The sequence below is a fragment of the Salarchaeum japonicum genome (assembly GCF_049705945.1).
GTDB lineage: Archaea > Halobacteriota > Halobacteria > Halobacteriales > Halobacteriaceae > Salarchaeum > Salarchaeum japonicum_A.
Genome location: NZ_JBNAMV010000004.1, coordinates 645,863 through 753,492, shown reverse-complemented (window position 1 = coordinate 753,492; position 107,630 = coordinate 645,863). Strand labels below are relative to the sequence as shown.

Sequence of the window (107,630 nt, the reverse complement as noted above, 5' to 3'; positions counted from 1 at the left end):
GGCGTCCCCGGCGGTCGTCTGGTAGTCGGGGACGACGGACCCGTACATCGCCGCCGCGACCGCGCCGACGTACAGCAGGACGATTCCGGCTTCGAGCGCCTTTCCGACAACGGGCGCGACACCGCGGTCATCCACGCCGCGACACCTCCACGCGGTGGACGACGACGTAGCCAGCGCGCTCCCCGGGGAACCGAGCGACCACGCTCGCGACGCCGTCTCCGTCGAAATCCCGTGAGGACACGGTGGCGTTCGCGGCCGCGAAGAACCGCTCCCACGGCCCGGGCCGCGTCGTCTCGACCGCCACGCCGTAGCTCCCCGCGCCGAGGTCGTGTCTGGTGTGCGTGACGTGTGTTTGCAGGCGGACGCGCGTGTTCTCGCCGCCCGCCGCGACCGCGCCGTCGAGGACAGGGAGCCCGACGACGAGCACGTCCTCGTCGACGGTCATCGGCGGTTCGCGGACGAACCGTCCGCCGTCGCCGCGGCCGAGCGTCACCGCGCCGCCGAGCAAGGTCGTGGTGTACGCGCCCGCCTCGAAGACGAGCGCGTCTGCCGGTCGTTCCAGCACCACGCCGGAGTCGTTCAGCACGCGAATCGAGCGCTCGACGGTGTCGAGGCGGCCGTCCGTGAACGCGAGCGTCCCCACGCGGACGCCGGTGGTGCGGACGGGCTGTATCGCCGCCGCGAGGTCGGACGCGACCCGATTGGCGTCCGCCGCGGCCGCGTTCGTCTCGACGAGGCTGCCGACGCTCGCGGTCACCGCGCCGAGCGCGAGCACCGTCAGTCCGAGGAGGATAGCGACGCCGACGACGTTCGACTGCGCGCGCGAGTCCGTCACGCGAACCCTCCGATGCGGAACGCGCAGAACGCGGCGAGCGCGAGCAGGCCGGAGTGGAGGAGCGCGGCGTACCGCCCCCTGCTCGCCATGGCGGCGAACCAGCCGCAGGAGAGCATCGTCGCCTGCGTCACGAGGTAGAAGTGGTGGCGGTCGCGCGATGGGTCGACCGCGTCCGGCGCGAGCGACAAACCGGTCGTGGCGGTCGAGACGGTCGAGAGTTGCGCGAAGCTATCGAGGACGTACGCGTTGATGGCGACGACGATACCCACGACCAGGAGGGCGGTCGTCCAGCCGACCGCGACGTACACCGCGAGCTCCGACCGAAGCGCCTTCTTCTCGTGGTAGAGCCGCCCCACCTCGGCCTGGAGCGCGTCGAACGCGGTTTCGACCTCGCTACCGGCGGTGAGCGCGCCCGCGACGAGCCCGATGGCCTGGTCGGCGAGCGGCGTGCCGACCCGTTCGGCGTACGCGGCCAGCGCCGCAGTCCGACGGTCCTCGCCGGACGATGGGAAGTCGAGGCGGCGCGCGAGGTCGGCGGTGTCGGCGCGCAATGCGTCGAGCGACCCGTCCTCGACGACGCGGCCGACCGCGTCCGCGAACGGCACGCCGAGGCTGACGTGGCCCGCGATGGCGTGCACGGCGTCCTTCAACTCCCGGTCCTTCGCGTCGTCCGCCCGCGACCGCCGCGCCGCCACGACCCCGACGGGGACGGCGACGCCCGCGTACGCGAGCACCAGCGCGTCCCAGACGCCCACGCCGAAAGCGGCGAATCCGACTGCCAGCGCGGGGGCGAGCGGCGCGAGGACGAGCAGGGCGTCCGCGGGGTTGTGCGGCGCGTTCGCGAGCACGCCGAGGCCGCGCGAGCGCGTCCAGTGGTCGCCGAACCCGCTCGGCCGGAACACGCCGACGAGCGCGGCCGCAATCGCGCCGATACCGAGCACGAACACGCCGCAGCCCGCGACGAGGAGCGTCCGTGGCGTCGTCACGTATCCCGCAATCGCGACGGGTGCGCCGAGTCCGGGCGCGAGCACGCTCATCACGGTCACGGAGACGACAACGAGCGCGGGCATCACGAGCAGCACGACGAACAGTTCCGCGAGCAGTTCGAGGAAGCCCTCCGCCTCCGTGCGGGCGCGGGCCTGTCGGTTCGCGAGCATCCGGGCTTCGAGTCGGAGGAACTGTTCGACGGCGTCCGGCCCGGTCGCGGCGTGCTCGCGGAACTTCAGGAGGAACGGCGCGAGAGCGTCCCGGGAGGGCGTGTCCCGCGCGACTACGCGGAGCGCCTGCCCGAGGCTGCCGGAGAGCGCGGCCTTGTTCCGGACGGTGCCGAACGCCACGGCGGTCTCGCCGTACGCGCGCTCGCGGGCGGCGACGGCGTCGAACAGCGCGCGCTCCCCGGAGCCGGCGGACGCGAGCACGCGCAGGTAGCGCACCGCGCTCGGGAGCGTGCGGTCGATGTCCGCGCGCCGCGCGTGCAGCACCCAGCGGAGGTGGAGGCTGCCGGCGAGCAACGCGCCGCGCTTCGCGAGGAGCCCGGTGAGCGCGCCGACGAGTCCCGCCGTCGCGAGCGGCGTGAGCGGGTCGACGGCCCCGGCGACGGTCGTGGCGAGCGGCGTGGCCCACGCGAGTCCGCCCGCGAGCACCGCCGCGAGCGCGAACGCGACCCAGGACGCGCCGTAGAGCCGCGCGAGGTACACGTCGAACCCTTCCGTGCCGGTGGTGCCGCGGTAGCGCCGGCGGTCGGTCGCGTGCCGTCGCCGGTCGGCGTGTCCGCCGAAGAGAGCGTAGAGCGCGCGGTCGAGAACGCCGCTCACGCGTCCCCCGCGGCGCGCTCGACCGTCGCCGCCTCGTCCGTCCGCAGGTCCGCGAGGAACGCGAACAGGTCGTCGCGGTCGCTCAGGTCGTCCTGTACGAAGTACTCGACGTACCGCTGTTTCCGCTCGAACTCCGCGACGACGGCGTCACGCAGTCGGTCGGTGTGCGCGGCGAGCCGGTCGAAGAACGCTACCTCGCTCGCGTCCGCGAACGCGAACGCGCCCTCGCGGCGGCCGGCAACCCGGTGGTAGTGAATCGTCGTGTCGTCCTTCTCGATACGGCCTCGCGAGTCCTCGGGGGAGTCGGTCGTACGTCGACTTATCTACGAGTTCGAGTATCTCGCCGACGTAGCGTTCGCCCTCGACGTGCCGCGGGAAGACGACGAGGTCGATTTCGCGCAGGAGGTACGCGGGCAGTCCCTGTTCGACGACGCGGTTCACGAGGCGGTCGGCGTCCGCGGCGTGCGTCGTGCCGATGACGCCGTGGCCCGTGTTGAGCACGTCCGCGAACGTCTCGAAGCTCTCGGGCGTGTTTATCTCCGCGATAATCTCGACATCGGGATTGAGATAGTTCGATTCCGTCATCAGGTCCGCCATCGTCACGCGCTTGTGGGGGTTCTCGTGGTCGCGCGTCGTCAGGGAGACGCCGGTCTCGTGGGGGAGACTCACTTCCCGCGAGCCTTCGTCGATGCTGACGGGGCGGTCGCGGTGCGGGATGAACGGCGCGTGCGCGTTCATCAGCGTCGTCTTCCCGACGCCGGTCGGCCCGGAGAACACGACGACGCCGTGGTGTTCGTACGCCATCCAGAGCAGCGCCACCATCGCCGGCGAAATCGAGTCCGTGCGCACGAGGTCGGTCGGCGTGAGGGCGTCCGGGGCCTGTTTGCGGATGGAGACGTGCGGGCCGTCCGCGCTGATGGCGGGCAACGCGACCGCACACCGCACCGTCACGTCGTCGCCGACGCCCTCGGGTCGGATGTTCACCTTCGCGCTCGGATTGCTCGCGTTGAGTTCGACGCCGTCCTCGGCCGCGAGCTGGGTGACGAGGTCGACGAACGACCGTTCGTCATCGAATATTAGATTCGTTGGGATGCGGCCGTCCTTCCAGAGCGAGTGCCGGGGGACGACTTTCACGCGTTCGCCGACGCGGTTCGCTTCCACGTCCTCGAGGTGGTCGTCGCGGATGGGGACGGTGAGTTCGCCGTGACCGACGAAGTCGCGGAGGACGTAGTATCGGAGGTCGTCCAGTCGGTCGTCGGCGAATCGGCGGTCGACTGGAGGGAGCGCGAGGTCGTAGGCGGCGAGCGCGTCGCGGGCGCGGTGTTGGAGGGTGTCGAGCCAGCGCCCGGCGTTCCGCGCGGTGAGGCGTCGCGCGAGGTAGCGGTCGGCGCGCTCCGCGACGAACGCGGCGTGGTCGGTGACGAGGTCGCCGACGCGTGCGTCCCAGACGTGGGTCTTGCAGTCGGTGAGGAGTTCGCGGTCGCCGGGCAGGAGGTCGGGTTCGCGGACGGCGTACTGCACGTCGAAGGCGTCCGTGCCGAGGACGTGTTCGCGGTAGACGACGACGGGCACGTCGAACTCGCGGAACGGGACGGTGTAGGTGTCGAGGCGTTCGGAGAGGAAGCGGTCGAGCGCGTCGGCGTCGGCGGCGATGTCGGTGCGGGCGGGCGCGTACTCGGTCGTGTGGACGACGAGGTGGTCGCCGTCCGCGTCCGCGACCTCGACGTTGTCGTCGAGCGCGAGCGGGGTGAGCGCGCCGAGACACCGCACGTCCCGGAGCGCGTAGTATCGAAGGCGACGTTCGCCCGCCGGGGTCGCGTCGGCGAGGCGCGCGACGGCGCGGCGGTGTTTGTCGTCCAATCCTCTGGCGTAGCGTTCCCGCGCGCCCTCACGGGTCCGCGGTTGGGTCGGGTGGCCGCGTTCGAAGTAGGCGTGCACGCGGTCGTCGGCGTCGGTTTCCGCGGCGGTGAGGACGGGTTCGCGGACGCGGTAGCGGAACGCGCCGCGGTCGCGAGTGATGGTGACGACGACGCCGGGCGTCGGTTCGTACTGGCTGTGAACGTCGGGGGCGTACCAGGCGTCGGCCGCGTCGGGCGGCACCGGCGCAGGCACCTCGGGCGGGGAACTCACGATATTAGAATCAGACTATTCAGTATTTAAATTTTCAGAATAAGGAATGGTACTTGTCGTGCGATAGTAATTTACGAGAGATAGGATAAGGCCGTGACGTGAAGCGGAACCGGCTCGCGCTCGTCGTCGCCCTCCTCGTCGTCGTCGCGCTCGGTCTCGCCGCCGCGACGCTCGCGAACCCGGCGACGAGCGGCGGCGGTGGCGGTGGTGGTGGTTTCAGCGGTCCGAGCGGTCCCGCGGACGCCGACCGCAACGGTAGCAGCACTGATACCGGTCAGGGGTCGTCGGTTTCGGGCCTGCCGAAGCTCGGGTCGGCGTTCGTCGTCTGCATCCCGTTCCTCCTGACGCCGACGTTCCTCGCGCTCGCCGTCCTCGCCGCTATCGCGTTGTTCGCGTTCATCCGATGGCGGGCGAACACGGCTATCGCGCTCGCGCTCCTCCTCGTCCTCGTTTTCCCCTTCGTCCTCCTGCACGCCTTCCTCACGAAGTGTGGAACCGACTCGAACCCCGTCGAGGAGACCGTTCGACAGGTGCAGAACCAAACGATTCCGGTCGGTGGCGGGGGTGCCGGTTCCGACGCGGTATCCGCGGTCACCACGCCGCCGGTCCTCCTGCTCGTGCTCGTCGCCGCGAGCGGTGTCCTCGTCTACCTCTTCGTCCGCGGAAGCGGTGACGACGCCGACGACGAGGCCCTCCGGAACCCCGAACCCGAGGAGTCGCTGGACGCCGTCGCGACCGCCGCGGGCGTCGCCGCGGACCGCATCGAGGACGACGAGGACGTGGAGAACGCCGTCTACCGCGCGTGGAGAGACATGACCGACCACCTCGACATCGCGGCCCCGGAGACGACGACGCCCGCCGAGTTCGCGCGCGCCGCCCACGACGCTGGCATGGACCCGCAGCACGTCGATACGCTCACCGACGTGTTCCGCGAGGTCCGGTACGGCGACCAGCCAGTCACCGCGGAACGCGAACGCCGCGCGCTCGACGCGCTCCGCGACATTGAGGCCGCCTACGGGGGTGACGAGGAGTGAACACGCGAGCCGTCGCGCTCGCGGTCGGCGTCGCCGCGGTGGCGCTCGGTGTCGTATTCGTCGTCGCGCCCGGGTTCGCGGGCACGCTCGGCACGAACCGGACCGCCATCTTCGCGCTCGGCGCGCTCGCGCTCCTCCTCGGCGTCCGCGCGGGCAGCGCTCGCCGGGCGGCATCCCGAGAGTCCGCGTCGCTCCCCGAGGTCGAGTCGCGCGTGACGTTCGACCGCCCCGGCGCGGACCGTACCGACCGCCTCCGTACGGCGGCGTCCAGCCGTATGAACAGGGACCGCCGGGAACTCCGAGAGGACCTCCGCGAGACGGCGATGAGCGTCCTCACGGCGTACGGCGGCTACACGACCGCGGACGCCGAGGCCGCGCTCCGCGATGGCACGTGGACGGACGACCCGCACGCCGCCGCGTTCTTCGCGCGAACCACGCCCACGCGGCCGCTCCGGATACAACTCCGGGACGTGGTCCGCGGCACCGCAGCGTTCGACCGGCGGGCGACCCGCGCCGTCGCTGAACTCTCGGCCATCGCGGAGGAAGCATGACCGACACAGAGCGCTGGCGCGGCATCGCCGCCGTCACGTTCGTCTCCGCGGCGGTCGCCCTCCTCTTCACTGCGCCCGGTGCGCTCCTCGTCGCCGTCGTCGGCGGCGCGTACGCCGGCTACGCGCGCTTCGACACCGAACCATCGCCCGACCTCTCGGTCGAACGCGAGGTCTCGGACTCGACGCCCGCCCGCGACGACGAGGTCGAGGTAGCTGTCACTGTTCGCAACGACGGCGGTTTCCTCCCCGACCTCCGCCTCCTCGACGGCGTGCCGGACGCGGTCGAAGTCACCGGCGGGTCGCCGCGACTCGCGACCGCGCTCCGCGCCGGCAAGGAAGCCAGTTTCTCCTACCTGGTCGAAGCGCCGCGGGGCGACCACGAGTTCGGCGACCTCACGGTCGTCGCGCGGGATGTCGCCGGGTCGGTCGAGGTCGAGACCACGGTGGCCGTCGACGGCGACGACACCATCCGCTGCGTCCCCGAACTCGACACAATCGACGGGTTCCCGTTGCGCTCGCAGGCGACCCGGCAGGTCGGCCGCCTCACCACGAACGAGGGCGGAACGGGTGTGGAGTTCCACGCGACCCGGGAGTACCGCCGCGGCGACCCGCTCTCGCGACTGGACTGGCAGCGCCTCGCGCGAACGGGCGAACTCTCCACGGTCGAGTTCCGAGAGGAACGCGCTGGTACCGTCGTTCTCGTCGTGGACACCCGCGAGTCGGCGTACGTCGCCGACGCCGACGAGGAATCCGCGGTGGACCGGAGCGTCGGCGCGGCGGGCGCGGTCGCGAGCGCCCTGCTTGACGCTGGTGACCGCGTCGGCCTCGCGAGCTGCGGTCCGCGGACCGCGTGGCTCGCGCCCGGGTTGGGCCGCGACCACCGCCAGCGGCTCCGGCGGTCGCTCGCGCTCGACGACGCCTTCGCGCCGACGCCGCCGGACGAACCGTTCTTCAGTCGGACGACGCTGGTTCGGCTCCTCGGCCGTCTTCCCTCCGACGCCCAGGTCGTCTGTTTCACGCCGCTCGTGGACGACGGCGTCGCTGCGTTCGCCCGCCAGCTCGACGCGCACGGCCACCCGGTGACGGTCGTCTCCCCCGACCCGACCGGCGGGAGCGAGGTCGGTGAGACGCTCGCCCGCGTCGAGCGCCGCCTCCGAATCCGGGACGTGCGGCGCGCCGGCGTCCGCGTGCTCGATTGGGCGGCCGGAACGCCGCTCGCAGTCGCGCTCGCGACCGCAGAACGGAGGTGGCGGACGTGACCGAGTTCGACGCGACGCCGCCGCGGAACACCGCGACCGCCGCCACCGTCGCCCTCACGCTCGCCACGGTGTTCGTCGCCACCGTCTCGACAGGCGTTGCGGCTATCGCTGCGGTCGGCGTTCTCGTCTTCGCGTACGGCGCGTTCGCGGGGTCGCGGCTCTCCGTCACGGCCGGCGCGGCCGTCGTCTTCCTCGCCGCGCTGCTCGCCGCGGTGGCGCTCCGCGGCGCGGTGTTTGCGTCGCTTGCAGCGGGCGCGCTCGCCGTCGCCGCGTGGGACCTCGGCGAACACGGCATCGGCCTCGGCGAACACGTCGGTGCGGACGCCCGCACCCGGAACGCCGAACTCGTCCACGCAACCGTCACGTTCGCGGTCGCCGCGCTCGCCGTCGCCGCAGGCTACGCGGTCTACCTCGTCGGCGCCGACGGCCGCCCAGTCGCCGCGGTCGTCCTGCTCGCCGCGGGCGCGCTCGCGCTGTTCGGCGCGCTCCGCTAATCCACGGTCGGCACCGGCACGCCGTCCAGCACGTCCGCCACCACGTCCCGCTTCGACACGTCCTGCACGGACGCGTCCGGCGTGAGCACGAGTCGGTGCGCGAGCGCCGCGTCCGCCATCCGCTTCACGTCCTCCGGCGTCACGAACTCGCGGCCGCGAACCGTCGCCCGCGCCCGCGCCACCTCGAACAACCGCTGCGTCCCGCGGGGGCTGACGCCGACCTCGACGCGGGGGTCCTCGCGGGTCGCGCGCGCCACCGCGGAGACGTACTCCAGCACGTCGTCGTTCACTCGCACGTCCTCGGGGACCGCGCGGAGCGCGCGCACGCCCTCGATGTCGAGCACCGTGTCGACGCTCGGACTCTGCTCGGTGCGGCCCGCGCGCCGCCGCAGGAGTTCGACCTCGCCCGAGTCGTCCGGATAGCCGAGACTCGACTTCACCACGAACCGGTCGAGCTGCGCCTCCGGCAGCGGGAACGTCCCCTCCTGCTCGACGGGGTTCTGCGTCGCGATGACGAAGAACGGCTCCGGCAACTGATGGGTTTCCCCGCCGACGGTCACCTGGCCTTCCTCCATCGCCTCCAGCAGCGCCGCCTGCGTCTTCGGCGGTGCGCGATTGATCTCGTCCGCGAGTACGACGTTCCCGAAAATCGGCCCCTCCTGGAACTCGAACTCGCGGGTCTTCTCGTTGAAGACGTGCGTCCCCATCACGTCCGCGGGGAGGAGGTCGGGCGTGAACTGGACGCGGGAGAAGTCGAGGCCGAGCGCGGTCGTGACGCTCCGCGCCGTCAGCGTCTTCCCAGTTCCCGGCACGTCCTCCAGCAGCACGTGGCCGCGCGAGAGCAACCCCACGAGTACCGTCTCCAGCACCTCTCGGTCCGCGATAACCGCGTCAGAAACCGCATCCAGCACCGCCGCCGCCTCCTCGCTCGCCTGCGTGACGTTCATACAACACGTCCCCGACGGCGCGCCCAAAGGTCTGCCGATGCCCCCGAACCGAAACCTACAAGCGCCAAAACCGACAAGACGCGAGTGAGCCGAGGTAGCCTAGCCTGGCCAAGGCGGTAGATTCGAAATCTACTGTCCTCACGGACTCGGGAGTTCAAATCTCTCCCTCGGCGCTCTTGTTCGAGCGAAGCGAGAACAGACGGTGACGGTGAGTTTGAGTCAAGGAACGGAGCGTAGCGGAGTGACTGAGGTTCAAATCTCTCCCTCGGCGGTTCTATCGTTCTCTAATTGGATAGCGAGAGCGCTGTCGAGAGAATTCAGAAACGGTCGAGAAGACGCGGACTGCGAGAAGACGTGAACCGCGAGGCGGTGCGGCGTTAGTCGGCGCGCGGGAAGTTGTCGATGGTTTCGTTGCGGAACGCGTCCTCGTCGAAGCCGTAGTCGTCGAGGAAGTCCATGACCTGGCGGGTGTCGCGCATGGCGTTCTTGAGGCAGGTGGAGGCGCCGGGGCTGGGCGTGATGTTGAAGATGATGTCGTTGCCGACGATTTTGGCTTCGCCCATGTCGAGGGATTTCTTCTCGGTGTTGACGATCTGGGGGCGGACGCCGCCGTAGCCCTTTGCGCGCTCGATGTCGTCCAGTTCGGCGGTCGGGACGACTTTCTGGACTTCGGGGAGGAACGCGCGCTTGCCGACTTCGGGCACGTCGTAGACGAGGTTCTTCAGGACGTACGGGAGGAGGATGCGGTCGGCGAGGATGTTCCCGTAGCTCAGGAAGGAGTTGATGTTGAGGCCGAACACGTCGAAGAAGTCGCCGACGGTCTTGAAGCGGCCGCGTTCGAGGGTCGGGACGAGTTTCGCGGTCGGGCCGAACCGCGTGATGGAGTCGTCGTACACGTCGGCGTCGCCGTGGACGGCGGCGAACGGGAGTTTCTTCATCTGGAGCGTGTACACCTTTCCGTTGAGCGGGCCGCTGTCCGCGAGGAAGAAGCTTCCCGCGACGGGGAGGAGGCTCATGTTCTTCCCGTACCCCATCTCCTTCGCGATTTGGAGGCTGTGCGAGCCGGCGGCGACGACCGCCACGTCACCCTGGAGGCTCCCGCTAGCGGTTTCGACGGTGAAGCCGTCGGGGCCCTGCTGGATGTCCTCGACTTTCGTGCCGGTGAGCACGTCCACGCCGTCCTCCTCGCGGGCGTCGTCCACGAAGGACTTCGCGGTCGCGCCGTAGTCGACGACGTAGCCGTCGGGCGTCTGGAGCGCGCGGAGTTCCTTCGAGGGGTCGCGGCCCTCCACGACCTTCGGTTCGAGGTCCTCGATTTCCTCGCGGCCGATCTGGCGGAGTTTCGGGTAGAGGTCGCCGAAGCCGTCGTCCTCGTAGCGCTCGCGGAGGCTCTCGACTTCCTCGTCGCCGACGCCGAGCACCATCTTCGAGCGCTTCGAGTGGAACTCGCGGTCGGGGTCGACGTTTTCGAGGTAGCCCGCGAGCAGTTCCGCGCCCTCCTTCACGGATTCGGCTTTTTCGAGCGTGTAGTTCGTCTCGATGTCGCCGAAGTGGAGCGTCTGCGAGTTGTTCGTGTGGTGGGAGTTGATAGCCGCTATCTCCTCCTCCTTCTCCACGAGGGCGACGCGTTCCACGTCAGTGAATTTCGCGGTGGTGTAGAGCAGGGCGGCGCCGCTGATACCGCCGCCGACGATGATAAGGTCGTACTCGGATTCGCTGTTTCCGGCTCCCATCTTAGTAGTAGGAACCGCGTTCAGGCACTTAATCCCCTGACAAACCGGGCAGAAATAGCGTCATCCTTCCAACCAGACGCGGTCGCCGACCGATACGGATTCGGCCGCGCCGGCCGGGAGTTCGTACAGGTCGTCCGCCACCGCCTTCCCGCGGCCGGTCCACGCGGACAGCGTCTCCACGGCCGTGACTTCCTCGTTCTCCGTCCACACCACGTCGATGTCGAACGGCACGAACACCATGTGGAGGCCGCGCGGTTTCGCATCGTCGTGGCGGAACGCGAGCGCGTAGTCCTCGGGAATCGACCGCCGGAACATCAGGCCCAGCCCGCGGCTCACGAGGCCGTCCGCCACCTCCACGTCGCCGGCGAGCGTCCGCACGTCGTCGTCGGGATTATGTCGAAGTCGCACGTTCCCCTCGAATCAGGTCAGCGAAGTAAGCGTTCCCCACCTACACGGGCGTCGACGCGCCTAAGCCCCCGGAGTCCGATTCCCGTCCATGGAGAAGACGCCGTCCGGCACGAGCGTCGGGGTTGACGACCCCTACGAGCACGCCGGCGTCTGCGACCACGTCACCGGCGACGGCACGTGCCGGTACGCCTTCGACTACCCCCAGCACGACCCGGAGTTCGCCGCCGACCGCCGCGACGACGACTACCGCTGTCCCGCCGCCGACGACGAGTGGGAGTGGCGCGACTGCCCGCACTACCGCGACACCAGTACGGCCCACGAGTGCGCGCGCTGCGGCCTCGAAGAGCGCCGGAACGCCCACACCGACGACCGACCGTTGCTCGAAGAACACCATTTGTCGTACGCGCGTGAGCGAAGCGAACGCGCGGAACGAGCGAGCGGCAGCGCCGCGAGCAACGCGGACGAGCGAAGTGAGTCCGCGGAAAGTGCGAACGGCGAAGCCGTGAGCAACGCGCGTGAGGATAGCGAGAGGGAACTCGGGCACGAGGTGACGGTGACGTTGTGTCGGTGGTGTCACGCGAAGGTGCACGGTTCGTGGGCGGCTATCGGTGACGACGCGAGTCCGGATCCGGAGGCGCTCGCGGCGCGGGAGGGGCGGCGAAGCGACGAACTCGACGAATTGGGGTTCGAGACGGCGGCGGAGCGCTTCGAGTAGTCGAGTCGAGTGGGTTTTTATTCGGCGGCGTCCAATCACGGGTAATGACGCACATCGTCGTCGTGGACAACCACGGCCAGTTCACGCACCTGGAGAAGCGCGCGCTGCGCGACCTCGGGGTGGACGTGGACATGGTGGACAACACCACCGACCCCGCGGACGTGGACGCGGACGGCATCGTGCTCTCCGGCGGGCCGAGCATGGATCGCGCGGGCCGGTCGGCGGACTACCTCGACCTCGACGTTCCCGTGCTGGGTATCTGTCTCGGCATGCAGCTCATCGCGGACGAACTCGGCGGCCGAGTCGGCTCCGGCGATTACGGCGGGTACGCGGACGTGACCGTGGACATCGTGGACGAGGACGACCCGCTCGTCGGGTCGCTCGCACCCGAGACGCGGGTGTGGGCGAGTCACGCCGACGAGGTGAAAGAACTCCCCGAGGGCTTCACGCTCACCGCGACGAGCGACGTGTGTGACGTGGAGGCGATGAGTGACGCCGACCGCGACCTCTACGGCGTCCAGTGGCATCCGGAGGTCGCGCACACGGAACGCGGCGAGGAAGTGTTCGAGAACTTCCTCACGCGCTGCGAGGGATGACGGAGACGCAGGGCGACCTCGCGAGCCTCTCGCGCTACATCTTCCGCGCGCCGAACTGGTACGTCAGCGTCGCGTTCGCCCTGCTCGTCGCCGCGATAACCGGAATCGGCGCGTTCGAGACGCCGTCCGTGCTGGAGGACGCGTGGCAGGGCGTCTTCTTCGTCGGCATTCCCACCGTCGTCGCCGCGCTCGCGACGACGCCCGTGGACCGCCGACTCGGCGGCCAACTCACCTACAACCGCTCCTCCCTGCTGGCGCTCGTCTGCGAACTCGTCGTCGTCGCCATCCTCATCGTCGCCGGCGTCATCGCGGTGCTCACGCCGCTCGCCCAGCAGTTCGTGTTCGACGCGCTCACCGCCGCGCTGGCGCTCGTGTTCGCGATACGCTTACTCGTCGTGCTCGCCGTATCCCGGAACTCCCCGCTGCTCGCCGCGGTGCCCGCGGGCATCCAGACCGCGACCGCCGCCGTCCTCCTCTTCGTCTACTCGGGCGCGATGAACTACCTCGAACTCGGCGGCCCGCTCGTCGGCGCATTCCTCTCCCGGCCCGAGAGCGCCCCCACGAAGATCCAGTACATCTTCACCCCCGGTGACTTCCTCCTCCTCCTCGGGATGACCGCGCTCTACGGCCTCGTCGCGTACGGCTTTCTCGCGGTCATCGACCGTCCGTGGAAGCGCGGACTCGGTGTCAGCGTCCTCGATTTCGTCCGCGGGTTCATCGGCCACATCGCCGAAGGAACCCGAGAGCTCGAGGACTTCTTCGAGCAACTCGGCGAGGACGCCGTCGTCCCCGTCACGGTGCTCTCCGCGCGCACCGACGACGGCGAGAAGGCGCGGTTCGTCCTCCCGATGATTCATCCCGGCCCAATGGGCGAAATCGGCGGCGGGAACCTCCCGCAGCGTATCGCGGAGTCCGCGGAGGGACTGGCGTTCCCGCCGCACGCGACCGCCGGCCACGACTTCAACCTCGTCACGGAGCGCGAGGTCCGCCCGCTCCTCGACGCCGCCGACCGCGCGCACGACGACATTACGTACACCGACACCGCGACTCGGAGCACGCGGGTGCAGTCCGGCGAGGCGTCCCTCCTCGGACAGGTGTTCGGCGACGACCTCCTGCTCACGTCGACGTTCGCCCCCGGATTCGCGGACGACGTGGCGTACGCGGTCGGTCTCACCGCCAGCACGGAAGCCCGCGTCGCCGGCGTGGACGACGTGCTGCTCGCGGACGCGCACAACTCGAACGACGGCCTCGACGGCGACGACCTCGGGCACGTCGTCCCCGGGAGCCAGCGCTCCTTCGACCTGATACGGGGCGCGGGCGAGGCCGCGGACCGCCTCGTCGACGCCGACCAGACCGACCTCCGGATGGGCGTCGCGTGGGACGAGACGAACTGGACGCCCGCCGAGGGAATCGGCCCGCTCGGCGTGCGCGTCGCCGTCCTCGAAACCGACGGCCAGCGCACCGGCTACGTGCTCGTGGACGGGAACAACATGGACCCCGGCGTCCGCGACCGCCTCGTCGACGCGCTCGAAACCGTCGGGCTGGACGACGCGGAAGTGATGACGACGGACACGCACATCGTGAACACCGTGCAGTCAGTGAACCAGGTCGGCGGCGCGCTCGACGTGGACGAACTCGAAGCACTGCTCCGCGACCTGACGCAGGACGCCATCGATGACCTCGAACCCGTCGAGGCCGGGATGGCGTCGGAACACGCGACGGTCACGGTGTTCGGGAACGACAGAACAGAAACGCTCGCCAGTCACGCGAACGCCGTCGTCTCGATGGGCGGCGCGCTCGCGCTCGTCGTCGCGTTCGCCACGATGGTGGTGAGCGCGCTCATCTTCTTCGCGACCTAACCGTCCGCGAACAGGTCGTCGACGGCCTGCCCCGCGACCAGCGCGGCGTCGTCCGCCACGTCCTCTAGGTTCACGTCCGCGTCGGGCGCCGTGATGTAGACTTCCACGTCGAGCACGCCGTCCTCGAACGACACCGTCACGTCCAAATCGTCCACGTCCGAGGTCGCCAGCTGCGAGAACACGTAGCCCTCGGCTGCCTCGGCCGCGGTCTCTACGACTTCTTCGTCAGTCGGTTCCATTTACGCGCCGCCGGGACCCATGCCGCCGGGCGCCGGACCGCCCGCACCGCCGCCGCCGAGCATGTCCTGGAGCTCCTGCTGGAGGTCCTCGAACTGCCCCTGCACGCGCTCTTCCTGCTTCTGGAGGGTTTCGACGCGGAGTTCGAGGTTGTCGACCTTCTCCGAGAGGTCTTCTTCGGCCTCGTCGTAGTCCGTCTGCACGAGGAGTTCGCCGACCTCGCGGTACATCGTCGTGTCCTCGTCGATGTCGTCGAGTTCGTCGAGCGCGGCCTCCGCCTCGCTCAGCTGGGTTTCGGCCTGCTGTTTCTGCGTCGACACGGTCTGCGCGGTCTCCTGAAGGTCCTGAAGCTCTTCGAGTTTCTCCTGGGCCTCCGGCGGAAGGTTACCCTGCATACCCGAAAAGTCGAGGCCCGAGAGGGAAAAAGACCCTGCATTCGGGCCCGGGCCGGCAAAGGGGGAGGTCCGCGGACGCTGGGGAGAGGGGAGGGGGAAACGTCCGCGGGGCCGGCACCTAGTACTATCGGCGTCACGGACAAGAGCGCAGTCCCTAACTGGTTAGGTATCCCCGGCGCGTTCCGCGACTTCCAGCAGCGTCGCCCACGTGTTCTGGCCGGCGCGGAGCGCGGTCAGATCGCTCGCCACGATTTCGACCCTGACAGTGTCGCCGTCTCGGGAGAGGGACGCTGCCGTTCGTTCGCCCTCGATAGCACCGGCTTCGGGGCGGACGCTCGCGGCGATTCGCTCGGCGACGGCGGGAGAAGCGTAGGAGAAACGGAGCGTCGTCGCGTGCCTATCGGACGTCAACTTCCTTCACGTCGCGCGCCCGCTCCTTGAGGAGCACGCGGTGCCCGCAGTACGGACAGCGGATACCGCCGTACTCGTCGAGTTCGACGTCCCGCTTGCAGCGCGAGCACTTGTAGGACATTATGCCTCGTTCTCTTCCTCGGAGAGCGCGGTGCGGATGGAGCGCTGCACGGACTCGCCACCGGGGGTTTCGGGGCGGTACGCGCCGCCCGCGAACTTGTAATCGCACTTGGCGCACTGCCAGATGCCGGTGCCTTTGCGGGAGACCTTCTCCGCGCCGCACTCGGGGCAGGCGTGGTCGGCGTTGGTGTCGGACTCGATCTCGGAGACGCGGCGACGCGCGACGCGACCGTACCGAGCGCCGAATCGGCCGGCGCTCCCGGTCGTGGACTTCTTCTCGGCCATAGTACAAGCACGTAGCCACAGCGCCCACATAAGGGCTTTGAGTCGCTACCGCGCCAGCGCTGGCGAGCCTACGCGTCCCGCTTCAGGTCCTCGTCCTCGAGCGCGTCGTTCAGGTCGTCGCGCACGCGCTCGCCGGTCTCGCGGTCCATCGCCGTCGTCACCACGCGGTTCTCCTGCACGGAGGAGCCGTCCCGGATGAGCAGGCGGACGTTTCCATTCGTATCCGCCCGCGTCACCTTCGCCCGCACGCCGCCGCGCGTGCTCGCGCCGCCGGCGTCGATGGGGCCGGGGACGATTTTCTTCACGTGCGGGTGGCCGGCGACGGTCTCGATGGCCTGCCAGCCCTCGCGCTCCCCCACCAGCGTCGTGTGCGCGCCGCCGATTTTCTCCGCCGGCGGTTTCTCCACGATTTCGAGGTCTCGGTCGCCCCATCGGTCGAGCACGCGCTCGACGGGGTCGTCACCGCTCACGCGGTAGAGTTCGTGGTGGAGGTCCGCGCGCAGCGCCCGCACCACGTCGCGCTCGCCCGTGACGAACACCGTCTCCGGGCGCTTTCGCCGCACCTCGTCCGCGATGCGGCCCGCGAAGTTCCGCACCTGCACGAGCTCGCGCTCCTCGTCCGGCTCGGGCGTCGTCGGCACCACCGTCTCCCCGAGCACGGGACTCCGCGGGTCGTTCTCGTCCTCCGCGCGCTCCGCGTCCAGAAACGTCAACGTCGCCCGCGACGCCTCGATTTCGACCACGACCGCGTCGCAGTTCGCGGTGTCGCACAGCAGGCAGTAGTCGCCGGGCTTGTCCAGCGGCGCGCCACACTGCCGACACTCCATTTCCTCAGCCTATGGCGGATGTCCGTAAAACCAGAACGGTCCTCAGACGCCCGCGCCAGTCGGCGCGTCCGGCAACTCCACGGGTTCCGCGTCCAGTCCGAGTGCTTCGAGGGCTTCTTCGAGGTGTTCGGCCTCCGCGTAGTCCGAACCGTCGGCCTCTCGAATCTCTTGGGTCTTCGCGAGCACTTCGGCGCGGCGGTCGTCCGGAATCTCGTACTTGTCCGTCGCGAGTTCGATGACGAGTCCGTTGTGGTCGCGGGTGTAGAGCGAGTGGAAGACGCCGCGGTCGAAGACGTTGAACCCGTGCCCGGCGTCCTCCAGGCTCTCCATCACCGTCTCGAACTCGTGGGGGTCGATGGAGACCGAGATGTGGTGAACCGACCCGACGCGATTGCGGTGCGGCTGGGCGTTCGAGTCGCGGTCCTCGTTCACGAAGAACGTGAGGATGCGGCCGTCGCCCGCGTCGAAGAACAAGTGTGTTTGGCTCGGGTCGTCGAGGTTCGGCTGCCGGAGCACGAGCGGCATCCCGAGGAGGTCGCGGTAGAACTCTATCGTGTCCTCCTCGTTCGACCCGATCATCGTGATGTGGTCGACGCCCGTCGTGTGGAACGGCGCGTCCGGCAGTTCGTCGGTAACTGGATACTCGGACATACTCGATTGAACGGCCCGACCCGGGAAAAGCGTAGGTATCCGCGCGGGGACTGCCTACAGGTCGAGCGGGCTGGTCTTGAGGTACTCGCGGAGGACGACGGTCGCGTAGCAGCCCTTCGGGAGCGCGAACGTGAACGTCAGGGGGTCGCGTTCGACGTCGACGTTCGTCCGGACGAGTATCGCGCGCCGCGTCCCCGTCGAGTGGAACTCGCCCGGGAGGTCGAAGTCCGCGGGTTCGATGCCGAGGTCGGCGAGCACCTCGCGTTCGATGTCGCCTTGTTCGCCGTCCGCCAGCTCGGTTTCGGTTCCCACGAGGGGCGCGGTGACGAACGCCCGCCCGCGCTCGGCGTGCCGGGCCAACACGTCCGCCCGTTCGGCGGTCGCGTGCTGCAAGCGGTCGGGGTCCGGAATCGTGAGGTCGCCGGGCGCGTCGGTGTCCGCGAAACACACCACGTCGCCCTCGACCGGCTCGTGGAACGGCAGCCCGCGCGCCATCCGCTCCGAGAGGATGCGGTTGAACGCGTACGACTGCGCCGCGTGCACGAACAACCGCTGGAGGTTCGACGGGAACGTCTCCAGCGCCTCTCGGAAGTCGTCCTCGGTGCGCCCGCCGTTCTCCGCCAGTCGATTCAACACGGTGCGCTCGTACCGTAGGTGTCCGGGGAATTCCTCGATGGCCGCGCCCCAGTCCCGGGTCTCCTCGACGAACTCGCGCGCCGCCTGCGTCTCCGGGGGTTCGTGCTCGCTCGGGTTCGCGACGTACGCCATGACGGCGTCCTCCCAGTCCCCGCGAACCACTGCCAGACCGACCTCGTGCGTGACCGGGCGATAGCTCCCGAAGCGCTGCTGGCCGAAGAAGTTCGGAACCCCGACGGGACGCCCGGACTCCGACGACTCGCCGTCTCCTGACCGGCCGCCGAACGCTGCGAGTTCGTCCGTAATCGCGTCCGCGTTCTCGGGGTGGTCGGGGTCTCGGACGGTGATTTCGAACTCGTTGCCGACGAGGTCGCCGAACTGGAGATTGCGGCCGGCGCGCCCCACGACCTCGACCTCGGCGTCCCGAACCGCGGGCACGTCCTCGGGGTCGACGCCGCGCACCGTGAACAACTGGGTGGTGACGGCGTTCTTGTCCTTCGTGCCCGCCCAGTTCACGCGCTCTCGACTGATTCCGAGTCGGTTCGAGAGCTCGCGCGCGAACCCGTTCGTGTCCCAGTCGGTGAGGGTCGCGCGCAGCACGACGTGCGGGTAGTCGCCCGCGCTCTCGCTCCCGGGCTCGGCGTCGAAGTCCTCGATTTCGCGCACCCGGAAGTCCCCGGGCGCGTCGCGGAGGCGGCCGCCCGTTCCCGCCGTCTCGCTCGCGTAGCGCTCGACGCCGACCGCGCGTTCGAGCGGATGTGCGTCCGCCATCAGAACAGGGAGAGGTTGCCCGTTATCGCGTCCACGTCCGCCTCCGGCGCGGGCCCGATGGCGAGCGCGGTCGGCGTCCCCGGTTCCACCTGCGTGTGCCCCGCGTCCTCGATGACCGCCGACGGGAGGCCGGCCGCTTTCGCCTCCTCGTTCAGTTCGTAGAGTTCGCGCTCCGAGCCAGCCTTGAGCACGACCTTCTTCTGCCCGCCCTGCTTCCACGCTCGCTGTGCGTTGTCGTCCGCGTACTCGAACGCCCGCAGCGACGCGTGCGCGGCCTGCGCGGCGACCTTCCCCGTCCCCATCCCGAGGTCGGCGCGCACGACGATGGCTTGCTTCATAGGGTGTGGTGTCGCGGACGCATCAAAGCCGCTACGACTCACAGCCCGTTCGCACGACAGACTTATTTTGAAAACTGGACATTTCACCGCATGGCTTCCAGTCCCCGGACGCCGCTCCTCCGACCCCGCGCGTACTTCGAGTCGAACGGCTTCCACCTCCGACCGGCGCTTCGGGCGTTCGCCGTCGCCGCGGTCGCCCTCGTCCTCGCCGTCGTCGCGACTGCCGCCATCCTCGTCAGCCGAATCGACGACGCGCCGGCGTTCGCTACCCTCCTCCCGCCCCTCCTCCTCACAGTCCTCCTCGGCGTCGTCAGCTGGGTCATCACGGTTCTCCTCATCACCGTCGTCGCGGACGCCCTCCTCGGTGACCGGAGCCGCGTCGGTCCCGCGCTCACCGTCGCCACGTGGGCGACCGCCCCCGGCGCGCTCACGTCCGTTCTCGGGTTCGCGCTCGCCGCGGGCACGCTCGGCGCCGCAGGCGGTACGTCAGTCGCCGCGCTCCGCACCACGCTCTCCGGCGCGTCGCTTGGAAGCGTCGGTATCGGGTTCGTGGTCGCCGGCTGGCAGACATACGTCTACGCACACGGATTCGCCGCCGTCTACGACACCGACACGCTCGCCACCGGCGCGCTCGGGTTCCTGGCCGCATACGGCGGCTGGCTGCTCGGCCTCATCTGAAACCTATTAGGACCCGGGCGTCCAGACACCGGTATGATACTCTCCGACGCCGACCTCCTCGACCGACTGGAGGCCGGCGACCTCGTCGTCGAACCGCTCGACGACCCCGACCTGCAGATTCAGCCCGCGAGCATCGACGTACGCCTCGGCCGCGAGTTCCTGGAGTTCCAGCGCGCGAACATCCCCTGCATCCACCCGAACGACGAGACCGAAGTCGACGACTACGTCACCGAAACCGTCGTCGAGGAGGACGGGGAGTTCATCCTCCACCCCGGCGACTTCGTGCTCGGGACGACGCACGAACGCGTCGAAGTCCCCTCGGACCTCGTCGCACAAGTCGAAGGCCGGTCCAGCCTCGGCCGGCTCGCGGTCGTGGTGCATGCATCGCTCCCTGCGGACGAACAACTGTTTCTCTGGACGCCCGAGGACGGGTTCGGATTCCACGAGATAGGCGACGTCATCGAGAACGAACCGAACGCGCGGGCTGTTTCGTTCGACCCCGACACGCTCGGCGTTCGGACGTTCGAAATCACGGATTTCATCACCAATCCCGCGAAGCGAATCTACGAAGTCACGCTCGATTCGGGGAGACAGGTGCGCGTAACCGCCGACCACAACGTCTTCACGCTTGACGAACACGGAGAGACCACCCGCGTCAAGAGCGAGGACGCAGAGGACGAGTTCGTGATGGTTCCGGGAACCCTTCCGAGCGCGCGCGGGACGGAGACGGAACTCGACCTTCTCAACCTTCTTGACGACGACACTGACGACATCACGGTGTACGCGACCGACGGCGTCGGCGTGGTCGACTGGGCGGACATCCCGCGCGGATCACAGCGTCACTACCAGTCACGGGACAGCGCGCCGCTCTCCGCCACGAAACGAACCACCGTTCCCGCGAACGCGGAACTCACATTCAAGCAGAGCGACACCCGACTCCCGCGCTCGCTTCCGGTCACTCCCGACCTCGGGTGGCTTCTCGGGTTCTACGTCGCGGAAGGGTTCGCGCGGCGGAAACAAGTCGTTCTCGGACAGAAGAACCGCGCGCCGCTTGAGCGCGTCGCAGACTGGTTCGACCAGTACGACACGCCGCTGTCGTGGTCGCAGACCACGAACGGGATACATCAGTTGACCATTTGTTCCGCGCTCTGGTCACGTATCTTCCGCGCGCTCGCCGGTGCCGGCTCGGAGAAGAACGTTCCCGACCGCCTCTGGAACTGGCCCGACCGAGTCGTCGAAGCGTTCTACGAGGGCCTCATCTACGGGGACGGACATCGACGGGAGGAACGAGACACGCTCTACACGGCGAACGAGGAACTCGCAGACCGTGCGACGTATCTCGGGAGCCGTCTCGGGTACGCGACGTCCACGTATCACCGACAGCGCGACAACGACGCGGAGAGCGACGAGTGGAGCGTGGACTTCTATCGGAACGCCCACAAGCGCGGCCAGTACGTTCCGAACCCGTCCGCGCTCCTTCGTGAACTACGGAACGATACCGGTCTCACGATGGCTGACACCGCAGACGCGCTCGGACGCTCCTCGAAATCGAGCATCTCGAACGTCGAAAACGGAGCGTACGACACGGTGAAACGCGGAACACTCCGCGAACTCCGCGACTGCTATGCCGAACACGGCGCTGACGTCTCACGCCTCGACGACATCCTCGACGCGAACGTCCTGTTCGACCGCGTTGTCTCCGTCGAAGCGACCGACCGTGTGGAGACGACGTACGACCTCGAAGTCCAACCGCGTGGGAAGCCTGTGGAGAACTTCCTCGGCGGCTTCGGCGGTGTTTTCCTCTCCAACACTGCCGGCTTCATCGACCCGGGCTTCCGTGGAAACATAACTCTCGAGCTCTCTAACCTCGGAACAGCGCCGGTCGCGTTGAGCCCGGGGATGCGCATCAGTCAGCTCGTGTTCACGGAGCTCACGAGTCGCGCCGACAGGCCGTACGGGAGCGAGCGCGGTTCCAAGTACCAAGACCAGGGCGGTCCGCAGGCGTCCCGCATTCGGGGCGACCGCGAGTTCGGGGGCGAGCAGTGAAGTTCGTCGAGGAGCTTGTGGTGGAGGAGTTCCTCCCCACGTTCCGGTCGATGCTCGCGGCCGACCTCCGGGAACGGGGATTGACCCAGCAGGCGGTCGCGGACGTGCTCGGCGTGAGCCAGTCGGCGGTGTCGAAGTACGCGACGGGGGACGTGGCGCGAAACGCCGAACTCGCTGACGACGACCGCGTGCGGGACCTCGTGGAGCGCGTCGGCGAGGGACTGGCGTCCGGCGACATGAGCACGGTGCAGGCGCTCGTCGAGGCCGAGGTCTTGATTCGTCAACTGGAGGCGCGCGGGGACGTGCTCGCCCGCCTGCACGAGGACGCCGTCCCCGACCTCGCGGAGTACGAGGGCGACTTCCGCGTGCACGACCCGGACAGCGAACTCCTCGCCCGCGAGCGCGTGCGCTCCAGCGTCCGCCGCGGCGTCCGCGCGATCGAACACGCGAGCGGGTTCGCGACGCTCGTGCCGAACGTCGGGTCGAACCTCGTGGAGTGTCTGCCGGACGCCGACTCCGTGGAGGACGTGGCGGGCGTCCCGGGACGCATCTTCGACGTGATGGGGCGCATCGAGGTGCCGGGAGAGCCCGCGTTCGGCGTCTCCGAGCACGTCGCGAGCGTCCTGCTTGCCGCGCGCGCGAACGGAAGCGCAGCGACGGCCGCGCTCGACCTCCGATACGACCCGGACATCGTCGCCGCGCTCGAAGAACAGGGCCACGTCACCGCGGAGTTCGACGCGGAGTACGACGACGTGTCCGCGGCCGTCGCGGACGCGCTCGCCGACCGGCCGGACGCGACCGTGCTCTACCAGACGGGCGGGTTCGGCATCGAACCCGTGCTCTACGTGCTCGGCGAGTCCGCGCCCGCGGTCGCCGAAACCGCCCGAAAGCTCCTCGATTAGGGCGTCACCGCGGCTCGCGCGAGGCCGCGCGGGACGTCGGCGGCGAGCGAGACGGACAGCCGCCAGTCACCCGAGCGCGTTCGGCGGGCGTCGGTGACGGCGACCGTTCGGTCCGTGCGGGAGAGCGCGACCGTCAGCGGGAGCGTCGGCAGACGCTCGTCGGCCGCGTCGAACGCGTAGCCGTCGAGGCGGAGGTCGAGTTGTTCGGGGCGAGAGCGGTAGGCGTATCCGGAGAGCAGCGACCCGGCGCGGAGCGCGTCGAGCGCGGCGGCCGCGTCCGTGGTGTCGGGCAGGTGGTCGGTGGCGCGCGCGACGACGGCCTGCTGGCGCGCGGGCGGGAGCGCGTCGTCCAGCACGCCCGCGATGGTGTCGAGGAGCGCGACGCCGAGCGAGTCGGGGTCGGTGGTGTCGCTCGCGGCCGCGAGGTAGGTGTCGAGAATCGTGCGCTCCACGTCTGTCTCGCCGCAGTCCCCGAGCGCGTCGAACAGCGCGCCCGCGAGCCGTCCGCAGGCCTCTCGGAGCGGTTCGCCGCCGCGGTTTCGACCGTGTTCGACGGCGAGGTCGTAGGTCGGCGCGCGCGGGTCGTACGCGGCGAGCCGATTTCTGTACCTGGTCGCGAGGTCCACGGCGTCCCGCGCGGTCTCTCGGTCGGGGTACTGCCGGCCCGCGACCGGATACGGTTGCTCGCCCGTGTCGAGGCAGGCGACGCGGTAGGGACCGTCGGTCGCGAGAGTGTCCAGTTGCCGCCGGAGGGCGGCGAGCGTCACACCACACATACGATTTAGGTCTGCCTAAAACAACGTAGTTCTATCGGTCGGACACACCCTCGCGGATGTGGTGCTCCGCGTCCGCGAGCGCCGCCGCGCGGTCGAACTCCTCGACGATTTCGCGGAGCTCCGCGTCGCTCGCGTCCGCGAGGCCGCGGGCGTGTCGCGTGACGTTCGGCACCGCGCGCATGATGTTGTCGATGATTGGAACGGCCGCGCTCCGCGCCGACCGACTCATCGGGTTCAGGTCCACGACGATCTCGGTCTTCCCCATCTCCGCGAGCGCCGCCGCGCGGTCGCCGTCCTCTAGGGGCACGAGCACCACGTCCGCGGCCCCGATGCCGTCCGCGTCCACCTTCCCGCGCTCGTGCGAAAGCCCCGGAATTCGAGCGTCCGCCGCGAGCCCCTTCACATCGCTCGCGCCGTGCTCGCGCAGGTGCTCGGCGATGGCGCGCATCCGCTCCTCGGTGCGATTGAACAGGTTCACTTCGAGGTCCGCGCCCACCGCGTCCGCCAGTTCGACCATCTCACCGGGGACCAGCGCGGCGACGTTCCCGTTCACCGAAAGCACGGGATGCTCCGCGAGCAGGAGGTGTGCGGCCGCCGCGCGCGCCGCCGCGTCCGCGCTCGGCGTCGTCTCCTCGCCCAGCAGGTAGTCGAACGCCTCACCGCGACCCTCCGCGATGAGGCCCTGCTTGCTCGTGATACCCTTCTCGACGCCCTCCTCGATGCGATGCCGGGTGAGGAGGGACTCGTATCGCGGGTGGTCCTCCGGGACGTCCACGTCGCTCATACCACTTCTCACGCCCGCCCCGGCAAAAAAAGAGCCGTTTACCGGAGCCTCGCGCCCGCCGGATGAATTTGGCAGGCTTCGGCGTCGTATCCGGCGTCCGTCAGCCCGTGACCGAGCGCGAACACCGTCCGGCCGAGCATCGCCATCGACGCCCGCCCGCCCGCGTCCACCACGTCCGCGACGACCGACTCGATGTCGTCGGTCAGCAGGCCCGCGTCCGCCGCGAACGTCCGCGACTCGGCGACGAACCGGTCGAGCGTCGGCGTTTCGAGCAGTCGGTCGAGCGCGCGCTCGCCCGCCGCGGAGAGCGTTTCGGTGTCCCCGGAGAGCACTTCCGACGTGGAGAGCCCGCCGAACGAGACGTACTCGACGCGCGCCGTCTCCGGCACGCCGTTCAGCCGACCGTGCGGAGGCGCGCCCGGGTCCTCCCGAATCGGCGCGCCGCCGCGCGCCTGCGCCACCACGTCCCCGAGGCCGGTGCCCGCGTCGACCTCGGCCGCGTGCGCGAACCGGACGAGCGTGTTCTCCGAGCGCCCGCAGTCGAACACCGTGTTCGCCGCGTACGCCGCGCCCAACGCCATCGCGCCCGACACGCCGAACCCCGCGCCCACGGGCAGCGGCGTCTCCGCCTCCACGCGCGCCGTCACGCCGAGCGCGTCGAGCACACCCGCGACCGCCGGCACGTCCGCGCGTTCGCCGTTCAACTGCACCACGGACTCGTCGGCCGGCCGCACCGACACCGTCACGCCGTCCGTCAGCGTCAGTCCCGCGCCCCGCGACCCCGCCCGCGCCGGGTCGTCGTCGCGGTGAATACTGAACAACCCCGTGACGTGCCCGGGGACGAACGCGCGCGCTCCGTCTCTCATCCTCTCTCACTCGGCCGCCCCCAAGGATAAACGTTTCAGGACGACGCCGTGACCCGGACCGACGAGAGCACTCGCAAGACCGCCACAAAACCTCCAGTAAACGCGTGGGGCGGTCAGGCGTCGATGGTCTTCCCGTGTGCGTCTTTGACGCGGACCTTTTGCTCGCGCTGTCGCGCTTCGCAAAATCTCCACCAAAAGCGTGGGGTGGTCAGGCGTCGATAGTCTTTCCGTGTGCGTCTTTGACGCCTTCGACGGTCTCGCGAACGGCGTCACAGCCCTCGTCGTGCAGGAGGTCGCCGACGACGACCACGTCCGCGCGTTCGCCCATCTCGTACGCGGCGTCGTAGCCGCCGATGCCGCCGCCGTAGAACAGCGTCGCCTCGTCGAGCGCGTCGTGCGCGGCGCCCACGACGTCCGGGTCGCCGTACGTCCCCGAGTACTCGACGTACACGATGTCCTGGCCGAGCATGCGCTCCGCGACGGTCGCGTACGCCGCCACGTCCTCCGGCGTCTGCTCACACTGCGCGTCCGTCAACTCCGCGACGCTCGACTCCGGGTTCAGGACGATGTACGCCTCGGTCGTCGTCTTCTCCCAGTTCACGTCGTCGATGCGCACCCACTCCTTGTGCGCGCCCGTAATCCAGGACACGCCGCCCGCGTTCAACACGATAGGAACGAGATACCCGTCGAGGGCCTCGTCGTCCACCACGACCGCGGGGTTCGACGGCTCCTGGTAGAGCGGCACGTCGTGCTTGCGGCAGGCGTCGATGACGCGCTCCATCTTCTCCGAGGTCACGTCCAGCGTTCCGCCGACTTCGATGGCGTCCGTCCCGGTTCGACACACGTCCTCGAACGTCTCCCCGTCGACGAGCGACTTGTCCGGGTCGACCTTCAGGACGTGGTCCCAATTCCGCCACGCGTTACTCATGGCCCGTCATTTCTATCACGCGGCAAAAACCCCTTCGGTCCGCCTAACACACCCGTCTAGCCGTGAATCCCCATCGCCTCTATCTGCTCCTGATAGCGGTTGCGGATGGTGACTTCGGTGACCTGCGCGACGTCCGCGACCTCGCGCTGGGTCTTCTTCTCGTTACACAACAGCGACGCCGCGTAAATCGCGGCCGCCGCGAACCCCGTCGGTGACTTCCCCGACAACAATCCCTGGTCGGCCGTCTCCTCGATAATCTCGTTCGCCTTCGCCTGGGCTTCCCCGGACAACTGGAGTTCGCTCGCGAACCGCGGCACGTACTTCTTCGGGTCAACCGGCTTCATCTCCAACCCCAACTCCTGCGCGACGTAGCGATACGTCCGACCGATCTCCTTGCGCTCCACCCGGGACACCTCCGAAATCTCTTCCAGGCTTCGTGGAATGCCCTCTTTGCGGCAGGCGGCGTAGAGGCAGGCCGTCGCCACGCCCTCGATAGAGCGCCCGCGAATCAAATCCTCCTTCAGCGCGCGCTGGTAGATGACGGAGGCGACCTCGCGAACGCTGCGGGGCACGCCGAGCGCGCTGGCCATGCGGTCGATTTCGCTGAGCGCGAACTGGAGGTTGCGCTCGCCGGCGTCCTTCGTCCGAATCCGCTCCTGCCACTTCCGCAACCGATGCATCTGACTCCGCTTCTCGGAGGAGAGCGAACGGCCGTAGGCGTCCTTGTCCTTCCAGTCGATTTGGGTAGTCAGCCCTTTGTCGTGCATCGTCTGGGTGGTCGGCGCGCCCACGCGCGACTTCTCCTGGCGCTCCGAGTGATTGAACGCCCGCCACTCCGGGCCGGTGTCTATCTGTTCGTCCTCGACGACGAGGCCGCAGTCCTCACAGACGAGTTCGGCGCGGTCCGCGTTCAAAACGAGCGATTCCGATGTACACTCGGGGCAGGTTCGCACGTCGGACGGGGTCTCCGTGGTGTCGGTGCGCTCCCGCTCGCGAGTGGGGCGGGTCATCGTACGTACAGTGTGTGGTAGTATTTCACATAAAATCACCGACTAATTTACACGTTGACCGGTCGCGGGTGCGGAGAACACGCAACGCGTTTACGCCCCAGCCACCACGATTCGGGCGAATGCCGGTCATCGACTGCGACCCCGACGACGCCCGCGACCGCCTCCAGGAGGCCGGTGCGTCCGTCGAGGAGGGGAACACCGATCACGAACGCTGGCGCGCGAGCCTCGGGGACGCGACCGCGGTCGCGTACGACGAGAAGGTCGTCGTGCAGGGCGCGACCCCCACGGACATCACCGCCGTCATCGAGGACCACGCGGGCCGCGTGCACGTCTACTTCGACGGCGCGAGCCGCGGGAACCCCGGGCCCGCCGCCGTCGGCTGGGTGCTCGTCTCCGGCGACGGCATCGTCGCGGAGGGCGGCGAACGCATCGGCCGTGCGACCAACAACCAGGCCGAGTACGACGCGCTCATCACCGGACTCGAAGCCGCCGCCGACTACGGGTTCGACGAGGTCGAAATTCGGGGGGACTCCCAGCTCATCGTGAAGCAGGTGACGGGCGCGTGGAACACGAACGACCCGACGCTGAAGGAGAAACGCGTCCGGGTGCGCGAACTGCTCGACCGGTTCGACGACTGGTCGCTCACGCACGTCCCGCGCGAGGTGAACGACCGCGCCGACGACCTCGCGAACGAGGCGCTCGACCATGAGTGAGGCTCCGGACGACGCCGTGGACGAGGCGGAACGCCTGACTCGGCTCGCGCGCCGCGTCGGCGACGACGAGGAGGCCGCCGCGTACCGCGAGCGCCGCGACAGACTCCTCGCCGAACACGACTACGAGGCACGCGTTCGGGAGGACGATGACGGCGACACGCTCGTCTGCTATCCCACGGAGTGGCTCGACGACGGCACGGTCCGCGTGGAGCGTATCGAGGACACCGACCGCGCCGCGGAACGCCCGCTCTCGCGGGGCGGCGAGGCCGAGGAGTGGGAGTCGGTCGAGGAACACAACCGCCGCCTCGTCGAATCGGTACGCGAGGCGTACGGGGACGCCGAGGCGGCGAACGCTCGCGCGTTCGCGGACTTCATGGGCAACCACTACTCGCGGCGCATGGAGACCGCGACAGAGGCGGAACTCCGGGAGTTCGAGCAGGAGTACTACCCGCGGAACGTCTGGCCGACCGACGAACAGCGAGACGCGCTGGAGCGGTCGCTGCGCGCGGTGTTCGAAATAGCGGAAAAACCGTATCCGGCTTAGTTGTCGACGAGGTCGCGAACGGTCGCGGCGCGGTCGTCGTCGGTGACGAACTTGCTGAGCGTCCACTCGATGTCGTCGAGGACGGCCTCGAAGCCGTCGTCGGTGAGTGCGTATTCGTTCGTGCGCTTGTCGAGCTCGGACTTCTCCACGAAGCCCTTATTGACGAGGTCGTCGAGGTTCGGGTAGAGCCGGCCGTGATTGACTTCTTCTCCGTAGTAGTCTTCGAGCTCACGCTTGATGGCGAGACCGTAGCGGGCCTCCTCAGCGAGTACGACAAGGATGTTCTTCTGGAACGCAGTCAGATCGCGGGCGTTCTGACGCACCGCGCGTTGTGCCTCTGACATACCGAGACACATGTCATCCCTCTATTTAAACGCTTCTCACGCCGTCGAGAGTTTCAACGGCCGGAAGCGATGCGAAAGGCCCTTTAGGCCACTCAACACAGTCGAATCCACATGACGAACCTCTGGGAAGACCTCGAAACCGGCCCCGACGCGCCCGACGTCATCTACGCCGTCGTGGAGTGCCTGAAGGGCGAGCGGAACAAGTACGAGTACGACAAGGACATCCCCGGCGTGATGCTGGACCGCGTCCTCCACTCGAACGTCCACTACCCCTCCGACTACGGCTTCATCCCGCAGTCGTACTACGACGACGAGGACCCCTTCGACGTGCTCGTGCTCGTGAAGGACCAGACGTTCCCCGGCTGCGTCATCGAGGCACGCCCCGTCGGCCTGATGGAGATGGACGACGACGGCGAGAAGGACGACAAGGTCATCGCGGTGCCCGTCGAGGACCCCCGCTACGACCACATCGACGACATCGAGGACGTCACCGCCCAGAAGAAGGAGGAGATTGAGGAGTTCTTCGAGACGTACAAGAATCTCGAAGAAGGCAAGGAAGTCGAAGTGCTCGGCTGGCAGGGCAAGCAGGCCGCGAAGGACGCCATCGAGCACTCCCAGGACCTCTACGAGGAGAACTTCGCCTAACGCGCGTTCCGCTTTCTTCTCCGTCGCTATTCTTCTCGCGCATCCACCCACCGACACCTGATGCGTTATGCCTATGGGTAATTTTAGGTGTGTTTGGTCCCACCCATCGAATATGGCAGCGAAACAGTCCGTGGGAATCCAGCACGTCACGGTCGTTCCGATGAACTACGAGGACGAGACGGACGACGCGGACCGCGCTGACGGCGCTGACGACGCGAACGAGTAGGGCGGCGCCGACGCCGTCGAGCGAGTCGGGTCCGAGAAGTTTCTTGACGGTGCCGCGCAAAGGTCGGGTATGGGATTGCTCGACCGCCTCGGTGGCGGCGCGCCACGGGTCGCGTTCTTGGGTCTCGACGGAGTGCCGGCGAGCCTCGTCGCCCAGCACCCGGACGTCTTCTCGAACCTCACCGCCATCGCGGACGCCGGCAGCACCGGCATCATCGACTCCGTCACGCCGCCGGACGAACTCGCGTGCTGGCCCGCGCTCACCACCGGACGAAACCCGGGACGGACGGGCGTGTACGGGCTTCAGGACCGAGAGACCGGGACGTACGAGACGTACGTACCGATGGGTGGCGACGTGCAGACCGACCGGGTCTGGGATTACGTCGCCGCCGCCGACCGGAACGCAACCGTCCTGAACGTCCCGGTCACGGCGCCGCCCCAGCAGGACGTCCAGCGGATGGTGTCGGGGTTCCTCTCGCCGAGCGTCGACCAGGCCGCACATCCACCCGCGGTCGCCGAATACCTCGACGGCATCGGCTATCGATTGCAGACGAACGCGAAGCTCGGCCACCGCGACGACAAGTCCGACTTCCTCGCGAACGCGCACGAGACGCTGGACGCGCGCTACGAGGCGTTCGACCACTTCGTCGACGCGAACGACTGGGCGCTCTTCTGCGGCGTGTTCACCGCGACCGACCACGTGAACCACTTCCTCTACCGCGACTACCTCACCGACGGCGAGTACAAGCAGGAGTTCCTCGAATTCTACGAGAAACTCGACCGGTACGTCGGCGCGCTCCACGACAGTCTCCCCGACGACGTGGCGCTCATCGTCGCGTCCGACCACGGATTCACGGGACTCGACTACGAGGTGTCCGTGAACGCGTGGCTCCAGCGCGAGGGTTGGCTCGACTACGAGAGCGACGACCCGGAGACGCTCGCGGACATCAGCGACGACACTCGCGCGTACTCGTTCAGCCCGGGTCGGTTCTACCTGAACCTCGACGGCCGCGAACCGCGCGGGAACGTCCCCGAATCGGAGTACCACACGGTCCGGGACGAACTCGCGACCGCCATCCGCGAGTTCACCGGACCGGACGGCACGCCCGTCGTCGACCGCGTCGTCGAGAAAGAAGCGGCGTTCGACGGTGCACACGACGACATGGCGCCCGACCTCGTCGCCATCCCGAACGACGGCTTCGACCTCAAAGCGGGCTTCAGGAACGGCCGCGACGTGTTCGAGACCGGTCACCGAACGGGCATGCATACCTTCGACGACGCCCTCCTCGTCACGGATGAACCCGGCCTCCGAACTGACGCCGCCAGCCTCTACGACCTCACACCCACGATGCTCGACCTCCTCGACATCGACTACGACACGAGCGGCTTCGACGGTAAAACACTCCTATAACGGCGCGACGCGGTACGGGGCGGTGTTGTGCGGCACGGCGCGGTGGTCGTTGCGGGGGCGGTGCGTTGCGGAGGGTCGTTCCGATGCTGCACCGAGCGCGCCGCCAGCGCGCTCGGGAGTTTTTAGTGGAGGTTTTTGCAAGCGGGGGTTCGCGGAGCGAACCCCCCGCAGTAAAAAAGTCCCTTAGAAGAGTCCGTCGAGGTCGTCGTTCTGGAAGGCTTCTGCGGGTTCGGGTTCGGGGTCGGTGTTGGCGGCTTCGCGGGCGCGGTCGAGGAAGGATTCGATGCGGGGGGAGCGGGTGATGCCGGAGAGAAGGACGAGGACGGCGATTTGGTCGCTTTCGAGGGGGTAGTCGCCGCCGCGGACTTGGGTGCTGCCGGTTTCGTCCTCGATCCAGCGGCGGGCGCGTTCGACGCCTTTGCGGGGGATGCGGTCGGGGTGGCCGGCGACGATGACGAGGGCGGCGTCGGCGTCGGTGGTTTCGGGGACGCTCATGCCGGTGAGGAGGGATTTTCGGGCGGTGCTGGTGACGACGTTGATGTTTTCTTCGGGGTCGGGGCTGGCGTCGGCGTTGGCGTAGCCGATGGCGGCCATGCTGCCGTTGCGGAGGGTGTTGATGATTTCGGAGGAGTCGGCGACGGATTCGGCGACGCCGTCGGTGACTTCGCCGGCGGCGAGCAGGAGGCCGATGCGGTGGGCGACGGTGTCGTTGATGGCGGCGTAGGCATCGGTGACGGATTCGCCGCTGGCGTGCCAGGCGTCGTTGTCGACGAGGAGGGTGTTGTCGGCTTCGCGGACGACGGTTTTGAGGCTGCGGCCGGCGTTCGCCTGGTAGAGCGCGCCTTCGTTGCGGCCGGGGAGGACGCCGAGGCAGTAGACGGGGATGTCGTAGACGCGCTTGAGTTCGCGGACGAGGACGGGTGCGCCGCCGCTGCCGGTGCCGCCGCCGAGACCGGCGACGACGAACACGGCTTCGGTGCGGCTCGTGATGGTGCCGTCGAGGGCGTTCACGACTTCGCGCGTGTCTTCTTCCATGAGTTCCGCGCCGAGTTCGTTCTCGCCGCCGACGCCGTCACCGCTGACGACGCTCTGGCCGATGAGGAGGGTCGGGATGTCGAGCGGGGTGAGGTCCTGGCGCGCGGTGTTGACGGCCAACGCGCCCTGAACGGCTCCGTAGCCGTTCTCGCGGTTGTTTCGGACGAGGGCTTCGGTGAGTTTACCGCCGGCTTGGCCGACGCCGACGAGGGCGGCCTTCATGAACGGATGCTCTCCGTCTGACGCCTTCAAGGTTGCGCCGAGGGTTGAAACCGGAAGCCGCGGCCACCTCACCGTATGCCGGACACGACCTCGCTCGCCGACCGCGTCCGAGCGGTCGAACGCGCGCTGACGGACGCCGACGAACTCCCCGAGATCGACACCGCGACAGCCGAGCGCATCGACGCAATCGAGACGCGACTCGACCGCGTGGAGCGCGCGCTCGCCGACCTCGACGCGGACCTCCAGGCCGTCCGCGGACACGTCGGCGAACTCGACCGAACGCCGCCGAGAGATACCGCACGCGATGCTACCGACGCGTCAGTACGAGACGACCCCCGACCGACGCGAGACGACCCACGGTCGGTGCAGGACGCCCCACGGCCGGCGCGAGCGGCTGACTTCCCGCATCCCGTTCCCGACACCGAACCTCCGGAAGACAAGTCGTCGGAGACGCAGTCGATCCGCGAGCGTGTCCGAGCGTTCCTGTGAACGCCGTTCGTGCGCTCGTCGCGATTGTCGTCGCTGCCGCGCTGGTCGCGGCCGCACTCCCTGCCATCGAGGACGCCCGCGCCGACCGCGCACTCGCGGCCGCGAGTGCCGCTGCGGACCGCGTCTGCGACGCCGCACGTGACCTGACCGAAACCTCGAACCCCGCACCACCCAGAGCGGCCGCGACGCGAACACTCACGCTCGTGCTCCCCGCCGACACCCGCCTCTCGCTCGGCCGAACAGTCCGTGTTCGTACCGGCCACGGCATCGACCGACGAGTCTGTCGGCTTCCGTCTTCAGTGGCTGTCTCCGACCGCGTGACGCTGCGCGGGCGGACGACGCTCTCGCTGGCGCTCGTCGCGTGCCCGTCCGGCCCGCGGCTCCGCGCGACGAACCTTCAAGTAGGGAAACGGCACGACTCGGGGCCATGCGACGACTCCGCGCGCTCCTCGGCGGCGACACCGACACCGGGTGTCGCTGCCGACCCGCCTTCGAACGCGACACGCTCGTCCTCGACGCGGCCGACTGCGACGGCGACCTCGCGGCCGCGTCCGCCTGCCGCGAGACCGCCGTCGCCGCGCTCAGTGACCGTGACGCCGACGCCGTCGTCGTCCGCGAGGTCGGACGCGACCGACGATACGACGACGCCACCACCGCGCTCCTCGTCGCCGCCGGCCGGTTCGCTCCCCGCGTCCGCGACCGCGACGCCCGCCTCGCCGCGCTCGCCGCCACCGATCCGCTCGCCGCCGCCCGCGAAGCCACCGGTCGCGCCGGTCCCATCGCCGACATCGCCGCCGAAACCGGTCTTGCCGTAGCCGCTGAGGGCGTCGCGGAGTACGACGCCGTTCGCGGGTTCGTCGGCCCCCGAATCGCTCACGCCCGCGTCGACCCCGACCCGCCCGCCGACGCCGCCCTCGTCGACGCCGTCGACCTTCCAGGTGGGGCGACCGCCCGCCGATACGACGGTCCGAACGGTCGAACGTACTGCCTCGAACCGCCCGAGTCCGCGTTCGGCGACGACGCCTACCGAGCGCTTGACCGAGCGCACGAACTCCTCGCTGACGGCGTCGTGACGGGCGACCGCGCCGCCACCCGGGCCGCCGACCGCACCACCGCGTCCTCGGGAGCGATTGCCGGCGTCTTGGAGAAGCACACACGGGGATACGGCGTACTCGACGACCTGTTCGCGGACGACCGCGTCACCGACGTGTACGCGTCCGCACCCGCCGCCGACACCCGCCTGCGGGTCGTCCTCGACGGCCGCTTGCTCCCGACGAACGTCCGCCTCACGTCCCGCGGCGTCGACGCGCTCGCGTCCCGCGTCCGCGCCGCCAGCGGCCGGCCGTTCTCGCCCGTGAACCCCACGCTCGACGCCGTGCTCACCGACGTGGGCGCGGCCGACCGCGTGCGGGTCGCCGCGGTCTCCGAACCGGTCGCTGACGGCGTCGGATTCGCGTTCCGCGCGCACGGCGACCGGCGCTTCACGCTCCCGCGACTGGTCGAGACGGGCACGCTCACGCCGGACGCCGCGGCGGTGCTCTCCGTCGCGGTAGCGCGCGGCGCAGCCGTGCTCGTCGCTGGCGCTCGCGCCGCCGGGAAGACGACCTTCCTCGGTGCGCTCCTCTGGGAACTCCCCGCGGACACTCGAACCGTCGTCATCGAGGACGCGCCCGAACTCCCCGTTCCCGGCCTTCAGGCGGCCGGCCGGGACGTGCAGGCGCTCCGTGCGACCGCGGACGGCGACGGCGCGGAGGTGTCGACGGCGGACGCGCTCCGAACTGCGCTCCGCCTCGGCGAGAGTGCGCTCGCGGTCGGCGAGGTTCGCGGCGCGGAGGCCGGCGTGCTGTACGAGGCGATGCGGACCGGCGCGGGCGCGAGCGCCGTACTCGGAACCATTCACGGTGACGGCGGTGACGACGTGCGTGAGCGTGTCGTTTCCGACCTCGGCGTTCCTGCGAACTCGTTCGCCGCGACCGACCTCGTCGTCACGCTCGCGGACACCGCCGAGGGGAAGCAGGTGGTCGCTGTCGAGGAGTTCGACAGCGAGTTCCACGCGCTCTTCGAGCGCACGCCCGACGGTCTCGCGTCGTCCGGCCTGGTCGACCGCGGCGAGTCGACGCTCGTCGCGTCGCTCGCCGACCACGCGGAGACGTACGCGGACGTTCGCGCAGCCATCGCCGACCGCACGGAGCGGTTCGCGTGACCGTCGTCGCCCGCCTCGCCCGATTCGCACCCGTTTCGCCGGGCGGCGACTCCGAATTGGACCGCGCGCTCGCGCTCCTCGACCGCCCGGAGGACGCTGAGACCGTTCGGTCCGCCGCCCTCGCGGTCGTCTCCCTCACTGTCCCTCTCTCGCTCGCCACGTTCGTCCTCATCTCGCCCGCGCTCGGCCTCGCCGTGCTCGCGCTCGGGTCGCTCGCCGCCGCTGCCCTCCTCGCTGTTCCGACCCTCGCCGCGGACGCTGCCCGCTCGCGCGCGCTCGGCGACGGCTCCGACCTCGTCTGCCGCGCCGTTCTGGCTGGCGCGCTCGAACCGACGCCCGAACACACCGCCGCGTTCGCCGCGGACGCCCCCGGACCGCTCGCCGACCGCCTCGCCGGCCACGTTCGGTACGCGCTCGGCGCACCAACCACCGCTTGGACGCGCTTCCGGCGCGCGTGGCGCGACCACGACCCCGCGCTCGCGCGGTCCGTCGCGCTCGTCGAAGCCGCCACCAACGCCCCCGACGGGGAACGCGACCGCCTCCTCGACCGCGCGCTCGCCGTCTCGCTCGACGCCGTCGTCGACCGCGTCACCGACTACGCGAGCACGCTCTCGACGCTCGTCACGGCCGTCTACGCTGTGGGCGTCGTCCTCCCGCTCGCCCTCGTCGGCCTGCTCCCCGTCGCACCGGTCTCCGGTATCTCCGTTCCGCTCATCGGCCTCGCCGTCGTCTACGACGTACTCCTTCCGCTCGCGCTCGCCGGCGGTATCACCGTCGTCCTCGCGCGCCGCCCCGCGGCCTTTCCGGCCGCCCCGATACCCGCTGACCACCCCGCGCTCGTCGGCCGCGCCCGCCCCGCCCTCGCGTACGCCGTCGCCACCGCCATCGTCGCGCTCACCGTCTTCCACGTTCTCGCGCCGTGGGCGCTCCCGCTCGCGCCCGTCGTCGGACTCGGCGCGGGTCTGGTTCGGTGGACGCAGCCGGTCCTCGCCGTGCGCGAGGAAGTGGCCGCGCTCGAACGCGGGCTGCCCGACGCGCTCGTCGTCGTCGGTCAGCACGTCCGCCGCGGCCGTCCGCCAGAGAGAGCGCTCGCCGCCGCAGCCGACGAACTCGACGGCACCGTCGCCGCCGTATTCGCGGACGCGAGCCGCCTCCAGCGAACGCTTACCGTCGACACTCACACGGCCTTCCTCGGCCCGCACGGCGCGCTGACCGACCTCCCGAGCGTTCGTGCACGGTCAACGGTCGCCGTGCTCGCGGATGCGGTCGCCGCCGGCCCGCCTGGCGGTCGCGTGCTCGTCTCGCTCGCGGACCACCTCGACCGCCTCGTCCGCGTCGAGCGCGACACCACAGCCGACCTCGCGTCCGTCACGAACGCGCTCGACACGACCGGTCGCTGGGTCGCACCCTGCGTCGCCGGCGTCACCGTCGCGCTCGCCCGCACCCTCCGCCCGTTCGGGGACGGCGCGCTTCCGTACTCGCCGGACGCGCTCGCGCTCGTCGTCGCCGGATACGTCGCCGCGCTCGCGGTGCTCCTCCCGGTCTTCGCGTCGGTCGTCCAGCACGGCGCGGACCGCGCCCGCGCCGCCCACGCCGCCGGACGCGCGCTCGCCACCGCCTGTCTCGCGTATCCGGTCGTCGCCACGGCCGCCGCGGTCGTCACGAGCGTTTAAATCAGATACCGGCACAGCCAGGGGCGTGTTCGACGCCGCAGACGCGCTCGCGACCTGGCTCGGCCTCACGCTCGTGGGAGCCGCGCTGGTCGCGGCCGCGCTCGCCATCCCCGCCGCGCCGCCGCCCGACGCGACCGCGGTCGCCGCCACGGTCGACCGGGTCGCCGAGAGCGACTACGACACGGATACGGCGGTCCACCTCAACGTCGACAGCGTCCGCGTCACCACCCGAAGCATCGGCCTGCGCGGCGCCGGCGGAACGGCGTCCGCCGCGCTCGTCGCGCGCGTGGTTCCGGTGCCACCTGATGGGCCGCTCGCCGCCGTGCTCGCCGGCCGCGACCCCGCGCTCGTCTTCGACACGGAACTCGAACTCGTTCGCGCCGCTGTCGACGCCCGCGCCCGCAACCCGGACTGGCGGGCCGCCGAAACGCTCCGCGTTCGCCACCTCGCGTGGCGGGGGGTCGATGTCGTCCTCGTCGGCTAGGGCGCAGGCGGAACCGGTTGTCGCGCTCGTCTGCGTCGCCGTTCTCTGCACCGCGCTCGCCGGCTACGCGACCGCCTACGACCACAGCCTCCCGACCGCCGACCGCGACCGCGCTCCACCAGTCCTCGACGCCGCGACCGACGCCGTCCTCGTCGACGCTGTCGCCCGCCCGGACCACATCCGCGACGCGCTCGGCGCGACTTCGAGCGCCGTGAACGTCACCCTCATTGCGGGCGACCGAACGTGGACCGCGGGGCCAGTTCCGCCAGCGGGCGCGGACGCCGCGAGCCGCCCCGTCCCGGTTCGGGTCGCGCCCGGCGACGTTCGGTTCGGTCGCCTCCGGGTGATCGTGTGGTGAGCGCTCGCGGCGTCAGCACCGCTATCGACACCGTTCTCGCCGTCTCCCTCGTCGCCGCGGCCGTCACCGCCCTGTTCGTCCTGACGCCCGCGCCGCAACTGTCGCCGCCCGACGCCGGTCCCGCACTGGACGCGCTCGCGGTCACCACCGCGACCGTGAACACTACGATTGGTCCGGTTCGAGCCACCGTCGCCACCCACCTCGCCGCGGCCGCACCCCGCCCGCAATCCGCGTACGCTCGCGACGTGACCGCCCTCGTTCGGAAGCATCTCGTGGCGCTTCCCGGACGGTCGAACGTCGTCGTCCACCGCGAGGAGAACGCGCTTCGAATCGGTCCGTCGCCGCCCCGAACCGCGGACACGACCGCCGCGGTTCTCCGAGTCGGGAACGCGACGGTCGTGTTCCGCCGGTGGTGGGCGTGATGGACGACCGCGGCCGCGTACCGTTCGCGCTCGTCGGCGTCGTCCTCCTCGTCACCGCAACCGCCGTCGGCGCGACGCTCGCCACCCGTGACACGACCACGGGAACGAACGCCGCCGACCGCGCTGCCGACCGCGCGCTTGCCGGCGCACGCGTCGCGCTCGAACGCGCGACCATCGAAGCGAGCGCCGCCTCGGCCGCCAACCCCGTCGTCACTCCCGCGGACACGCCGTACGGCCGCGCTCTCCGCGAGGACTCCGCGTTCCGGGACGCGCTCGCGCTCCGCGTCTACGCCGCCGCACGCGCGGCGTTCGCCGACCTCAATGCTCGCCACGGCGACGCGACCGCCCGCGTAGCACTCGACGTGATAGACGGTCCGAACGACGCTCGCCGGGCGATTCGCGCGGTCGAAATCGGGGAGGTCCGGCCGGGTCGGGTCTGCGTTACCGTCCGGAACGCGACGCTCACTGTCACCGAGAACGGCGAGACCGTCGGCGTCCGCGAGCGCGCCGTCTCGGTCGTCGTCGACACGCCCGTACTCGCACTCCACGACCGGACGGCGTCGTTCGCCGCGCGGGTCGACCGCGGCGTCGTCGACGGCTACGGCCTCGCCCGGGAGACGACGCTGCGACTCACACCCTACACGGCCGCCCGCGGCCTCGCGCAGTACGCCGGCGCACCCATCGCGAACGTCCTCGCGAACCGCCACGTCGAAGTCGCGGCGAACGACGGCCTGCTCGCCGTGCTGCGCGCGACGTTCGGCCGCGCGTCGAATCCATCCGAGGCGGCGGTCGGCCGCGCGTACGCGCTCACCGGCGTCACCGACGCGCTCGCGGTCACCCGGTCGAGCGCCCGAGCGCGTGCGACCCGTATTCTCGACTCGATGAACGCCACGCCCGCGCAGCCACCGCCGGACCCGACTGCCGAATCGTCGCTCACGCCCGCCGCGGCCGCCGACAGCGCGCTTCTCGACGCACTCGACGGTGGTCTCAAGTCAGGGCTCGCGGACGCCTATCGGGTCGATGCGCGCCGCCTCGTCCGCGTGACGCGAACCGCCCATCGGGCCGACGCCGCCACACCGCCGGCGAACTGGACGCGGCGCGCGACCGACACCGCGAGCGAGACCGCCGTCACGGCGGCTCCCGCCCGGCCGGTCGACGCTCCCCGTGATTTCACCGTTCTCGAGACTATCGACCGCCGTGTGACCGTGACGCGAACGACCCGAACCTCGTGGACGAACGGGTCGGCGGTCCGTACGCTCTCCAGCGTCGAACGCTCGACGTACCATGTCTCCGTCGCGCTCGCCGCGCGCCCCGCGTTGCTCGATGGCGTTCCCGCGCGGCCCGTGGACGCGCTCGACGAACGGGTGACGGCCGCGGTTCGGCGCGCGCTCCTCCCCGACGGCGCGGACGCGCTGGCCGCGAACGCCGTCACAGGTGCTGTGGGGGCTCTCGCTGAGACCGTCGCGGTCGCGCCGCCGTCGGCGCTCCGGGAGCGCGCGGCGAGGTCGCTCGGCCGAACCCGGAACCGCGTCGCGAACACCTCGACGGCGGTTCGCGTGAGCGGCGCGAGCGTCCTGGCGTCGTCACCGGTCGCGGCGCTCGCGCGAACGCTCGCCGCCGACCGCGGTCGCCTGCTCGACGCGCCCGCCCACTACGAATCGCTCGCGGAGCGCGCGCTAGTCGTGTCCCGCGCCCGCTACGTCGACCGAACGCTCGCCCTGGTTCGCGACCGGGCCGCCGACTCGGCCGGCGTTCGCGGCGCGCTCCGAGATACCGTCACTCGACTCGGCGGGTGGATTCCGACGGGCGCGACGACCAGGGAGACCCCGGAGACGGTCGTGTCTTCGGTGTCGGCGTCCCCGCGATACCTCTCGCTGGTCGACACGGAGGCGCTCGCCGCGCGGAACGTGAACGTCTTCTCGCTCCCGTACGGCGACGCCGCCGACACCGTCGTGGACGCGGCGTTCGACGGTGGCAAGCGCGCGGTCCGGCTCGCGACGGCCGCCGACCTCCTCGCCGCCGCTCCCGACCGCGTGCCCGACCTCGCGGCCGCCGTTCGCGCCGAAACTGCTCGCGTCCGCGAGCGCTTCGCGTCGGTCGTCGCCGACCGAACACGACTCGACCCGGATGCGGCGGAACGCGCGGTTTCGAGGGCGTCAGCCCGCTGGCAAACCGATGCGGCGCGGGCGCGGGCGGCGACGAACGGCTCGCTCGCTGCGGCTGTCGTCGCCGCTTCGGATACGCACGGGACTGAGCGGGTCGTGCTCACCGCGGCGCTCCGCGCCGAGTCCCGCGCGCTCGCCCGGAGCGACGGCGGCGGCGTGTCGGAGGACGTGGTGCGCGCAGCCCGCCAGACCGCCCGCAGCGAACTCACCGCCGCGCTCGGCCGCGCGTCCACAAACCGCGTCCGCCGGGCGCTCGGCGGTCGTCTCGCCGCGCTCCCCGCCGGCCTCCCGGTCGTTCCCCTGCCCGGGTTCTGGTACGCGACCGTGAACGCCTGGACGGTCTCCGTCCGCGGCGGCTACGAGCGCGTCGCCATCACCGGCGGCGCGCTCCCGCCCGGGTTCGACGTCGGCGCGTACGAGTACGTCCGAGAGGACGCTGCCGTCTCGTTCGACGTAGATGGTGACGGCCGCCCGGAGACGCTCGGACGAAACACCCGGATTGAGTTCTCGTTCGATACGGTGGTCGTCGCCGCGGTTCCGCCCGGTCCGCGCGGCGTCGGCGACACCGATGGGAACGCGGACGAGCGCTCGCCCGGCTGGTAACATAAAACCACATACGCGCCCGTCGCCTATCCCGGGCTATGTTGACCGACACCATCTCCGAACCCGAGTCCGTCTCGGCGGACGAGGTGTTCGCGGAGTACGAGGCCGCCCTGCTCACCGTCATCGAGGCCGAGGGCGTCGACGCGGTCGCCGACGCGACCGGACTGACTTCCGAGCGCGTCACCGACATCGAATCCGGCGATGGCGACCCCGTCACCGTCTCCGAAGCAGCGGACATCCTCGCGCTCACGGACGACTGGCCGGACGCCGAGACAGTCCGATTGGAGCTTCAGGACCACGTGATGCTCCAGATGAGCTCCGCGGTCGTGGACGTGGACTCGCTCGCGGACGGCATCGACGCCGCGCTCGACCCGAAGGAGGTTCAGCAGAAGGTCGAGGGCCGCCAGCCGATGACGCTCCGAGAGTACGCGCAGATCCATCACTACCTCGCGGTCGAGAACCCCTGGTGATGCGGGTCGCGATTCTGGGGTGTGGCTACGTCGGGCTCGAACTCGGCCGCCAGCTCGCCGCCGCCGGCCACGACCCCGTCGGCGTCCGGCGCTCGGACGCCGGGCTGTCGGCCATCGCGGACGCGGGCTTCGACGGCGTGCGCGCCGACGTGACCGACCCAGGAAGTCTCGAAGTCGTGCCGGACGCGGATGCGGTGGTGTTCATCGCGTCCTCGGGCGGCCGGGACGCTGACGCCGCGCGCGAGGTGTACGTCGACGGCCTCCGCACCGCCATCGACCACTTCGGCGGACGCGAGAATCCGCCGGACGAGTTCGTGTACACGTCGAGCACGGGCGTGTACGGCGACCACGACGGCGGCTGGGTGGACGAGGACACGCCGCTCGACCCGACCACGGAGAAGACCGAGGTGCTCGTGGAGGCCGAACGCATCGCGCGCGAACGTACCGCCGACCACGGCATCGACGGGTCGGTCGTCCGGTTCGCCGGCCTCTACGGTCCCGACCGCTACCGGTTGGAACGCTACTTGGACGGCCCCGTGACGGCGGGCTACCTGAACATGATTCACCGGGACGACGCCGCCGGAGTCGTGCGGTTCGCGCTCACCGAGGACGTGCCCGAGGTACTGCTCGCGGTGGACGACGAACCCGTCTCGAAGCACGCGTTCGCGGACTGGCTCGCGGACGAGGCCGGCGTCCCGCGCCCGCTGAAACGCACGAAAGAAGAGCGCTTGCGGGCGGGCGACCTCTCCGAGGCGGCCGAGCGCCGCGTGCTGACGAGCAAACGCTGCTCGAACGCGCTGCTGCATCGACTCGGCTACGAGTTCGCCTATCCCACGTTCCGCGAGGGCTATCGCGCCGCCCTCGACGCGTACTGACGCGCTATATCTGCTGCCAGCGCCGCCCGCACTCGGGGCAGACGCGGACGCTCCCGACCTCGTCCGGGTCGTTCTCCGTCTTGAGGTTCTCCCCGCACTCCGCGCACACCAGTCGGTCGTAGGTGTCCTTCTCCAGTTCGCCCGCCCGAAGGCCCTTCCTGACTGATTTCATGGCTCGGGGTTCGCGCGCCCGCCGTAAAAACCCACGCGCGGACTCCGGAAGGCTTGAACCGCGCTCGGTCCTTCCCCCACCAGTGTCAGCGTCGAATCGCTCGCGCCGCGTCCACGTGTTCGGGTCGCTGTGCGCGCTCGTGTTCTTCGTGAACTTCGGCCGGGTGGCGTTCGCGCCGCTCTACGGCCCGTTCATCGCCGAATTCGGCGTGAACCGAGCGACCGTCGGCGTCACCGCCTCCCTCGTCTGGCTCGGGAGCGCGCTCCCCCGCATCCCGACCGGCTACCTCCTCACGCGGGTCGCGCGCCACCGCGTCGTCCTCGCGACCGGCGCGTTCCTCACCGGCGCGTCCGCGTTCACCGCGCTCGCCGCGACCATCGAGATGGTGTTCGTCGGCGGGTTCCTCATCGGCGTCTCCTCCGGCGCGTACTTCATCGCCGCCAACCCCCTCATCTCGGAGTTGTTCCCGGAGCGGGTGGGGCGCGTCATCGGCGTGCACGGCACCGCGATGCAGCTCGCCGCCGTCGGCGCGCCCGTCACCGTCGGCGCGTTGCTCGGCGTGACCGACTGGCGGACCGTGTTCTGGCTGCTCGCCGCCGTCGCCGGTCTCACCACGCTCGTCCTCTTCGTCACCACGCGGCGCGCCGACCTCCCCGAAGCCGGTGCGGACGACCGCCACCTCGTCCGCGCGGTCCGCCGGCAGTGGCGGCTCGTGTTCACCGGTATCGCCATCCTCGGCGTCACCACGCTCGTCTGGAACGGCTTCTGGAACTTCTACACGCTCTACGCCGTCGAAGCCAAGGGCCTCACGTCCGGCACGGCGAACCTCCTCCTCACCGGGATGTTCGCCGCGGGCGTCCCCGCGTTCTGGTTCGCCGGCCGACTCGCCGACCGCGTCGCCTACGTCCCCCTCCTCCTCTCCGTGCTCGCCGGGTTCGTCGTCTGCCTGTTCGCGCTCACGTACGCCTCCGGCATCGTCGCGGTCACCGTCGCCACGCTCGCGACCGGCGCGGTCGTCCACTGCCTCTTCCCCACCATCGACACCTTCCTCCTCGACAGCCTGCCGGACGCCGACCGGTCCTCCGCCTACTCGGCGTACAGCGCGGGCATGATGACGATGCAAGCCGCCGGCGGCACGGTCGTCGGCGTGCTCAGCACCGACCTCCCCTACGACCTCGTGTTCCGCCTGCTCGCCGTCGCGCTCGGCGCGCTCGTGGTCGTGCTCGTCGTCGCGTACCGCGCCGACCTGCTTCCGGAGGGCGCGGCCGAGACGCCAACCTAAATGCCGCCGCGGGGAGACGGTGGGATATGGACTACACGCAGGAGCGCGTGGCGACGCTCCACGACTACGGGGACGCCCACCCCGACGCGCCGACCGAGCGCGCGACAGTCGTCGTCCCGATGACGGAACGCGAGTACGGCGGCCTCGCGCCCGAGAGCGTACTCTCCACGCTCGAAACCCTCGACGTCGACCGCGTCGTCGTTCCGCTCCGCGCGTCGGCGGAGAAGGCGGGCGCGTTCGCGGAGTGGCTCGACTCCTTCGACGTTCCGCTCGACGTGCTCTGGTGTAACGGCCCCCGGGTCGCCGAGCTGCTCGCAGACCACGGCCTGAACGGCGACGCCGGGAAGGGCCGCGACATCTGGCTCGCGCTCGGCGTCGCGGCCGACGCCGACTTCCTCGCCGTCCACGACGCCGACACGAAGACGTACTCCGCGCGGGACGTGCCGAAACTCCTCCACCCCCTCGATGCGGGGTTCGACTTCGTGAAGGGCTACTACGCCCGCGTCGAGAATCAGCGGCTCTACGGCCGCCTCTTCCGCCTCTGCTACGAACCGCTCGTCGACGCGCTCGACGCGCGCTCCGACGAACCGATTCTCGACTACCTCGGTGCGTTCCGGTACGCGCTCGCCGGCGAGTGCGCGATGACCGGCGACGTCGCGCGAACCATCCGCGTCCCCCGCACGTGGGGACTGGAGGTCGGCACGCTCGGCGAAGCCTACGACGCCGCCGGGTTCGACGGCACCGCCCAGGTCGACCTGGGGCGGTACGAACACGACCACCGCGCCGTCTCCGGGCCCTCCGGACTCTCCGACATGAGCGCGGGCGTCGTCGCCGCGCTCCTCCGCGCCTGCGAGGACCACGGCGTCAGCGTGGACTACGACACCCTCCCCGACCGCTACCGGGAGACCGCGCACCGATACGTCCGTGGGTACGCCGCGGACGCCGCGTTCAACGGCCTCGACTACGACCCTGCAGACGAACGCGCGCAGGTCGCAGAGTACGCGGACGCCGTCCGTCCGCCCGAAGGCGACGACCGCCTGCCCGCCTGGGAGGACACCGCGCTCGACGCCGAAGACGTCCGCGCCGCTGCGGCCGCCGACCTGGACGCGGTAGACTCATGACGGAAGAGTCGGCTTTCACGGGTATGGACCGCACGCTCGACGAACTCGCGGGCGTCGTCGACCTGTTCGGCGCACTCACTCGCGACGAACTCGCGGACGCCCTCCACGAACTCGCGTTCAAACGCGGCGAGGACGTGGACGCGGACGCCGTGGACGCCGCCATCGAGCGCGCGCTCGACCAGTACGTGCTCGTCGCCGTCACCCGGGACGACGCCGACCTCATCGTGCCCGGACCCGCCGCCTTCCCCACCGTCCCAGATGGGGGACCCGACCTCCCGCACATCCTCGACATCGAACGCCGCGACGTTCCCCGTGACGAACGCGCGGACGCGCTCCGCGCCCGGTTCGCCGCCGAAATCGCCGATGACCCCGACGCCGACCGCCTCGACGTCCTCGTCGACGTGACGTACGACGCGGCGACCTGGGCGGACATCGATGCAGCGGGCCTCCGCGAGCGACTGGCCGACCGACGGGAGGGTTAATGGCGTCCGAGGGAGTACGTGAGAGCATGGACCTGGGTCGGGTCGCCGCGCACGAACCAGCCACTATCGAGGACGAGGACCGGGACGCCGCGGTGCTCGCGCCCGTCGTCGAGCGTCCCGACGGCCCCGCGCTGGTGTTCACGAAGCGCGCCGACCACCTCGGCGAACACCCCGGTCAGATGAGTTTTCCCGGCGGCGGCCGCGAACCGAGCGACCGCGACCTCCGCGCGACCGCGCTCCGCGAGTCGAACGAAGAAATCGGCTTGCGCTCGGAGGAAGTCGAGTTCGTCGGCCAACTGGACGACATCCGCACCACCTCATCGTACGCCGTGACGCCGTTCGTCGCGCGCGTCCCCGACCGCGAGTACACGCCAGACGAACGGGAGGTCGCGGAAGTCGTCTTCCTCTCGATTTCGGGGCTCGTCGACCCCGAGAACTACGAGGTCGAACACCGCACTCACCCCCGGTACGGCGAGGCCATCGTTCACTTCTTCCACGTCGACGGCTACACCGTCTGGGGTGCGACCGCGCGTATCCTCGTGCAGTTCCTCGAACTCGCGCTCGACTGGGAACCGCCTCGAGAACCGGAACGCGTCGTCGACGCCGAGAACGAGACTACTCGGTGACGACGTAGGTCTCGGCGGGCGTTCGCTCGACGTACACGTCGTCCGCGCCGGCGACGAACGCTTCCATTTGGTTCAGGGGGAGGTCCGACACTTCGACTCGTTCGGATTGCTTCGCGGCCATACCCAATCGTAGTCGCGTTCGGGTTATCAAGTCGACCCGTGCGCGGTGAAAGTGAAAGTGGCCGCGGGCGGAAGGCACGGACGCTAAGTAGCCCGAACGCGGTGTCCGAGCCATGACCCAGTCGGTCGCGGTCGTCGGCGGCGGCGCGGTCGGCATCACCGCCGCGTACGACCTCGCGCGACGCGGCGCGGACGTGACGCTGTACGAGCGCGACGAGGTGGCTGCGGAGAGCACGGGCCGCGCCGCAGGCCTGCTGTACGACGCGTACGCGGAGGACGTGGACGCCCGCATCGCGGCGCGCGCAATCGAGCGCTTCGAGGCGTTCTCGGGCGACGGCGAGTTCGTCTTCGAGCGCGCGCCCTACGTCTGGTTCGCCACCGAACCCGGGCAGGCCGCGGACGCCGTCGCCCGCGACGCGGACGAGATGCGCGCGCAGGGACTCGACGTCGCCCACCTGCGTCCCGACGAACTCCAATCCGAGTACCCAGCGCTCCGCACCGACGACATCGCGGCCGCGGCCGTCGCGCGAAACGCCGGCTACACCACGCCCGCGACCTACGCCGACCTCCTCGCCGCGAAGGCCCGAGACGCCGGCGCGGAGATTCGTGAAGGCACGCACGCCACGGTCGCGCTCGACCCGGTGCGCGTCAACGGAGTCGAGTACGACGCCGTGCTCGTCGCGGCGGGCGCGCACACGAAACCCGTGCTCGCGGACGCCGGGGTTCGCGTGCCGCTGAAACCCTATCGGGTGCAGGCGCTCGTCGCGTCCGGCCTCGACATCCCCCTCTTCTGGGACGCGACCCGCGACTACTACGCCCGCCCCCACGCCCGCGGCGTGCTCGCCGGGGACGGCACGCAGCGCCGCGAGTTCGACCCCGACACGTACGACCGGAGCGCTGACGACGACTTCGTGGAGGAGACGCTCGCCAAACTCCGATACCGCCTCCCCGCCGCCGATATCTCCGCCGAGCGCGCGTGGGCGGGCCTCTGCGTCGCCACGCCCGACAAGAACCCCCTGCTCGGCGAGCTGCGCGACGGACTGTTCGTCGCCGCGGGCTGGCAGGGCCACGGCTTCATGCGCGCACCCGCGACCGGCGAAGCCGTCGCCGAACAGATTCTCGGAACCCGCGAGGAAATCAATCCGTTCGACCCGACGCGGTTCACCGGCGAGGAGGAGTTCCGCGTGCGCTCGGGGAGCGACCCGGACTAGTTCTTCGGAAGGAAGACGCGCAGCGTCCCGTCGACGAGTTCGGCGCGCGCCGCGTCCGCGTCTACGTCAGCGTCTTCGGGGAGTTCAGCGCGGCCGTCCAGCGCGAGCGCACGACCCGGATACCGCATCTCGAACCCCGCGTGGGGGTCGCGGAACCGCTCGATACGGACTTCGACGTCGCCCCCAGTGTACCCGACCTGTACGTCCTCCACGGCGACGCCGGGCGCGTCGAACACCACGAGGTACTCGTCCTCGTCCTCCAGCACGTCCACCGGGAGCGGCGTCTCCTCACCGACCTTGCTCGCGGCGCGGCCGAGTCGGGAGAGCACGGCGTTTCCGACCGACCGCCCCACCGACTCGAACCTCACGGTGACAACGCCTCCAAGCAGTCGGTGCCGCCGCAGTACGGGCACTGGAAGTCAGACACCCCGACGTCGTCCGGCATGTCGTACGTGTAGTGCATCTCGAACATGTCCATCTCGCAGTCGTCGCTCGTACACTTCACTTCGAGCGTCGCAGGCATACCCGAATGTACCACGGGCGGCGGCATAAGTCCCGTGGGCGGCCTGCACGCTTTTCTCCGCGCGCCGCGACCATCGGACGTGACTGTCTACGGCGTGGACTTCAGCGGCGCGGCGGACGCCGGAGCGAAGATTCGCGTCACCGAAGCCGAACCGACATCGAACGGGATTCGCGTACTGGACTGCTGGCTGGCCGGCGAGCGTTTCGGGTCGAGCGACCGCGAGCACGTACTCCCCGAACTCGGGGCGTTCCTCGCCGCCCGCTCCGGTGAGGACGCCATCGGGCTTGACGCGCCGTTCGCGCTCCCGCGCGCCCTCCACGAACACGACGACTGGCGGCACTTCCTCCTCTCGTTCCCGGGAGAGTTCGCCGACCCCGACGACTTCCGCGCGACGTGTCTCGACCGCGCCCGCGGCCTCGACGGCGACCGCGTCGAACGCCTGCGGGCGACCGACCGCGAACACGGCGCGCTCTGCGCGTACGGCTTCATCCTGAACACCGCGGCGTTCCACGCGATGCGGGACGTGCTCCGCCCGCTCGTCCTCTCCGAATCGATCGCGTGCCCGCCGTTCCACGCGCCCCGCGACGACCGACCGACGCTCGTCGAGGCCTATCCCGCGGGCACGCTCGACCGACTCGATGCGCCCCGCGAGAACTACAAGACCGACACCGCCGCGAGCAGGGCGCGCCGCGAGACGATTCTCGACGCCCTCACCGACGCCGGCGTCGCCCTCGCGGGCGTCCCCCGCGACCGCTTCCTCGACGACCCAACCGGCGATGCGCTCGACAGCGCGCTCGCCGCGCTCGCCACCGCCCGCCACCACCCCGACTTCGCTGTCGACCCGGTCGACCCCGCTGAGGGCCACATCTTCGTGTAGCCTTTATTCGCTCGCGCTCTTCGTTCCCCTATGACTGCTGCCGCGGACCTCGACGTCGTGCTCGTGGACGGCTACGTCGACGAGCCCGCGCACTTCGGCGTCCCTCCCTACATCTCGACCTACCCGCGGTACACCGCCGGCGCGCTCGTCGACGCGGGCGTCCCCGCGGAGAACGTCACCTACTACACCATCGACGCGCTCCGCGAGGAGCGCTCGCGCTGGCTCGACGTGGAACAGGCCGACCTGCTGATTTACATCGGCGGCATGACCGTTCCCGGGAGCTACGTCGGCGGCACGCCCGCGGAACCCGACGAAGTCCGGGAGTTGGCGTGGACCGCGGACGGCGTGAGCCTGATGGGCGGCCCCATCCGGTTCGGTGTCGGCGAGGAGAACGCCGGCGCGTCCGAGATGGAGCGCAAGGACCTCGACTTCGACTTCCTCGCGATGGCCGACATCGAAGCGGCCGCGCACGACCTCGTGGAGAGCGGCCTGGAGGGGTTCAACAACCGCTACCGGGACAACGAGGAGATCGACCGCTGGGCCGAACAGGGCGCGTTCGTGGTCGAACAGCACCCGAACTATCCGGACTACCTCATCGCGGAGATGGAGACCTCTCGCGGGTGCGCGTACCGGTGTTCGTTCTGCACGGAACCGATGTACGGCGACCCCTCGTTCCGCAGCGCGCGGTCGGTCGTCGAGGAGGTGGACGCGCTCTCCGACGCGGGCGTGCGGGACTTCCGCCTCGGCCGACAGGCCGACATCCTCGCGTTCGGCGGAGACGGCGAAGCCCCCAATCCGGACGCGCTCCGCGACCTGTACGGCGGCATCCGCGAGGTCGCACCCGACCTCCGCACGCTCCACCTCGACAACATGAACCCCGTGACCATCACGGACTACCCCGAGAAGTCGCGGGAGGCCATCGAAGTCATCGCCGAACACAACACGCCCGGCGACACGGCCGCGTTCGGCCTCGAATCCGCCGATCCCGTGGTGCAGGAGCAAAACAACCTCCTCGTCACCGCCGACGAGTGCCTGGAGGCCGTTCGCATCGTGAACGAGGCCGGCGGCTGGCGGCCCGACCGCGACGACGACGCCCCCCGCCTCCCCAAACTACTGCCGGGAATCAACCTCCTGCACGGCCTCACGGGCGAACGCCCCGAGACCTACGAGCACAACAAGCAGTTCCTCCACGACGTGTACGACGCCGGCCTGATGCTCCGCCGCATCAACATCCGGCAGGTGATGGCGTTCGAGGGCACGGAGATGGACGAGACCGGCGCGGACGTCGCGCACGCCAACAAGAAGCGCTTCAAGACGTACAAGTCGGAGGTTCGGGAGGAGATCGACCAGCCGATGCTCGAACGCGTCGTCCCGCCGGGCGCGGTGCTCGAAGACGTCCACTTCGAGTACCATCAGGACGGGAAGACGTTCGGGCGGTCGCTCGGCACGTACAGCCTCCTCGTCGCCGTGCCCGGCGAGCGCGAACTCGGCCGGACGACCGACGTGGTCATCACCGACCACGGCTTCCGCTCCGTGACCGGCGTGCCGTATCCGCTCGACGTGAACGCCGCGTCGATGGACGAACTCACCGCGATTCCCGGCATCGGCAGCGGGACCGCGGGCGACATCGTCGTCGCCCGCCCCCACGACACGCTCCCGGACGCCGACGTCGACCTCTCCCGCTTCCTCTCGGTGTAGCTACTCCGTCACGTCCTCGTCGAGCACCTCGCCGACCGCGAAGTTCGACTTCACTTCCGTGATTTCGACCTTCACGCGCTCGCCGATGTCCGCACCGGGGACGATGATGACGTAGCCGCGCTCGACGCGCGCGATACCGTCGCCCTGCTTCCCGATATCCTCGACCTCGACGTACCGGATTTCGCCCTCCTCGACCGGCGGCTGCGGCTCACCTGCGGCGCTCCGTTCGCGCTCCTCGTCGGTGCGCTCCTCCTCGCCGTCCCGCGCGATGAGCGCGACCCGGTACACCTCGCCGGGGTCGATGGAGCCCGCGTCGACCTCGCTCTTCGGCACCGTTACGACGTACTCGTCGTCCTTCACGGACACTTCGCCGTTGAACAGACACAGCAGTTTCTCAGAGATTTCCATAGTCAGACACTCATCCAAACGCAGGGAGGGGGTGGTCTTAGTAGTATGGCCTGCGTCACCCCTCGTAGGGCGTTCCGTCGGGGCGTTTCGCGCCCTCGGAATCGTGGACGACCGCGCCGGAGTCGGGTCGCGCGGGTTCGTAGTTGTCCCGAACGGCGATGGCTTCCTCCAGTTCTCGAACCGCGCGTTCCTTCAGCGCGCTCGCCAGCACCTCGGCGTCCTCGCGGCTGATGTCGCGGCCGAGCCCCTCGCACTCGTGGGCGCGCACCATCCCGGATTCGTCCACGGCCTCGCCCATCGGCTGGCTCGTCCCGCCGAGCGCGACGCTGAACGGGTACGTCTCGCAGATGAGCGGGCGGTCCTCGTGCACCGTACACGCTCCCTGGCCGTTCTTCTCGGTGTAAAAGGTACAGTCGCCGCAGGCTGTCGTTTGAAGCGCCCACTCGAACGTCTCGCCCTCTCCGGAATCGTCCAGTCCATAGGGCATCGGGCGCGCCACGTCGTTCCACGCGCGTCCCGTCTCGTTGGTGAGGTCGCGCACCTCGCCCGGGAACACCGTCGCGGTGTGCGGGTCGGCGGCCTGCTCCCCATCCTCGTCGTCCACGGTGGGTTTCGGGTCTGCCGTGCAGCACTCGCCGCAGCGCGTGCACTCGAAGCCGATTGTCTCGATGGCGTCCGCCAACGCGGCTTCGTCGAGGGCGCGGGCGCGTTCGAGCTCAGCGTCGAGGGACTCCATACCGCTTCGTCGCGCTCTGTGATGAAAAACTCCGTGCTCGCCCGTCTACGCCGGCGTCGCTCGGTCGTCCGCGGGATACCAGCGCACGCGGCGTTCGACGGCGAGCTTTTCGAGGTGGGCGCGCACGGTCTCGGCCGCGAGGTCGCGCACGTCGGCGATGTTGCGGCTGTACGCGGCGTCCACGATGTCGTCGAGGTCGCGTGCGCCCTCCCGGACGGCGCGCTCGACGTTCCGCTCGCGGCGGACGCGGCGCGCGAGTAAGTCCGCGATTCGCTCGTCGGGATTCTCGATTGCGTGGCCGTGTCCCGGGTAGAGCGTGGCGGCGTCGCGCGCGAGGAGGCGGCGGAGGCTGGCGTAGTACGCCCGCATGTCGCCGTCCCGGGTGCCGACGAAGATGCTGGACTCCGCCATCGCGAGGTCGCCGACCGCGAGTTCGTCGCCGCCGCGGAACGCGACGTGGTCGGGTGCGTGCCCCGGAGTCTCTAGGACGGTGAGCGGCCCGACCGCGTCGCCCTCCCGGAACACGCGGTCGGGCGTGACGCCGGTCGCGGCCGCGAACCGTTCCTCGCGGCCGGCGCGCGCCCACACGGTCGCACCGGTCTCCTCGGCGTAGTGCGCGAGCGCGCCGACGTGGTCCTCGTGGGTGTGCGTGGCCGCGATGTGGGTCACGTCGCGCTCGGCGACGCGCGCATCGAGGGCGTCGCTGCGTGCAGCGGGGTCGAGGAGAACGCTGTCTGCGAGGTAGGCGTTCGTCGCGCCCGTCGGGGCGCGCGTCGCCACCGGGACGGAGATTCGTTCGAACACACGCCGACGTGGGGGCGTGGGGAGGAAAAGTTACGCGTCGAGGTAGTACACTTGCTTGCGCGCGTCCTCGAAGCTGTACCGGGCGCTGACGAGGCCGGCGTCGTCGAGGCGGTTGAGCGCGTAGCGGACGGTGCGGTCCGGGAGGAGCGTCTCCTCCGCGAGGTCGCCCTGGGAGAGCGGGGAGTCCATTTCGAGGACTTTCGCGACGAGCTTCGCGCTCGGGGGGAGTTCGCGCAGGCGCTCCCTGAATTCCTCGTCGTCCGTGGCCACGTGTTGCTCCGCGGTCGTACTCATGACAATTACTGCCACACACCTATACGTAAAGGTTGGCTATACTGCTGTCTAATGGGTTAATACAATATTAGGTAGTGGGCTTGATGGGTGTGTGGGCCGACGGTCGGGTATGGCCGCAATCCCCGAGGACTACCGCGACCTCTTCGAGACGGAATCGTTCGCGCACTTCGCCACCGTCATGCCCGACGGCACCCCGCACACCACGCCCGTCTGGGTCGGGTACGAAGCGCCCGGCGAGGACGCGCACCCGTGGTCGAGCGGCGACGAACACCTCCTCGTGAACACCGCGCGCGGCCGCCGGAAGGAGAAGAACGTCCGGGCCAACCCGAAGGTCGGCGTGTCCATCACCGACCCCGACGACCCCTACCGCTACCTGTCCGTCCGCGGCGAAGTGGACAGCGTCGACACCACCGGCGCAATCGAACACATCGACGCGCTCGCGCGGCGCTACTTCGACGTCGACGAGTACCCCCATCACGGCGAGGAGGACGGCGAGCGAGTGGTCGTCCGCATCCGCCCCGACCGCGTCGTCACCGCGTAACCCTCCTGCGTTCCAGTACGGTTTTAGGGGCCGGGCGTGGACGTGAAGGTAGCGTGAAGGGACAGGAGTGGTACCAGGCCTCCGACGTCGCGGAGGAGTACGACGAGAAGCGATTCTCCCGCGGCGGACAGCTTATCGACCGACGCGAGAAACGAGCAGTTCTCGAAGCACTCGGCCCGGTCGAGGACAAACGCGTCCTCGAAATCGCCTGCGGCACCGGCCGGTTCACCGTGATGCTCGCCGACCGCGGCGCGGACATCGTCGGCCTCGACATCTCCAGTGCGATGCTTCAGGAGGGCCGGGAGAAGGCGCGCGCCGCGGGCGTGGACGACCACCTCGAGTTCATGCGCGGCGACGCCGCCCGCCTCCCGTTCCCCGACGACCACTTCGACACCGTGTTCGCGATGCGGTTCTTCCACCTCGCGGACACCCCCGCGAAGTTCCTCAGCGAGATGGCGCGCGTCTCCAAGAACCAGGTGTTCTTCGACACGTTCAACGACACCTCGACGCGCTCGCTCTACAACTGGGCGCTCCCGATGGGGTCGCGGCTGTACGGCGACGACGAGGTCCGCGACCTCGTCACGGGCGCGAACCTCCGACTCGCGGGCGCGAACCACGACTTCGTCCTCCCCTACGGTCTCTACCGGAAACTCCCCGACTGGCTGGCGAACACGCTCCGGTCCGCGGACACGTCGCTCGGTCGGACGCGCGTCGGCGACGCGCTCGCTTCCGTCTCCTACTGGGACGCCAGAGTGTAATATTCCGGACTTTTCGCGGTCGTGCCGGGATGTTTTTGGTCGGACGTCCGAATCACGGGGTATGGACCTGTCGGTGGTAGTGCCCACGCTCAACGCCCGCGACCGCCTCGCGGCGACCCTCGACGCGCTCGGCGCGCACGCGCCGGACGCCGAGATCGTCGTCGTGAACGGCCCGTCCGCGGACGGTACGAGCGGTCTGGTGCGCGACCACTCGGCAGTCGACGTGCTCTTGGAACTCTCGGAGCGGAACGTCAACGCCGCCCGGAACGCCGGCCTCGCCGCCGCTACCGGCGACGCGCTCGCGCTCGTCGGGCACGCGAGCTGCGTCCGCGAAGGCTGGACCGACGCCGTCCACGACGGTCTCGTTGACGCCGACGCCGTCACCGGCCCCGTCCACCGGGACGTGGCTGGCGGCCACACGACCGAATCCGTCGAGCACCGCCGCATCCGCGGTCGCGAGGTCACGTACTTCGACGGCGGAAACGTCGCGTTCACCCGCGACGCCATCGAGGCGCTCGACGGCTTCGACGAGTACCTCGAAACGGGCGCGGCCCGCGACGCCGCGCACCGACTCGCCGGTATGAACCGCACCGTCGCCTGGGAGTCCGGGATGGCCGTCGTCCGCACCGACGCCGACGACGTGACCCACCGCGTCGCCGCCGACCCGGACGTGCCGCTCTGGGGCGTGAAGTACCGCTCGCTCGCCTACCGCCTCGCGAAGAACTACGGCGTCCACCCCACTGTCCCCTATCGCATCGGCCGCCACGCCGTCACCGACGCGCTCGCCGTCGCCAGGGACGTGCTCACCGGCGACGAACGCCCCTCAGAGTGGGCCGCGAACGGTCGCGCCGTCCTCCAGAACACCGTCCGGGGCGCACGCGACGGCCTCGCCGCGCGCCGCGCCGACGACCCGCCCCGCCGCAACCCCAACGGCATCTCCCAGCGCATGGACCGCACCCTCGCCCGCTACGACTAACCTTCGCTCACTCGCTGAGAGCGTCAATGACGCGCCCCGGGTTCTTCGAGAATACGCGGCTCATCAAATCCTCGGGGACGTCCAGCGTCAGCACTTCCATCACGGCCACGTCGGGGTGGACGCTCGGCGCGCCGCTCCCGAACACGATTCTGTCCGGGTGTTCGGTGATGCCGCGTTCGAGGATGTCGCGGTACCGGACCGCGCTCGTGTCGAGGTAGAGGTCGTCGTGGCGGTCGAGGAGGGCGAGGGCGCCGGTCATCGCGTCGCGGTCGAGCGGATGCCCGCCGAAGTGCCCGAGAATCACGGGGAAGCCGCGGTCGAGGAGGGTGTTCGCGACCGTCTCCGGGTGGAAGTCGCGGCCCGCGTGCACGAGCACGGGGAGGCCGGCGTCGCCGAGCGCGTCCAGAGTCTCCTCGTCGGGCAGGCCGTCCCGGGGCGGGTGCAGTCGGAATCCGTGGAAGCGGTCGTCGTACGCGTACTGCTCCACGTCGTCGGGGTCGGTGTGGTACTCCTCGCGGGTCGCGCGGAGGTTGTGGAGGCGTGCACTCGTGTTCGTTCCGGGGTCGCGGGGGCCGTCGATGCGCGCCAGCGCGACGAACGGCCGCTCCACGGTCTGCCGGGCGACGGCGTTGTTCGCGCGGAGGTAGCCGCGGTCGCTCGCCTGCTCGCCGGGGAAGACGGCGGCGCGCACCACGCCCGCCTGGTGGAGTTCGCGCTCCAGCCCTTCCGCGTCCACGTCTCGCCCGCGGAGCGGCGGGTTCGGGCCGGCGTGGAGGCGCGCGTGGACGTCCACGATTCGGAACCCGTGTTCGAGTTCCAGCATGCTCGTACGAGGGACGGCCCCGTATTTCGTCCTACCGGTCGCCCGCGCGGTCGACGCGGCCCCCACGCCTAACACGACGTATCCCGTAGCCGTCCCGTAATGAGCGACGACGGTCTCGGGCTGTCCGCGAGCGTCGCCATCGCGCTTGGCGGGATGATCGGCGGCGGCATCTTCTCCATCCTCGGCCTGGTCGCGACCATCGCCGGTCCGCGCACCTGGCTCGCGTTCGTCCTCGCCGGCGTCGTCGCGGCCTGTGCCGGCTACTCGTACAACAAACTCAATGCGGTCAGCGACCCGAACGGCGGGTCCGTCACGTACGTCCAGCGGTTCTCCCGGAACACCACCCTCGCGGGCATGGTCGGATGGACGCTCCTCTTCGGGTACGTCGGGTCGATGGCGATGTACGCGTACGCGTTCGGGAGTTTCACCGTCGAACTCGCGGGCGTGCACGCCGTTTTCGGCGTCCCGACGCGCCCCGCCGTCTCGGCGCTATCAGTCGTCGGGTTCGTCGCGCTGAACCTCCTCGGCGCGCGGGCGTCCGGCACCACCGAGAACGTCCTCGTGGGCGCGAAACTCCTCATCCTCCTCGCGGTCGGCGGCTGGGGCGCGTACTACGGCGCGACCACCGGCGGTCTCGCGTTCGGTATCGATGGACTCGGCGGCGTCGACCCGCTCGTCGCCGCGGCCGTCTCCTTCGTCGCGTTCCAGGGCTGGCAGCTGTTGTTCTACGACCGCGACAGCATCCGCGACCCCGACCAAACTATCCCGCGTGCGGTGTACGCCGCAATCGCCGTCGCCGTCCTCGTCTACGTGCTCGTCGCCGTCGTCACCACAACCCTCCTCACGCCCGCGCAGATACTCGAATTCAAGCACGTCGCGCTCGCGAAAGCCGCCGAGCCGTTCATGGGGAGCGCGGGGTACGCCGTCGTCTCCGCGGCCGCCCTGGTCTCCACGGGAAGCGCCATCAACGCGACCCTCTTTTCGAGCGCGCACTTCGCGAAGGGGATGATAGACGAGAACCTCCTCCCGGACCGCGTCGGCGACACCGGCGCCGACGGCGCGCCAGAACGCACGCTCGTCCTTCTCGGCATCGTCACCGTCGCGTTCACCGTCTACGGCAGCCTCGACGGCATCACCTCCTTCGCCTCGCTCGCGTTCATCGCCGTGTTCGGCGTGATGAGCGCGCTCGCACTCACCCAGCACGCCGACGACCGCGTGTCCGCGCTCCCGCCGCTCCTCGGCACGCTCGGCTGTGCGACGTTCGCTCCCCTGATGTTCTACCACCTCGCCACCCGCGAACCGAACGTGTTCGGCGCGGTCGTCCTCACCGCGCTCGCCGTGTTCGTCGTCGAAGTCACGTACTTCGAACGTGCGGAACTCGTCCGCGTCGCCAGCGCCGTCGAGGACGGTATCGAGGACGGATTCGATTCCTATCGCCGCCGCCGCTGACCGGGGTGGCCACAACCGTTTATTGACTGTCGGCTGAAACGAACCGCGTGGCCGATCAGAAACTCGGACTGTTCGGCGCTCTCAGCATCGCCGTCGGCGGGATGATTGGCGGCGGCGTGTTCGCGGTTCTCGGCGTCGTCGCGCAGACGGCCGGTTCGGCAGCGTGGGCCGCGTTCGTCGGCGCGTGCCTCGTCTCGCTGTGCGCCGCGTACTCCTCCCTCAAACTGAACGCACACGGCGACAACCAGGGCGGGTCGGTCGCCCAGTTCCAAGAGTACCTCGGGAATCAGACGCTCGCGGGCATGGTCGGCTGGACGCTCCTCTTCGGATACGTCGGCGCTATCGCCATGTACGCGTACGCGTTCGGGAGTTTCACGCTCGCCATTGTGGACGTACCGAAACAGGGCGTGATTCCCTGGCATCGCGCCATCGCCATCGCCGCCATCGCCGGATTCGTCGGCCTGAACGTCCTCGGCGCGCGCGCCACCGGCACCTCGGAGAAAGTGCTGGTCGTCGCGAAGGTCGCCGTCCTCACCGTCTTCGGCGGCCTCGGCGTCTGGTACGCGCTCACGAACCCCGGTAGCGGCGTCGCCGGCACCGACCTCGAACTCGGCCTGAGCCAGATCCGGCAGGTGTCGCCCGTCGTCATGGCGACCGCCATCAGTTTCGTCTCCTTCCAGGGCTGGCAACTCCTCATCTACGACCAGGACTCCATCCGGAACCCACTGGAGACTCTCCCGAAAGCGATCTACCTCTCCATTCTCATCACCATCCTCATCGACGGCGTCATCGCGGTCGTCGTCACGAGCCTCGCCGAACCGACCGTCATCACGACGCATCCGGAGCGCGCGCTCGCGTACGCCGTCGAACCCCTCGTCGGTCACGTCGGCTTCCTCGTCGTCGCCGTCGCCGCCGTCTTCTCCACGGGAAGCGCCATCAACGGCACGCTGTTCTCGAGCGCGCACTTCGCGAAGGGGATGCTCTCCGACGACCTCCTTCCCGACCGCGTCGGCCGCGCCGGCGCCGACGGCGCACCCGACCGCACACTCCTCGTGCTCGGTGCGCTCGCGTCCCTGTTCGTCGCGTACGGCAGCCTCGACGGCATCACGTCCTTCGGGTCGCTCGCGTTCATGGCGGTGTTCGGCGCGATGAGCTATCTCGCGTTCCGCAACCGGGACGCCGTCGACGCGTCCGCCGTGCCGCCCGCGCTCGGCGCGCTCGGCTGCGTGACGTTCGCGCCGCTCCTCCTCTACCACCTCTGGAGCGACGAACGCCACGTCTTCTACGTCGTGCTCGCCGTCTCCGTCGTCGTGGCCGTCCTCGAACTCCTCTACTTCGAGCGCGACGAACTCGCCGACGGCGTCGAGAAACTCGAAGACGACCTACACTGACGGGAGCCGCCACTCCCGGTGGACTGCGACGATGCGGAGCGCGAACACGACGCCGGCGCAGGCGAGCGCCGCCGTCCGCTGTCCCACGCCGGCGTCGGCGGCGAGCACGAACAGCGCGCCGCCGATGAGCGCGCACGACGCGTAGAAGTCCTCGGTGAGCACGAATGGCACGCGGTCCAGGAGAACGTCGCTGATGGTGCCGCCGCCGACGCCCGTCAGCGTCGCGAGCACCACGACCCCGAACGGCGACACGCCCGCGTCGACGCCGACGAGAGCGCCCGTCGCCGCGAACGCCGCCAGCCCCACCGCGTCCGGGACGACGAGCGCCGGACTGTCGAGCAGGCCGCGCTCGTCCACCACGACCGCTAGCCCGATGGCGAGTAGCACGCCGACGAACGCCCACGCCACGTCCCCGCTTCCCGAGAACGCAGCGGGCGTCCGCCCCACCAGCACGTCCCGCGTGATACCGCCGCCAAGCGCGGTCAGAAACCCGAGTACGGCGATGCCGAGCAGGTCGAGGTCCGCGTCGCTCGCCTTCAGCGACCCGACGATGGCGAACGCGACCAACCCGACCGCGTTCATCACGTCGAAGACGTTCATGTCTTCGACTGATGAGCCAGCAAACGCTTGGCGTTTGCGTTGTTCACGACTCGCTCGTGAGCGAGTCGTGGAGGCGTCGGCGCGTCGCGCCGACGTTTCTTCATGACACCGAATGCGTCCATGCGTGCATTCGGTGTCGTGAGCCAGTCAGGCCTTCGGTCTTGGCCGGGTCGCCGTTCGCTCACGAGCCATGGAGGCGTCGTATCTGGCGACAAATATTTACTGACGACATCTGAATCCCCGAGTATGGAGACCGTTCTCTCAGTCGTCGCTCTGGTGATCGGTGTCGCGTTCGTTTACGCGGCGTTCCGGATACTCTGGGATGGCGAGCGGCCGAACTGGATCGGGTGAGGGTACCGAACGCTCGCTTCCGCTCGGCGTTATCCGGCGTCGGTGTCGCTGACTTGGCGGATGCGGTCGATGCCGTCGATTTCGTCGATGACGCCGGCGACGGGGTCGGGGACGAGCGTGCGCCAGTTCTCGTCGTGGACCATTCGGTTGCGTATTTCGGTTCCCTCCAGGACGTCGCGGTCGAACATCGGGGATTGGCGGACTTCGACGCCGGCCTCGCCGAACAGCCGGATGACGAGAGGGTTGTTCGAGTACGCCACGTCGAACTTCGGGGTCATGGACTGGACGTGACTCACCCAGACAGCGTTCCGGTTGATGTCCTCGATGGGGACGACGTAGGTGACGACGTCCACGTCCACCAGCGCTTTCGTTATCATCATCACGCGTTCGCCCGCCGTGAATGGGTTTCGCGCGCTGTGGGATTTGTCGCCGCTCCCGACGCCGACGACGAGTTCGTCGACCTCGTCGGAGATCGCTTCGACGACGCGATGATGGCCCTCGTGGTACGGCTGGAACCGGCCGATGTAGAACCCGCGCGTCATTCGTTGGCGGACAGAACGGGCGCGTCCGCATAAGCGTGGCGAGTCCACGACACCCGATAAAGAGAGAACAGTGTTTTGGGCGCTCTAGAAGGCTGATTACGGGACTCTCGCGTTCGCCGGAGGGAGAAAGTATATCAGTCGCCCGACCCTCCCTTCGTGTACTGAGTAGACTTCTATGAGCAACGAGCCCCCGACCGACTCACCCCCCGAGAACGAGTACGGCAGCCACGGGAACGAACCCGAGGAGCCTGCCGACCCCATCGGGGACCTCGAAGACCTCGGTAGCGAGGTCGATGTCGAGGGTGACGTCGAAATCGACGAGGACGCGGAGGACGGCCTTCTCGGCGGCCTCAAAGTCGACGACACCTCGGACATCAAGGTCCCGGACCGCCTGGTCGACCAAGTCATCGGCCAGGAGGACGCCCGCGACATCGTGCTGCGGGCGGCGAAACAGCACCGTCACGTGATGATGATCGGGTCGCCGGGAACGGGGAAGTCCATGCTGGCGAAGGCGATGAGCCAGCTCCTCCCGAAGGAGAACCTCCAGGACATCCTCGTCTACCACAACCCCGACGATTCGAACGAACCCAAGGTTCGCACCGTCCCCGCGGGGAAGGGCGAACAGATCGTGGACGCCCACCGCGAGGAGTCCCGCAAGCGCAACCAGATGCGGTCGCTGTTGATGTGGGTCATCATCGCGGTCGTCATCGGGTACGCGTTCATCGTCGCGTTCCAGCCGCTCATGGGGATTCTCGCGGCCGGTATCCTCTACTTCGCGTTCCGGTACACGAACCAGGGCGGCGACGCGATGGTGCCGAAACTCCTCATCAACAACGCGGACCGCCAGACGGCGCCGTTCAAGGACGCGACTGGCGCGCACGCCGGCGCGCTGCTCGGCGACGTCCGCCACGACCCGTTCCAGTCCGGTGGGATGGGGACGCCCGCGCACGAACGCGTGGAGTCCGGCGCGATCCACGAGTCGAACAAGGGCGTGTTGTTCCTCGACGAAATCAACACGCTCGACGTTCGCAGCCAGCAGAAGCTGATGACGGCGATTCAGGAGGGCGAGTTCTCCATCACCGGCCAGTCCGAGCGCAGTTCGGGCGCGATGGTGCAGACCGAACCCGTCCCGTGTGACTTCATCCTGGTCGCCGCGGGGAACATGGACGCGATGGAGAACATGCACCCCGCGCTCCGCTCCCGCATCAAAGGGTACGGGTACGAGGTGTACATGGAGGACACCATCGACGACACTCCGGAGATGCGGCGGAAGTACGCGCGGTTCGTCGCGCAGGAAGTCGAGAACGACGGCCGCCTCCCGCACTTCGAACCGGACGCGGTGAGCGAAATCATCCTCGAAGCGAAGCGCCGCGCCGGCCGGAAGGACAGCCTGACGCTCGAACTCCGCGACCTCGGCGGTCTCGTCCGCGTCGCGGGCGACATCGCGAAGTCGAAGGGCAACGAGAAGACGACGCGCCAGGACGTCCTGGAGGCGAAGAAGCGCTCGCGCAGCATCGAACAGCAGGTCGCCGACGACTACATCGACCGCCGGAAGGACTACGAACTCCGCGCGACCGAGAAGGACGCGATCGGCCGCGTCAACGGTCTCGCGGTCATGGGCGGCGACTCCGGCATCATGATGCCCGTCATGGCCGAGGTCACGCCCCGGCAGGGCGAGGGCGGCGAAATCTACGCCACCGGGAAACTCCAGGAAATCGCGCAGGAGGCCGTGGAGAACGTCTCCGCCATCATCAAGAAATATACTGGAGAATCCATCGCGGACAAGGACATCCACATCCAGTTCGTCCAGTCCTACGAGGGCGTCGAGGGCGACTCCGCGTCCATCACCGTCGCGACGGCGGTCATCAGCGCGCTGGAAAACATCCCCATCGACCAGAGCCTCGCGATGACCGGCAGTCTCAGCGTCCGCGGGGACGTGCTGCCCGTCGGCGGCGTCACGCACAAGATCGAGGCCGCGGCGAAGGCCGGGTGTGATAAGGTCATCATCCCGAAGGCGAACGAGCAGGACGTGATGATCGAGGACGAGTACAAGGACCAGATCGAAATCATCCCCGTCAGCCACCTCAGTGAAGTGCTGGACGTGGCGCTCGTCGGGGAGCCCGAGAAGGACTCGCTCGTCACGCGACTGAAGTCCATCACGGGGAAGGCGCTCGACCAGCAGGTCGGGCCGAACAGCAACCCGAGCCCGCAGTAACCCGGTTCCACACGGCTTTTTGTGCAGTCTCGTGTAGACCGATGAGTGAGTAGCTCTGCGACCTTCCTCGGTGTCTGCGCCTTCCTCGCGTTCGCGGTGGTCGCGCTGTCCCGCACGACGCCGTCGGAGGGGGTCGTGGACGCGTCCGAGGTGTCGGCGGGCGTGCTGTACGCGAACGTCGTGGTCACGCACGGCACGCTGTTCGTCGTGGTCGCGGCGACCGCGTGGCTGTTCGAGGTCCCGGACGCGGCGCTCGGCGTCGGCACGCGCCCGCTCCCGGACGCGGTTCTCGTGGGCGTGCTCGCCGGGCTCGTGCTCGCGGCCGGGAACGCCGCGGCGGCGCGTGTCGCGGACGCGCTCGGCGTCCCGTACTCGGACGCGCTCACCGACCTCCTCACGCCGGCGTCCGCGAGCGGGTGGGTCGCGTTGCTCGGCGGCGTGCTGCCGCTGGTCGCGCTCGCGGAGGAACTGCTCTTTCGCGCCGCGCTGGTCGGCGTACTCGCCGGGTTCGACACGCCGGTCGTCGTCGCGGTCGCGTTCTCGAGCCTCCTGTTCGGCCTCGCGCACGGCGCGCAGGGACTCGCCGGTATCGTCGTCGCCGGCCTGCTCGGCGCCGCACTCGCCGCTGTGTTCGTCGCGACGAACAGCCTCGTCGCCGTCGTGGTCGCGCACGCGCTCGTGAACGCCGTCGAACTCGTCGGCCACGCGACCCGGGGGGATTAAGGAGGCGGCGCGCGCAGTACTCGCGTACTTGTGGCTCTGAATCGACGCGGTATCCTCGCCGCCGCGCTCTCGTTCGTCTACCCGGGTCTCGGTCAGCTCTACCGCCGCGCGTGGCTCCGCGCGCTCGCGTGGGTTACGCTCGCCATCGCCATCGCGTACTTCCTCACGCCGCCGGAACTCCTCACCGCGTTCGAGGAGCAGGGGCTCGCGGTGTTCGAGACCGCGACCATTCCGATGGAACTCACCATCGCGTTACTCGTGATTCGCGTGCTCAGCGCGACGGACGCCTACTTCGTCACGGTCGCGCAGGCCGCGAACCGCGAGGCGGCGGCCGCGAACGCTGTCCCGACACCCGGTGACACGAACGCCGAATCAGCGTCCGCGTCGCCGTCGCCGTCGCCGGAAGAGGCCGCCGCCACGTGTCCGAACTGCGGACGGGAACTCGACGATGACCTCGACTTCTGTCCGTGGTGTACGTACGAGTTCGAGAGTAAGGAGTAGGCCTATATCGACTCGCGGTCATGTTGTCCGTATGTCGATTGTCGTTCCGTTCGACGGCTCTGAGTTGTCCCGAGCGGCGCTTCGACGCGCGCGCCAGTTCAGGCCCGTGCTCGACGAGCGCCTCGTCGCGATTACCGTCATCGAACGTGACGCCGCGTTCGCCCGCGAGCACGGCTGGCTCGACGACGAAGCGGAGTTCGACACGGACCGCGTCGTCGCCGCCGCCCACGAGGACGTGACGGAGATAGCGCCGGAAGCGAACTTCCGCCACGCACTCCTCCGGCGGAGCGCGTCCTCCGGCGCGGTCGCCCGCCACGTCCGGAGCATGGCGCGCGAGGAGGACGCGAACATCGTCTTCGTCGGCAGCGAGAACGCCGGCAACCTCGTCTCCTCGGTGAGCAGCGTCGGCAGCAGCGTCGCCGCCGACGACTACTACGACGTGTTCATCGTCCGCCACACCGAACCCGGCGCGGGCGCACAGCCCGCAGAAGAGTACCGCTGATTACTGCTCGATGATTCGTTCCTCGATGGCTTCGCCGAAGTGCCGGCCGCCCTCCTCGAGGTAGACCTTCACCTCGTCGCCCTCTTCGAGGTCGGTGACGGCTTTCCGGCCGTCCTTCGTCGCGACCTTGATTGTCTCCGCGTTCTGCAGGAGGGTCTCGATTCGGTCGCCCGACGCGGTCTCCGCTTCGACGCGGAACATCGGACGGCGCTCGATTTTCGCGCGGCCGACGACGCCCTCGCGGGTGTGGCCGTCGGTGTCCACTATCTGCACGTCGTCGCCGCTCCCGAGTTCCGCGAGGTACTTCGTGCCGCCGTCGGGCGTGCGGACGTACGCGTGTACTGCACCGGCGTTCACGCGGAACGGCCGGCTTGCGACGTACGGCGAGTCCGCGGTCTCGGCGTGCACGAAGAACAGGCCGCGCGACATGGAGCCGACGAGCATGCCCTCGTCGTCGTCCATCAGCGTGCCCGTGTCGACGCAGACGCGGTCCGCGCTCCCCGCTTCCTCCACGACGGTGACGGTCGCCCACTCCATGTCGAGGGTTTCGCGGCGCGCGGCGTCCCGGACCTGCACGGTGCGTCGAATCTCGTCGGGGTCGTCCGAATCGAGGAGCACGGCGTCAGCGCCGATGTCAAGCGTTTCGAACGCGGTCTCGGCCTCCTCTGCGTTCGTGACGCCCGCGACGAGCGTCGTCTCGTCGCCGATGCGCGCGATGAGGTTCTCGAGCGGGATGATGGTCCAGTCCTCGCCGACGACGATGGTGTACGCGGCCTCGTCCGCGGCGGCCTCCGCGAACGTCTCGTAGTCCTTCCCGAGGATGCGGACGTACGCGCCGCCCACGTCCTCCTTCCGGCGGAGCGCGGAGAGGTCGGCACTCCCCGAGAAGTCGCTGGGGAGGTCGACGGTGCCGTCGCCCTCGCCGTCCTTTCCGACGACGTAACAGTCCGCCTCGGTCTCCTCCTCGGCCTGCCCGATGACGTCCACGTCGTCGCGCTCGAACGCGGCGACGTTCACGTTCCCGAGTTCGCGCACGCGCTCCACGTCCGATTCGTCCACGAGCACCCAGTCCACGCCGGCCTCGAGGCCGGCGGTGATGCGTCGCTTTTGCGTCTCCCAGTCCCCGACGGAGTCGTCCGCCTTCAGCCAGACGGCGCGTTCGGTCATACTCGACTCCTCTCGGCCGGCGTGCTTGAACGTGGCGGATACCGGCAGTCCTACAGACCGGCCGCGTCGAGCGCGTCCGCGGGCGCTGCGTCGTCGTGTACGACCGCCGCGACGGCCTCCGAGATGGCTTTCGGGTCGTCGTGCTGGAAGACGGTGCGTCCCATCGAGACGCCCTTCGCGCCGGCGTCCATCGCACCCTGTACCGCTTCGAGGGTCGCGAGGTCGCCCTGCGGGCTGCCGCCCGCGATGATGACGGGGCGCGCGGTGGATTCGACGACGTGCTCGAAGCGCTCGCTGTCGCCCGAGTACGCGGTCTTCACCACGTCCGCGCCCGCCTCCTCCGCGAGCCGAACCGCGTGCCCGAGGTTGCGCGCGTCGTGTTCGTCCACGCCGGGGCCGCGCGCGTACGCCATCGCCAGCACGGGAATACCGAGGCGGTCGGCCTCGTCGGTCACTCGCGAGAGGTCCGCGAGCTGGTCGGGTTCGTGGTCCGACCCGACGTTGATGTGGAAGGAGACGGCGTCTGCGCCCGCCCGCACGGCCTCCTCGACCGTTCCGGTGCGGCGCTTGTCGTTCGCGTCCGGACCGATGGTCGTCGAGGCGTTCAGGTGGACGATGTAGCCCTTCCCGTTCTTGTTCGGATGGACGCGCGGCGCGATGCCCTTCTGCGTGAGCACGGCGTCAGCGCCGCCCCTAGTGACGGCGTCGATGGTGGATTCGATGTCCTTCAGGCCCTCGACGGCCCCGAGCGTGATGCCGTGGTCCATCGGTATCGTCACTAGCTTTCCGTCTGTCCCGATTCGGTCGAGTCGTGCGGATTTCCCGGTAGAATTCATTGATACTACGTAACAAAGGGGTGGCTATGTCGATTGTGATTCCGGCGTCTCTTTCGCGCCCGCGACGGCACCGTCCTTCAGCTCGCGCGCCTTCTCCCGCAACCGCTCCGCCGCGGTTCCGTCCGCGGCGTGCTCGGCGATAAGGTCAACGAACGCGCTCCCGACGATGATGCCGTCCGCGCCGCCCGCGACGATTTCGCGCGCGTGCTCGCCGGTGCTGATGCCGAACCCGACCGCTTTCGGGATGTCGGCCTCACGGAGGCGGTCGAGACTGCCGTGCGTGTCCTCACTCACGTCGTCCTGCGCGCCCGTCGTTCCCATCCGGCCCTGGACGTACACGAACCCGGACGCCTTCGCGAGCATCCGTTCGAGCCGGTCGTCCGTCGTCGTCGGCGCGACGATGAACACGAGGTCGAGGCCGTGCTCGTCGCACGCCGCCTTCAGCGCGTCCGCCTCGTCCACGGGCAGGTCGGGAATCACGAACCCGTCGATACCCGCCTCCGCCGCGTCCGCGACGAACGCCTCGGGGGACGCTCGCGCATCGCGTCCCTCCGCGCTCGCGCGTTCGGCGTCGCTCCGCGACGCCTGTCCATGTTGGAGCAGGAGGTTGTAGTACGTCATGCAGACCAGCGGCACGTCGACGCCGTCCGCGCGCAACTCGCGCACGAGGTCGAGGTACCTCTCGGGCGTCATGCCGGCGTCGAGCGCGCGCTTCACGGCCTTCTGAATCGTCGGGCCCTCCGCGATGGGTTCCGAGAACGGGAGACCGAGTTCGATGACGTCGCTCCCGCCCTCGACGAGCGCGTGCACGTACTCCTTCGTCCGCTCGACGCTCGGGTCGCCGGCGGCGATGTAGGAGACGAGCGCTGGGTCGCCGTCGAACGCCGATTCGAGGTCGCTCACTGGTACACCTCCATGTCGGGCGCGTTCGCGATACCGCGCTCGGTCGACTCCTCGATGACCGTGTCCAGGTCCTTGTCCCCGCGACCGGAGACGTTCACCATCACCGGCCCGTCACCCTCGTACTGCTCTAAGTAGGCGAGCGCATGGCTGGATTCGAGCGCGGGAATGATGCCTTCTCGGGTGGCGAGGCGGTGGAACGCGCGGAGCGCCGCGTCGTCGTCCACGTTCACGGGCGTGACGCGACCCTCGTCCACGAGGTGCGCGAGTTCGGGGCCGACGCCCGCGTAATCGAGGCCGGCGGAGACCGAATGCGACTCCACGATCTGGCCCTCGGGCGTCTGAAGGAGTTTCGTGCGCGCACCGTGCAACACGCCCTCTGTCCCCGTGCCGAGGCTGGCGGAGTTCGGCGCGTAACTCTTTTCGCTATCGACGCCGAGCTCGCTCCCGCCCGCTTCGACCGCGTAGAGGTCCACGTCCTCGTCGCCGACGAACTCGTGGAACGCGCCCATCGTGTTCGACCCGCCGCCGGCGCACGCGACGACGGCTTCCGGGAGCCGGCTGACCTGCTCGCGCGCCTCCTCGCTGATAACGGACTGGAAGTCCCGCACCATCGTCGGGAACGGATGCGGGCCGACGACCGACCCGATGACGTAGTGCGTGTCCTCCACGGTCCGCGACCAGTCCCGCATCGCCTCGTTCGTCGCCTCCTTCAGCGTCCCCGACCCGATGTCCACGGGGTTCACCTCCGCGCCGTGAATCCGCATCCGGTAGACGTTCGGCCGCTGACGGTTGATGTCCGTGCGCCCCATGTATATCTCGCAGTCCAAATCGAGGCTGGCGCACGCCATCGCCGTCGCGGTGCCGTGCTGACCCGCGCCCGTCTCCGCGATGACGCGGTCCTTCCCCATGTACTTCGCGAGGAGCGCCTGGCCGAGCGCGTTGTTGAGCTTGTGCGCGCCGCCGTGCACGAGGTCCTCGCGCTTGAGGTACACGTCGAAGCCGTACCGCTGAGAGAGGTTGTCCGCGCGCTGGAGCGGGGTGGGACGACCGCCGAAGTCGCGGAGGCGCTCCTCGAACTCGTCCACGAAGCCGTCCTCGTTCTCCAGCACGTATCGCTGGTAGGCGTCCTCGAGCTCCGTCAGCGCGGGCATCAGGGCCTCAGGGACGTACTGTCCGCCGTAGTCGCCGAACGTTTTCTGACTCATGTTAGGGTTCGCGTGTTCTCCCGGATGGCGTCGGGCGTGTCGTCCATCACGGCGGACCCGACGAGCAGAGCGTCCGCGCCCGCCGCCCGCATCCGCCGCACGTCGTCTCGCGTACTGATTCCGCTCTCCGCGACCGTCGTCACGCTATCCGGTACTTCGGGAGCCACCGACTCGAACGTTTCGAGGGACACGTCGAGCTTCCCGAGGTCGCGGTTGTTCACGCCGACGATGTCCGCGCCGGCGGCGAGCGCTCGCGCGACCTCCTGGCGGGTGTGCGTCTCCACGAGCACCTGGAAGCCGCGGTCGCGCGCCGCCGCGAGCAGGTCGTCGAGGTCGTCGACGAACCGTGCGATGAGCAACACCACGTCCGCCTCGACGGCGTCCAGTTGCTCCTCTCGAACGATGAAGTCCTTCCGGAGGACGGGCACGTCGACCGCGCTCCGCACGCGTTCGAGCGTCTCCGTGCTTCCGCCGAAGTGCGCGGGTTCGGTGAGAACGGAGAGCGCGGCCGCGCCGCCCGCGACCATCGCCTCCGCCGCCGCGACCGGGTCCACGTCGCGCGTACCGTCGGTGGTGGGGCTCGTGGGTTTCACTTCCGCGATGAGCGGGACGCGACCGTCCGCCTCCGCGGCCGCCAACGCGTCCGTGAGCGACCGCGGCCGGACGGAGAGGCGTTCGCCATCGTGTGTTCTCGAGCGCGCGGCGTCGAGGATGGACCGCACCGCCGGCGCCAACTCGGGCTCGTCCATTGTTGTACGTCAATGCACTCTTTTGTACATTAGGCTTTCGCCTCCCGGCCCGGGAGGTATAAACACCCGACGCCCAACCACACGCCCATGACCGGTGTCCACGCCCGCCACTTCGACTACCTCGACCGATACGTTCAACTCGGCCTCGCCGGCGACCGACTCATCAGCGTCTCCTTCCCCGCCACCCCCGACGACGACGCCACCGACGACCACTCCCTCCTTGACCGCATCTCCGCCTACCTCGAAGGCGTCGAGGACGACTTCCGCGATGTCGAAACCGGCCTCACCGTCCCCACCACCCACCGAAACGTCCTCGAACAGGTCCGCGACATCCCCTACGGCGACCAGCTCTCCGTCGACGCCCTCGCCCGCATCACGCCCGGCCTCGACCCGGACGACCCCGACGACCTCGACGCCGTCCGCACCGCCCTCGCCCAGAACCCCCTCCCGCTCGTCATCCCCGACCACCGCGTCCGCGACGGCCCCAGCGCCGCACCACCCGAAGTCGAACAGAAACTCCGCGCGCTCGAAGACCTCTGAAACTCCCGCAAAACTCCGAGCGACGAACCCATTTGGAGAACAGTCCGCCAGCCGCGCGCTGGCGAACGCGACCACCGGCTACTGTAGGTCGTCGACGAGCCCTCGGAGGGTTTCGAGGTCGTACTGTCCGGGCGCGGTCGCGTCTTCGGCGCGGACGGGCGCGTACCCGATTTTCGAGCCGTAGACGGGCGCGACCGCTCGCGTGTGTCGGCCCGCCTCTCCCATCGCCATCGTCGCGACCGGTTCGTCCGCCATCGCGTACTCGTGCGTCACGGTGAGGAGGTCGAGTGCGTCAGTTCGGTCCGTGGCGGTGACCGCGAGTTTCCCCACGTCGCCGTACTCGACGGCGTTCCCGAGCAGTCCGCGCATGTCCTGGCGGAGCGGCGTCCCCTCGAAGTCGTGCACCGACACCACCACCGACGCGTCCGCGTCCCGCGCGGCGTCCCGCACGCGCTCGCCGGCCCCGTCCAGCATCGACTCCAACTCGACATCGACGGCGTCGACCGCGTCGTACGCGACGGCCTCGCAGAGCGCGTCCAATCGGGCGTCGTCGTCCGCCGCCGCGCCGCCCTCCCACTCCGCGCGGTTCGTCACGAGCAAGGGGAGCGCGCCGTCGTAGTCGGCGAGCGCGGCGAGCGGGTCGCTCGCGAGGTCCATCCGGAACTCCAGACAGTCCGCGTGCTCGCGCGCCGCGGGTTCGTCCGCGAGCGTGTCCGTCGACGCCGCGAGCGTGAACTCCGTGAACTCCATACCCGATACTTTCGCGCCGCCGACTTAGGTCAGGCGGGATTGGGCGGCGTAGCCCGCCACCTCTGCCGCGAGATACGCGGTCGCGACGCTGAACACCGTCGCGTACGGCAGGGAGAACGCCAGCCACACCCAGCCGACGGCGCAGCCGGCGAGCACGCCGCCGACCGCCGCGCCGACACCGACCTGCACGGCGTCGCCGGTGTCCTCGGGTACGTTCTCGGGATAGATACCGACATCCATCACGGGGACGGCGACCGCGATACCAATTGCGAGCGGGTAGGGCGTCGGGAGAACAGCGCTCGCGAGCGCGGCGACCGCGCCGCCGAGGAGCGCGCCGGCGAGGGCGACGCCCGCGCGGGCGAGACGGGATTCGGGAACTCGCATACGAGTGAGTGGGACGCGAGCGTGAAAAATCATTGTTGTAGGCACAGCGGCCGTACACGGTTTATTTTGTCAGGCAGACCGGTCGATACCACAACTCCACACCGGAGACTTACCTTCTCCCACGTAGTTTCACAATCTATGGCGGACGACCGTCCCGAGTCCACTAACCCTCTCGCACCGTATTATCCGTCAGAAGTCCCGAGTATTCGGGGGAACGGTCGCTGGTGGTTTGCTGTATTGATATCCGCTATACTGGTGTTTGGAGCTCTAGTAAATATATTGGCGTTTGTATATAGAATACTCCCTGCCAAATTCCACGTCTAACCGTCTGATTTTAGACCGGAATCGAGTCTTCGGCTTCGAGGAGTTCGTGGTAGCGGTTGCGGATGGTGACTTCGCTGATGTCCGCGACCTCGCTGACCTTCGCCTGCGTGGTCTTCTCGTTCGTGAGGAGCGCGGCGGCGTAGACGGCGGCGGCCGCGAGACCCACCGGCGATTTGCCGGAGTGAACGCCCTTGTCCTTCGCGGTCTGGAGGAGTTCGCGGGCGCGGTGTTCGGCCTCGTCGCTGAGTTCGAGCGAGGACGCGAACCGCGGGACGTAGCTCTCGGGGTCCGCGGGCCGGACTTCGAGGCCGAGTTCGCGCACGACGTACCGGTACGTGCGGGCGATTTCGGCCTTCTCGACGCGGCTCACGTCCGCGATTTCGTCGAGGCTGCGCGGGACGCCGGCCTGTCGCGCGGCGGCGTACACGCACGAGGTGGAGACGCCCTCGATGCTGCGGCCGGGCAGCAGGTCCTCTTCCAAGGCGCGGCGGTAGATGACGGACGCCGTCTCGCGGACGTTGTCCGGGAGGCCGAGCGCGCTCGCCATCCGGTCGATTTCGCCGAGCGCCTGCTTCAGGTTCCGCTCCTTCGCGTCACGCGTGCGGAAGCGCTCGTTCCACTTGCGGAGTCGCTGCATCTTCTGGCGCTGGTTCGAGGAGAGGCTGTTGCCGTACGCGTCCTTGTCGCGCCAGTCGATGTTGGTGGAGAGGCCCTTGTCGTGCATCGTGTTCGTCGTCGGGGCACCCACCCGGGATTTTTCGTCTTTTTCGGCGGAGTCGAACGCTCGCCACTCCGGCCCGCGGTCGATGCCGTCCTCCTCGACGACGAGACCGCAGTCCATGCAGACGGACTCGCCGTGCTCCTCGTCCTGGATGACGAGGCCGCCGCATTCGGGGCATTCGTTCGACTCTTCGCTCTCGGTTTCCGCTTCGGTCGTCTCTTGCCTTCGGGATTGTATGCGCTGATTAGTCATGCGTAAACTCCGAAAACTCGGAGGGGGTCGTGGAAACAGCGTTAGCCCAAAACGCGCATAAGCGTTCCCCTTCGCATCGAGTTCGTCACATACTCACAGGGAGGGCGGAACGTTTTCGTCCGACGCTCGCCACGAACCCGGTATGCGAATCGCAGTCGGGAGCGAGAACCCCGTGAAGCGCGAGGCGACCGAGCGCGCGACCGCCGCGCTGAACGCCACCGTGGCCACCGAAGCCGTGGACTCCGGCGTCTCGGAACAACCGATGACCGACGCGGAGACCCGGAAGGGCGCGCGGAATCGCGCGGAGCGCGCGCTCGCGGCCGGCGACTACGACCTCGGCGTCGGCCTCGAAGGCGGCGTCACATCGCTCGACGACGACCTCCTGCTCACGATGTGGGCGGCTGTGACGGATGGTGAAACAGTGGGCGTCGGAGGCGGGCCGCGGCTGTTGCTCCCCGACGAAATCGCCGAACGCGTGCGGGCCGGCGAGGAACTCGGGCCCGTGATGGACGATGTGGTCGGCGCGGAGAACGTCGCGCGCGCCAACGGCGCGGCGGGCGTGCTCACCGGCGACCTCGTGAATCGAGAATCGGCGCTCCGTCACGCGCTCGCGGGCGCGCTCGGGCCGTTCGTCACCGACTACTACTGACCGGCGCGTCCTCCGCGTCGGCGTCTGTGGTGCCGTCCACCGCCTCTGTGAGCGAGACGTTCAGCCGAATCATGGACGCCGCGCCGCCCGCGACGGTGACGACGTTCTTCACGATGTGGTCGACGATGGCGATGCCGACCGCGGTCGCGAACGACACCGGGAGGAGCGTGGAGACGATGGCGGCGAACGCGGCCTCGTAGATGCCGATACCGCCCGGCGGCCCCGGAATCACTTTCGAGAGGTTTCCGACGCTCACCGCGAAGAAGCCGACGGCGACCAAGTCGACGAGCGGGAGGCTGAGGTCGAACGCGCGGAACACGAGGAGCGCGGTCGCCACGTCGATAGTCCAGATGAGCACGCTCGTCCCGCCGACGCGCGCGAACCCGCGCGTGGTGCCGGCGACGCGCTGAACGTCCGTCACGAAGTCCTCGAAGACGCTCGCGACGTACTCCGTGTACGAGTCGTCGCTCGCCCAGTTCACGACGCGGCGGACGTAGTTCGAGTCGGAGCGCGCCGACCAGACGATGAGCGCGACGGACCCGATGGCGAGCAGTCCGACGACGGTCGCGACGACGACCGCCTGTTGGACGGCCGCGGCGTTCCCGGCGACGCCGACGCCGGACGCGGTGGTCGCCAGGTCAGCGAGCGTCGACGGCGCGAACAGCGCGAGGCCGACGAGCACGCTCCCCGCGAGCACCGTGATGGTGAGCAGGTCGAACACGCGCTCGACCGCGAGCGACGCGAACCCAGTCGTGTACGGCACGCCCCGCCGCGCCTTCACGATGTACGCGCGGATGGCGTCCCCCGCTCGCGCCGGTATCACGAGGTTTCCCGTCTGACTGATGAACACCGCGCCCGTCAGGAATCCCACGCTCCCGTCGTAGCCGAGCTCCGCGAGAATGTCGCGGTACCGGAGTCCGCGAAGCGGCCACGACGCGACGTAGACGGCAGCGCCCGCCGCGACGAGCGCCGGGTCGGCGTTCGACACCGCGTCGACGAACGTATCGACGTCGATGTAGACGAACATCAACGCGAACGCCAGTATCGACAACAGGACGCCGACCACCATTCCCGTCCGCCGGTTCGCGTACGGCGACACCCGGAACTCCCAGAAACACCGGAGGATTTGGGACCCCATCCCGAACACGTCCCGCACGAGGTCGACCTTCGAATCGCCCTTCGGCGTCCACTCCACCGCGAACTCCTTCACGCGGAACCCGCGGCGCTGCGCGCGCACCAGCATCTCCGTGTCCCAGAACCAGTGCTTGTCCGCGACCTCGCCGTGCAGGGACTCGAACGCCTCCCGACTGAACGCCTTGAACCCGCACTGGTGGTCGCGGAGGTTCGAGCCGAGGAGGAGCCGGGTGGCGGCGTTGAACCCCCGGGAGGGGATGCCGCGCTTCGCCGGGCGGTCCGCGACGTTCTCCGGCATCCACCGCGACCCGGTCGCCACGTCGTACTCGCCCGACCGCACGCTCTCCACGAGCTCTTCGAGGTGACGCATGTCCGTCGCGAGGTCGGTGTCGAAGTACACGAGCACGTCCCCCGCCGCGCGCTCGAACGCGAAGTCCAGCGCGCCACCACGCCCCAATCGTTCGTCCGAGTGGAAGTGCCGCACCCGCGAGTCGGCGGCCGCGAGTTCGTCCGCAATCTCGGGCGTTCGGTCGTCACAGCCGTCCTCCGCCACCACGACCTCGAAACTCCCCGCGGGAAGGAAGCCGTCGAGCGTCGCGAGCGTCGTCTCCACCGTCTCCCGGATGGTGTCCTCCTCGTTGTACGCCGGGAGGACGACACTCACCTCGACGGCCTCGTCGCTCATTGCCCTAATGGGGGACGGTTTCGCGTAAGAACTTTCTGGACTCTTAGCCTCCCGTACCAACCACCCCACCACCGACCCGATTACGCACCCACTCGAAACACCGAAACAGCTGAAAACAGGCTATATGGTGTCTGTTGAGGGGGTTTTTACTCGACGTACCAAAGGTCCTTTTGAGGTATCCGTTCTCCCCTCAGGTATGAGCGCCGCGTCCCAGGCACAGGCCGTCCAGGCTCCGACCCTCACCGAGAAACAGGAAGCGATCCTCGCGTTCCTCCGCGAGAACGCTCCCACCAAGACCTACTTCAAATCCCGTCTCATCGGCGACGAACTCGGGATGTCCGCGAAGGAAGTCGGCACGAACATGCCCGCGCTCCAGCAGGCCGACCTCGAACTCGACGTCGAGAAGTGGGGGTACTCGTCCTCGACGACCTGGAAAGTCACGGCCTAGTTCCGCGGATACTCGTACTCAACGACTGTCGTCCCGGTGTCGTCCTCGACGAGGACGGTGCCGCCGCCGTTCTGCCAGACCTCCGACTCCAGTCCCCAGTAGAGGTTGTGCGGGCCGTATTCGCCGCTCCCAGTGTGGAGGCGGACGGTCTCCTGCGGGTCGAGCGTGAAGCCGTCGGGCAGGTGGAACTCCCACCCTTCCTCGTCCAGCACCGTGTAGCCGGTGAGGTCGAGCGTGGCGTCGCCGGCGTTCTGGAACGCCACCCACTCGCCGTTCAGGTTCTGCTCGTCCGCGCCCGCGGCATCCACGTGGAGGTCGGAGACGACGAGGTCGCCCGTGGGTTCGCCCGTTCCGAACCCGCCGGGGTGGATGGCGTCGGTTCCGCGCACCCACGCGCCCGACTTCGACTTCCCGACGAGGTAGGCGGTGCGGTCGCTCAGGCTGAAGTTCGCCGCCGAAATCTTGTACTTCAGGAGGAGGTCGCCCTCAACGGTCATCGTCTTCTGCGGGGACGCGCCGTTCTGGCCGGCGAGGTACTCCCGGGAGCCGAAGTAGAGCGAGTAGTTCCCGGGGTCGAGGTCGTCCGGCCCGACTTCTCCGCCCGGTTTCACCGCCACGTCGAGCGTGTCCTGGGAGTACGGGTCGAAGACGTTGTCCTCGGACTCCGGCATCACGTCCACGTTCATCGTCTTCACCGGCCGCTTCGCCTCTCGAATCTTGAGGGGTTTCTCTGGGGAGAGTTCATGCACGGTCGCGTCCGCCGGGTTCGACCCGGAGAGCAACCGCCACGAGTCCACGCCGGACAGCGTCTTCGGGGTGATTTTCACCGTGCTCTCGAACGCGTTCCAGAACGCGCCGCCGTCAGTGCTGCCCGCGGGCCACTGCCAGTCCACGCGCTGGTTTCCGCCCGCCCAGGGCTCGTAGTCGTCGTCCGCGTCCGCCGGGTCGTCCCGCACCACCCACTCGCCCTTCGAGCGGTTCAGACCGGAGAACGCGAAGTCCGCCTCGCCCGCGGGGCCGGTTGGGCCGCCGTGCAGGAATCCCAGGCTGTCGTTCACGGGGCCGGTGTACGCGAACACGCGGCTCGCCGCGTCATCCTCGACGAGGGGTGCGGACGGGTTCGCGCTCGCCTCCCCGCCGTCACCGTAGCCGTAGAACTCCTTCACCGTCTGGTCCTCGTACGACATCGGTTCCAGTTCCCAGCGGAGGTAGCCCTGCTGGGCGACGAACGTCGGCATCTCGGACTCCGTGAACGGGAGGTCGCCGTTGTAAACCAGGCCGCCAGCCCCGAGCGCGCCGACCGTCGCCGCGCCCGCGAGGTACTCGCGCCGCGAGAGGTCCGGCAGCCGCTTGTTGCTCATGAAACAAGCTAGTCAAGGCGCACTGAAAGGGCTTATCGCCGATTCAGGGGTCGTAGGAGACGAAGTCCGCAGCGTCGGCGGCGAACGCCGCCGTGTCCGCGTCGAACGACTCCGCGTACCGAACGAGCAACATCACCACCGTCTCCGGCTCCTCCACCGCGTACCCGTCCTCTCGGGAGAGCACGCCGACGCGTTCGAGTTCGCTCGCGTACTTGCTCACGGTCGGCGGCGACACGCCGAGCGCGTCCGCCAGCTCGCCGCCGGTCGCGTCCGGGTTCCGGAGGAGTTCGCGCAGCATACCGCGCGGAGTCTCCCGCCGCAGATAGCTCAACGCCACCCGCTCGAAGTCAGAGAACTGGCCCGCCGGGAAGAACCGCCGGTAATCGCCGTCGCGGTGCGCTTCCACCACGCCGTCCTCCACGAGCCGCCGCAGGTGGTGCTGGGCCTCCCCGGTCCCGAGTTTGAGGTCGTCGCGGAGCTTCGAGAAGTGCGCGCCCGGCGTCGACGCGACGTACCCCGCGATGGCGTCCCGCGTCTCGCTCCCGCCGTCGTCGCTCGTCGGGAGTTGCGACAGCGGGCCGGCCGCGCCGACGGCCGCGAACCGTCGGAGCGTCGAACGCTTGTCCTCGTCGACCATCTACGTGTGAGTACGTAACAGACCGAGAAAAGGGTTGCCTTACTTCGTCTCGTCGCCGTTCTCGCTCGACGACCCGCTCGTGTCGTCGTTCGCGGACTCGAACTCCTGGTCCATCTCCTCGATGACGGACTCCGCGTCCTGCATCCCGGCGTCCGTGCCGGCCATCACTTCCTCGGCCTTCTCTTCGAGTTTCTCCGTGTCGATGTCCGCTTCCTCGTCGAGCTGGCTCAGAATCTCGTCGATATCGTCGAGTCCGAGCAGCTCCCGGGTCTCGGCGTCGAAGTCGAGGCTGTCCAGGGATTCGGTCGCGGATTCTACGTCGCTCCCGGTGAGATGCTTGCCGTACCGGCCGACGAGGCTCGTGAGCTCCTGCGGCAGCACGAACGTCGTGGACTCGTTCTGCCCGATGGCTTCCAGCGTCTCCATACCCTTCTCCACGATGGCGCGCTCGCCCATCGACTCCGCGGACTTCGCGCGAAGCACCGTCGAGATGGCGTCACCCTGCGCTTCGAGAATCTGGGACTGCTTCTTCCCCTGGGCGCGGATGATGTCGGACTGCTTCTCACCCTGCGCGGTCTCGATGGCGGACTGCCGTTCACCCTGCGCCTCCAGAATCATCGCGCGGCGTTTGCGCTCCGCGGAGGTCTGCTGCTCCATCGCCTGCTGGACGTCCTGCGACGGATTCACTTCACGGACCTCCACGCTCTCCACGCGGATACCCCACTCGTCCGTCGGCTCGTCGAGTTCCTCGCGGATGCGGGCGTTGATCTCCTGGCGCTTGTTCAGCGTGTCGTCGAGCTCCATGTCGCCGAGCACCGCGCGCAGCGTCGTCTGCGCGAGGTTCGACACGGCGCGCTCGTAGTTATCGACTTCGAGGAACGCGCGCTTCGCGTCCATCACGCGGATGTAGACGACGGCGTCCGCGGTCACGGGCGAGTTGTCGCGCGTGATGGCTTCCTGCCGGGGCACGTCGATGGTCTGCGTCCGCATGTCGAACGCGTACGTGCGGGAAACGAACGGCGGGATGAAGCTGATACCGGGTTCGAGCAAGCCTCGGTACTCGCCGAACACCGTGAGCGCCTTCTTCTCGTAGGCGTCCACGATCTCCACCATCTGGTAGACGATGACTACTGCCAGGCCGAGCAGTAGAATCGCTACCGCGGTGAAGACGGAACTCCCACCGATCGACTGGAGGGGAGAGATGTCCATACGCTATCTGCTCCCGGTTCCCGGATAAAGGTTCGCCTCGTCTACTCTTCGCGCCCGCGGTCGAGTTCGCGGTCGATGTCGTCCCGGCCGTCGAGCGCCTCGACGGTGAGGACGTTCCCGCCCCCGGGGTCGGTGACGATGATGTCCGTACCTTCCGCGATGTCGCCGGTGGTGGTGCGCGCGGCGTACCGCGAACTGAACCCGCCGCCCTCGATTTTCACGCGGCCGTCCCGTTCGGTCACGCGCTCCACGACGTAGCCGGTCTTCCCGCGGAGGCTGTCCGAGCCTTCCGTTTTGCCTTCGTCCGTGCCCTCGTAGATGTCGAAGTGACGGTACACCCAGAGGGAGATCCCGCCGACGACGAGCACGATGACCGCCAGCGCGATGGGTGCGGCGAGCGGTGCGAACAGGAGCCCGGCGATGCCAGCGACCAACAGCGCGGTGCCGATGACGACGAAGTGCGCGCCCGGCGCGAACGCCTCCATCACCATCAGGGCGACGCCGCCGATCACGAGCAACAGCGGGAGCGTCTCAACTGCCATACTAGTCGTCGAACGCGAAGCACCAAAACCGTTGTCCGCTACACGACGATCTGGAGGATGGCGACGGCGGTGACCGCGACGCCGAGCAGGAAGAACGTGACGTTCTCCGCGTCGGGCGACTCCACGTCTATCGGCGGCGGTCGCGGTATCTCCGAGTCGTCGAACTCCTCGCGCTCGCTCATACCTCTGCTTGGGTGTTCGTTCGACAAAAGCCCGCGGGTCGCTGGTGACTGTCGCGTCGTCAGAGCCGGCCGCCGTAGACGACGCCGCGTTCGCCGTCCAGCGTGACGGAGTCGCCGTCGGCGAGGTCGTCGGGGAGCGTGACGCCGCTCACCATCGGCACGTCGAGTTCGCGCGCTATCATCGCGGGGTAGCCCGTCATCCCGGCGCGCTCGCTGACGATGCCACCGACGACGGAGAGGTCGCCGTCGAACTCGCCGTCGAAGTCGGCGGGCAGCCCAAGAATCGCGCCGTCCGGAACGTCCGTGAGGTCGCCATCGGGCGCGTACACGAACGGACCGGTGACCCGGCCTGCGACGACCGCGCGGCCGACCGCGAGCGTCTCCGCCGCGACGTGCACCTTCAGCGTGTTCGCGGTGTCCGTTCCCTCGAGTTCCGTCATCATCCCGGAGAGCACGACGACGGTGTCGCCGCTGTCCGCGACGCCGGCGTCGAGCGCCGCGCCGACCGAGGAGTCGATGACGTCGGACGCGTCGCCGGACGCGATGTCGGCGTACTGCGCGTTCACGCCCCAGGAGAGCGCGAGCTGGCGGCGAACGCGGTCGTTCGGCGTCGTCGCGACCACGGGCATCGCCGGGCGGAACTTCGCGACCTTCCGCGCGGTGTACCCGGACTCGGAGGCGACCACGACCGCCGTCGCGTCCACGTCCCGCGCGAGGTAGCGCGCCGACCGCGCGAGCGCGTCCGTCCGCCCCTCGTCCGCCTCCGGCACGCGCTGTTCGCGCAACTCCGCGTACTCCTCGCTGCGCTCCGCCTCCCGAACGATGCGGTCCATCGCCTCCACGACCCGCACCGGGTGGTCGCCGATTGCGGTCTCCGCGGAGAGCATCACGGCGTCCGTGCCGTCCAGCACGGCGTTCGCCACGTCGGACGCCTCCGCGCGCGTCGGCCGGCGGTTGTGAATCATCGAGTCCAGCATCTCCGTCGCCGTGATGACGGGCGACCCCGCGTTCCGACACCGCCGGATGATGCGCTTCTGGATGACGGGCACGTCCTCCATTGGGAGTTCGACGCCGAGGTCGCCCCTGGCGACCATCACGCCGTGCGCGGCCTCCACGATGCTGTCGAGGTTCTCCACCGCGTCCGCGCGCTCCACCTTCGCGATGATGGGGATGTCCGCGCCGAACTCCTCGAGCACGCTACTCACGTCGAGCACGTCGTCGCCGTCCCGCACGAAACTCGCCGCGACGAAATCCACGCCCAAGTCGGCCGCCATCTCCAGGTCCTTCCGGTCCTTCTCCGTCACCACGTCGAGACCGAGGCTCACGCCCGGGACGTTCACGCCCTTCCGACTCCCCAGTTCGCCGCCGGACTCGATGCGCGCGACGACGGCGTCGCCGTCGACTTCCTCGACGGTCGTCTCGATGCGGCCGTCGTCCAGCAACACCCGGTCGCCGGGTTCTGCGGCCGCGATGCTCGTGGACAGACCGACGCGGTCCGAATCCGCGGTCGTCCCCGGCTCGAATCGAACCGTCCGCCCCGCTTCGAGTTCGACGGTGCCCTCGATGGGCGCGGTCCGGACCTCCGGCCCCTGCAGGTCTATCATCGCCGCGACCGGGTTCTCCGTCGCCGCGTCCACCTCCCGAACGGTCTCCACGAGCGCGCGGCGGTCCTCGCGCTCGCCGTGACTCGAATTCACGCGCGCCACCGTCATCCCCGCATCCGCGAGCGCACGCACCGACGCCCGGTCGTTCGTCGCCGGGCCGAGCGTGCACACGATCTTCGCGTTCCTCATTACGCGACGCTTGGGCGCGACGGCGCAAAAACCCTCGCCGCCGGTCGATAACGAACGACCGTGTCCGACGTAGCGTCGCCCCGTCAAGCCGTCCCGCTAAGTCGCCCTCGCCGACCGGTCGGCCCGGGGAACTTTCATGCACGCTGACCAGAGTGACTCTCACGAGCGATGAACCTCAGAGCCCTCTCCAAACCCCTCGCCCTCTACACGGGACTGCTCGCCACCCTCACGGTCGGCGCGGTGTACCTTCTGACTGACTCCGGGATACCCGTTCTCTTCATCGGACTGGGTGGGATGACGCTCGTCGTCCTCAGCGTCGGCAGCAGCGGACCAGTGGACGGGGGGAGTTTCGAGAACGCCGGTGGTCTCGACGCGCAGGGCGGCTGGACGCAGACGAGCATCGATGTACCGGTCAGCATTCCCCTCCTCTTCTACGGGAGCGGCGTCATGCTCTGGAGCTTCGTCGTGCTCGTCACCGTCTACGACCTCCTCGGCTGACGCTCGTCCGCATCGAACGTCGACTGTGGACGCGCGCTCGAAAAATAGAAATTCGGCGGTTGAACGTCGGGGCCGCCGGCCGCGTTACTTGATTTTCGTGCCGGGTTCGGCGTCGCCGTGCGTCGTCAGGAGGTCGGCCTGCTCGCCCGCCGCGAGCACCATGCCGTTCGACTCCACGCCGAACAACTCGGCCTGTTCGAGGTTCGCGACGACGACGACCTTCTGGCCTTCGAGGTCGTCGGTGTCGTGCAACTGCTTGAGGCCCGCGACGATTTGCCGGGTCTCGACGCCGATGTCAACGGTGAGTTTCACGAGTTTGTCCGCGCCCTCGACGCCCTCCGCGGATTCGATGCGGCCGACCCGCAGGTCGAGGTCCTGGAAGTTGTCGAAGCTGATGCGTTCCTCGGTGAGGTCTTCGAACTCCATACTCTCGGCGTCGTCCTCCTCGCTACTCGCTTCTTCGATACTGGCTTCGAGTTTCTCGTTCAGTTCCGCGACGCGCTCGTCCTCGATCTTCTCGAACAGCGCCTCGGGCTCGCCGAACTCCGCCGGCGGCTCCTGCAGGCAGTCCGCGATGGTCGCGTCCGCGGCGGACCCGTCCTCGCCGAGCTGATTCCAGAGGTCGTCGGCCTTCTCGGGCGTGAACGGCTGGAGGAGCACGGCGACGGCCTTCGTGAGCTGGACGCAGTCCCGGATGACGGGCGCGGCCTCGTCGTCGTCGAGCTTCCACGGCTCCGCGGACTGGATGTACTCGTTCCCGTATCGTGCGAGATTCACCGCGACATCGCCGGCGTCCCGGAGGTCGTAGTCGTTGAGGGCGTCCTGGTAGTCGTCCATCGCCGCCGCGATTTCGGTCTCCACGTCGTCCGACAGCGCCACGTCGGGCGTGCCGTCGAAGTTCCGCTCCGCGAACAACAGCGCGCGGTACGCGAAGTTCCCGACCACGTCCGCGAGTTCGCTGTTGACGGTCTCCTGGAAGCGCTCCCAGGAGAAGTTCACGTCCCGCTCGAACCCGCTCGCCGTCGCGATGTAGTACCGGAAGAGGTCGGGATGGAAGCCCTCGTCGAGGTACTCGCGCGCCCAGATTGCGCGGTTCTTCGACGTGCTGAGGGCTTTCCCGTTGAGGTTCACGAACCCGGTCGCGCAGACGGCGCGCGGTTCGTTGTAGCCCGCGCCCGTGAGCATCGACGGCCAGAAGACGGTGTGGTGCTGGATGATGTCGCGGCCGATGACGTGAACGATTTCGCCGTCGCCGTCCCGCCACGGCTCCGCCCAGTCGAACTCGTCGGTGCCGACGCGCTCCGAGTACTGCTTGGTGGACGCGACGTACTCGATGGGGGCGTCCACCCAGACGTACAGCACGAGGTCGTCGCCGCCCTCTCCAGGGTAGTCGATTCCCCAGTCGAGGTCGCGGGTGATGCAGAAGTCCTCCAGCCCACCCTCGATCCACTCGCGGGGCTGGTTCTTCGCGTTGTTCGTGCCCTCCATCCGATTGATGAACCCCTCCAGGTACTCCTGGAAGTCGGAGAGGCGGAGGAACTTGTGCGCGCGTTCGCGGTACTCCGCGTCGTTGCCGGTGATTGCGCTGGTCGGGTTCTCGATTTCGCCGGGTTCGAGGTGGCGCTGACAGCCGTCGTCGCACTCGTCGCCGCGCGCGTGATCGCCGCAGTACGGACACGTCCCCTCGACGTATCGGTCGGGAAGCCACTGGTCCGCGTCTGGGTCGTACGCGACCTGAATCTCTTTCTCGTAGACGTGGTCGTTCTCCTCCCAGGTGCGCACGAACTCCTTCGTGAGTTCGACGTTCATCTCCTCGTCCGTGTGCCCGTAGTTGTCGAACTCGATGTTGAAGTCCGGGAACGTCTCCGCGTACTGCTCGTGGCGCTCCAGGCCGAGCTCGAGCGGGCTAACGCCCTCCTCCAGGGCCTGCACGGCAATCGGCGTGCCGTGCATGTCCGTTCCGGAGACGAGCGCCGTCTCCTGGCCGAGTTTCCGGAGGCCGCGGCTGAACGCGTCGCCGTTCACGTACGTCCGCAGGTGGCCGACGTGCAGGTCGCCCGTGGGGTAGGGAAGCCCGCACGTCACCACTGCGGGGTTCTCCGTCGGGAAGTCCTCGTGACTCATGCTCGATACACCTCGCCGTGTGGGCCTAAAGCCCGTGGATTCCGAATCATCTGTCTCGATAGCATACTTTCGTGTCGACGCGAAAAACGGAGGTTCGGGTTTCGCGGACGCCGCGGCCGTATGAGGGCCGAATCCGCGTCCGGTCCGCCCGAGGCGTCGCTACCGCATACGCATGGACCGCACCAGCGACGCCGTCGAAGTCACGTCAACAGGTCGGAGCGCCGACCGCAAAAAGGTTTCAGTCAGTGAGTTCGACGCCATCCCCGCGAGCGAAGCGAGCGGGGGTAAGTCAGGCGCTACGAGCCTGACGAATATTCCCGCGAACAGCGTGAGCGGGGGTTAGTCGAGTTCAATCGGTGAGCTCGACGCCACCGAAGACGTTGACGCCGGTGATGACGAGGTCGGGTTCGTCGGCGGTGCCGGGGGTGCGGCGGTTGTCTTCGAGGCCGCCGAAGATGTTGACGGTCTCGGTATTGACGGTCCAGTTTTCGGGGACGCGGATTTCGGCGCCGCCGAAGACGGAGACGACTTCGAGGGTGGCGGGGGTGTCGGTGAGGGCGGCGTCGCGGAGGTCGATGGTGGGGCCGCCGAAGATGGCGACGATGTCGCCGCCGCGGAAATCGTCGCCGCCGACGTGCTGGGAGTCCCCGCCGAAGATGGAGACGGACGTAAATTCGCCGTTCCCGCTGACGGTGTGGCCGCGGCGTCTGCGCCCGCGGTTCAGGAGGATGAGGACGCCGAGCAGGACGAAGACGGCGGGCCAGTAGGTCGAGATGGCGTCGTCGGGGAGGTAGTCGAGGTTCCGGAGGAGGAAGGCGCCGGCGACGACGATGACGAGGACGGGGCCGGTGAGGTTGCGGCCGCGGGACGCGAGGAGCGACCACGCGCCGAGCAGGACGAACAGGCCGGGAAGCCACGTCCAAAGGTCGACGGAGTCGACCGCGTCGGTGGTGAACAGGAGGAGGACGATACCCAGGAGGACGAAGAATCCGGCGGACCCCCAGCGTGACGTGCGTGCCATACGCGGCGGTTTCGCGCCCGAGCGGATAAGCGTTGAGCCTAGACGGCGGCGGTGAATCCTCGGAGGAAGACGACGGTGACGACGAGGCGGCCGACGCTCCCGGCGAACGTGGCGACCGCGAACTTGAGTTCGTTCTTCTCGATGACGCTGAACGCGTAGATGGAGAGCGTGTCCGGGAACCCGGGGACGGTGAGGCCGACGGCGAGGCCGGCGTACCCCCACTTCCGGACGAGTTCGACGACGCGCTGTTTCGACCACTCCACCGGGTCGTATCCCATCCGACGAAGCGTGTTGACGACGGGACCGGAGTGGCTCGCGCCGTGCCCGACGGTCAGGGCGATGACGCTCCCGAGGGACTTTCCGGCGCCGGACGCGACGATGACGACGGCGAGTTCGACGGGCTGTGGGAGGCCGAGTTGGAGGGTGCCCGTGCATACCGCTGCGCCCGTGCAGACGGGGATGAGGACGACTTCGCTCGGGAGCGGGAGGGCGAACGCGATGAGGAAGGAGTAGACGATGATGAGGAAGATGCCGCCCCAGCCAGTCGCGGCTTCGACGGCGTGCTGGAACCACCCGAAGTCGAGTCCGAAGAGCGCGGGGGCTAGCATTCCCGCACACTCACCGTGGTTCCGGCGCGAACGTCGTCGAGGTCGGCGAGGAAGCCGTCGAGCATCTCCCGGGTCACGTGGGGCATGCAGACGACGCGCGCCTCGCCCGACGCCGTCCGAGAGATTCGCCAGTCGCGCTCGCGGAGCGCCTCGAACTCGGGCACGGGGAGGTCGAACGCCACGAGCGGAAGCGTCGGGTCTATCGCGTCGTAGTTCCGCGAGCGGAGTTCGCTCACGAGCCAGCGCGCGTTCGCCATCCCGCGCTCGTAGTTCTCCCGGTAGCCGTCGGGCCAGAGCGCGTCGATGGCGGCGTGCGCGCCGGCGACGCCCGCGCCGCTTCGCGTTCCGGTCAGCGTCGCCTGCCCGGTCGTTTCGAGGTACGGCGTGTCCACCGCGAGCGCGTCGAGCACGGCGTCGTCGCGCGCGAGGAAGCCGCCGGCGGGGACCGGCGCGCGACCCATCTTGTGCGGGTCGATGGTCATCGTGTCGACGGCGGCGTCCGCGAAGTCCCAGTCGTACTCGGTGAATGGCAGGCAGAACCCGCCCCACGCGGCGTCCACGTGGAACAGGGCGTCCGCGTCCGCCGCCACGTCGCCGAGCGCGGGAATCGGGTCGACGCGCCCGAACTCGGTCGTTCCCGCGACGCCGACGACGAGCACCGTGTCCGCGTCGACGGCGGCCTGCACGGCGTCGAGGTTCGCGCGCCGGTCGTCGTCCACGGGCACCAGGCGGAGTTCGACGCCGAGCACGTCCGCCGCCTTCGGGAAACTGAAGTGCGCGCTCTGCGGCGCGACCACGTTCGGATTGTCCGTGTCCGCGAGGTCGCGTGCCGCGCGCACGGCCTGAATGTTCGCCTCAGTCCCGCCGGAGGCGACGTAGCCCCGTGGCTCGTCGAGGTTCGTTATCTCGCCCAGCATCCCCACAACTTCGTCCTCCAATTGCGAAACGGTAGGGTATGTCGCGGGGTCGCCGGGGTTGTCCGCGAGAAATGCTGTTGCCGCGTCGCGCGCGTCCTGATGCGGCACCGTGCACATCGAGGAGAGGACGCGAGTGAAGTCCTGCGGCGCGGCGTCCATGTTTTCGAGAAGTAGGGCGTGTGGTTTAGCCGTGTCGTTCTCAGCGCACCGAGTCGAGGATGAGGCGCTGCTCCGTGCGCTTCACCTCGTGCTGGACGTCCCGCACCGCGTCGATGTTCGCGGAGATGCTCGACACGCCCTTCTCCACCAGGAAATTCACCATCTCAGGCTTCGACCCTGCCTGTCCGCAGATGCTCGTCTCGATGTCGTGCTCGCGGCAGGTCTCGATGGTCTGCCCGATGAGTTTCAACACGGCGGGGTGGAGTTCGTCGAACCGGTCCGCGACGTTCTCGTTGTTCCGGTCGACGGCGAGCGTGTACTGCGTGAGGTCGTTCGTACCGAAGGACGCGAAGTCGATGCCCGTGTCCGCCATCTCGTCGATGGTGAGCGCGGACGCCGGCGTCTCCACCATCACGCCCCACTTGCGCTTCGCGGTGTCGATACCGACCTTCTCCATCAGTCGCTTCGCGCCGTGCACGTCGCTCGCGTCGTTCACGAGCGGGAACATGATTTCGACGTTGTCGTACCCCTGCTCGTATAGTCGCTTGAACGCCTCCAGCTCGTGCTCGAACACGTCCGGCTCGTCCAGGCTCCGGCGAATCCCCCGGTAGCCGAGCATCGGGTTGTGTTCGTGCGGTTCGTCCTGTCCGCCCTCCAGCTGGCGGAACTCGTCCGTCGGCGCGTCCAGCGTTCGCACGCGAACGGGCCGCGGGTAGAACTCCTCCGCGACGCCGCGCACGCCCTCCACGATTTCGTCGACGTACGCGCGGACGCCGTGGTCCGCGATGTACTTGTCCGGCGTCTTGTTCGTGGAGAGAATCATGTGCTCCATCCGCAGGAGGCCGACGCCGTCCGCGCCCGTCGCCGCCGCGCGCTCCCCGGCTTCCGGGATGGAGACGTTCACCTTCACCTCCGTCGCCGTCATCGGCTTCACCGGCGTCTTCGGGCGCGCCTCCTCGATGGGCTCCGTCTCGTTCTCCGTCTCGGTGCGGCCCTCCCGCACCGTCCCCTTGTCGCCGTCGATAGTCACGATCTGGTCGTCCGCGAGCACTTCCGTTCCGTTCCCGGTGCCGACGACGGCGGGACAGCCGAGTTCGCGGCTGACGATGGCGGCGTGACTCGTCATCCCGCCCTCGTCGGTCACGATACCGGCCGCGCGCTTCATCGCCGGCACCATGTCCGGCGTCGTCATCTCGGTCACGATGACGTCGCCCTCACCGACCTTGTCGAGCTGGTCGAGCTTCCCGACCACCCGCACCGCGCCCGACGCGATACCGGGGCTCGCGCCGAGTCCCGAAACGAGGCTCTCGCCGTCCCCGGACTCGGTCGCGCTCTCCGCCGCGGCGTCCTCATCGATGGTCGTTATTGGGCGGGACTGAAGCATGTACGTCTCGCCGTCCGCCATCGCCCACTCCACGTCCTGCGGGCTGTCGTAGTGGTCCTCGACGCGCTCGCCGAGCGTCACGAGTTCCTGGATTTCGTCGTCCGACAGCACGCGCTCGGTGCGCTTCTCGTCGGGAACCGCGCGCTCGACGGTTTCGCCCGTCTCCGGGTCCTTCTCGTGCATCACCTTCTTGTCCGCGACGGTCACGTCCTCGATTTCGCCGGTCGCGCGGTCGACGACGTAGTTGTCGGGGCTCACCGCGCCGGAGACGACGGCTTCACCGAGCCCCCACGCGGCCTCGATGATGACCTTCTCCGCGCCCGTGGACGGGTGGCTCGTGAACATCACGCCCGACTTCTCCGCGTCCACCATCCGCTGCACGACGACCGCGATGTTCACCTTCGAGTGCTCGAACCCCTGCTCCTGGCGGTAGTAGATGGCGCGCTGCGTGAACAGCGACGCCCAGCACCGCTTCACGCGGTCCACGAGATCGTCGCCCGTGACGTTCAGGAAGGTCTCCTGCTGGCCGGCGAAACTCGCGTCCGGCAGGTCCTCGGCGGTCGCGGACGACCGCACGGCGACGAACGCCGCGCCGTCGTCCAGGTCGTCGTACGCCGCCAGCACCTCCTCCCGGATGTCCGCGGGGAGTTCGGTGTCGAGGACGAGTTCCTTCGCGCGGGACTCGGCCTCCGCGAGCGCCGTCGAATCCTCCGGGTCCACGTCGACCGCTTCGAACAGTTCCTCCTCGATACCGGTCTCTTCGAGGAACGTGCGGTACGTGTCCGCTGTCACCACGAATCCGGGTGGAACCGGAAGCCCGGCGTCCGTGAGTTCGCCGAGCGACGCGCCCTTGCCGCCGACACTCTCGATGTCGTCGGCCCGTACGTCCGCCAGCCAGCGTACAGCCATTGAATGGCTAGTCCGAGAATACGATAAAGAAGGTTCCGGACCACGCGGCACGCACCGCGTCGAACGAATCGCGTGTGACGCAGGACTTTAGCCGCTCGGCCGTCTCCGGCCGCTCATGGACGCAAAACGGGCCTTCGCCTGGGCCGCGAAGTACTTCGCGCTCACGTCGCTGTTCGCCGTCGTCGGGTTCGCGCTCATCGCCGTGGGCGGCTACTACGGGCTTCAAGAGGGCCTCGCAGTCTACGAATCGACCGAATCGTACACGTCGTCGCTCACCGCGGGCGCACCCGGACTGGTCGTCGCGCTCGTCGGCCTCGTCATCTATCGGCTGGGGAAGGCGTGGGCGCTGTTCAAGACGCTCACCGCCGCGACCGAGGAGGAAGTCGGGGAGACGTTCGACACCGAACACGTGAAGAGCGACATCGTCGCCGTGCTCGACGACCGACTCAGCGACATGCAACACGACCTCCAGTCCGTGAACCGCGAACTCCGCGACCTCAAGACCGACGACGACGAGTTCTAGGCTTCCAGTATTTCGTCGCTCTCCGCTTCGGGAACGCGCAGCGTGCCGTCCAGCGCGGTCGTCGCGGTTCCGCCGACCCGCACCGTCGTACCGTCCACGGTCGCCCGCACCCGCCCGGGACGGTCGAGGAAGTGACCCTGTTCGAACACGAGCTCGTCCGGGAACCCCGAATCCTCCACTGAGACGTCCGTCGCGGCGGGGCTCTCGCCGCCGCCGCGGAACGCGCCGATGTGGTCGAGGTAGGCGGCGGTCGCGCCGCTCGCCGTGCCCGTCACGGGGTCCTCGTCGATGCCGAGCAGGGGGCAGAAGGCGCGGCCGTGCACGTCCGCGTCGCCGCTCAGCGTGTCGAACGTGAACGCGTACACGCCCTCCGCATCCACGTCCTCGCAGAGCGCCGCGAGCGCGTCGAAGTCGGGGTCGGCGTCCCCGAGGTCGGAGAGGAACTCGATGCCGACCACGAGGAACGGCAGGCCCGTCGAACTGACCGCGAGCGGCAGGTCGGCGACGAGCGACGACTCGGGCACGCCGAGCGTCCGCGCGACTCGTTCGGTGTCGAGGGCGACCTGCCGGACCTCGGGCGGGTTCTGCGTCATCCACACGCCCGACTCCGTGACCTCGATGTCGAGCGTGCCGACGTTCGTCTCCAGCGTGTGCATTCCCGCCTCGATGCGGTCGCTCTCGAACAGCCGGGCGTGGCTCGCTATCGTCGCGTGCCCGCAGAGGTCGACTTCGGTCGTCGGCGAGAAGTACCGGACGCGGCGGTCCGCGGTCTCGCTCTCCTGCACGAACGCGGTCTCGCTCGCGCCGAGTTCGGACGCGACCGCCAGCATCTGGTCGTCGCTCAAGCCGTCCGCGTCCGGCACGACGCCCGCGGGATTCCCCGCGCAGGGCTCGTCCGCGAACGCGTCCACGAGGAACGCCCGCACGTTCTCACTCATACTTCGGGGTTCAGGCGCTCGCGTGTTCCGTCTTTCCCTCCGAGCCAGCCCGCGAGGTCCGCGACGACCGCTTCCGCGACGTGGCCCTCGGTGAAGTACTCGCTCGGGTTCGGCGGACCGTCGCCCGGCACGAACAGGTGGTTCAGGCCGTCGTAGAGCCGAGTGTGCGTGTCGGGGAGTGCGTCCCGCCACGCGGGGAAGTCGGCCGTCGGACTCACCTGGTAGTCCCGGCCGCCCTGCAGCGCGTACACGGCGGCGTCGAGGGCGGTGGCGGTCGCGACGGGGTCGTAGTCCGCGACATCGCGCCAGAAGTCCGCGCTCCACGAGAACCCGCCGCCCGCGTAGTCGCCGGATTCGAGGCGTGCGGCAGTCTCTCTCACCGCAGTCAGTTGCTCGCGTTCGGCCTCCGTGACGCTGCCGTCGAGTTCCGCGAGGTACGCCACTTGGTCGGGAACGAGTTCGTACAACGGCCGGGCGGGCGCGGCGAGCAGGAAGGCGTCCGCGTCGCCGTCGCGCTCGACGATACGGGGCGCGGCGTACGCGCCGAGGCTGTGCCCGACCACCGCCGCGTCCGCGACGCCGGTTTCCGCGCGGAGGCGGTCGAGCGCGGTGAGCGCGTCGTCCACGACGAGCGCGTCGAAGCCGAGGGCGTCGGTCGCCACGTCGCACGCGTACGTCCGCTTCTCGTACCGCAGGACGGCGACGCCCTCGCTGGCCAGCCCCCACGCGAGGTCCTTGAACGGCTTGTTCGGGCCGATGGTCTCGTCGCGGTCGTGCGGTCCCGACCCGTGAACGAGCACGACGCCCGCGTCAGCGCCCCCGGACGGGACGGTGACGGTCGCGCCGAGCGGGCACGCCGGACTATCGAGCGCCACCTCGCGCTCCGAGAACGCCGTCTCGTCGACGTAGCCGGGCGGCGAGTACTCCCCCGCGACGGGTGCGAAGTAGACGCCGACGATGGATTCCGCATCGAACGTCACCTGAACCGCGACGACGCCCGCCTCGAACTGCGCGCGCACCACGAGCACGTCGTAGCCCTCGCTCGTCGTGCGCGTCACGTCCGCAACGCCGACGAACGCGCCGTCCGACGCGGCCGTCTGCTCCCACGCGGATCGCAGTCCGGCCACGGACAGTTGTTCGCGCACGGACGCCGACAGCATCCCGTGTGCTTCCTCGTACGCGCCCTCGGAGAGTCGCGTGACGAACCGCACCGCCGCCTCCCGTTGCGCGTCGGGGTCGGTGGTCGTCGCCGCGGTCGTGCCCGTCGACCCGGTCGTCGTCGCGTCCGTGGGCGCCGCGGTCGTTTCCTCATCGCCCTGACAGCCGGCGAGCGCGAGCAGTCCCGCCGCGCTCGCACGGAGCGCGTTCCGACGCGTCAGCTTCTCCATATCTACTGTTACGAACCCCACAGGGAAGAATCCCGCTGACCACCCTTAGATTAATGATTCATCTCGTGGATATTTGTGTATGGGTTTGGCCGACGAGCGGTTCGTTCGATGGCTCCGCGAAGACCTGGAGAGTTCGCTTCGCGGCGTCCTCACGTACCGCGACGGCGGCGAGTTCCAGGTTCACTACCTCCGAACCGACCTGAAAGACGACGACGAGTGGCGACACCTCGTCCGCGAGGAGATACCGGACCTCGTCTCGCTCGCCCGCCGCGAACACGCCGCGAACACCCTCAGCATGTTCGGCGACTACGGCGGAACCGTCCGCGTCTTCTCGAACGTGATTCTCATCCAACTCCCCGTCAGCGAAACCGCCGGGTACGGCGTCAGCGTCGACCCCGAGGTCGCGCCGCGCCTCGTCGGCTTCGTCGACGCCGCCACCACGCACCTCGACAGCGAGGACGGCTGACCGCGCCTGTAAACCGTTAAGTGGCGACGACACCGAGTGGCGAGCGGAATGAGCGACCTCCCGGACGATTTCAAGTGCACTATCACGAACTGGGAGTACATCTACGGTCTCTGCCGGGACGTCAGCAACCAAGTCAAGGCCGACGAGTTCGAACCCGACGTGGTCGTCGCGCTCGCGCGCGGCGGCTGGTTCGCCGGTCGCTGTCTCTGTGACTTCCTCGGTCTGAACGACCTCACGAGCCTGAAGATGGAACACTACGTCGGCACCGCGCAGAAGTCGGGCGAGCCCGAAGTCCGCTACCCGATGCCGGAGGGCTCCGTCGAGGACAAGGACGTCCTCATCATCGACGACATCGCGGACACCGGCGGCTCCATCGAGCGCGCCCACGAGTACGTCGACGAACGCGACGCCAACGAAGTCCGAACCGCCACCCTCCAGCTTCTCGGGACGAGCGAGTACGACCCCGACTTCGTCGGCGAACGCCTCGAAGACTGGGCGTGGATTGTCTACCCCTGGAACTTCATCGAGGACATGATCGACATCATCGAGGGCGTGATGGAGCGCGCCGACACCGCGACGTTCTCCCGCGCCGACATCCGCCACTACCTCTCCGAGTACCACGACATCGAACGCATCGAGATGGAGATCGCCCAGCCCGACCGGCTGGACGAAGTCCTCGAGGAGATGGTGCGCCGGGACGCGCTCGTGAAGACGAGCGACAACGAGTGGATGCGGCGCGCGGACGCCTAGTCGGCGCGAATCAGCATCTGTTTCACGCGGCGGACGCCGTCGAAGTCCCGCAACCGATACGTGAGTTCGCGGACGCGCGCCACGTCACCCCGACAGAACAGGGATTCCAGACACCACTCGCCCTGATGGGTGTGGCTCGTGTTCAGTATCACGTCCTGGTACTCGTGCTGGACGCCGTGCAATTCCTCGATGACCTCGTGGTGGCGGTAGTCGAACCCGACGAGCGCCACCACCTCGCCCGTCATCGACTCCAGTCGGTCGTGCGCCTCCACGTACTCCTGCATCGCCTCCCGAACCGCCCGCGAGCGGTTCGCCAACCCCTCCTCTTTCCAGACGCGGTCGAACTCCGCGACGACCTCGTCCGGGATGTTGAAACTCGTCCGCATACCCCGACTGGGGTCGCCCGCCACAAGAACCTCCGTATGACGACACCCCCAGTCGAGTATTAACAACCCTTAGGGCCGCGAGTTCGCTCGACTCGCGTATGCTCCACGGTGACGCGTTCGGCCTGCTCGTCGGCGCGGTCGCACTCGGCGCGGTTCACGGCCTCGAACCCGGACACGGCTGGCCGGTCGCCGCGTCCTACGCGCTCGACCGCTCGAACAAGTGGCTGCACGGCCTCGCCGCCAGCGTGCTCCTCGGCGTCGGCCACCTCGTCTCCAGCATCGCCATGGTCGCCGTCTTCTTCTACGCGAAATCCTACTTCTCCCTCACCCAGGTCAACGAACCACTCACTGTCTTCGGCCTCCAGATAGGCGGCCCCGTCAGCGTCGTCGCCGGCGTCCTCCTCGTCCTCCTCGGCGTCCGCGAATACGCCGGCCACGGCCACAGCCACGACCACGGCGACGGTCACAGCCACGATGAGGGACACGCTCACGACGACGGCCACGCGCATTCGCACGACGAACACGCTCACTCGCACGACCACGACCATTCCCACGATGGCCATTCGCACGACCACGACGACCACGGCCATTCGCACGAGGGCGGAGGGTCGGCGTCGCTGGCGTCGCGGGTGTGGTCGCGCGTGCGAGGCGTGTTCGTCGGCGGCGGGCACTCGCACGACCACGGGTTCGGGGACGGAGCCGACCGCGGTCTGTGGGGTATCGCGTGGTTCGCGTTCCTGCTCGGATTCGCGCACGAGGAGGAGTTCGAGATAATCGCGCTCTGCGCGGGGTCGGTGTACTGTCTCGAACTCATGCTGGCGTACGCGCTCACCGTCATCCTGGGTATCGTGGCGCTGACGATGCTGCTCGTCGCGGGCTACGAGCGCTACGAGGAGCGCGTCGAGGCGTACGCGCCCTACCTCCCCGTGTTCTCCGCGGTCGTGCTCGTCGCGATGGGCGTCGGGTTCGTCCTCGGCGTGCTCTAAGCGATGACGGACGGCTTAAGTCCGCGCCGGCGCGAAACCCCAGTATGATCGGCTTCATCGGCGGGAGCGGCATCTACGAGGCGCTCCCCCTGTCGAACGTCACGGAGCACGAAATAGAGACGCCGTACGGCGACCCGAGCGCGCCCGTCACGGTCGGCGAGTTCGGTGAAACGGGTACCGAGGTCGCGTTCCTGCCGCGCCACGGTCCCGACCACCAGCGCGAACCGACGAACCTCCCGTACCGCGCGAACATCTACGCGCTGAAGGAACTCGGCGTCGAGCGCGTGCTCGCGTCGAACGCGGTCGGCAGCCTCCGCGAGGACCTGCCGCCGCAGACGCTCGTGGTCCCCGACCAGATTTTCGACCGCACGAAACACCGCGAGTCGTCGTTCTTCGGTGACGGCATCGTCGTCCACCAGCCGTTCGCGGACCCGTACTGTCCGCACATGGTCGACCACCTCCACGAGGCCGCCGCGGACGCCACCGACGCGGACGCGGAGAAGGGCGGGACGTACGTCTGCATCGAGGGCCCCCAGTACTCCACGCGGGCGGAGTCCGAGTTCTACCGCGCGCAGGGCTGGGACCTCGTGGGGATGACGGCCGTCCCGGAGGCGAAACTCGCCCGGGAGGCCGAGATGTGTTACGCCACCGTCGCCGGCGTCACCGACTACGACGTGTGGAAGGCGGACAGCGAAGTCACGCTCGAAGAGGTCTTGGAAAACGCCGCCGCGAACGAGACGGCGATCAAGCGCACCATCGAGCACGCCATCGAGACGCTGCCCGACTCCCGTGAGTGCGACTGCGGGCACAGCCTCGAGGGCACGGTGAACACGCCGACCGACGCCATCCCCGACGAAACCCGGGACCGCGTCGACCTCTTCGTCGGCGACTACCTCTAAACTTCACCAGAACGCTCAGAAAAACTAAATAGGTGGCGCTCGTCCACTAGGGCAGTCATGGAAACAGACGCGACCCGCGCCGAATCGTTCGCCGCCCGTCTCGCCGACCTCAAGAGAACGGGCTGTGCGGTTCTCGTTCGCGGCGACGCGCGCGGGACGAACGGCGTCTGTGACCGCCTGCTCGGCGATCCGTCGCTCGACCGCCGGCACGTCATCGTCTCCACGAGCGACCCCGACCGCGCGCTCACCGTCCGCGACGGCCGCGACCTCTCGACCGACCAGTTCGGCGTCGTCGACGCGTCCGCCGGCGAGTACACGCGCTCCGCCGTCGCCACGACCGGGTCGACCGCCGGACTCCCCGAACCCACGACCGCGGACAACTGGCGGACCACCGTCGAGGACCGAACCGCGTTCCTGGACGTGCTCGCCGCCGTCGACGACCACGTGGAGCGCTTGTTCCCCAGAGAACCCGGTGCGGGCGAACTCCGCGTCTGCCTGCACACGCTCGACGCGCTCCTCGACGCCGTCGGCGGCGGTGACGCCAGCGAAGAAGAACTGTTCCGATTCATCCAACTGCTCGCGGCGCGCGTCCGCGACCGGAACGGCATCCTGCACGTGCACGTCTCCGCGGGCATCCCGGACCGCCACTTCGCGGTCTACGAACCCCTGTTCGACGCGACTATCGACGCCGAAGCCCGGCCGGGCGGCGGCGTCCGTCAGAAGTGGCGGCTCCACGACTCCGGCTTGGAGTCCGCGTGGCTCACGCTCGACTGACCCAGAGGTCGCCGAACATCTCGTCCTGTTCTAAGTAGACGCTCCCGCGGTGTGCGAGGAAGAGCAGCGCGAGGAACGTCTCGACGCGCGTCCCGCCGGCTTCCGCGATTTCCTCGTACAGCACTTCGGTCCGGTCGCGGTCGAATCGCTTGGTGAGCGCGTCCTCCACGTCCTCGATGGTCGCCTCGATGTCCTCGTCGTGCGCGGTGCCGAGCGCGTCCGCTTCCGTCGGTTCGTCGTCCAGCCGCATGTCGTCGCCCGTGTGGTAGTCGAGGGTCTGCGTGCCGCGCTGGAACCCCTGCGCGGACCCGTCCGTGTCGTACGTCCGGGACTCCTTCCACCGCGACCCGCGCTCGGCCTCCCGCAGCGACCGCACGAGTTCGTCCAGGGTCTCCGGCGTCCCGCGGGCGTCCTTGCGTTCGAGCCGGCGGTCCATCTCCGCCTCCAGCGCGTCCACGGGGTCGAACCCGGGCGCACCGCCGTCCTCGCCCTCCGCCATCTCCCACGGCGCGGGCTCCGGCTCCTCCGGCTCCTCGGGTTCGTCCGGCTCCAGGAGCGCGTCCGACTTCATCCGGAGCAGGACGCTCGCGTAGAACAGCGCGCGTCCGGACGTGCGGAGGTCCGCTTCGTCGAGCCGTTCGAGGAACGCATCCGTCACGTCCACGATGTCGATGTCCCACGGCGCTATCTCGCCCTCCTTCGCCAACTGCACGAGCAACTCCACGGGCTCCACTTCCTCCTCGTCGTCAGCGTCGGATTCGTCGCCACCGGCGTCGAACAGGTCGGTCGCGCCCTCCGGGGGCTCCCGGTCGTCGTGGCCGGCGATGGCGAGCGCGTCCTCCGGGTTCTCCGCCATCAGTCGTCACCGCTCGCTTCCGCCTGTCTGCTCGTGAGGTCAATTCCGGTGACGGCGGAGACGTTGTTCTCCTGCATCGTCACGCCGATAGCGCGCTCCGAGCGTTCGAGCATCGCGGAACGGTGGCTGACGACGATGAACTGCGCGTCCCCGGCGAGTTCGTCGACCATCTCCCCGACGCGGTCGGCGTTCACGGCGTCGAGGAACGCGTCGACCTCGTCCAGCGCGTAGAACGGCGCGGGGTTGTACCGCTGAATCGCGAAGATAAAGGCGAGCGCGGTCAGCGACTTCTCCCCGCCGCTCATCGCGTCCAGCCGCTGCACGGGCTTATCGCCGGGCTGGGCTTTCATCGTCAGCCCGCCCTCGAACGGGTCGTCCGGGTCTTCCAGCACGAGTTCGCCCGACCCGTCGGAGAGCCGACTGAAGATGCGCTGGAACTGCTCGGCGATCTCCTCGTACGCGTCCATGAACGTCTCGCGCTTCTGGGACTCGTAGGACTCGATGCGTTCCCGGATGCCGTCCGCCTCCGAGACGAGCGTCTCGCGCTTCTCCTGAAGGTCGTCCAGGTCAGCCTCGACCTCGTCGTACTCCTCGATGGCGAGCATGTTCACCGGTTCGAGCGCCTCCATCTCGCTCTCCAACTCGGCGATGCGCGCCTCGACCTCGTCGAGGTCGGGCACGTCCTCGGGGTCGAACTCGCCGACGACCGATTCGAGCTCCTCGATTTCGGCTTCGAGCCGAGCGACCGCGCTCTCCGCGCGCTCCAGTTCGCTCTTCGCGTTCTCGACCTTCGACGCGTACTCGTCGCGGTCCGCCTGCGCTTCCTTCAACGCAGACTGCTTCTCCTCGCGGTCGGCCTTGAGGTCCGCGAGTTCGTCCTCTAAGTCCTCGACCGCGGCCTCCTTCTCCTCGAGCAGGTCGCGCTGGTCCTCGATCTTCTCCTCCAACTCGCGGATGCGCTCTTCCTGCTCCGCCTTCTTGTTCTGCGCGGCCTCGATGTCGTCGTGGCGGTCCTCGATGGCTTCCTCCGCGTACTGCTTCTCCAACTGCTGGCTGTTCAGGTCGCCGTCGAGGTCGTCAATCTCGTCCTTGAGGTCCGCGATGGCGGCTTCGATTTCTTCTTTCTCCGCGGTGAGCTCGGGGATGCGGGAGTCCGCGAGCTCCGCCTCTAGCTCGTCGATGTCGGCCTCGATGGCCGCGATCTCCTCGTTCTTCTCGTCCAACTCGCCTTCGAGTTCCTGCATCCGCTCGTCGACCTCCTCGCGCTCCTGCTCGATCTCCTCGATGCGTTCTTCGAGGCTGTCGATGCGCTCCTCGGTCTCCTCGCGTTCGCGCTCGACGCGCTCGATGTCGGACTCGATGGAACGCACTTGGTCCTTCGCGTCGGACTGCCGGTCGCGCGCCGCGTCCAGACGCTCTTCCACGTCGCGCACGTCCTCTCGGATGCTCCGCCGCTCGTCCTCCAGCTTGTTGATGCGGGTGGCGACGCGCTCCAACTGGCCCTTCCCCGTCTTGGAGAATGAGTACCGGCTGCCGGAGCGACTGCCGCCGGTCATCGCGCCCGACTTCTCCACGAGGTCGCCGTCCACGGTGACCATCCGGTAGTCGCCCATGAACTCGCGCGCGGTCTCCATGTCCTCCACGACGAGCGTGCTCCCGAGAACGTACGAGAAGATCGGCGCGTACTGCTCGTCGAACTCCACGAGGTTGTACGCGAAGTCCACCACGCCCGGGTCGCTCGGCTTCCGGGGGAGCGAGCGGTTCTGCATCTTCGTAATCGGGAGGAAGGTCGCGCGGCCCGCGTTCCGCGACTTCAGGAACTCGATGCACTGCTGGCCGACGCTGTCGTCGTCCACGACGACGTTTGCGAGCCGACCGCCCGCCGCGGTCTCCGCGGCCGTCGCGTACTCGCTGGACACGCCACCCAACTGGGCGACCGTCCCGTGCACGCCCTCGCGGTCCGCGTTCAGAATCGTCGAGACCGCGCGGCCGTACGAGGAATCACCGGACTCGTCCGCCTGCGCTTCCAGGCGCGCGTACTCCTCTTGGGCGGCGGAGAGGTCGTCCTCCACGTCCGCGAGGTCGTCTTGGAGTTCCGACTTCTCCTGCTTGAGGTCCGCGACGACCTCCTCTATCTGGGCGGCGTTCTTCTTCGCCTTCTCCAGTTCGGACTGGAGGTCGTCGAGTTTCGCGTCGAACTCCGGCAGCGACTCCCGCGCCTCGTCCAACTCCGTCTCCACCTCGGAGACCTCGTTCGACCGCCGCCGCGCCTCGTCAAGCAACCGGTCCTTCTCGCGCTGGAGGTCGTTCCGTGCGGATTTCGCGTCCTCCAGTTCCTCCTTCTTGGACTCCAGTTCGGCCTTGAGTTCGTCGAACTCGGTGTCGACGGACGCGATCTCCTCCTCGACGGTCGCGAGTTCCTCCTGCTTCGCCTGCACGTCCGTCTTCAACGAGGCTTTCTCGACCTTGATGTCGCGGATCTCGTCCTCGAGGTCGTCTATCTGCTCCTGCTTCCGGTCGATTTCGACGAACGCCTGTCGGCGCGCCGACTCGGCCTCCTCGACGCGCTCCTCCGCCGCCTCGATCTGGTCTTCCAGGCGACTGATTTCGCCCTTCACTTCCTCGATTTCGCGCTTGAGTTCGAGCTGTTCGTCCTCGCCCTTCCGCTCGATTTCGGCGTTCAGGTCGTCCAGTTCGTCTTCGAGGCGGGCGACCCGGCCGCGGCGGCTGTCGAGTTCGTCCTGCAGGGTGTCGAGGCGCTCCGTCCACGTCTCGACCTCGGATTCCGCGTCCGCGAGCGACTCGCGTTTCTCCGCCAACTCCGCGGCCTGCACGTACTCCTCGTACTCGGACTTCTCCTCGCGGAGCTCCTGGTATTCGAGCGCGGTCTCGCGCTCTTCCGAGAGCTGTTCCAGCCTGCTTTCTTTCTCCTCGATGCGGAGGTCGGCCTCGTCGATGCGTTCCTCGACAACGTCGAGTTCGTCGTACGCGTCCGCTTTCTTCGCGTCGAACTCGGCGACGCCCGCGATTTCGTCGATAATCTCGCGGCGCTCGCCCGCGGTCATGTTGATGATGCCCGTCACGTCGCCCTGCATCACGACGTTGTAGCCCTCCGGCGTGACGCCCGCCTGCGCGAGCAAGTCCTGAATGTCGGAGAGGTTCACGGAGCGGCCGTTGAGGTAGTAGTACGAGTAGTAGTTGTCCTCGGTGCGTTTCACGCGCCGCCGGATGGACACGGTGTCCACGTCCCCGATGTCGTCGCTCCCGGCGGCGTTCACGACCTGCGAGCGCGTGAGCGTGCGCTCCTCGTTGTTCAACACCACTTCGACGCTCGCCTCACGCGGCCCTCCCGCGTCCTCGTCGCCGTCGTGACTCGGGTTGTAGATGAGGTCCGTGAGTTTCTCCGCGCGCATTCCGCGAGTTCGCGCGAGGCCGAGCGCGAACAGCACGGCGTCGATGATGTTCGACTTCCCGCTGCCGTTCGGGCCGCTGATGGTGGTGAAGTCCTCGTAGAACGGAATCCTGGTGGTCCGTCCGAAGCTCTTGAAGTTCTCCAGGACGATTTCGTCGATGTACATCGGGGCCTATGCGACGATGATGTCGTCGCCCAACCCGGACGTCTCTTCTTGGTCGTCTTCCGTCTCGGTCTCCGCCTCGGATTCGGATGCTTCCGCGGCGGCCGCGGCTTCGGCGTCCCGGCGTTCGTCGCGGGCGCGCTCCGCGGGTTCGTTCAGCCCGAGTTCTTCCTCGAGTTCGCGAACGCGCTCCGTCGTGTCCACGAGTTCCTCCGTCAGCCCGCGAACGGTCGCTTCTAGTTCCTTCACGCGGCCTTCGAGTTCCTCGACGCGGTCGTCACTCATACCCCAATGAACCTCATGTGACTGTATAAAACCGGCGTCAGACAACTATCAATTACTAGTCACTTGGGCGTTCGTCAGTTCTAAGCCGCGCGACCCAGAAACGTGGCGTAATGAGTACGCAGGCCGCCGAAACGGACCTCCAGTCGGTCATCGGACTGGAGGTGCACGTCCAACTCGAAACGGACACCAAGATCTTCTGTTCGTGTTCGACGGACACCGCGGACGCGGAACCGAACACCCACACGTGTCCCGTCTGCCTCGGGCTCCCGGGCGCGCTCCCCGTCCTGAACGAGGCGGCCGTCGAGTCCGCCGTCCGACTCGGGAAAGCCCTCCATTCCGACATCCCCGAACGCACCCGGTTCCACCGGAAGAACTACTTCTACCCCGACCTCCCGAAGGGCTTCCAGATAACGCAGTACGACGCCCCCATCTGTGACGGCGGCGAGCTCGAAATCAACCACGAGGGCAGCCGACGAACCATCGAACTTGAACGCGCCCACCTCGAAGAGGACCCGGGAAGCCTCCAGCACGTCGGCGGCAGCATCGAGACCGCGGAGTACACGAAGGTCGACTACAACCGCGCCGGCACGCCGCTCATGGAAATCGTCACGAAGCCGGATTTCCGCGAACCCGGCGAGGTGCGCGCGTTCCTCGCGAAACTCGAAGAAGTCCTGGAGTACCTCGGTATCTACGACTCCGGCCGCGACGGCAGTCTCCGCGTCGACGCGAACATCTCGATGATGGAGTCCGCCGAATTCGACGACGGCCGGCCGAGCGAGGACGCGCTCGCGGACGCGAACCGGACCGAGGTGAAGAACATCTCGAGTCACCGCGGCGCGGAGTCCGCGCTGTCCTACGAAATCGCGCGCCAGCGCAACCTCCTCAAGCGCGGCCGCGCGGTGGAACAGGAGACCCGCGCGTGGAACGAGGGGTCGGGCTCGACGGTGTCGATGCGCTCGAAGGAGGAGGAGAAGGACTACCGGTACTTCCGGGAGGCCGACATCCCGCCGCTCGAAGTCTCGGACTGGAAGGAACGACTGGACATCCCGGAACTGCCGGACGCGCGCCGCGAGCGCTTCCAGGACCAGTACGGTCTCTCGGAGGAGGCGGCGTCGAAGCTCACGTCCACGAAACAGGTCGCGGACTTCTTCGAGGACGTGGCGACCGAGTACGACCCCGCGCTCGCCGCGACCTGGGTCGCGGACAACCTCCTCGGCGAACTCAACTACCGCGACATGGCCATCACGGAAATCGAGGGGCGCTTCGACGAGTTCACGCGCCTCGTCGAACTCGTCGCCGGCGACGAAATCACGGAGAAGAACGCTCGCGAGGTCGTGCTGCGGGAGATGCTGGACGAGGGCGCATCGCCGGACGACGTGGTCGAGGCCCACGACCTCGGGAAGACCTCGGGGAGCGAGGTCGAGGCGGCGGTCGAGGAAGCCATCGAGGAGAATCCGGACGCGGTCGAGGACTACGAGGCGGGTGACGACGGCGCGCTGAACTTCCTCGTCGGCCAAGTGATGCAGAAGACCGGGGGGAGCGCGGACCCCGGGCAGGTGAACGAACTGCTCCGCGAGCGCCTGTAGAGCGACACTCCTTCTTCTCTGCGCGCGTGTTCTCCGGTATGAGCGAGTACGTCCTTCGGGAGGAACTGCCGACGCCGGAGCGCTTCTGCGAGCTCCGCGAGGCCGCCGGGATGGCGCCGCGAACCGTCGCGGACGCCCGCGAGGGCTTGCCGAACAGCCGCTACGGCGTCACGGCCGTTCACGAACCCACCGGGGAGACGGTGGGGATGGCGCGCGTCGTCGGGGACGGCGCCACGGTCTTCCACGTCTGCGACATGGCGGTCCATCCCGACCACCAGCAACGCGGTCTCGGGACGCGGCTGATGGACGCGGTCGTCGAATATATCGACGAAAACGCGTCGGAGACGGCGTACGTGAACCTTCTCGCGGATGTCGACGGGTTCTACGAACAGTGGGGGTTCGAGCGCACCGCGCCCGAAACGAAGGGAATGTCTCGATAACTTAGAATCCGCCGCGGGAGACGATTTCGTCGAGCGGCTTCCGCTGGTTCGGTTCGTCCCCGTTCTGGAGGTCGTCAGGGAGCGTTTCGGTGGGCGCGGGTTCGCCGATGGCGACCATCACCTCCACGTCGTAGTCGGCGGGCGCGTTCAGTTTCTCTCGGGCGGCGTCGTGGTCGAAGCCGCCCATCGGGTGCGCGACGAGGCCGCGCCGGGTCGCTTCGAGCGCGAGGTTCTCCCACGCCGCGCCCGCGTCGAACGAGTGCGAGGACAACTCACGGCCCTCGTCGTCCGTGGTCTCGGAGAACAGCACGACGAGTACGGCGGCGTTCTCCGCCCACTTTCGGTTCCAGTCGTTCGGGAGCGAGACGAACGTCTCCCACTCGTCGTCGCGGCGGTCGGCGTACGCGAACCGCCACGGCTGCGTGTTCCGCGAGGACGGCGCCCAGCGCGCCGCCTCGAACACGGGCAGATAGTCCTCCTCCGGGACCGGGTCACCCGTCATCGCGTAGCCCGACCAGCGGTTCACGAACAGCGGGTCCACGTCGCGCGTCGGCGTGCGGTTCGCGGCGACCTCCTCGCACAGCGACCGCTCGGCTTCCACTTCCTGCATCGACTATGGGTAGCGGGCGGCCGGCTATACGGCCTTCGGCCGCGGCGGTGTCGGCCGACTCACGGCGAGTCCGTCGGGATGTCGAACCAGTGACCGCCGCGGAGGTAGTCGATGCCGATGAGCGCGAGTGATCCGCCGCCGACGAGCGCGACGCCGACGTACCAGGGGTTCACGGGATGGGTCAGGAGAGAGCCGAGAACAACCGTCGCGGCGAACACGATGTCCGCCAGACCGGCGAGTCGATGCCAGCCGACGGCGTCGCGAACGGGGTTTTCCACCCCCACGAGAATCATGAGGACGCCGCCGCTGGCGAGCGCGAGCAGCTGCAGGAGGCCGATGCCGGACGGGGTGAGCGCGACGAGCAAGCCGACACTGGCGGCGGTGAGGACGCCGCCGAGAACCGCGTACCACCGAGCGGGCCACTGCATATGTAGGACTGTCGGAGGGACGACGATAACAGTTCTGCCTACGGCGCTTCCTCGGGGACTTCGAGGTATGCGCCGCCGAGGACGTAGTCCGCGCCGATGACGGCGAGCGCGATGCCGGCGGTGGCGAGGAGCGTGGTCCGGAGGGTGAGCGTGACGGTGCCCGAGGGGTCGCCGAACGAACTCGTCACCAGGCCGAGGCCGACCGCGATGTCGCCGAGGCCGATGAGCTGGTACCACGGGAACTGTTTGCGGACGGGGTTTTCGGTGCCGCCGACGATGAAGAGGGCGCCGCCGACGGCGAGGAAGGCGTATTGGACGCGCGCAAGCCCTGTTTCGGAGAGCAGGCCGAGAACGCCGCCTGCGAGAATGAATCCGCCGAGGAGCGAGAACCATCGAGAGGACACGTGCATACGCGTGAATCGTCGGTCTCCGGGTTAGGTTTTGCGACGAAACCTTTAGGCGGGATTCCGGCCTAGCCGAGGACAGTAGTGGAACTCATCATCACCGAGAAGAACAACGCGGCCCGCCGCATCGCCGACATCCTCAGCGACGGCGGCGCGTCGATGGAGCGCGACGCCGGCGTGAACGTCTACGGCTGGGGCGGGAAGCGCTGCGTCGGCCTCTCGGGGCACGTCGTGGGCGTGGACTTCCCCGCGGAGTACTCGGACTGGCGTGACGTCGAACCCGCAGAACTCGTGCACGCGGACGTGACGAAGACCGCGACCAAATCGGACATCGTGAACGTCCTCCAGCGGCTCGCCGAGCGCGCGGACGACGTGGTCATCGCGACGGACTACGACCGCGAGGGCGAACTCATCGGGAAGGAGGCCTACGACCTCGTCCGCGAGGTGAACGAGGACGCACCCATCAAGCGCGTGCGTTTCTCCTCCATCACCGAGAACGAGGTGAAGAACGCGTTCACGGAGCCGGACGAACTCGACTTCGACCTCGCCGCCGCCGGCGAAGCCCGCCAGACCATCGACCTCGTCTGGGGCGCCGCGCTCACGCGCTTCCTCTCGCTCTCCGCCCGCCAGACCGGCGGCGACTTCATTTCCGTTGGCAGGGTGCAGACGCCGACCCTGAAGCTCATCGTCGACAAGGAACGCGAGATAGAGGCGTTCGAGCCCGACGACTACTGGGAGCTGTTCGCCGACCTCGCGAAGGATAGCGCGGAGTTCGAGGCGCAGTACTTCTACCTCGACGAGGACGGGAACGAGGCCGAGCGCGTCTGGGACGAGGATGACGCCGACGCAGCCTTCGGCGTGCTCCGGGACGCGGCGAACGCGGTCGTCGAATCGGTGAATCGGCGGACGCGGACGGACGACCCGCCCGCGCCGTTCAACACCACCCAGTACATCCGCGCGGCGAGCAGTCTCGGGTACGCGGCGGGGCGCGCGATGAGCATCGCGGAGGACCTCTACACCGCGGGCTACATCACGTACCCCCGGACGGACAACACTGTCTACCCCGACGACCTCGAACCCGCGGACCTGCTCGACACGCTCTCCGCGAACCCGCACTTCGGGGACGACGCCGAGACACTCCTCGACGCGGACGACCTCACGCCCACGGAGGGCGACGAGGAGACGACCGACCACCCGCCAATCCACCCGACCGAAGACATGCCGGCCCGTGGCGACCTCTCCGAGGACGAGTGGGAGGTGTACGAACTCGTGGTTCGGCGCTTCTTCGCGACGCTCGCCGACCCGGCGCGCTGGGCGCACCTGCGCGTCGTCGCGGACTGCGAGGGCGTGAACCTGAAGGCGAACGGCCGCCGCCTCCTCGACGAGGGCTACCACGCGGTCTATCCGTACTTCGGAACGGACGAGAACCACGTGCCCGCCGTCGAGGAGGGCGACGTGCTCGACGTGACGGACGCCCGCATCGAGGCGAAGCAGACCCAGCCACCCCGGCGGTACGGGCAGAGCCGGCTCATCGAGACGATGGAGGACATGGGTATCGGGACGAAGGCCACCCGACACAACACCATCGAGAAGCTCTACGACCGCGGGTACATCGAGAACGACCCGCCGAAACCGACGCGGCTGGCGATGGCGGTCGTGGAGGCCGCCGAGGAGTACGCGGACATGCTCGTCTCGGAGGAGATGACGGCCGAACTCGAAGCCGACATGGCCGCCATCGCGTCCGGCGAGAAGACGTACGAAGACGTCACGCAGGAGTCCCGCGACCTCCTCGACCGCATCTTCGACTCGCTCGGCGAGTCCCGCGAGGAAGTCGGCGACCACCTCCAGGAGTCGCTCAAGGCGGACAAGACGCTCGGGCCGTGTCCGGACTGCGGACAGACGCTTCTGATTCGGAAGAGCCGCCAGGGCTCGTTCTTCGTCGGCTGTGACGGCTATCCGGACTGCGAGTTCACGCTCCCGCTCCCGGACACGGGCGACCCGGTCGTCCTCGACGCCGAGTGCGACGAGCACGGCCTGCACGAGGTGAAGATGCTCGCCGGCCGGAACACGTTCGTCCACGGCTGTCCGCTCTGCCGCGCCGAGGAAGCCGACGAGGCCGACGAACCCGTTCTCGGGCCGTGCCCCGAGTGCGGCGTGGCGCACGACGCGGACGAGCAGGAAATCGACAGCGACGAACACGGGGAACTCCGCATCAAGACGCTGCGGAACGGCAACCGCCTCGTCGGGTGTTCGCGGTATCCGGACTGCGAGTACTCGCTCCCGCTCCCCCGGCACGGCGACATCGAAATCACGGACGAGGAGTGCGACGAGCACCGCCTCCCGAAACTCGTGGTGCACGACGAGGGCGACGACCCGTGGGAGCTCGGGTGTCCGATCTGTAACTTCGCGGAGTACCAGGAACGCCAGCAGTCCCGTGGACTCGAAGCGCTGGACGGCGTGGGCGCGAAGACCGCGGAGAAACTGGAAGCGGCGGGCGTGTCGTCGGTGGGCGACCTCGCGGACGTGGAACCGGAGGCGCTCGCGGACGAGGTGGACGGCGTGTCCGCCGACCGCGTGCGCGAGTGGCAGGCGAAGGCGGACTAGCGCTTCCGGACGCCCGTACTCCCGCACGCGGGACAGTTGACGCGTCGGCGTTTGAACGTCAGTCCGCACACGCCGCACTCGTAGGGGTGGTCGTGGTCGCTCGTACTCCCGGTCAGCCGCTTGAGTGCGTCGCGGAGGGGCATCGTGTGTGCGAACGGCGCCCTGGACAAAGAGTCTTGTTTCCAACTAGAACGGACTGCTATTGTGGGGTACGTACGTAGAACGCGACCGAGAGCGGGGGTGTCGCCCGCGCCGTGCGGGTGGCGATTCTCGACTCGTTCGACGGGGAGGCACACGACCATGACGGCCCGCGGGCACGGCGGGCGGGTTACGTTCCGTCGAACTGCGTGTTCCCGCACGCGGCGCAGTTCAACGGCTCTCGTTGATAGCGTGCGCCGCAGACGGGGCACTCGAAGCTGTTCGGCGAACTCGCTGCGGCGACACGGTCGACGAGACGTTGCGTCACTCCCATTGCATGCTAACAAACAACACGAGTTGACTTAACTCTTCGGCAAAACGCCACCAAATACCTAATATGAGTGCTAGTACGATACCGTACTGCGCTAAATACAGCCAAATATCCACATTTTCAGTACATAGGTTGGATATGACTATTTTCGAGTGGGTTGTCGGGAGAAGCGTTCAAGGACGCGCGCGCCCAACGAACGGTAGATGCGTCTCGACGAGTACATCGACGACCTCTCGCCCGACGAGGACGCGCGCCGCCGCCAGCTCGCGGGCGAGAAGTCCTACGAGATTCTGGACTACGTCGAGGGCGCGAAGGAGCGCTTCGAGTCGGTGAAATCCGGGGACTCGCTGTACGGCGCGACCGCGCCCTCCGTGTTCGTCGGGCGGTCGTCCTACCCGAACGTCTCCGCGGGCATCCTCTCCCCCGTCGGCGACGAGGAGGACGCCGAGAACTTCGCGACGAGCGGGAACTGGTACGACCGCGGACTCGGCGTCGAGAACGTCCTCCAGTACCGCACCGGCCTCCTGAACTCGCGGCGCTCCGCCGACGTGAACGTCAACGACGTCTGGGACGGCTTCGTCGGCGTGCAGCGCGAAGTCGCGCTCGCCGACCGCCCCGTGAACATCGAACTCGGGCTCTCCGACACGCCCGAGTTCGACCCGGACGCGTTCGCGAACCCCGCCGCGAACGCCCCTACCGGCCCGAACGCCACCGCGGAATCCGCGGACCTCGCGGAGAACCCGCACGTCCCGCGCGCCGTCGAGAAAACCCTCGAAGACGACGACTGGCAGGCCCAGGGCGCGATGACCTACCTCTACCGCCGCGGCCTCGACGTGTACGACATCAACCGCGTGCTCTCCGTCGGCGGCCTCGGCCAGGGCGAGAACCGACGCCTCGTCCCCACGCGCTGGTCTATCACCGCCGTGGACGACACCGTCGGCCAGTTCCTCCGCGGCCAGATACGCGACGAACGCAGCATCGACACCGTCGAAGTCCACGTCAACGAGTACATGGGGAACCGGTACTGGGTCGTGCTCGCGCCCGGCACCTGGGAGTTCGAACTCGTCGAGATGAAATCTCCAGGGAGTATCTGGAACCCCGACCCCCAGGGCGACCTCTGGATGGCGAGCGCGTCCGAGGGCTACGAGGGCCGCACCGGCTACGTCGACGAGACCGCGGGCGCGTACTACGCCGCCCGCCTCGGCGTCCTCGAACACCTCCGCGACCGGGGTCGGCAGGCGAAAGCGCTCGTCCTCCGCGAGGTCAGCGACGACTACTGGGCCCCTGTCGGCGTCTGGCAGGTCCGCGAGAGCGTGCGGAACGCCTTCGACCCGAGCGCGTCCTACCTCGACCGCCCCGACGACCACGGCGAGGCCGAAACGTTCCACGACGCCATCCGCGAAATCACGCCCCACCTCCCCGTCAGCCTGAACGCCCTCCGCCGAAAATCCACGATGGTCTCGGGCGTCCAGACCGACCTCTCCTCGTTCTCGTAGGGACTCGCGGTCGGAGAACTCAAACGGCCGCTC

The 107,630-nt window shown here is 68.7% G+C and carries 117 protein-coding genes, 1 tRNA gene and 3 pseudogenes (1 of these 121 cut by a window edge); 56 read left to right on the top strand and 65 right to left on the bottom strand.

Features of this window, described 5'->3' with window-relative positions; translation table 11 throughout:
- The 4 genes and pseudogenes from ACOZ4O_RS05730 to ACOZ4O_RS05715 all read right to left on the bottom strand — a co-directional run.
- Window positions 1-135, bottom strand: the start of a protein-coding gene (locus ACOZ4O_RS05730; RefSeq protein WP_424524354.1) for a DUF7266 family protein. It extends 309 nt beyond the left edge of the window; only the first 135 of its 444 coding nucleotides appear in the window; the start codon lies at window positions 133-135; the stop codon falls past the left edge of the window.
- Entirely contained in the window at window positions 128-835 is a 708-nt protein-coding gene (locus ACOZ4O_RS05725; RefSeq protein WP_424524353.1) for a DUF7289 family protein, read from the bottom strand. Before ACOZ4O_RS05725 ends, ACOZ4O_RS05730 begins: the two co-directional genes overlap by 8 nt.
- A complete protein-coding gene (locus ACOZ4O_RS05720; protein WP_424524352.1) occupies window positions 832-2,649 on the bottom strand; it encodes a type II secretion system F family protein in 1,818 nt (605 codons plus the stop codon). Before ACOZ4O_RS05720 ends, ACOZ4O_RS05725 begins: the two co-directional genes overlap by 4 nt.
- A pseudogene (locus ACOZ4O_RS05715) lies at window positions 2,646-4,782 on the bottom strand (type II/IV secretion system ATPase subunit). Before ACOZ4O_RS05715 ends, ACOZ4O_RS05720 begins: the two are co-directional and overlap by 4 nt.
- A gap of 95 nt (window positions 4,783-4,877) precedes the next feature.
- On the opposite strand from ACOZ4O_RS05715, the gene ACOZ4O_RS05710 reads away from it, so the two are divergent.
- Genes ACOZ4O_RS05710 through ACOZ4O_RS05695 form a run of 4 tightly spaced genes read left to right on the top strand, consistent with a single transcriptional unit; the run spans window position 4,878 to window position 8,117 of the window.
- Window positions 4,878-5,813: a DUF4129 domain-containing protein gene (locus tag ACOZ4O_RS05710; RefSeq protein WP_424524351.1), complete on the top strand. Its 936-nt coding sequence runs from the start codon at window positions 4,878-4,880 to the stop codon at window positions 5,811-5,813.
- Window positions 5,810-6,364 (top strand): DUF7269 family protein, encoded by a 555-nt coding sequence (locus ACOZ4O_RS05705; protein WP_424524350.1) that lies wholly within the window; start codon window positions 5,810-5,812, stop codon window positions 6,362-6,364. The genes ACOZ4O_RS05710 and ACOZ4O_RS05705 overlap by 4 nt, the downstream gene beginning before the upstream one ends.
- Window positions 6,361-7,623, top strand: a complete 1,263-nt coding sequence (locus ACOZ4O_RS05700) for a DUF58 domain-containing protein (protein WP_424524349.1) — start codon at window positions 6,361-6,363, stop codon at window positions 7,621-7,623. Before ACOZ4O_RS05705 ends, ACOZ4O_RS05700 begins: the two co-directional genes overlap by 4 nt.
- Entirely contained in the window at window positions 7,620-8,117 is a 498-nt protein-coding gene (locus ACOZ4O_RS05695) for a DUF7519 family protein (protein ID WP_424524348.1), read from the top strand. Before ACOZ4O_RS05700 ends, ACOZ4O_RS05695 begins: the two co-directional genes overlap by 4 nt.
- Here the strand turns inward: ACOZ4O_RS05695 and ACOZ4O_RS05690 are convergent.
- Window positions 8,114-9,064 (bottom strand): AAA family ATPase, encoded by a 951-nt coding sequence (locus ACOZ4O_RS05690; RefSeq protein WP_424524347.1) that lies wholly within the window; start codon window positions 9,062-9,064, stop codon window positions 8,114-8,116. The two genes, ACOZ4O_RS05695 and ACOZ4O_RS05690, sit on opposite strands and share 4 nt — an antisense overlap.
- Before the next feature lie 88 nt (window positions 9,065-9,152).
- Between ACOZ4O_RS05690 and ACOZ4O_RS05685 the strand changes: the two genes are divergently transcribed.
- A tRNA-Ser gene (locus ACOZ4O_RS05685) sits at window positions 9,153-9,237 on the top strand.
- Window positions 9,238-9,441: 204 nt separating this feature from the next.
- Here ACOZ4O_RS05685 and ACOZ4O_RS05680 read toward each other — a convergent pair.
- Window positions 9,442-10,797: an FAD-dependent oxidoreductase gene (locus ACOZ4O_RS05680; RefSeq protein WP_424524346.1), complete on the bottom strand. Its 1,356-nt coding sequence runs from the start codon at window positions 10,795-10,797 to the stop codon at window positions 9,442-9,444.
- 60 nt (window positions 10,798-10,857) lie between these two features.
- Window positions 10,858-11,205, bottom strand: a complete 348-nt coding sequence (locus ACOZ4O_RS05675; protein WP_424524345.1) for a DUF192 domain-containing protein — start codon at window positions 11,203-11,205, stop codon at window positions 10,858-10,860.
- 88 nt (window positions 11,206-11,293) lie between these two features.
- Between ACOZ4O_RS05675 and ACOZ4O_RS05670 the strand changes: the two genes are divergently transcribed.
- The 3 genes from ACOZ4O_RS05670 to ACOZ4O_RS05660 are packed head-to-tail and all read left to right on the top strand — an operon-like array spanning window position 11,294 to window position 14,375.
- Window positions 11,294-11,920 (top strand): DUF7097 family protein, encoded by a 627-nt coding sequence (locus tag ACOZ4O_RS05670; protein WP_424524344.1) that lies wholly within the window; start codon window positions 11,294-11,296, stop codon window positions 11,918-11,920.
- 44 nt (window positions 11,921-11,964) lie between these two features.
- Window positions 11,965-12,516 (top strand): GMP synthase subunit A, encoded by a 552-nt coding sequence (locus ACOZ4O_RS05665; RefSeq protein WP_424524343.1) that lies wholly within the window; start codon window positions 11,965-11,967, stop codon window positions 12,514-12,516.
- Window positions 12,513-14,375 carry a DUF2070 family protein gene (locus ACOZ4O_RS05660; RefSeq protein WP_424524342.1) on the top strand — a complete coding sequence of 621 codons (1,863 nt, stop codon included), beginning with the start codon at window positions 12,513-12,515 and terminating at the stop codon, window positions 14,373-14,375. Before ACOZ4O_RS05665 ends, ACOZ4O_RS05660 begins: the two co-directional genes overlap by 4 nt.
- Here the strand turns inward: ACOZ4O_RS05660 and ACOZ4O_RS05655 are convergent.
- The 9 genes from ACOZ4O_RS05655 to pth2 form a co-directional block, all read right to left on the bottom strand.
- Window positions 14,372-14,614: a DUF3194 domain-containing protein gene (locus ACOZ4O_RS05655; RefSeq protein ID WP_424524341.1), complete on the bottom strand. Its 243-nt coding sequence runs from the start codon at window positions 14,612-14,614 to the stop codon at window positions 14,372-14,374. The genes ACOZ4O_RS05660 and ACOZ4O_RS05655 overlap by 4 nt on opposite strands.
- Window positions 14,615-15,007 (bottom strand): prefoldin subunit beta, encoded by a 393-nt coding sequence (locus tag ACOZ4O_RS05650; protein WP_424524340.1) that lies wholly within the window; start codon window positions 15,005-15,007, stop codon window positions 14,615-14,617. It lies immediately after the preceding gene.
- A 162-nt stretch (window positions 15,008-15,169) separates the two neighbouring features.
- Entirely contained in the window at window positions 15,170-15,418 is a 249-nt protein-coding gene (locus ACOZ4O_RS05645; RefSeq protein ID WP_424524339.1) for a KEOPS complex subunit Pcc1, read from the bottom strand.
- The gene (locus tag ACOZ4O_RS05640; RefSeq protein WP_227260794.1) at window positions 15,405-15,539 is read right to left on the bottom strand and encodes a DNA-directed RNA polymerase subunit P; all 135 of its coding nucleotides are present in this window, start codon (window positions 15,537-15,539) and stop codon (window positions 15,405-15,407) included. Before ACOZ4O_RS05640 ends, ACOZ4O_RS05645 begins: the two co-directional genes overlap by 14 nt.
- Window positions 15,539-15,823 (bottom strand): 50S ribosomal protein L37ae, encoded by a 285-nt coding sequence (locus tag ACOZ4O_RS05635; protein ID WP_424524338.1) that lies wholly within the window; start codon window positions 15,821-15,823, stop codon window positions 15,539-15,541. Before ACOZ4O_RS05635 ends, ACOZ4O_RS05640 begins: the two co-directional genes overlap by 1 nt.
- Before the next feature lie 68 nt (window positions 15,824-15,891).
- Window positions 15,892-16,650 carry a DUF2103 domain-containing protein gene (locus ACOZ4O_RS05630; RefSeq protein ID WP_424524337.1) on the bottom strand — a complete coding sequence of 253 codons (759 nt, stop codon included), beginning with the start codon at window positions 16,648-16,650 and terminating at the stop codon, window positions 15,892-15,894.
- Between the two features lie 42 nt (window positions 16,651-16,692).
- Entirely contained in the window at window positions 16,693-17,301 is a 609-nt protein-coding gene (locus ACOZ4O_RS05625; RefSeq protein WP_424524336.1) for a VOC family protein, read from the bottom strand.
- A 54-nt stretch (window positions 17,302-17,355) separates the two neighbouring features.
- Window positions 17,356-18,708, bottom strand: a complete 1,353-nt coding sequence (truD, locus tag ACOZ4O_RS05620) for a tRNA pseudouridine(13) synthase TruD (RefSeq protein WP_424524335.1) — start codon at window positions 18,706-18,708, stop codon at window positions 17,356-17,358.
- Window positions 18,708-19,046, bottom strand: coding sequence for a peptidyl-tRNA hydrolase Pth2 (gene pth2 / locus ACOZ4O_RS05615; protein WP_424524334.1), 339 nt, complete (start codon window positions 19,044-19,046; stop codon window positions 18,708-18,710). The genes truD and pth2 overlap by 1 nt, the downstream gene beginning before the upstream one ends.
- A 90-nt stretch (window positions 19,047-19,136) precedes the next feature.
- Between pth2 and ACOZ4O_RS05610 the strand changes: the two genes are divergently transcribed.
- The 4 genes and pseudogenes from ACOZ4O_RS05610 (at window position 19,137) to ACOZ4O_RS05595 (ending at window position 22,672) form a co-directional block, all read left to right on the top strand.
- Window positions 19,137-19,724 (top strand): YIP1 family protein, encoded by a 588-nt coding sequence (locus ACOZ4O_RS05610; protein WP_424524333.1) that lies wholly within the window; start codon window positions 19,137-19,139, stop codon window positions 19,722-19,724.
- Window positions 19,725-19,757: 33 nt separating this feature from the next.
- A pseudogene (gene dcd, locus ACOZ4O_RS05605) lies at window positions 19,758-20,111 on the top strand (dCTP deaminase); the annotation flags it as partial.
- Window positions 20,097-21,770, top strand: coding sequence for a dCTP deaminase domain-containing protein (locus ACOZ4O_RS05600; RefSeq protein WP_424526148.1), 1,674 nt, complete (start codon window positions 20,097-20,099; stop codon window positions 21,768-21,770). The pseudogene dcd and the gene ACOZ4O_RS05600, both read left to right, overlap by 15 nt.
- Window positions 21,767-22,672 (top strand): thiamine-phosphate synthase family protein, encoded by a 906-nt coding sequence (locus ACOZ4O_RS05595; protein ID WP_424524332.1) that lies wholly within the window; start codon window positions 21,767-21,769, stop codon window positions 22,670-22,672. The genes ACOZ4O_RS05600 and ACOZ4O_RS05595 overlap by 4 nt, the downstream gene beginning before the upstream one ends.
- Here ACOZ4O_RS05595 and ACOZ4O_RS05590 read toward each other — a convergent pair.
- The 5 genes from ACOZ4O_RS05590 to ACOZ4O_RS05570 form a co-directional block, all read right to left on the bottom strand.
- Window positions 22,669-23,448 (bottom strand): DUF7551 domain-containing protein, encoded by a 780-nt coding sequence (locus ACOZ4O_RS05590; RefSeq protein WP_424524331.1) that lies wholly within the window; start codon window positions 23,446-23,448, stop codon window positions 22,669-22,671. The two genes, ACOZ4O_RS05595 and ACOZ4O_RS05590, sit on opposite strands and share 4 nt — an antisense overlap.
- Window positions 23,449-23,479: 31 nt before the next feature.
- Window positions 23,480-24,232: a 4-phosphopantoate--beta-alanine ligase gene (locus tag ACOZ4O_RS05585; protein WP_424524330.1), complete on the bottom strand. Its 753-nt coding sequence runs from the start codon at window positions 24,230-24,232 to the stop codon at window positions 23,480-23,482.
- A gap of 38 nt (window positions 24,233-24,270) precedes the next feature.
- Entirely contained in the window at window positions 24,271-25,098 is an 828-nt protein-coding gene (locus ACOZ4O_RS05580) for a pantoate kinase (RefSeq protein ID WP_424524329.1), read from the bottom strand.
- A 208-nt stretch (window positions 25,099-25,306) separates the two neighbouring features.
- The gene (locus ACOZ4O_RS05575; RefSeq protein ID WP_424524328.1) at window positions 25,307-26,026 is read right to left on the bottom strand and encodes a phosphoglycerol geranylgeranyltransferase; all 720 of its coding nucleotides are present in this window, start codon (window positions 26,024-26,026) and stop codon (window positions 25,307-25,309) included.
- Window positions 26,027-26,082: 56 nt separating this feature from the next.
- Window positions 26,083-27,036: a transcription initiation factor IIB gene (locus ACOZ4O_RS05570; protein ID WP_424524327.1), complete on the bottom strand. Its 954-nt coding sequence runs from the start codon at window positions 27,034-27,036 to the stop codon at window positions 26,083-26,085.
- A 119-nt stretch (window positions 27,037-27,155) separates the two neighbouring features.
- On the opposite strand from ACOZ4O_RS05570, the gene rnhA reads away from it, so the two are divergent.
- Complete coding sequence (rnhA, locus tag ACOZ4O_RS05565; protein WP_424524326.1) at window positions 27,156-27,749, top strand: ribonuclease HI; 594 nt, start codon at window positions 27,156-27,158, stop codon at window positions 27,747-27,749.
- On the top strand, window positions 27,742-28,293 hold the full coding sequence (locus ACOZ4O_RS05560; RefSeq protein ID WP_424524325.1) for a DUF7108 family protein: 552 nt from the start codon (window positions 27,742-27,744) through the stop codon (window positions 28,291-28,293). The genes rnhA and ACOZ4O_RS05560 overlap by 8 nt, the downstream gene beginning before the upstream one ends.
- Here ACOZ4O_RS05560 and ACOZ4O_RS05555 read toward each other — a convergent pair.
- Window positions 28,290-28,637: a PadR family transcriptional regulator gene (locus tag ACOZ4O_RS05555; RefSeq protein WP_424524324.1), complete on the bottom strand. Its 348-nt coding sequence runs from the start codon at window positions 28,635-28,637 to the stop codon at window positions 28,290-28,292. The two genes, ACOZ4O_RS05560 and ACOZ4O_RS05555, sit on opposite strands and share 4 nt — an antisense overlap.
- Window positions 28,638-28,748: 111 nt before the next feature.
- On the opposite strand from ACOZ4O_RS05555, the gene ACOZ4O_RS05550 reads away from it, so the two are divergent.
- Window positions 28,749-29,282, top strand: a complete 534-nt coding sequence (locus ACOZ4O_RS05550) for an inorganic diphosphatase (protein WP_424524323.1) — start codon at window positions 28,749-28,751, stop codon at window positions 29,280-29,282.
- Between the two features lie 295 nt (window positions 29,283-29,577).
- The gene (locus ACOZ4O_RS05545; protein ID WP_424524322.1) at window positions 29,578-30,918 is read left to right on the top strand and encodes an alkaline phosphatase family protein; all 1,341 of its coding nucleotides are present in this window, start codon (window positions 29,578-29,580) and stop codon (window positions 30,916-30,918) included.
- Window positions 30,919-31,101: 183 nt separating this feature from the next.
- Here the strand turns inward: ACOZ4O_RS05545 and ACOZ4O_RS05540 are convergent, their stop codons facing one another.
- Entirely contained in the window at window positions 31,102-32,175 is a 1,074-nt protein-coding gene (locus tag ACOZ4O_RS05540) for a tubulin/FtsZ family protein (RefSeq protein WP_424524321.1), read from the bottom strand.
- A 75-nt stretch (window positions 32,176-32,250) separates the two neighbouring features.
- Between ACOZ4O_RS05540 and ACOZ4O_RS05535 the strand changes: the two genes are divergently transcribed.
- The 10 genes and pseudogenes from ACOZ4O_RS05535 (at window position 32,251) to ACOZ4O_RS05490 (ending at window position 41,917) form a co-directional block, all read left to right on the top strand.
- Window positions 32,251-32,664, top strand: coding sequence for a DUF7310 family coiled-coil domain-containing protein (locus tag ACOZ4O_RS05535; protein WP_424524320.1), 414 nt, complete (start codon window positions 32,251-32,253; stop codon window positions 32,662-32,664).
- Window positions 32,661-33,029, top strand: a pseudogene (locus ACOZ4O_RS05530) (DUF7311 family protein); the annotation flags it as partial. The gene ACOZ4O_RS05535 and the pseudogene ACOZ4O_RS05530, both read left to right, overlap by 4 nt.
- Window positions 33,030-33,091: 62 nt before the next feature.
- Window positions 33,092-34,867 (top strand): ATPase, T2SS/T4P/T4SS family, encoded by a 1,776-nt coding sequence (locus ACOZ4O_RS05525; RefSeq protein ID WP_424524319.1) that lies wholly within the window; start codon window positions 33,092-33,094, stop codon window positions 34,865-34,867.
- Window positions 34,864-36,540 (top strand): type II secretion system protein, encoded by a 1,677-nt coding sequence (locus ACOZ4O_RS05520; RefSeq protein WP_424524318.1) that lies wholly within the window; start codon window positions 34,864-34,866, stop codon window positions 36,538-36,540. Before ACOZ4O_RS05525 ends, ACOZ4O_RS05520 begins: the two co-directional genes overlap by 4 nt.
- 25 nt (window positions 36,541-36,565) lie before the next feature.
- Complete coding sequence (locus tag ACOZ4O_RS05515; RefSeq protein WP_424524317.1) at window positions 36,566-37,024, top strand: DUF7283 family protein; 459 nt, start codon at window positions 36,566-36,568, stop codon at window positions 37,022-37,024.
- Window positions 37,005-37,382 carry a DUF7285 family protein gene (locus ACOZ4O_RS05510; RefSeq protein ID WP_424524316.1) on the top strand — a complete coding sequence of 126 codons (378 nt, stop codon included), beginning with the start codon at window positions 37,005-37,007 and terminating at the stop codon, window positions 37,380-37,382. Before ACOZ4O_RS05515 ends, ACOZ4O_RS05510 begins: the two co-directional genes overlap by 20 nt.
- Window positions 37,379-37,804: a DUF7262 family protein gene (locus ACOZ4O_RS05505; RefSeq protein WP_424524315.1), complete on the top strand. Its 426-nt coding sequence runs from the start codon at window positions 37,379-37,381 to the stop codon at window positions 37,802-37,804. The genes ACOZ4O_RS05510 and ACOZ4O_RS05505 overlap by 4 nt, the downstream gene beginning before the upstream one ends.
- Window positions 37,804-40,572: a DUF7286 family protein gene (locus ACOZ4O_RS05500; protein ID WP_424524314.1), complete on the top strand. Its 2,769-nt coding sequence runs from the start codon at window positions 37,804-37,806 to the stop codon at window positions 40,570-40,572. The genes ACOZ4O_RS05505 and ACOZ4O_RS05500 overlap by 1 nt, the downstream gene beginning before the upstream one ends.
- A gap of 38 nt (window positions 40,573-40,610) precedes the next feature.
- Window positions 40,611-41,042 (top strand): DUF5791 family protein, encoded by a 432-nt coding sequence (locus ACOZ4O_RS05495; RefSeq protein WP_424524313.1) that lies wholly within the window; start codon window positions 40,611-40,613, stop codon window positions 41,040-41,042.
- Entirely contained in the window at window positions 41,042-41,917 is an 876-nt protein-coding gene (locus ACOZ4O_RS05490; RefSeq protein WP_424524312.1) for an SDR family oxidoreductase, read from the top strand. The genes ACOZ4O_RS05495 and ACOZ4O_RS05490 overlap by 1 nt, the downstream gene beginning before the upstream one ends.
- Before the next feature lie 4 nt (window positions 41,918-41,921).
- On the opposite strand, the gene ACOZ4O_RS05485 is transcribed toward ACOZ4O_RS05490, so the two are convergent.
- Window positions 41,922-42,089, bottom strand: coding sequence for an HVO_0758 family zinc finger protein (locus ACOZ4O_RS05485; protein WP_424524311.1), 168 nt, complete (start codon window positions 42,087-42,089; stop codon window positions 41,922-41,924).
- A gap of 82 nt (window positions 42,090-42,171) precedes the next feature.
- Between ACOZ4O_RS05485 and ACOZ4O_RS05480 the strand changes: the two genes are divergently transcribed.
- The 4 genes from ACOZ4O_RS05480 to ACOZ4O_RS05465 are packed head-to-tail and all read left to right on the top strand — an operon-like array spanning window position 42,172 to window position 45,600.
- Window positions 42,172-43,371, top strand: a complete 1,200-nt coding sequence (locus tag ACOZ4O_RS05480) for an MFS transporter (RefSeq protein WP_424524310.1) — start codon at window positions 42,172-42,174, stop codon at window positions 43,369-43,371.
- A 26-nt stretch (window positions 43,372-43,397) separates the two neighbouring features.
- Window positions 43,398-44,492, top strand: coding sequence for a glycosyl transferase family 2 (locus ACOZ4O_RS05475; protein ID WP_424524309.1), 1,095 nt, complete (start codon window positions 43,398-43,400; stop codon window positions 44,490-44,492).
- A gap of 23 nt (window positions 44,493-44,515) precedes the next feature.
- Entirely contained in the window at window positions 44,516-44,974 is a 459-nt protein-coding gene (locus ACOZ4O_RS05470; RefSeq protein WP_424524308.1) for a DUF7109 family protein, read from the top strand.
- 26 nt (window positions 44,975-45,000) lie between these two features.
- Window positions 45,001-45,600, top strand: coding sequence for an NUDIX hydrolase (locus tag ACOZ4O_RS05465; RefSeq protein ID WP_424524307.1), 600 nt, complete (start codon window positions 45,001-45,003; stop codon window positions 45,598-45,600).
- On the opposite strand, the gene ACOZ4O_RS05460 is transcribed toward ACOZ4O_RS05465, so the two are convergent.
- On the bottom strand, window positions 45,590-45,721 hold the full coding sequence (locus ACOZ4O_RS05460) for a hypothetical protein (protein WP_424524306.1): 132 nt from the start codon (window positions 45,719-45,721) through the stop codon (window positions 45,590-45,592). The two genes, ACOZ4O_RS05465 and ACOZ4O_RS05460, sit on opposite strands and share 11 nt — an antisense overlap.
- 112 nt (window positions 45,722-45,833) lie before the next feature.
- Between ACOZ4O_RS05460 and ACOZ4O_RS05455 the strand changes: the two genes are divergently transcribed.
- Window positions 45,834-46,931 (top strand): NAD(P)/FAD-dependent oxidoreductase, encoded by a 1,098-nt coding sequence (locus ACOZ4O_RS05455; protein ID WP_424524305.1) that lies wholly within the window; start codon window positions 45,834-45,836, stop codon window positions 46,929-46,931.
- On the opposite strand, the gene ACOZ4O_RS05450 is transcribed toward ACOZ4O_RS05455, so the two are convergent.
- Both ACOZ4O_RS05450 and ACOZ4O_RS05445 read right to left on the bottom strand, forming a co-directional pair.
- Window positions 46,928-47,299 (bottom strand): Hsp20 family protein, encoded by a 372-nt coding sequence (locus ACOZ4O_RS05450; RefSeq protein WP_424524304.1) that lies wholly within the window; start codon window positions 47,297-47,299, stop codon window positions 46,928-46,930. The two genes, ACOZ4O_RS05455 and ACOZ4O_RS05450, sit on opposite strands and share 4 nt — an antisense overlap.
- Entirely contained in the window at window positions 47,296-47,454 is a 159-nt protein-coding gene (locus ACOZ4O_RS05445) for a DUF7559 family protein (RefSeq protein ID WP_424524303.1), read from the bottom strand. Before ACOZ4O_RS05445 ends, ACOZ4O_RS05450 begins: the two co-directional genes overlap by 4 nt.
- Before the next feature lie 79 nt (window positions 47,455-47,533).
- Between ACOZ4O_RS05445 and ACOZ4O_RS05440 the strand changes: the two genes are divergently transcribed.
- Together ACOZ4O_RS05440 and ACOZ4O_RS05435 are read left to right on the top strand one after the other, a co-directional pair.
- Entirely contained in the window at window positions 47,534-48,331 is a 798-nt protein-coding gene (locus ACOZ4O_RS05440; RefSeq protein ID WP_424524302.1) for a DUF429 domain-containing protein, read from the top strand.
- Between the two features lie 30 nt (window positions 48,332-48,361).
- The gene (locus ACOZ4O_RS05435; RefSeq protein ID WP_424524301.1) at window positions 48,362-50,029 is read left to right on the top strand and encodes a radical SAM protein; all 1,668 of its coding nucleotides are present in this window, start codon (window positions 48,362-48,364) and stop codon (window positions 50,027-50,029) included.
- On the opposite strand, the gene ACOZ4O_RS05430 is transcribed toward ACOZ4O_RS05435, so the two are convergent.
- Genes ACOZ4O_RS05430 through ACOZ4O_RS05415 form a run of 4 tightly spaced genes read right to left on the bottom strand, consistent with a single transcriptional unit; the run spans window position 50,030 to window position 52,271 of the window.
- Window positions 50,030-50,437: a TRAM domain-containing protein gene (locus ACOZ4O_RS05430; protein ID WP_424524300.1), complete on the bottom strand. Its 408-nt coding sequence runs from the start codon at window positions 50,435-50,437 to the stop codon at window positions 50,030-50,032. It lies immediately after the preceding gene.
- 55 nt (window positions 50,438-50,492) lie between these two features.
- Window positions 50,493-51,173: a YkgJ family cysteine cluster protein gene (locus ACOZ4O_RS05425; RefSeq protein ID WP_424524299.1), complete on the bottom strand. Its 681-nt coding sequence runs from the start codon at window positions 51,171-51,173 to the stop codon at window positions 50,493-50,495.
- A 45-nt stretch (window positions 51,174-51,218) separates the two neighbouring features.
- Entirely contained in the window at window positions 51,219-51,977 is a 759-nt protein-coding gene (locus ACOZ4O_RS05420) for an MBL fold metallo-hydrolase (protein WP_424524298.1), read from the bottom strand.
- Between the two features lie 30 nt (window positions 51,978-52,007).
- The gene (locus ACOZ4O_RS05415) at window positions 52,008-52,271 is read right to left on the bottom strand and encodes a helix-turn-helix domain-containing protein (RefSeq protein WP_145843932.1); all 264 of its coding nucleotides are present in this window, start codon (window positions 52,269-52,271) and stop codon (window positions 52,008-52,010) included.
- Between the two features lie 109 nt (window positions 52,272-52,380).
- Between ACOZ4O_RS05415 and ACOZ4O_RS05410 the strand changes: the two genes are divergently transcribed.
- From ACOZ4O_RS05410 to ACOZ4O_RS05400, 3 genes are all read left to right on the top strand, one after another.
- The gene (locus ACOZ4O_RS05410; protein ID WP_424524297.1) at window positions 52,381-52,812 is read left to right on the top strand and encodes a PPOX class F420-dependent oxidoreductase; all 432 of its coding nucleotides are present in this window, start codon (window positions 52,381-52,383) and stop codon (window positions 52,810-52,812) included.
- 53 nt (window positions 52,813-52,865) lie between these two features.
- Window positions 52,866-53,570, top strand: a complete 705-nt coding sequence (locus ACOZ4O_RS05405) for a class I SAM-dependent methyltransferase (protein ID WP_424524296.1) — start codon at window positions 52,866-52,868, stop codon at window positions 53,568-53,570.
- Between the two features lie 61 nt (window positions 53,571-53,631).
- Window positions 53,632-54,546, top strand: coding sequence for a glycosyltransferase family 2 protein (locus tag ACOZ4O_RS05400; protein ID WP_424524295.1), 915 nt, complete (start codon window positions 53,632-53,634; stop codon window positions 54,544-54,546).
- A 7-nt stretch (window positions 54,547-54,553) separates the two neighbouring features.
- Here ACOZ4O_RS05400 and ACOZ4O_RS05395 read toward each other — a convergent pair whose 3' ends face one another.
- Window positions 54,554-55,369 (bottom strand): amidohydrolase family protein, encoded by an 816-nt coding sequence (locus ACOZ4O_RS05395; protein WP_424524294.1) that lies wholly within the window; start codon window positions 55,367-55,369, stop codon window positions 54,554-54,556.
- Between the two features lie 99 nt (window positions 55,370-55,468).
- On the opposite strand from ACOZ4O_RS05395, the gene ACOZ4O_RS05390 reads away from it, so the two are divergent.
- Window positions 55,469-56,818 carry an APC family permease gene (locus ACOZ4O_RS05390; RefSeq protein WP_424524293.1) on the top strand — a complete coding sequence of 450 codons (1,350 nt, stop codon included), beginning with the start codon at window positions 55,469-55,471 and terminating at the stop codon, window positions 56,816-56,818.
- A gap of 47 nt (window positions 56,819-56,865) precedes the next feature.
- Window positions 56,866-58,209, top strand: a complete 1,344-nt coding sequence (locus ACOZ4O_RS05385; protein ID WP_424524292.1) for an APC family permease — start codon at window positions 56,866-56,868, stop codon at window positions 58,207-58,209.
- Here ACOZ4O_RS05385 and ACOZ4O_RS05380 read toward each other — a convergent pair.
- Both ACOZ4O_RS05380 and ACOZ4O_RS05375 read right to left on the bottom strand, forming a co-directional pair.
- On the bottom strand, window positions 58,201-58,809 hold the full coding sequence (locus ACOZ4O_RS05380) for a trimeric intracellular cation channel family protein (RefSeq protein WP_424524291.1): 609 nt from the start codon (window positions 58,807-58,809) through the stop codon (window positions 58,201-58,203). The genes ACOZ4O_RS05385 and ACOZ4O_RS05380 overlap by 9 nt on opposite strands.
- Before the next feature lie 380 nt (window positions 58,810-59,189).
- On the bottom strand, window positions 59,190-59,702 hold the full coding sequence (locus ACOZ4O_RS05375) for a nicotinamide-nucleotide adenylyltransferase (RefSeq protein ID WP_424524290.1): 513 nt from the start codon (window positions 59,700-59,702) through the stop codon (window positions 59,190-59,192).
- Window positions 59,703-59,877: 175 nt separating this feature from the next.
- On the opposite strand from ACOZ4O_RS05375, the gene lonB reads away from it, so the two are divergent.
- Genes lonB through ACOZ4O_RS05355 form a run of 4 tightly spaced genes read left to right on the top strand, consistent with a single transcriptional unit; the run spans window position 59,878 to window position 63,643 of the window.
- Entirely contained in the window at window positions 59,878-61,917 is a 2,040-nt protein-coding gene (gene lonB / locus ACOZ4O_RS05370) for an ATP-dependent protease LonB (protein ID WP_424524289.1), read from the top strand.
- Between the two features lie 45 nt (window positions 61,918-61,962).
- Window positions 61,963-62,640, top strand: a complete 678-nt coding sequence (locus ACOZ4O_RS05365; protein ID WP_424524288.1) for a CPBP family intramembrane glutamic endopeptidase — start codon at window positions 61,963-61,965, stop codon at window positions 62,638-62,640.
- Between the two features lie 30 nt (window positions 62,641-62,670).
- A complete protein-coding gene (locus tag ACOZ4O_RS05360) occupies window positions 62,671-63,141 on the top strand; it encodes a DUF7575 domain-containing protein (RefSeq protein WP_424524287.1) in 471 nt (156 codons plus the stop codon).
- Between the two features lie 31 nt (window positions 63,142-63,172).
- Window positions 63,173-63,643, top strand: a complete 471-nt coding sequence (locus tag ACOZ4O_RS05355; RefSeq protein WP_424524286.1) for a universal stress protein — start codon at window positions 63,173-63,175, stop codon at window positions 63,641-63,643.
- Here ACOZ4O_RS05355 and ACOZ4O_RS05350 read toward each other — a convergent pair whose 3' ends face one another.
- The 5 genes from ACOZ4O_RS05350 to trpC are packed head-to-tail and all read right to left on the bottom strand — an operon-like array spanning window position 63,644 to window position 68,503.
- Entirely contained in the window at window positions 63,644-64,810 is a 1,167-nt protein-coding gene (locus tag ACOZ4O_RS05350; protein WP_424524285.1) for a 3-dehydroquinate synthase II, read from the bottom strand.
- 50 nt (window positions 64,811-64,860) lie between these two features.
- The gene (locus tag ACOZ4O_RS05345; RefSeq protein ID WP_424524284.1) at window positions 64,861-65,646 is read right to left on the bottom strand and encodes a 2-amino-3,7-dideoxy-D-threo-hept-6-ulosonate synthase; all 786 of its coding nucleotides are present in this window, start codon (window positions 65,644-65,646) and stop codon (window positions 64,861-64,863) included.
- 24 nt (window positions 65,647-65,670) lie between these two features.
- Window positions 65,671-66,549 carry a tryptophan synthase subunit alpha gene (gene trpA, locus ACOZ4O_RS05340; protein WP_424524283.1) on the bottom strand — a complete coding sequence of 293 codons (879 nt, stop codon included), beginning with the start codon at window positions 66,547-66,549 and terminating at the stop codon, window positions 65,671-65,673.
- Complete coding sequence (gene trpB / locus ACOZ4O_RS05335; protein WP_424524282.1) at window positions 66,546-67,754, bottom strand: tryptophan synthase subunit beta; 1,209 nt, start codon at window positions 67,752-67,754, stop codon at window positions 66,546-66,548. Before trpB ends, trpA begins: the two co-directional genes overlap by 4 nt.
- Window positions 67,751-68,503: an indole-3-glycerol phosphate synthase gene (trpC, locus tag ACOZ4O_RS05330; RefSeq protein WP_424524281.1), complete on the bottom strand. Its 753-nt coding sequence runs from the start codon at window positions 68,501-68,503 to the stop codon at window positions 67,751-67,753. The genes trpB and trpC overlap by 4 nt, the downstream gene beginning before the upstream one ends.
- An 87-nt stretch (window positions 68,504-68,590) precedes the next feature.
- Here trpC and ACOZ4O_RS05325 point away from each other — a divergent pair, with 87 nt between their 5' ends.
- Window positions 68,591-69,043 carry an MGMT family protein gene (locus ACOZ4O_RS05325; protein WP_424524280.1) on the top strand — a complete coding sequence of 151 codons (453 nt, stop codon included), beginning with the start codon at window positions 68,591-68,593 and terminating at the stop codon, window positions 69,041-69,043.
- 78 nt (window positions 69,044-69,121) lie between these two features.
- Here the strand turns inward: ACOZ4O_RS05325 and ACOZ4O_RS05320 are convergent, their stop codons facing one another.
- The 3 genes from ACOZ4O_RS05320 to ACOZ4O_RS05310 all read right to left on the bottom strand — a co-directional run bounded on the left by ACOZ4O_RS05320 (window position 69,122) and on the right by ACOZ4O_RS05310 (window position 71,474).
- Window positions 69,122-69,793: a type I 3-dehydroquinate dehydratase gene (locus tag ACOZ4O_RS05320; RefSeq protein WP_424524279.1), complete on the bottom strand. Its 672-nt coding sequence runs from the start codon at window positions 69,791-69,793 to the stop codon at window positions 69,122-69,124.
- Window positions 69,794-69,817: 24 nt separating this feature from the next.
- Window positions 69,818-70,177, bottom strand: coding sequence for a hypothetical protein (locus ACOZ4O_RS05315; RefSeq protein ID WP_424524278.1), 360 nt, complete (start codon window positions 70,175-70,177; stop codon window positions 69,818-69,820).
- 334 nt (window positions 70,178-70,511) lie between these two features.
- Complete coding sequence (locus ACOZ4O_RS05310) at window positions 70,512-71,474, bottom strand: transcription initiation factor IIB (RefSeq protein ID WP_227260731.1); 963 nt, start codon at window positions 71,472-71,474, stop codon at window positions 70,512-70,514.
- 142 nt (window positions 71,475-71,616) lie between these two features.
- Here ACOZ4O_RS05310 and yjjX point away from each other — a divergent pair, with 142 nt between their 5' ends.
- Window positions 71,617-72,123 carry an inosine/xanthosine triphosphatase gene (gene yjjX / locus ACOZ4O_RS05305; protein ID WP_424524277.1) on the top strand — a complete coding sequence of 169 codons (507 nt, stop codon included), beginning with the start codon at window positions 71,617-71,619 and terminating at the stop codon, window positions 72,121-72,123.
- Here the strand turns inward: yjjX and ACOZ4O_RS05300 are convergent.
- Entirely contained in the window at window positions 72,107-73,942 is a 1,836-nt protein-coding gene (locus ACOZ4O_RS05300; protein WP_424524276.1) for a flippase-like domain-containing protein, read from the bottom strand. The genes yjjX and ACOZ4O_RS05300 overlap by 17 nt on opposite strands.
- A 196-nt stretch (window positions 73,943-74,138) precedes the next feature.
- Here ACOZ4O_RS05300 and ACOZ4O_RS05295 point away from each other — a divergent pair, with 196 nt between their 5' ends.
- Window positions 74,139-74,390 (top strand): DUF7123 family protein, encoded by a 252-nt coding sequence (locus ACOZ4O_RS05295; protein WP_424524275.1) that lies wholly within the window; start codon window positions 74,139-74,141, stop codon window positions 74,388-74,390.
- On the opposite strand, the gene ACOZ4O_RS05290 is transcribed toward ACOZ4O_RS05295, so the two are convergent.
- The 6 genes from ACOZ4O_RS05290 to pyk are packed head-to-tail and all read right to left on the bottom strand — an operon-like array spanning window position 74,387 to window position 80,114.
- Window positions 74,387-75,751, bottom strand: a complete 1,365-nt coding sequence (locus tag ACOZ4O_RS05290; RefSeq protein ID WP_424524274.1) for a lamin tail domain-containing protein — start codon at window positions 75,749-75,751, stop codon at window positions 74,387-74,389. The two genes, ACOZ4O_RS05295 and ACOZ4O_RS05290, sit on opposite strands and share 4 nt — an antisense overlap.
- A 43-nt stretch (window positions 75,752-75,794) precedes the next feature.
- Window positions 75,795-76,388, bottom strand: coding sequence for a winged helix-turn-helix transcriptional regulator (locus ACOZ4O_RS05285; protein WP_424524273.1), 594 nt, complete (start codon window positions 76,386-76,388; stop codon window positions 75,795-75,797).
- 39 nt (window positions 76,389-76,427) lie between these two features.
- The gene (locus ACOZ4O_RS05280; RefSeq protein ID WP_424524272.1) at window positions 76,428-77,597 is read right to left on the bottom strand and encodes an SPFH domain-containing protein; all 1,170 of its coding nucleotides are present in this window, start codon (window positions 77,595-77,597) and stop codon (window positions 76,428-76,430) included.
- Window positions 77,598-77,638: 41 nt separating this feature from the next.
- Entirely contained in the window at window positions 77,639-78,139 is a 501-nt protein-coding gene (locus tag ACOZ4O_RS05275) for an NfeD family protein (RefSeq protein WP_424524271.1), read from the bottom strand.
- Between the two features lie 38 nt (window positions 78,140-78,177).
- Window positions 78,178-78,321: a DUF7312 domain-containing protein gene (locus tag ACOZ4O_RS05270; protein ID WP_424524270.1), complete on the bottom strand. Its 144-nt coding sequence runs from the start codon at window positions 78,319-78,321 to the stop codon at window positions 78,178-78,180.
- 59 nt (window positions 78,322-78,380) lie between these two features.
- Complete coding sequence (pyk, locus tag ACOZ4O_RS05265; RefSeq protein ID WP_424524269.1) at window positions 78,381-80,114, bottom strand: pyruvate kinase; 1,734 nt, start codon at window positions 80,112-80,114, stop codon at window positions 78,381-78,383.
- 168 nt (window positions 80,115-80,282) lie between these two features.
- Between pyk and ACOZ4O_RS05260 the strand changes: the two genes are divergently transcribed.
- Entirely contained in the window at window positions 80,283-80,612 is a 330-nt protein-coding gene (locus ACOZ4O_RS05260; protein ID WP_424524268.1) for a hypothetical protein, read from the top strand.
- Between the two features lie 84 nt (window positions 80,613-80,696).
- On the opposite strand, the gene metG is transcribed toward ACOZ4O_RS05260, so the two are convergent.
- The 5 genes from metG to ppsA all read right to left on the bottom strand — a co-directional run bounded on the left by metG (window position 80,697) and on the right by ppsA (window position 87,734).
- Window positions 80,697-82,736, bottom strand: coding sequence for a methionine--tRNA ligase (gene metG / locus ACOZ4O_RS05255; protein ID WP_424524267.1), 2,040 nt, complete (start codon window positions 82,734-82,736; stop codon window positions 80,697-80,699).
- 349 nt (window positions 82,737-83,085) lie between these two features.
- Complete coding sequence (locus ACOZ4O_RS05250) at window positions 83,086-83,757, bottom strand: LiaF transmembrane domain-containing protein (protein WP_424524266.1); 672 nt, start codon at window positions 83,755-83,757, stop codon at window positions 83,086-83,088.
- Between the two features lie 38 nt (window positions 83,758-83,795).
- Window positions 83,796-84,365, bottom strand: coding sequence for a YqaA family protein (locus ACOZ4O_RS05245; protein ID WP_424524265.1), 570 nt, complete (start codon window positions 84,363-84,365; stop codon window positions 83,796-83,798).
- The gene (gene mfnA / locus ACOZ4O_RS05240) at window positions 84,359-85,441 is read right to left on the bottom strand and encodes a tyrosine decarboxylase MfnA (RefSeq protein ID WP_424524264.1); all 1,083 of its coding nucleotides are present in this window, start codon (window positions 85,439-85,441) and stop codon (window positions 84,359-84,361) included. Before mfnA ends, ACOZ4O_RS05245 begins: the two co-directional genes overlap by 7 nt.
- Before the next feature lie 40 nt (window positions 85,442-85,481).
- A complete protein-coding gene (ppsA, locus tag ACOZ4O_RS05235) occupies window positions 85,482-87,734 on the bottom strand; it encodes a pyruvate, water dikinase (RefSeq protein ID WP_424524263.1) in 2,253 nt (750 codons plus the stop codon).
- 115 nt (window positions 87,735-87,849) lie between these two features.
- Between ppsA and ACOZ4O_RS05230 the strand changes: the two genes are divergently transcribed.
- A complete protein-coding gene (locus ACOZ4O_RS05230) occupies window positions 87,850-88,257 on the top strand; it encodes a hypothetical protein (RefSeq protein ID WP_424524262.1) in 408 nt (135 codons plus the stop codon).
- Here ACOZ4O_RS05230 and ACOZ4O_RS05225 read toward each other — a convergent pair.
- Window positions 88,254-89,195 (bottom strand): PhzF family phenazine biosynthesis protein, encoded by a 942-nt coding sequence (locus ACOZ4O_RS05225; protein ID WP_424524261.1) that lies wholly within the window; start codon window positions 89,193-89,195, stop codon window positions 88,254-88,256. The two genes, ACOZ4O_RS05230 and ACOZ4O_RS05225, sit on opposite strands and share 4 nt — an antisense overlap.
- Window positions 89,192-90,583: a DUF3887 domain-containing protein gene (locus ACOZ4O_RS05220; protein WP_424524260.1), complete on the bottom strand. Its 1,392-nt coding sequence runs from the start codon at window positions 90,581-90,583 to the stop codon at window positions 89,192-89,194. The genes ACOZ4O_RS05225 and ACOZ4O_RS05220 overlap by 4 nt, the downstream gene beginning before the upstream one ends.
- Window positions 90,584-90,662: 79 nt before the next feature.
- On the opposite strand from ACOZ4O_RS05220, the gene ACOZ4O_RS05215 reads away from it, so the two are divergent.
- Together ACOZ4O_RS05215 and ACOZ4O_RS05210 are read left to right on the top strand one after the other, a co-directional pair.
- The gene (locus ACOZ4O_RS05215; RefSeq protein ID WP_424524259.1) at window positions 90,663-91,049 is read left to right on the top strand and encodes a DUF7522 family protein; all 387 of its coding nucleotides are present in this window, start codon (window positions 90,663-90,665) and stop codon (window positions 91,047-91,049) included.
- Between the two features lie 48 nt (window positions 91,050-91,097).
- Complete coding sequence (locus ACOZ4O_RS05210; protein ID WP_424524258.1) at window positions 91,098-91,799, top strand: phosphoribosyltransferase; 702 nt, start codon at window positions 91,098-91,100, stop codon at window positions 91,797-91,799.
- Here the strand turns inward: ACOZ4O_RS05210 and ACOZ4O_RS05205 are convergent.
- A complete protein-coding gene (locus ACOZ4O_RS05205) occupies window positions 91,796-92,185 on the bottom strand; it encodes a CopG family ribbon-helix-helix protein (RefSeq protein ID WP_424524257.1) in 390 nt (129 codons plus the stop codon). The genes ACOZ4O_RS05210 and ACOZ4O_RS05205 overlap by 4 nt on opposite strands.
- 98 nt (window positions 92,186-92,283) lie before the next feature.
- Between ACOZ4O_RS05205 and ACOZ4O_RS05200 the strand changes: the two genes are divergently transcribed.
- The 3 genes from ACOZ4O_RS05200 to ACOZ4O_RS05190 are packed head-to-tail and all read left to right on the top strand — an operon-like array spanning window position 92,284 to window position 94,844.
- The gene (locus ACOZ4O_RS05200; RefSeq protein WP_424524256.1) at window positions 92,284-93,171 is read left to right on the top strand and encodes a hypothetical protein; all 888 of its coding nucleotides are present in this window, start codon (window positions 92,284-92,286) and stop codon (window positions 93,169-93,171) included.
- 44 nt (window positions 93,172-93,215) lie between these two features.
- Entirely contained in the window at window positions 93,216-94,070 is an 855-nt protein-coding gene (gene mtnP, locus ACOZ4O_RS05195; RefSeq protein WP_424524255.1) for an S-methyl-5'-thioadenosine phosphorylase, read from the top strand.
- Between the two features lie 57 nt (window positions 94,071-94,127).
- Entirely contained in the window at window positions 94,128-94,844 is a 717-nt protein-coding gene (locus ACOZ4O_RS05190) for a DUF7504 family protein (RefSeq protein WP_424524254.1), read from the top strand.
- On the opposite strand, the gene ACOZ4O_RS05185 is transcribed toward ACOZ4O_RS05190, so the two are convergent.
- The 3 genes from ACOZ4O_RS05185 to ACOZ4O_RS05175 are packed head-to-tail and all read right to left on the bottom strand — an operon-like array spanning window position 94,831 to window position 99,560.
- Entirely contained in the window at window positions 94,831-95,700 is an 870-nt protein-coding gene (locus ACOZ4O_RS05185; RefSeq protein ID WP_424524253.1) for a segregation/condensation protein A, read from the bottom strand. The genes ACOZ4O_RS05190 and ACOZ4O_RS05185 overlap by 14 nt on opposite strands.
- Window positions 95,700-99,278, bottom strand: coding sequence for a chromosome segregation protein SMC (gene smc / locus ACOZ4O_RS05180; protein ID WP_424524252.1), 3,579 nt, complete (start codon window positions 99,276-99,278; stop codon window positions 95,700-95,702). The genes ACOZ4O_RS05185 and smc overlap by 1 nt, the downstream gene beginning before the upstream one ends.
- A gap of 6 nt (window positions 99,279-99,284) precedes the next feature.
- Entirely contained in the window at window positions 99,285-99,560 is a 276-nt protein-coding gene (locus tag ACOZ4O_RS05175) for a DUF7518 family protein (RefSeq protein WP_424524251.1), read from the bottom strand.
- A 110-nt stretch (window positions 99,561-99,670) separates the two neighbouring features.
- Here ACOZ4O_RS05175 and gatB point away from each other — a divergent pair, with 110 nt between their 5' ends.
- On the top strand, window positions 99,671-101,146 hold the full coding sequence (gene gatB, locus ACOZ4O_RS05170; protein ID WP_424524250.1) for an Asp-tRNA(Asn)/Glu-tRNA(Gln) amidotransferase subunit GatB: 1,476 nt from the start codon (window positions 99,671-99,673) through the stop codon (window positions 101,144-101,146).
- A 38-nt stretch (window positions 101,147-101,184) separates the two neighbouring features.
- A complete protein-coding gene (locus tag ACOZ4O_RS05165; protein ID WP_424524249.1) occupies window positions 101,185-101,586 on the top strand; it encodes a GNAT family N-acetyltransferase in 402 nt (133 codons plus the stop codon).
- Window position 101,587: 1 nt separating this feature from the next.
- Here the strand turns inward: ACOZ4O_RS05165 and ACOZ4O_RS05160 are convergent, their stop codons facing one another.
- The 3 genes from ACOZ4O_RS05160 to ACOZ4O_RS05150 are packed head-to-tail and all read right to left on the bottom strand — an operon-like array spanning window position 101,588 to window position 103,034.
- Window positions 101,588-102,196 (bottom strand): nitroreductase family protein, encoded by a 609-nt coding sequence (locus ACOZ4O_RS05160; RefSeq protein WP_424524248.1) that lies wholly within the window; start codon window positions 102,194-102,196, stop codon window positions 101,588-101,590.
- Window positions 102,197-102,255: 59 nt separating this feature from the next.
- Window positions 102,256-102,624 (bottom strand): hypothetical protein, encoded by a 369-nt coding sequence (locus tag ACOZ4O_RS05155; protein WP_424524247.1) that lies wholly within the window; start codon window positions 102,622-102,624, stop codon window positions 102,256-102,258.
- Between the two features lie 38 nt (window positions 102,625-102,662).
- Window positions 102,663-103,034, bottom strand: a complete 372-nt coding sequence (locus ACOZ4O_RS05150; RefSeq protein WP_424524246.1) for a hypothetical protein — start codon at window positions 103,032-103,034, stop codon at window positions 102,663-102,665.
- Window positions 103,035-103,112: 78 nt separating this feature from the next.
- Between ACOZ4O_RS05150 and ACOZ4O_RS05145 the strand changes: the two genes are divergently transcribed.
- Window positions 103,113-105,632 (top strand): DNA topoisomerase I, encoded by a 2,520-nt coding sequence (locus ACOZ4O_RS05145; RefSeq protein WP_424524245.1) that lies wholly within the window; start codon window positions 103,113-103,115, stop codon window positions 105,630-105,632.
- Here the strand turns inward: ACOZ4O_RS05145 and ACOZ4O_RS05140 are convergent.
- Window positions 105,629-105,775 carry a hypothetical protein gene (locus ACOZ4O_RS05140; RefSeq protein WP_424524244.1) on the bottom strand — a complete coding sequence of 49 codons (147 nt, stop codon included), beginning with the start codon at window positions 105,773-105,775 and terminating at the stop codon, window positions 105,629-105,631. The two genes, ACOZ4O_RS05145 and ACOZ4O_RS05140, sit on opposite strands and share 4 nt — an antisense overlap.
- 185 nt (window positions 105,776-105,960) lie before the next feature.
- Window positions 105,961-106,104, bottom strand: coding sequence for a hypothetical protein (locus ACOZ4O_RS05135; protein ID WP_424524243.1), 144 nt, complete (start codon window positions 106,102-106,104; stop codon window positions 105,961-105,963).
- A gap of 200 nt (window positions 106,105-106,304) precedes the next feature.
- Between ACOZ4O_RS05135 and nreA the strand changes: the two genes are divergently transcribed.
- On the top strand, window positions 106,305-107,597 hold the full coding sequence (gene nreA, locus ACOZ4O_RS05130) for a DNA repair protein NreA (protein ID WP_424524242.1): 1,293 nt from the start codon (window positions 106,305-106,307) through the stop codon (window positions 107,595-107,597).
- The last annotated feature ends 33 nt before the right edge of the window (window positions 107,598-107,630 follow it).

Bases quoted from the DNA above. Each gene is read 5' to 3' on its own strand.
- ACOZ4O_RS05190 (WP_424524254.1), top strand. From the start codon at position 94,128: ATGGAAACAGACGCGACCCGCGCCGAATCGTTCGCCGCCCGTCTCGCC.
- ACOZ4O_RS05315 (WP_424524278.1), bottom strand. From the start codon at position 70,177: ATGCGAGTTCCCGAATCCCGTCTCGCCCGCGCGGGCGTCGCCCTCGCC.
- ACOZ4O_RS05215 (WP_424524259.1), top strand. From the start codon at position 90,663: ATGGGTTTGGCCGACGAGCGGTTCGTTCGATGGCTCCGCGAAGACCTG.
- ACOZ4O_RS05650 (WP_424524340.1), bottom strand. From the start codon at position 15,007: ATGCAGGGTAACCTTCCGCCGGAGGCCCAGGAGAAACTCGAAGAGCTT.
- ACOZ4O_RS05630 (WP_424524337.1), bottom strand. From the start codon at position 16,650: ATGGAGTGTCGGCAGTGTGGCGCGCCGCTGGACAAGCCCGGCGACTAC.
- ACOZ4O_RS05430 (WP_424524300.1), bottom strand. From the start codon at position 50,437: ATGGAAATCTCTGAGAAACTGCTGTGTCTGTTCAACGGCGAAGTGTCC.
- ACOZ4O_RS05325 (WP_424524280.1), top strand. From the start codon at position 68,591: ATGACCGGTGTCCACGCCCGCCACTTCGACTACCTCGACCGATACGTT.
- ACOZ4O_RS05660 (WP_424524342.1), top strand. From the start codon at position 12,513: ATGACGGAGACGCAGGGCGACCTCGCGAGCCTCTCGCGCTACATCTTC.
- ACOZ4O_RS05200 (WP_424524256.1), top strand. From the start codon at position 92,284: ATGCTCCACGGTGACGCGTTCGGCCTGCTCGTCGGCGCGGTCGCACTC.
- ACOZ4O_RS05500 (WP_424524314.1), top strand. From the start codon at position 37,804: ATGGACGACCGCGGCCGCGTACCGTTCGCGCTCGTCGGCGTCGTCCTC.
- ACOZ4O_RS05135 (WP_424524243.1), bottom strand. From the start codon at position 106,104: ATGGGAGTGACGCAACGTCTCGTCGACCGTGTCGCCGCAGCGAGTTCG.
- ACOZ4O_RS05390 (WP_424524293.1), top strand. From the start codon at position 55,469: ATGAGCGACGACGGTCTCGGGCTGTCCGCGAGCGTCGCCATCGCGCTT.
- ACOZ4O_RS05610 (WP_424524333.1), top strand. From the start codon at position 19,137: ATGGCTTCCAGTCCCCGGACGCCGCTCCTCCGACCCCGCGCGTACTTC.
- ACOZ4O_RS05410 (WP_424524297.1), top strand. From the start codon at position 52,381: ATGGCCGCAATCCCCGAGGACTACCGCGACCTCTTCGAGACGGAATCG.
- trpB (WP_424524282.1), bottom strand. From the start codon at position 67,754: ATGAGTCAGAAAACGTTCGGCGACTACGGCGGACAGTACGTCCCTGAG.
- ACOZ4O_RS05185 (WP_424524253.1), bottom strand. From the start codon at position 95,700: ATGGCGGAGAACCCGGAGGACGCGCTCGCCATCGCCGGCCACGACGAC.
- ACOZ4O_RS05310 (WP_227260731.1), bottom strand. From the start codon at position 71,474: ATGACTAATCAGCGCATACAATCCCGAAGGCAAGAGACGACCGAAGCG.
- ACOZ4O_RS05570 (WP_424524327.1), bottom strand. From the start codon at position 27,036: ATGACCCGCCCCACTCGCGAGCGGGAGCGCACCGACACCACGGAGACC.
- ACOZ4O_RS05640 (WP_227260794.1), bottom strand. From the start codon at position 15,539: ATGTCCTACAAGTGCTCGCGCTGCAAGCGGGACGTCGAACTCGACGAG.
- ACOZ4O_RS05625 (WP_424524336.1), bottom strand. From the start codon at position 17,301: ATGTCCGAGTATCCAGTTACCGACGAACTGCCGGACGCGCCGTTCCAC.
- ACOZ4O_RS05700 (WP_424524349.1), top strand. From the start codon at position 6,361: ATGACCGACACAGAGCGCTGGCGCGGCATCGCCGCCGTCACGTTCGTC.
- ACOZ4O_RS05490 (WP_424524312.1), top strand. From the start codon at position 41,042: ATGCGGGTCGCGATTCTGGGGTGTGGCTACGTCGGGCTCGAACTCGGC.
- ACOZ4O_RS05415 (WP_145843932.1), bottom strand. From the start codon at position 52,271: ATGAGTACGACCGCGGAGCAACACGTGGCCACGGACGACGAGGAATTC.
- ACOZ4O_RS05280 (WP_424524272.1), bottom strand. From the start codon at position 77,597: ATGGACATCTCTCCCCTCCAGTCGATCGGTGGGAGTTCCGTCTTCACC.
- ACOZ4O_RS05250 (WP_424524266.1), bottom strand. From the start codon at position 83,757: ATGGCACGCACGTCACGCTGGGGGTCCGCCGGATTCTTCGTCCTCCTG.
- ACOZ4O_RS05210 (WP_424524258.1), top strand. From the start codon at position 91,098: ATGAGCGACCTCCCGGACGATTTCAAGTGCACTATCACGAACTGGGAG.
- ACOZ4O_RS05575 (WP_424524328.1), bottom strand. From the start codon at position 26,026: ATGAGTAACGCGTGGCGGAATTGGGACCACGTCCTGAAGGTCGACCCG.
- ACOZ4O_RS05665 (WP_424524343.1), top strand. From the start codon at position 11,965: ATGACGCACATCGTCGTCGTGGACAACCACGGCCAGTTCACGCACCTG.
- ACOZ4O_RS05150 (WP_424524246.1), bottom strand. From the start codon at position 103,034: ATGCACGTGTCCTCTCGATGGTTCTCGCTCCTCGGCGGATTCATTCTC.
- ACOZ4O_RS05495 (WP_424524313.1), top strand. From the start codon at position 40,611: ATGTTGACCGACACCATCTCCGAACCCGAGTCCGTCTCGGCGGACGAG.
- ACOZ4O_RS05260 (WP_424524268.1), top strand. From the start codon at position 80,283: ATGAACCTCAGAGCCCTCTCCAAACCCCTCGCCCTCTACACGGGACTG.
- ACOZ4O_RS05165 (WP_424524249.1), top strand. From the start codon at position 101,185: ATGAGCGAGTACGTCCTTCGGGAGGAACTGCCGACGCCGGAGCGCTTC.
- ACOZ4O_RS05680 (WP_424524346.1), bottom strand. From the start codon at position 10,797: ATGGGAGCCGGAAACAGCGAATCCGAGTACGACCTTATCATCGTCGGC.
- ACOZ4O_RS05540 (WP_424524321.1), bottom strand. From the start codon at position 32,175: ATGAAGGCCGCCCTCGTCGGCGTCGGCCAAGCCGGCGGTAAACTCACC.
- ACOZ4O_RS05445 (WP_424524303.1), bottom strand. From the start codon at position 47,454: ATGCCTGCGACGCTCGAAGTGAAGTGTACGAGCGACGACTGCGAGATG.
- ACOZ4O_RS05460 (WP_424524306.1), bottom strand. From the start codon at position 45,721: ATGGCCGCGAAGCAATCCGAACGAGTCGAAGTGTCGGACCTCCCCCTG.
- ACOZ4O_RS05400 (WP_424524295.1), top strand. From the start codon at position 53,632: ATGGACCTGTCGGTGGTAGTGCCCACGCTCAACGCCCGCGACCGCCTC.
- ppsA (WP_424524263.1), bottom strand. From the start codon at position 87,734: ATGGCTGTACGCTGGCTGGCGGACGTACGGGCCGACGACATCGAGAGT.
- ACOZ4O_RS05320 (WP_424524279.1), bottom strand. From the start codon at position 69,793: ATGGAGTTCACGGAGTTCACGCTCGCGGCGTCGACGGACACGCTCGCG.
- pth2 (WP_424524334.1), bottom strand. From the start codon at position 19,046: ATGAAGCAAGCCATCGTCGTGCGCGCCGACCTCGGGATGGGGACGGGG.
- ACOZ4O_RS05435 (WP_424524301.1), top strand. From the start codon at position 48,362: ATGACTGCTGCCGCGGACCTCGACGTCGTGCTCGTGGACGGCTACGTC.
- gatB (WP_424524250.1), top strand. From the start codon at position 99,671: ATGAGTACGCAGGCCGCCGAAACGGACCTCCAGTCGGTCATCGGACTG.
- ACOZ4O_RS05270 (WP_424524270.1), bottom strand. From the start codon at position 78,321: ATGAGCGAGCGCGAGGAGTTCGACGACTCGGAGATACCGCGACCGCCG.
- ACOZ4O_RS05295 (WP_424524275.1), top strand. From the start codon at position 74,139: ATGAGCGCCGCGTCCCAGGCACAGGCCGTCCAGGCTCCGACCCTCACC.
- ACOZ4O_RS05455 (WP_424524305.1), top strand. From the start codon at position 45,834: ATGACCCAGTCGGTCGCGGTCGTCGGCGGCGGCGCGGTCGGCATCACC.
- ACOZ4O_RS05225 (WP_424524261.1), bottom strand. From the start codon at position 89,195: ATGAGTGAGAACGTGCGGGCGTTCCTCGTGGACGCGTTCGCGGACGAG.
- ACOZ4O_RS05275 (WP_424524271.1), bottom strand. From the start codon at position 78,139: ATGGCAGTTGAGACGCTCCCGCTGTTGCTCGTGATCGGCGGCGTCGCC.
- lonB (WP_424524289.1), top strand. From the start codon at position 59,878: ATGAGCAACGAGCCCCCGACCGACTCACCCCCCGAGAACGAGTACGGC.
- ACOZ4O_RS05425 (WP_424524299.1), bottom strand. From the start codon at position 51,173: ATGGAGTCCCTCGACGCTGAGCTCGAACGCGCCCGCGCCCTCGACGAA.
- ACOZ4O_RS05555 (WP_424524324.1), bottom strand. From the start codon at position 28,637: ATGTCAGAGGCACAACGCGCGGTGCGTCAGAACGCCCGCGATCTGACT.
- yjjX (WP_424524277.1), top strand. From the start codon at position 71,617: ATGCGAATCGCAGTCGGGAGCGAGAACCCCGTGAAGCGCGAGGCGACC.
- ACOZ4O_RS05535 (WP_424524320.1), top strand. From the start codon at position 32,251: ATGCCGGACACGACCTCGCTCGCCGACCGCGTCCGAGCGGTCGAACGC.
- ACOZ4O_RS05655 (WP_424524341.1), bottom strand. From the start codon at position 14,614: ATGGAACCGACTGACGAAGAAGTCGTAGAGACCGCGGCCGAGGCAGCC.
- ACOZ4O_RS05355 (WP_424524286.1), top strand. From the start codon at position 63,173: ATGTCGATTGTCGTTCCGTTCGACGGCTCTGAGTTGTCCCGAGCGGCG.
- ACOZ4O_RS05690 (WP_424524347.1), bottom strand. From the start codon at position 9,064: ATGAACGTCACGCAGGCGAGCGAGGAGGCGGCGGCGGTGCTGGATGCG.
- ACOZ4O_RS05380 (WP_424524291.1), bottom strand. From the start codon at position 58,809: ATGAACGTCTTCGACGTGATGAACGCGGTCGGGTTGGTCGCGTTCGCC.
- ACOZ4O_RS05290 (WP_424524274.1), bottom strand. From the start codon at position 75,751: ATGAGCAACAAGCGGCTGCCGGACCTCTCGCGGCGCGAGTACCTCGCG.
- ACOZ4O_RS05230 (WP_424524262.1), top strand. From the start codon at position 87,850: ATGGACGCAAAACGGGCCTTCGCCTGGGCCGCGAAGTACTTCGCGCTC.
- ACOZ4O_RS05375 (WP_424524290.1), bottom strand. From the start codon at position 59,702: ATGACGCGCGGGTTCTACATCGGCCGGTTCCAGCCGTACCACGAGGGC.
- ACOZ4O_RS05465 (WP_424524307.1), top strand. From the start codon at position 45,001: ATGGACCTGGGTCGGGTCGCCGCGCACGAACCAGCCACTATCGAGGAC.
- mtnP (WP_424524255.1), top strand. From the start codon at position 93,216: ATGATCGGCTTCATCGGCGGGAGCGGCATCTACGAGGCGCTCCCCCTG.
- ACOZ4O_RS05475 (WP_424524309.1), top strand. From the start codon at position 43,398: ATGGACTACACGCAGGAGCGCGTGGCGACGCTCCACGACTACGGGGAC.
- ACOZ4O_RS05205 (WP_424524257.1), bottom strand. From the start codon at position 92,185: ATGCGGACGAGTTTCAACATCCCGGACGAGGTCGTCGCGGAGTTCGAC.
- ACOZ4O_RS05300 (WP_424524276.1), bottom strand. From the start codon at position 73,942: ATGAGCGACGAGGCCGTCGAGGTGAGTGTCGTCCTCCCGGCGTACAAC.
- ACOZ4O_RS05245 (WP_424524265.1), bottom strand. From the start codon at position 84,365: ATGCTAGCCCCCGCGCTCTTCGGACTCGACTTCGGGTGGTTCCAGCAC.
- nreA (WP_424524242.1), top strand. From the start codon at position 106,305: ATGCGTCTCGACGAGTACATCGACGACCTCTCGCCCGACGAGGACGCG.
- pyk (WP_424524269.1), bottom strand. From the start codon at position 80,114: ATGAGGAACGCGAAGATCGTGTGCACGCTCGGCCCGGCGACGAACGAC.
- ACOZ4O_RS05155 (WP_424524247.1), bottom strand. From the start codon at position 102,624: ATGCAGTGGCCCGCTCGGTGGTACGCGGTTCTCGGCGGCGTCCTCACC.
- ACOZ4O_RS05285 (WP_424524273.1), bottom strand. From the start codon at position 76,388: ATGGTCGACGAGGACAAGCGTTCGACGCTCCGACGGTTCGCGGCCGTC.
- ACOZ4O_RS05345 (WP_424524284.1), bottom strand. From the start codon at position 65,646: ATGAATTCTACCGGGAAATCCGCACGACTCGACCGAATCGGGACAGAC.
- ACOZ4O_RS05590 (WP_424524331.1), bottom strand. From the start codon at position 23,448: ATGTGTGGTGTGACGCTCGCCGCCCTCCGGCGGCAACTGGACACTCTC.
- ACOZ4O_RS05670 (WP_424524344.1), top strand. From the start codon at position 11,294: ATGGAGAAGACGCCGTCCGGCACGAGCGTCGGGGTTGACGACCCCTAC.
- smc (WP_424524252.1), bottom strand. From the start codon at position 99,278: ATGTACATCGACGAAATCGTCCTGGAGAACTTCAAGAGCTTCGGACGG.
- ACOZ4O_RS05175 (WP_424524251.1), bottom strand. From the start codon at position 99,560: ATGAGTGACGACCGCGTCGAGGAACTCGAAGGCCGCGTGAAGGAACTA.
- ACOZ4O_RS05510 (WP_424524316.1), top strand. From the start codon at position 37,005: ATGTCGTCCTCGTCGGCTAGGGCGCAGGCGGAACCGGTTGTCGCGCTC.
- ACOZ4O_RS05220 (WP_424524260.1), bottom strand. From the start codon at position 90,583: ATGGAGAAGCTGACGCGTCGGAACGCGCTCCGTGCGAGCGCGGCGGGA.
- ACOZ4O_RS05635 (WP_424524338.1), bottom strand. From the start codon at position 15,823: ATGGCCGAGAAGAAGTCCACGACCGGGAGCGCCGGCCGATTCGGCGCT.
- ACOZ4O_RS05350 (WP_424524285.1), bottom strand. From the start codon at position 64,810: ATGACCGAACGCGCCGTCTGGCTGAAGGCGGACGACTCCGTCGGGGAC.
- truD (WP_424524335.1), bottom strand. From the start codon at position 18,708: ATGGCGGACGCACATCCGCTCGAACGCGCGGTCGGCGTCGAGCGCTAC.
- ACOZ4O_RS05545 (WP_424524322.1), top strand. From the start codon at position 29,578: ATGGGATTGCTCGACCGCCTCGGTGGCGGCGCGCCACGGGTCGCGTTC.
- ACOZ4O_RS05160 (WP_424524248.1), bottom strand. From the start codon at position 102,196: ATGCAGGAAGTGGAAGCCGAGCGGTCGCTGTGCGAGGAGGTCGCCGCG.
- ACOZ4O_RS05470 (WP_424524308.1), top strand. From the start codon at position 44,516: ATGGACCGCACGCTCGACGAACTCGCGGGCGTCGTCGACCTGTTCGGC.
- metG (WP_424524267.1), bottom strand. From the start codon at position 82,736: ATGAGTCACGAGGACTTCCCGACGGAGAACCCCGCAGTGGTGACGTGC.
- ACOZ4O_RS05525 (WP_424524319.1), top strand. From the start codon at position 33,092: ATGCGACGACTCCGCGCGCTCCTCGGCGGCGACACCGACACCGGGTGT.
- ACOZ4O_RS05550 (WP_424524323.1), top strand. From the start codon at position 28,749: ATGACGAACCTCTGGGAAGACCTCGAAACCGGCCCCGACGCGCCCGAC.
- ACOZ4O_RS05580 (WP_424524329.1), bottom strand. From the start codon at position 25,098: ATGAGAGACGGAGCGCGCGCGTTCGTCCCCGGGCACGTCACGGGGTTG.
- ACOZ4O_RS05485 (WP_424524311.1), bottom strand. From the start codon at position 42,089: ATGAAATCAGTCAGGAAGGGCCTTCGGGCGGGCGAACTGGAGAAGGAC.
- ACOZ4O_RS05560 (WP_424524325.1), top strand. From the start codon at position 27,742: ATGAGTGAGGCTCCGGACGACGCCGTGGACGAGGCGGAACGCCTGACT.
- mfnA (WP_424524264.1), bottom strand. From the start codon at position 85,441: ATGGACGCCGCGCCGCAGGACTTCACTCGCGTCCTCTCCTCGATGTGC.
- trpC (WP_424524281.1), bottom strand. From the start codon at position 68,503: ATGGACGAGCCCGAGTTGGCGCCGGCGGTGCGGTCCATCCTCGACGCC.
- ACOZ4O_RS05585 (WP_424524330.1), bottom strand. From the start codon at position 24,232: ATGAGCGACGTGGACGTCCCGGAGGACCACCCGCGATACGAGTCCCTC.
- ACOZ4O_RS05395 (WP_424524294.1), bottom strand. From the start codon at position 55,369: ATGCTGGAACTCGAACACGGGTTCCGAATCGTGGACGTCCACGCGCGC.
- ACOZ4O_RS05140 (WP_424524244.1), bottom strand. From the start codon at position 105,775: ATGCCCCTCCGCGACGCACTCAAGCGGCTGACCGGGAGTACGAGCGAC.
- rnhA (WP_424524326.1), top strand. From the start codon at position 27,156: ATGCCGGTCATCGACTGCGACCCCGACGACGCCCGCGACCGCCTCCAG.